Genomic DNA, 114,333 nt, shown 5'->3' with positions numbered 1-114,333 from the left:
GACCCCTGGGATTCCTATGTACCTCGGCATCATTGCCATAGATTCTGTTGCCTGCGCGGGTGATTTTAAATCCTTTGCACTCATCTCTTGCAATAGGAGGAATATTGATATTGAGAAACTTACGCTCAGGCAAAGGAAAGCGGTCTTCAAAAATACGTTTTACAAGCAAGGCAATGCTTTCTTGTGCCAATTCGTAACCAAAATCATCTATGTTTTGACATTGGTCATGACAAACTTGCGAGATAGCAATTGCGGGAATACCTTGCAGCACTGCTTCCATTGCAGCCGCAGCGGTACCGGAATAAGTGATATCCTCTCCCATATTGGCACCTTTGTTGATGCCGGAGATCACAAGATCAGGACGATGGGAATCGTTAAAAAGTTTATTGAGCGATAAAAAAACACAATCCGTAGGAGTGCCATCATCAAGTTTAAAAAAGTCATCGTCCAATTCAATGAAGCGAAGCGGACGAGTGAGGGTTAATGAATGCCCGCATGCCGATTTTTCTACAGTGGGAGCTACTACCGTGATATTTCCCAAAGGCTTAAGCGCCTCCAATAATGCAAGAAGCCCTTTGGATTCGAAGCCATCATCATTTGTTATTAGTATTTGTTTCATTTTATTACTTTAGTGTGGATTGTAGGGAGCCAAAAATTTGACATCTCTTTGCGACGTTATGCACGACTCTATAGATTTTTCATTGATTTTAATCGCTATTATAGCCTTTTTGGTATAATACTTAAAATAAACAATAAATTCAGTATTTTAAAGGACCTGACGTGCAAAAAGAGCCGATGCTTAAAGAAACTTATTTGAAACTTTCTAAAGAGTTGGAGCGTTTGAAAACAGTAGAAAGAGCTGTAATTGCAAAAATTATAGATGAGGCGCGTGCATTGGGAGATTTAAAAGAAAATGCAGAGTATCATGCTGCAAAAGAAAAGCAGGGATTAATGGAGGCGCGGATTACCGAATTGTCAGATTTGACAAGCAGGGCGCAGATAGTTGATCCGTCTACTTTAACCCATGTGCGTGTCTGTTTTGGTTCTACGGTAGTTTTAACGGATCAGGAAAGTCAAACAGAGATATGCTATACCATCGTAGGAGGACAGGAGTCGAGTCCCCAAAAAGGACTTATCTCTATCCAGTCGCCGATGGCAAGAGTGTTGATGGGAAAAGAAGAGGGCGATGAGGTTGAATTGAATTTGCCAAGCGGACAAAAAACGTATGAGATTGAAGAAGTGTTTTATAAAGAGATTATCATTAGCGAATAAATAGCAAGAAAAAAAAGGATAGGCAAGTGGTAAAAGTAGGTGTTGTAGGCGCAAGCGGATATACAGGGTTGGAGTTGATTAAGATGCTTATCGGTCACCCTGAATTTGAATTGTCTTATCTGGCAACCACAGCAGGTGACAGCGTGATAGAGCAATTGCACCCTTCTCTTGCAGGCGTGGTGAGGATGAGCGTTGAAAAAGCAGATGCTGATTCTGTGGTGAAGCATTGTGAATTGGTTTTTTTGGCATTGCCGCATCAGGCTTCTATGGGATTTGCCAAAGATATCATAGATAAAGGTGTAAAGGTAGTCGATCTTTCTGCTGATTATCGTTTGGAGCTTGATACATATGAAAAAACATATTGTAAGCATGAAGATAAAGCGCATTTGAATGATGCTGTTTATGCATTGATTGAATATTACAGAGAAGATCTAAAAAAAACAAAACTTGCAGCATGTCCGGGATGTTATCCTACGGCAACTTTGCTTGGAATATTGCCGTTTATTCCTTATATTGACGCCTCGGCTCCTTTGTTTGTGGATGCGAAGTCGGGTGTGAGCGGGGCAGGAAAGAAATTGTCTGAGACTGCTCATTTCGTAACAATCAATGATAATATTTTCGCCTATAATCCTCTAAAACACCGCCATGCGCCGGAGATTGCAGAAAAAATAGAAAAGATACATCAAGTAAAAATGAATGTCAGCTTTGTCCCCCATCTTATTCCTGCAACAAGAGGTGAATTGATTTCGGTATATGCTACGCTCAAAGAGGATATTGATCCTTTGGAAATACTCAAAAAGCATTACGTTCATGATAAATTTATACGTATACGCGAAAATCCGGTTGACGTTAAAAGCACAGCAGGCACACACTTTTGTGATATTTATGCGGCCAAAAACGGTAATGCGCTTTTTGTAAATTCGGCGATTGACAATCTGTTGAGAGGAGCAAGTTCACAAGCATTGGCTGCCGCCAATTTAATGTGCGGTTTTGATGAAGGGATGGGTATACCAACGATCGCGTATATGCCATAATGGACAAATTGAAGCATAAAGAACCGGGTTGCATTAAGGATGGAGCTGTTTTTGTAGCTGATTCGCACTATCCGCATCATGGAGACGCTTTTTTACTGTTGCTTCAAAAAATAGTCGACGGTGAGATTGTTTTGCCTCAGCTTTTTCTGATGGGCGATAATTTTGATCTGCTTTTTGGCTACAATAAATACATTCAAACATTCTCAAAAGAAGCTATCGGGCTTTTGCAAACTTTGTCGATGACTCTTGAAATTCACTATTTTGAAGGCAATCATGATTTTTGTCTCTCAACACTTTTTCCAAATATTGCCGTATACACCAGAGAACAGCAGCCTGTATTTTTTAATTTCGGAGAAAAAAAGATCGCGATTTCCCATGGAGATAAATATGCTACAGGTTTTATCTATGATCTCTATTGCAAGATTCTAAGAAATTCTGTCGTATTGACTCTTTTAAAACCTTTCGAAAAAAACATTATAAATCATAGGATGGCGATCCTCTCTAAAAAAAAGATATGTCACCGCTTTGACGGTTTTGAAAAGAGGGTAGACCAGATACTCTTGCATTATCGGGAGGCTGATTGTGTTATTGAGGGGCATTTTCATCAATCAAAAATCATAGGCAAATATATTTCATTGCCTTCTCTTGCCTGCCAAAAAAAAGTAGGCATATTTAAAAATGGAAAAATAGTATTTGAAGAAATCTTATAAGCCGCTGCACTCTTTATGAAAATATCATTTTTGATAGTATAGCTTCTCTCTTCTTGAAAATAAAATGCTTTTATCAGTGATGCCGGGTACGGGGAGCACAAGTTAATGTATTTTAATAATTGTCATATTTTCCCGTAAGGATATCGCCACGCATCATATCGAGTTTCTCTTGCATGATCTCCAACAGCAAGCCGGCGGCTTTTTTATTGTCTGCCTCCGCTACATCCCAATTGGTAATTTTCATATTAGCTTTAAAAAGTAATTCTACTTCCTTTTGGATTTCATCTTTTCGGCTATCTAACTCTTTTTCTATAATATCCATTTTAGTTTCTCCTTTTTTAAAAATTAAAAATTCAGCACAATGTTATAAAAATGCATGCCAAAGCATGTTTCATTTTTCTTTACATACAAATATATCATTTTCATGCAGAGGCAAGATGTTTTTAATGGCCATATCCAGGAGCGTCTCTTCGGTAGAAAGTATGACCAGTAAATCCGAAGCATATTGCTTTGACATCTCCATGATACCTTCATTTATACTTTGCGTGCCTAGTTTAAAGGTGCCTTCAAGCCCATGTGCTTTACAAAAATGATCAAAATGACTTCTTTGGGATGCGATAACTTCCTCTTCCTCTACCATTTCCTGAATGGTGTCGTAAGGAATCATGCCGGATGATAAAAAAGGATCAGTTAAAGGGTAAAAGAAATATTGTGCATCTTGCAGAAGATGAATCTTGCTCTCTTTGAAAAGGTTTTGAACCAGTGGCAGGCAATATTCTTCTACCCGTGTATTATCTAGTGCCACTAGAATATTTTCATACGCTGCTTTTGTTTTTTTGAGCACAAGAATAGGAGTGTTTAAAATCAAAACAAGCGCTTTGGTTATTTTTTCTTCATAAGGTGTAATAACAAGGCTGTTGTGTTCCCTCTCGAGTTCCAACATAACACGGCCTACCGTGTCATTTTCGTAAACAAAAATAACTGTATTTTCCAATCCTGTTTCTTTTGCTTGTGCTTCAAGTATATTTTTAATCGTTTTTGTGCTTGTCTCCTCTGTTTCATAAACCGGCAATTCAAACAGCGTCTTTTCTACCACAAAAAGAAAAGTAAGTGTTGTGTTTTGCTCTTTGGCAATTTGCGCCGCCTTGTCAAACAGCATCTGGGATTTATTTATATCGTTGCACACACAAAGAATTCTAGATAACATTTTCATCTCCCTCTCCCTTTTTTTAACTTATATCTTTTATTGTAGCACAATTTGTAAGAATATGTTATTTTTAAGATCGGGCAAAACGGTTTATTTGACTGCCAAGGGTTGCAGCTCTTTGCTTTTGCAGAGTTTTTCGGTGTAGAAGCTTCCAAAAGGGATAAGCGACAAAACAAAAAATAACACGGTTTCTTTTGCAGCCAACGGTACCTCTTGCTTGGCTTTTGCAAGCTGATAGACAAATAGCACAAAAAGCAATCCGTGGATCATCCCGGCAATTTTAGTAGCCATGGGGTATCCGAATATATATTTAAGCGGCATGGCGATGAAGACAAGGATGAGGAATGAGATTCCCTCGATCTTGTTGATAAGTTTGAATCTTATTAATTCAGACATAATTACTCCTAGATTTTTTAGGAGAAGTATAACGGGCAAAGGTTAACAGAGTTAGCCGATCAACTCCGAGCACAGATCAAACCGGTTATGTGTCATCAGATGCACTTTGCCATGCAGTTTCATCATCTCGTCAAAGATCTTTTTGGAAAGGGCAAAGCCTACCTCTTTTTCTTTTTCTGCCCCGTCCATGCTTGCAAGGTTCATCTCATCGATGATCACTTTTGGCACATGGATACCGGGCACTTTGTCGTTGATGAAGTTGGCTGTCTTGGCCGCCACGAGAGGAAACTGTCCCAAAATCAGCTGCGCCTCTTTGGCGGTGTCGCGGATACTAAGCGCTTTGGCCTCTTCAAAAATTTCTAACAATTCTTTGGCGTTTTCAAGATCATACACCGGCTGCGTGATGATGGCCCGTGCACCATAATCAAGTTTTTTAACAATTCGTTTTTGAAGTTTTTTCATATCTTTGGCATAGGCATTGCTTACTGCAAACGGATAGATCGGCTTAGGGGCGGGGTTGAGCGGTTTGTTGGAGTAGTCTACGCCACGGTTTAGATGGTAGATGATGCTCAAAAGCAGCGTCGAATCACGCTCCAAAACACCCTTAACCTCGGGCTGATCAGAGTATTTGGCCGGATCACCCGTGAGCGCCAGGATGCAGCGCACGTCAAAATCGTTGGCACCGAGCACCTCAGACTGCAAGGAGAGTTTGTTTTTGTCTCTCATGCTCATAGTCGCTATGACCGGTTTTCCGAAAGTCTGCTGGAGTCTAATGGCAGAAAGGACACCGGACATCTTGAGTTTTGCCAGCGGATTGTCTGTACAAGAAAAGCCCGATACTTTTGAAGCAAGATTGCTGGCTTTGATCATCTGGATAATCGGATCAAGCGATGCGCCGTGGGGCGGATTGACCTCTACGGTGATGAAAGGCTGGTCGTTGTGAAGGTTTTTACAGAAAGTTTCAAACATCTTGTGATGTGCCTTTTATAGGGATTTTTGGTTAGTTGGATATAATTTTATCCAAATTTTACATAAGACTTATTGGCTTGCGTCATTCCAGACCCGAATGGAAATCCAGAGTTTGGATCCCCGGGTCAAGCCCGAGGATGACGGGCAATATGCGAAAGAGGGTATAAGATGTCAAAACTGGCAGTATTTGATTTTGATTCGACGTTGATGGACGGGGAGACCATCGACTTTTTGGCAGCACCCCTGGGGCTTGAAGCGCAGGTAGCGGCGATCACAGAGCGTGCGATGGCGGGAGAATTGGACTTTTACAAATCCCTTAGGGCCAGAGTGGCGCTGCTCGAAGGGCTTGAAGCCTCAAAAGTCGATGAGATCTGTGCCGATCTGCCGATGATGCCGGGCGCTGCGGAAGTGGTAGCGGGACTCAAAGCAAAAGGCTACACGGTGGTGTGTTTCTCCGGCGGATTTAGAAACGCCACCAAACCTGTGTGCCGGAAGCTTGGCATCCATGCGGAATTTTCCAACTTTTTGCATACAGAAAACGGCGTCTTAACCGGACAGGTAGGCGGAGAGATGATGTACTCCAATGCCAAAGGCGATATGATCGTACGTCTTCAGGGATTGCTGGGCATAGGACGCGAAGATACGCTGGTAGTCGGTGACGGCGCGAACGATCTGAGTATGTTTGCCTATGCCGATACCCGTGTGGCATTCTGCGCCAAACCCATCCTCAAAGAAGCGGCGACGCACTGCGTAGATGTGAAAGATTTAAGAGAGATTTTGAAGATTGTTTGATGTTTAAACGTGATTTGCCCCAACAAATAGTCTCAAAACCAAAGTTAGACTTCAATTGTATATCGGGCAGTATTTGGTCTGTCTGAAACCTTTGATGGCGGTTGGTTATTCCCTCGTCCCCAAACTCCGGATTGGAGATGAGAGGATATTACAAATTGCCATATTTCTTATCTTCCCTTTTGTCTTGGCGTCTAAGCCATATATACGGCACACAAGAGCAGAAAGATAGAATGCCCGTTATGTTATAATATCCGCAGTAAATACGGGAGGGCAGGGTTTGGACCGTCAAAACAAATGCAGCATTGCAGGGATTGTCAAGCAGCTAACAGCCTATAAAGATGCATTGATATTAGGTAATATTATTGCGCTATTGGCAGCGTTTTTGGTTGTTATTATCCCGCTGTTTATCCCGATCCTTGTCGATGAACTGCTTTTGGGTAAACCGCATGGCTATATCGCCTGGATAGAGGCGAACTTATGGCAAAGCGATACTAAAGGGTATATATTTGCCATTTTAATTTTAATCCTAATGCTTCGCCTGCTAAGCACCGTACTCTCAATCATGCAAACAAAAATATTTATTTCTATATCAAAAAATATTACATACCAAATGAGAGTTTCTTTACTTAACCATCTTAAGAGAGTTTCGCTCAAGGCGTATGAGATGATGCGTGTAGGATCGGTAACATCCAAGCTGGTAACGGATGTAGAAACGATTGATAGCTTTGTAAGCTCAACGATCTCTAGGCTGATCATAGCATCTTTAACGCTCTTTTTTTCTGCAATTGTTTTACTGTGGATTCACTGGCAGTTGGCACTTTTTATTTTAATAACCAATCCTCTGGTTGTTTTTTTTACGGCCAGATTGTCTAGAAATATAGGAAGATTAAAAAAAGAGGAAAACAAAGCTGTTGAGGTGTTTCAATCCTCACTTACGGAGACACTTGAACTTTTTCATCAAATACGGGCTGCCAATAAGGAAAATTATTTTTTCGGTAAGAGCGAAGAGAAAGCTAAGATGCTTAAAGAGCATGCCATTGCATTTGGATATAAAAGTGATGCAGCGATACGCTATTCGTATCTTATCCTTTTGGGCGGATACGAGATATTTAGGGCAGCGAGTATTCTTGCGGTGGCTTACAGCGATCTAAGCGTGGGACTTATGCTGGCTATTTTCTCCTATCTTTGGGTCATGGTTACGCCTACGCAGGATATTATTAATTTTCAGTATTCGCTTTCTACGGCAAAAGCAGCGTGTGATCGTATCAACGAAATCTATGCATTAAAGCAGGAGACCCTAAGGAAGGAGAATATAAATCCGTTTAAGGAAAGAAGAGCTTTAGACGTTGAAGTGAAAAATCTCGCTTTTTCGTATATAGACGGGAAGAATATATTAGAAAATATCACTATGAGGATTAAAGAGGGCGAAAAGGTTGCCATTGTCGGTGCAAGCGGAAGCGGAAAAACCACTTTAGCCAATATTCTTGTGGGATTTTATCCGCCCAATGAGGGTGATATTTTATATGGAGGCGTATCGGGTAAAAACTTAAAACTCTCAACGATTAGAGAAAATATTCATTTGATTTTACAGCATCCTAAACTCTTTAATGATACAATGCGTTTCAATTTAACACTTGGTAAAGGCTATAGTGATGCATTGGTGCAAAAAGCACTTGAAATTGCGCAGCTTACAGAAGTGGTTAATGGGTTAAGCGAAGGGCTTGATACGCGTATTGGAAAAGACGGTATAAAACTGAGCGGCGGTCAGCGGCAGCGTGTTGCTATCGCAAGAATGGTATTGAGTAATCCCAAGATAGTAATTTTTGATGAGTCTACTTCAGCGTTAGATGTTCATACGGAAGCCAAACTTTTCAGGGCATTGCAGGAATTTTTAAAAGAAAAAACAGTCATTACTATCGCTCACAGATTGAGCACTATACAAAATGCAGCATTTATTTATGTGATTGAAGATGGACGAATGACCGACAGCGGTACGCCTGAAGCACTTTTAAAAAAGGACGAGAGTTACTTTAGTAAAATGATATAAAAAGGGGTATTGTATGCTCTTTTGTTTTAAGGGATATATATGGATATTTTTCAAGCAATTATAATCGGGATTATTGAAGGTTTTACCGAATTTTTACCTATTTCTTCGACAGGGCACATGATAGTGGCGAGTCATTTTTTGGGAATTTCACAAAATAATCTAACCAAAGCTTATGAAGTGATTATACAATTTGCTGCGATTTTGGCTGTGATGATTATCTATAGAGAAAAGTTCAGTTTTGAAAAAAATGAACTTTGGCAAAAGCTTCTCTTGGCTTTTTTCCCTTTGGCCATAGTGGGCTTTCTTTTTAAAGACGAGGTCAAAGCACTTTTTACTGTGCAAATTGTCGCATGGATGTTCATTGTAGGCGGGGTTGTGTTTTTGGCGGTAGAGTATTTTTATAAAAACAAACAAATCCATCTTGCAGATGTTGAGGAAGTAAGCTACAGACAGGCATTCTGGATAGGAATAGCCCAAATATTTTCTTTGATTCCGGGAACCAGCAGGGCCGGAGCTACGATCATTGGCGGTTTATTGGTTGGGCTAGACAGAAAAACATCTTCGGAGTTTTCTTTTTTGCTTGCCATTCCTGTTATGATGGCAGTAAGCGGATATGATCTGCTAAAACATTACCATGAGTTTGCCGATGCACACTGGATGGCGTTCATTGTAGGTTTTGTCGTTGCTTTTATAGTGGCATACGCTACGATTAAACTTTTTTTAACTTTTTTGCAACATTTTACATTTGTGGCATTTGGTGTATATCGTATTGTTTTTGGAGCGGTTTTGTTGGCGTTGTTTTAGTTTGCAAAACAAAAAGAGTTGAATTTATAAAAGTTCTTGCGAGGACTTTATTTAAGTTCAAAATCTATTTGAACATTGACATGAAGGTAAAATATGAAATTTAGTGATTTTGATTTTCATCCTGACCTCTTTAAAGGGATAAAAATAGCAGGATTTAAAGAACCAAGTCCCATTCAGAAGATGGCGATACCTATCGTTGCAAACGGGAGCGATATGGTAGGGCAGGCCCATACGGGCACAGGAAAAACAGCAGCATTTGGTCTGCCGATTATAGATAAAATTGCCAAAGGTGAAATAGAGCGCGCACTGGTAATTACCCCGACAAGAGAGTTGGCTACACAGGTAGCCGATGAACTTTACCATTTGGGGCGTTTTGCCGGCATAAGAACTTTGACTGTTTATGGCGGGGTAGGATACGGGAGACAGATAGCTCTGATTCATAAGGGGGTACAGATTGTTGTGGCTACACCCGGCAGACTTAAAGATCTTTATAAAAAAGGAAAAATAGAGACATTCAATCCAGAGATTGTCGTTTTGGATGAAGCTGACGAGATGCTCGATATGGGATTTTTGGATGAGATCAAAGAGATATTTGAATATATTCCTCAAAACAGACAAACGTTGCTTTTTTCTGCTACGATGCCCGAACCGATCAAGGCATTGGCAAATGATATTTTATATAAACCGGAATTTATTTCAGTGGTGGACCAAGAGGAGACAACAAACAATATAATCGACCAACGCTATTATGTGATTAACGAAGAACAAAGAGATGAAGCGTTGGTGAGATTGCTTGAAACAGAAGAGACGAACAAGTGTCTTGTGTTTTGTCGCATGAAACGTGAGGTTGAACGAGTGGCGGAGCATCTTGAAGCCATGGGATTCAATGCTAAAGGACTTCATGGAGATATGGAGCAAATAGAGAGAGACGAAGTCGTCAAGGCGTATAGAAAAGGACAAGTGAAGATCATGGTTGCAACAGACGTGGCAGCACGGGGACTTGATGTAAAAGATGTCACTCATGTATTTAACTACCACATCCCTTTTGATCCGCAAAGCTATGTTCACCGTATCGGTCGCACGGGACGTGCAGGCAAAAGCGGTCAAGCCATTACCCTTGTTACAACTGAAGAGTTTAGGGAACTTCAGCGTATTCAAAAAGAGGTAGGGGCGCATATGCGTTTGTCTACTATAGAAGGAGGTGAAGGCATCGATGAGTCCGGCCGTGAGTATTTGGCCGAACAGATCAGAGATATTCCTATTCATCCTGATGCTTCTGCAATGGTAGAATTTATGGGAGAGATGGACCAACAGATTTTGCTAGAAAAACTTATGTCTCGCATCATTGAACAAGAACATCACGCGATGACTTCCCGTATAGGGTTTGATCAGGGGATGGTAGACGATATGATGCAAAATTATGCAGATGAGCAGAAAGTTACGAGACAGAACAATCGAAGAAAAAAAAGAAGATAATTATTTTTTTTACCTTGAAACAAGCAAAAGTGTTTTAAAATTTCGTTACAAATTTGAAATAAGGTTGTCTTAGATGGATATAGTGGGCGAAAGCATTAAATTTATGGTGCTGGGAATGTTAGTGGTATTTACCTTTCTTTACGTTCTCGTTGTACTAATGGGTTTTCAGGCAAAAATTATTAAAAAATTTTTTCCTGAAAAAAAGCAGCCAATTGCTTCTTCTGCTTCGAGTACTGCCTCTGGCGGGACGGCAGAGGATGAATCGCGCCGTATCGCAGCAATCATCGCAGCAGTCTCAGAGTTTCGTAAAAATTAATCATACATAAGGTATCGTAAATGGCTAAAAAATATATTGATGTAATGGATACAACTTTCAGGGATGGTTTTCAATCTGTCTTTGGCGGTCGTGTGCTTATGAATGATTTCTTTCCTGCAGTAGAAGCAGCAAAGAAAGCAGGGATTACACATTTTGAGTTTGGTGGTGGCGCAAGATTTCAATCACTCTTTTTCTATCTGCAGGAGAATGCTTTTGAAATGATGGATGGTTTTAGGGAAATCGTGGGGCCTGATGTAAACCTGCAGGTGCTTTCTCGGGGCATTAATACCGTTATGCTTGATACCGGAAGCCGCGAAATGATTGAGCTATTTGCTAAAATGTTCAAAAAGCACGGCACAACAACTGTACGTAACTTTGACGCGCTCAATGATGTCAACAATCTTGCCTATAGTGCAGAGTGTATTAAAAAATATGATATGAATCATGAAGTAGTTGTAACAATGATGGACTTGCCTCCGGGATGCAAGGGCGCGCATGATGTAACTTTTTATGAGAATACATTGAGAAATATTTTGGATAGCGGCATTCCATTTGACAGCGTATGCTTTAAGGATGCATCAGGCACCGCAAATCCTCATAAGGTTTATGAAACCATCTATATGGCACGAAAATTGTTGGGTGAAAGTGTGCATTTGAGATTGCATACCCACGAGACGGCAGGAGTATCAGTGGCATCTTATCTTGCCGCACTTGAGGCCGGAGCCAATGGTATAGATATGGCAGCTTCGCCTGTAAGCGGAGGAACTTCGCAACCGGATATCCTTACCATGCTGCATGCTACAAAAGGAAGCAATTACAATCTTGGCGATTTGCAATTGGACAAAGTACTCAAATATGAAGAAACGCTTAAAGCGTGTTTGGCTGATTATATGATTCCTCCTGAAGCAACACAGGTATCGCCTTTGATTCCATTTTCTCCAATGCCCGGCGGTGCCCTTACTGCCAATACACAAATGATGAGAGATTCAGGAGAATTGGACAGATTTGATGAAGTGATTGCTGCGATGAAAGAGGTCGTAGAGCGTGGAGGATATGGGACATCTGTAACACCGGTGAGCCAGTTTTATTGGCAGCAAGCATATGCAAACGTAATGTTTGGTCCATGGAAGCAGATTGCTCCGGGATATGGACGGATGGTGCTTGGTTATTTTGGAAAGACTCCCGTAAAGGCAGATGATGAAATTATCAAACTTGCAAGTGAAAAACTTGGGTTGGAGCCTACCACAGAAAATCCTTTGGATATTGCAGACCGCGATGAAACAAAGTCGATTGCGTATTGGACTAAAGCACTTCAAAATGAGGGCTTAAAAACAAGTGAAGAGAATATTTTTATTGCAGGAGCATGTGATAAAAAAGGAATTGCGTTCTTGAAGGGGGAAAGTCCTCTCATGGTAAGAAAAGGTAAACATAAAAGTGGAGAAACTCAAATGGCAGGAAATTATAAAGTAGTAGTAGATGGAAAACAATACGATGTTCAGGTAATAGAGGGTGATGCAAACATCGAAATTAAGGAAGTTTCGGTTGTTACGGCCCCAGAAAAATTAACTGTTCCGGCAGGGAGTACAGAAAGCACTGTTACGGCCCCAGAAAAATTAACTGTTCCGGTGGGAGGCGCAGGAAGTATTGAGATACATTCTCAGACACCAGGAACCGTTTGGAAGATTTTAGCCAATCCAGGCGACAGCATCAAAGAGGGAGAAAAGATTATGATCCTTGAAGCAATGAAAATGGAAATAGATATCGTAGCGCCCATAGATGGTGTAATTGCTTCCATTAATGTCAAAGTGAATGATAGCGTGATAGACGGACAACTTTTGGCAACAATGGAGTAGCGATGAAGATAAAACATCTCTTTTTTTCGATACTGATTGCCTTTGTTGCATCGGTTTCTTCTTTGCAGGCGTCAGGCACAACCCAAACAGAACAATCCCAGACTGATGTATATGTTGAAAAATCAATTAGCCAATTAGCTTCTAGTTTTTATGATACTACAGGTCTCAAGGCAATGGTTTCCCCAAAAGAAGAAGTAACCAATGGCGAAGGTGAAAAGATGAGTCTTTTTGCCCAGAGTTGGGGTCGATTGATCATGTTTATAATTATTTTTCTTCTTTTTTATCTGGCCATCGCAAAAGGGTTTGAGCCATTATTGCTGTTGCCGATTGCTTTTGGTGGACTGCTCGCCAATATTCCTGTTGCCAATATGACAGGTGATCACGGAATGCTTGGTATTATCTACAACATGGGTATTGCCAATGAGTTTTTCCCTTTGCTCATCTTTATGGGAGTTGGAGCAATGACTGATTTTGGTCCATTGCTTGCCAATCCCAAAACAGCCCTTTTGGGAGGTGCAGCACAATTTGCTATTTTTGGATCGTTGGTTGGAGCTGCAGCGCTTTCTCAATATACAGGATTGGTTAATTTCTCATTACAGCAATGTTCGGCGATCAGCATTATTGGCGGAGCAGATGGCCCGACATCTATCTTTATTGCTTCAAAATTGGCGCCTGAACTTATGGGGGCTATCGCTGTAGCAGCTTATTCCTATATGGCACTTGTTCCGGTTATTCAGCCTCCGATTATGAAGGCGCTAACAACAAAAGAGGAACGTCGAATTGTGATGAAGCCAACACGGAAAGTGCATAAACTTGAAAAATTAATTTTTCCATTGCTTGTAATCACGATGACATTTCTCGTTTTACCCGATGCCGCACCGCTTATCGGAGCATTTGTGTTTGGAAATTTTGCCAAAGAATCCGGCGTAGTTGATAGGCTGAGCAATGAAATGCAAAACTCATTGATCAATATCGTAACCATCTTCTTGGGTCTTGGTGTCGGGTCCAAGCTTGCATCGGACAAATTCCTTGTGATGGAAACGTTGGGGATTATGATTATCGGCCTTTTTGCGTTTGCCGCAGGTACTGCCGCAGGCGTTTTGATGGCCAAGCTGATGAATAAGTTTTCAAAAGAACCGATCAATCCGCTCATTGGTGCAGCAGGAGTTTCAGCTGTGCCGATGGCAGCAAGAGTTGCAAGTAAAGTAGGTTCTGAAGCAAGACCTGGAAATATTCTACTCATGCATGCAATGGGGCCAAACGTTGCAGGCGTAATAGGATCAGCTGTTGCAGCAGGTGTATTGCTGTCGATATTTAAATAAAACAAAGAGGATATAATGAGTATTAAGACGCCCAGGGGGCTTGAAAAACTAGGATTAAAAAATATTAAAGAGATATATTATAATTTAAGTTTTGATGAACTTCAAGCGCATGAAGTTAATCGTGGAGAGTGTAAAATCTCTACATCAGGCACAGCTATTTGTGATACGGGTATCTTTACAGGAAGAAGTCCTAAAGATAAATATTTTGTTAACCAAGAACCATCCAATAAACACATTGCATGGGGAAATGTGAATAAGCCTATTGAAAAAAAGATATTTAGTGAACTTTTTGATCTTGCAAAAAAAGAACTTTCAGGAAAAAATATTTACATCAACGATGTATATGCCGGCGCAAGTAAAGAAAGTCGAAGATCTATTCGCTTTATTACTGAAGTGGCTTGGCAGGCACATTTTGTAACCAATATGTTTATTCGGCCGACTCAAGACGAACTGGAAAATTTTGAACCCGACTTTACAGTCTACAATGCATGTAAAACAGTAGATGAAAACTACAAAGCACATGGTTTAAATTCTGATGTATTTGTTGTTTTTGATATCGAAGATGCCATTTGTGTAATCGGCGGTACCTGGTATGGCGGAGAGATGAAAAAAGGTATCTTCTCGATGATGAATTATTGGTTGCCTCTTGAAAATAAACTTCCCATGCACTGTTCGGCCAATGTGGGCAAAAATGGTGATGTTTGTCTTTTCTTTGGTCTTTCGGGCACGGGAAAAACAACGCTTTCGACTGATCCAAACAGAGCGCTTATAGGCGACGATGAGCATGGTTGGGACAATAACGGCGTTTTCAATTTTGAAGGCGGCTGTTATGCGAAAGTAATCAATCTGGACCCCAAAAGCGAACCGGAGATTTATGGTGCTATCAGAAAAGATGCCCTTTTGGAAAATGTTGTTTATGATGATAATGGAACGGTTGATTATTCTGATGCTTCTAAAACGGAAAACACCAGAGTTTCATATCCTATTGAACATATTGAAAATTATCAAGTGGGACTTCAAGCGGGGCATCCAAGCAACATAATCTTTCTTACAGCAGATGCATTTGGTGTGCTTCCTCCGGTAAGCAAGCTTACCAAAGAGCAGGCAATGTACTATTTCCTTAGCGGATATACTGCTAAAGTGGCCGGTACCGAAAGAGGGATCACGGAGCCTGTGGCAACTTTTTCTGCCTGTTTTGGTGAAGCCTTTCTACCGTTGCATCCAACGGTATATGCTAAACTTTTGGGCGAAAAAATAGATAAACACGGTGTCAATGTTTATTTAGTGAATACCGGTTGGACAGGAGGCTCTTACGGAAAAGGAAAACGCATGAGCATCAAAGATACCAGAGCCTGCATAGAAGGAATTCTTAACGGCTCAATCAATGAGGCACAGTTCGATACTCTTCCTATTTTCAATCTTGCCATACCCAAGGCACTAGACGGTGTAAATGATAATGCCATACTTAATCCAAGAGAGACATGGAAAGATAAAACCAAATATGATGCAATGCTTACAAAATTGGCAAGCATGTTCCAAGAAAACTTCCGTCGTTACGACGATAGGGGCGGTGAATTTGACTATGCTTCCGCCGGCCCTCAACTTTAAATTCTCTTGTTTTACAAAGATTCTCTACAGGAGGGTCTTTGCACTTATGTGACTCTAAGAAATCTAGAGTATAGTTCCATATATCAAAGTCTAAAGGAAAAGCAAATGGATGTAAACAAAATTAGAAAAGTATGCAGACCAATTAGAATTGCAGTAGGGCTTGTATTGATCGGTGCAGGCGTTTATACCGGCATTAAATGGTTCTATCTTGGGATTATCCCATTGATTGCAGGGCTTTCAAACTTTTGTCCGCTTTGTATTATTACTAAAAAGTGTGACACTGAAATAAAATAAAAAACACGAACAAGTATCAACTTGTTCGTGTTGATCTTCTCCTTCTCTATTAATTATCACAAAGATATATCTTTAAATAAGTGTTAAAAGATAATTTTGTATTATTAAAGAGCTTTCAAAGACACTCAAAAATTTAGTGATATTAAGTGTATTTCAATACATTTCATAAGAATGTATCGATGTGTACTGTAGGTAAAAACAGGTTCAACGGGAACAATATAAAAGAATATTATAAATTTTAAAGATATCAACAGCTAGATTAATTTAACCTTGGGATAAAAACATGAATAAAGAAATTTTAGAAAATATAAAAGAGCTAGAAGATCACTTGGTAAGGCATACTGAAGGAATGGATCTTGGGGTGCATCCTTATGAAATTGCTGATCTGCTTGTGGAGGTTAAAGAAGAGAGTGAAGAAGCGTATAATGATTTTCTTCAAAAACTGCCAAAAGATCTTTTAGCAGAGGTATTGGTCGAGCTTCCAAAAACACTTCAAGAAGAAATCTATGAACATTATGGGGCCAAAGAGCTTGCTACTTTGGCAGAATTTTTGGATACCGATGAAGCGGCCGACCTGATCTTGCATATCGAAGAGCTGGATGAAGAAAAGGCTGACGAAGTTCTTTCGAATCTTTCAGACGAAGACAGAGGAACCATCGAAGAGCTTATTTCCTATGATGAGGATGAGGCGGGCGCCTATATGCAAACTGAGCTTTTTGATGCACATTTGGATGAAACGATCGGAGATTCGGTCAGACGCCTTAAACGCTTGAAAGAAAACAATGAGATTGATAATGTGCATCATGTATTTGTTGTGGATGAGAAGAAAAAATTTATCGGGATGATTCCTTTGGAAGATTTGATCCTTCATGGCCCCAAAGAGGTGTACAAAGATGTGATTGAAGAAGGGATGATTACGGTTTCTGTTGATTCGCATGAAGAGATTAAAAATGTAGTAGAAGTAGTAAGCAATTATGACTTGAGTGTTATCGCTGTTGTTAATGAAAAAGGTATGCTGCTTGGGCGTATTACATCGGATGATATTTATGATATTATAGAAGAAGGGGCAACTGAGCAGATTTATAATTTGGCAGGGGTCAATGATGAGGCTGAACAAGAAGAAAGTGTATGGAAAATAGGAAAATCCAGAGGAGTGTGGCTGGGGCTTAATCTTTTAACCGCAATTGCTGCATCTTCGGTAATAGGATTATTTGATGCTACCATACAGTCTATAGTGGCGCTTGCAGTATTGATGCCTATTGTTGCTTCTATGGGAGGCAATGCGGGAACGCAGACACTAACCGTAACCGTAAGGCAGATGGCATTGGGAGATATTGAAGCCGATGAAGCAAAAGAGACAATTGTCAAAGAGGTACTTGTTTCTTTGATGAATGGAGCGGTTTATTCTGTGGTGATGGGTATTATTGCTTATGCGTGGTTTCAGATGCCTATGTTGGGCGTAGTGATTGCTGCTGCGATGCTGATCAATCTTTTTTCTGCAGGATTTTTTGGGGCAGTTATCCCTCTTGCATTGAAAAAATTTGGCGTGGATCCCGCCATTGGATCGACAGTGCTTTTAACAACCGTGACAGATGTTGTAGGATTTTTCAGTTTCTTGGGATTGGCAACTTTGATTTTGCTATAAGGAAAATAAAGTATGGATGAAGAAAATCAGATAGAAAAAAGTAAACCTTATCTTTGGAAATATTATATTGAAGACTATTGGGATATCGTTCTAGGCGCAATAGCTATTAGTGTGGCTATTTTAATGCACAAAAATGGCAATATGGGGATGGCTGTTGCATTTGCAGCCGTTGGTATCGCCGCACTTTCATTGACTGTTGCCGAGGTAGCAGAGATCCTTTCTGAGAGACTTGTGGAACCTTACGCAAGTATGGTACTTACCTTCAGTGCGGTTATTGTAGAGATCGTTCTTTTGTATATTATTTTACTTGAGGCGGTGCATTCTCCTGAAGTTATAGAGACAGTTAAGGGGGGCATCATCTCTGCGGTCATTGTAGACATGAATGTACTTTTGGGGCTCGCCGTATTTATTGGCGGACTTAAATTTACCGAACAAGAACACAATAAGGAGACCTCCAGTACTTACACTACAATATTGTTTGTGACGGCATTAGCTCTTTTGGTTCCAAGTCTTTTAAGTCAAACAGAGCATGGCAGCGAGGCAACCAGAGAAGCGAGCAGTATTATCGCTGGAGTGTTGATGCTTTTTTATATCATCATGTTTATTTTTCAAACAAGAACCCATACGCATTTTTTTCAGGCAACAGCCAAGAGTAGATTTTTTAGACTTAAAAGAAAACTGAGAGACGAAGGGCAGGAGATTGACGAAAATGAACACAGCGGTTACGTTTTTGAAAAGTTTAACAATTTGGGTAATTTTGTTATGATTTTTATTTTGATTGGTGTAATTGCTTTGGGTGCAGAGGTGTTTGCAACCGATGGAGTCGCTCTTGCCAAAGAATATGGGGTGTCTGCAGGACTTTCGGGTTTAATGATCGCCATTGTCGCTGTTGCCCCAGAAATATTTACGGCAATTAAAGCAGCCAGAAATGATCAGATTCAAAGGGTTGTGAATATTGCCATGGGCGCCTCGACAGTATCTATTCTTTTGACGGTACCCGTGCTGCTGGCAATGGCATATATGAGCGGGATCGATCTTTTTTTGAATTTTAATCCCCTTCAGATAGGCGCGTTGATTATGACGATTATTTTAGCTTGGAAGAGCACCGAAGAAGGGCAGACAAACTATTTTGAGGGGATGTCGCATTTGATGTTCTTTGTGTGTTATGCCATTATTGCTGCTTATTATTGAAGACGGATGCCATATATCCGGCTATAATTACGATACTTAAATACGAAAAGAGTTATTATGTCATTTGCTACTTTAGGATTATCTGATGAAATCTTTCACGCCTTGCAAGACAAGGGTTACCAAGAGGCGACAGCCATACAAAAAGCACTTATTCCGGCCATTTTTACGCGCCGCGATATTTTGGCCGGAGCACAAACGGGCACAGGAAAAACAGCAGGTTTTGTCCTCCCTATTCTTCAATCACTCTTCTTAAATTTTGAAACAGGCAAACATTACCCCAAAGCACTCATCTTGGTGCCAACGCGTGAACTTGCAAAGCAGGTTCAAGAACAGGTAGCAACCTATGCAAAATATCTTCCTCTTAAAAGTGCCGTGCTTTTCGGAGGGGCCAATTTGCAAACCCAAGCCAATAGACTCAAGGCCGGCTGCGACATTGTTGTAGCTACAAGCGGGCGTTTGCTTGAACATCTGGGTCAAAAAAACATTTCGCTTGAGAGTATTGAATATTTGGTGCTGGACGAGGCTGATACAATTTTGGATATGGGGTTTTTGCATGAAATAACGCAGATACTCTCCCTGCTTCCGCAAAGACGTCAAAATATTCTTATCTCTGCAACACTCTCGGGATCGCTTAAAAGACTCTCCGATCAAATGCTCTATAGACCCAAACTAATAGAGGTTGACAGCATGGGAGCGGGTGCTGCACAAGTCAAACAAATTGTATATCCTGTAGAAAGTGAAAAAAAACTTGAGTTGCTTTCTTACCTTATCGGCTCGCGAAACTATAAGCAAGTGTTGGTTTTTGTGCGTAAAAAAGAGATAGCGGACACGGTAGAAAAAGAACTTAACGAAAGCGGTCTTTATGCCGTATGCATTCATGGAGACAAAACTTCTGGTGTAAGAAGCAGGGCATTGAGTGATTTCAAGGAGGGGAAAGCCAGGGTGCTTGTGGCAACCGATATCGCTGCTAGGGGACTGGATATTCCTGCTCTTGAAGTGGTTATCAACTATGACCTTCCTCATATTGTGCAGGACTACATTCATCGTATCGGCCGCACCGGAAGAGCAGGGAAAAGCGGTTTGGCTATTACTCTTGTTAATGAAAAGGAGATGGTTGCACTCAGGGATGTTGAGCGCATGATGGGAAAAGCTATTGCTCAAGAAAAACTTGAAGGATATGCACCGCATGTGCTTAAAGAACAAAAAGGAGCAAGAAACACAGAAGACAAAAAGAAAAAAGTAGATGGTGCTTTTGGGAAAAAGAAAAAACAAGACAACTCAACCAAGAAAAGAAAAACCACCAAGCGTGACGGATATGCTAAATTTGAAATTTCAAAATCAAAAGAAGAGAATAGAAAACAAGGAAAACCCAAACGCTCATAAGTGAAAGAAAAGTTCCTCTTTATTTTTCCTTTAAAGAAAATTTTCCTATTTCTTCTAAAAACGTAGTTGCATAAGATCCCTTGGGGAGATAAAAGTCTACAGTAAGTTTCTGAGCCTCTTTGTCATAGAGTGTTTTTACATCTTGCGGCCATATCCATGCATATCTTCTATCCCCTTTGAGGCTTCCCATCTCCGTATCGTCATAGGGTTCTTCTAGATGGCAGGCGTCGCTTTGCGCTCTTAAGGCATTGGCGCCGCAGAGCAGTCCGGTAGGAGAAAGTTTGCCTTCTTTGAAGGCTTGCGCACTTTGTATCATATCTTTTATAAAGTTCGGTTTTCCATAAGGATAGGCCATAATTACATCCCCTAAAAAAAGTTTAAAAAATTGCGGCTGTTTTTGAAGTTCTTTGACAAGCTCTAAAGGGTATCTCAATTTTTTTGCAGCAGATTGAGCATCTTCTTTGAAAAGAACAGAAGAGAGTTTGATGCGCGAATGCAGCCATTCGTTAAAAAGATGGCTTTGGTAGGCAGAGACGAGAAGTTTCTCTCTGGATCCTTTGAGTTTTTTCCCGCTATGGGCAATTTCTTTGCCTTGAAGATAGCTTTTGCTGTCCTCTCCGAAGCGTTGGTAGCCAAAGTAGTTGGGAATGCCGTCTGTTTGCATTTTTTGGGCTGTTTTGTTAAAAAGGGATGCATTTTTTTCATTGACGTGGTGCAGCACAATAGAAAAACGATTGCCTTTAAGGTGTCCTATTTTAAGCGGAGCTTTGTTGAAGGTTTTTTCTAAAATTTCTATTTTTTCAGTAGTAAGATTTTTTTTCAGTTCTCGTTCATACTGCTTTGGCAATGAGATATACTGGATGGTTGTTGCGCTTTTGTCTTTAAGTCCTGCATAACCTATATCTTGCTCTTTGAGTCCTGTTGCCTTGGCCAAAACAGTGATGAGCTTCCATGTGCTCATGTCGGTTTTTTTTATTTTTAGTACAAGATAGTTTCCTGAACCGGTAAAAGCATAAAGGGGTATTTCTTCAACAAAAAAACGTTCAATAGTCTGCTTGAAATCAAAAGATATCGGATCGTGGGGGTAGGCATATGTTTTCATAGACGAAGTATACCTAAAAACCTCTCATAAAACATGCAAAGAGAAAAGACTCTTGCGGTTTTTGTTTCATGGATGTTCAAGTATTTCTTTGATGCTATTTTGTTGCATCTTTTTTATTTTTTGTTGCATCTGTTCAGGGGAAGCTATGAATTTATACCCTTTGTAGATAGTAAAAAATCCATAGCCGACAACCAAGAGAGCTGCAAGCTTTATCATTGTTCCCCGCAAGGAACCTTTTTGTAAAAATTTGGTCATAGTACCCAGAAAAAAAAGAGCAGGTATGGTAGCCAAACCAAAAGTTGCCATAACAACAGCACCCCATAAAGGAGAGGCTGTGCTTGCTGCAAAGATGGCAAAAGAGTAGACTAGCCCACAAGGAATCATGCCATTTAATACTCCAAGCAAAAAGAAACTTGCATAGGTTTTGCTTGAGATGAGAGATCTAAATGCTTTTTGAAACCAACCGTTTTTTGAGATAGACCATTCCGCAGAGAGTAAAAACTTAAGATTGCCTACCAGAGAAAGTCCTGCAAGTATCATCAGTACTCCTGTAAGCAAAAAAAGTATCCCTTTGGTTGCGGGAGTAAAAGCAATTGCTTTTCCCAAGAGACCAAAAAAGGCTCCCAGCACAGTATAGGTTGCAACACGACCGAAGTTGTAAGAAAGATGAGAGGCGGTTTGCTGCATCCATGAAGTTTTGGGATCTATTTTACTTGAGCTGTAAGCAACAACTATGCCCCCGCACATGCCGATACAATGACCAACGCTTCCTAAAAAAGCTGTAGCTAGAATGATGAATAAATCAATATTTTCCATGAAAACTCTAATATAGTGAAGAATAGCAGAACTATAGTATTATTTTGTTAAAATAATATTAAGGTTCCATTCTTAAGTATTTTTTGTAGGAAATTTGGTGTTTAAAATCATAAAACGAAATATTTTGAAAATGTTTAGAGAGTTTCTGGTTTATCATCATAGTTCTATGGAGTATAGGGCTAAAATTCTTACATTGATGGTTTCTTCTGATGGCGCAATTGATGAATGCGAAAAACAAAAGCTCAAAGAGATCGCCTGCAGGATATATAACGAAGATACACAGAGGGCAGAATTGCTTGTTGATACGGTTATGGAATATCATAATAAGATAATAACAAGGAACGGATTGGATTTTGACCATCTTGTTTGGCAGGTGGCAAAAGAAACAAAAGAGGTAAGACGTTTCGTTCAAAAGATAGATTTGGAGCTCTTAAAAGAGCTGCACGAGTGCGCAGCGGATGATGAAGAAAATTATCTTTTTCAGGAACGCATTTTGGAGTTTTTGGAAGATTTAAAAGAAGAGTACGGAAAAAAAGATAATGCAAAGATATAAATTTCTTGTGGCCGGTGAAGTGCAAGGTGTATTTTACCGAAAATTTGTTTCTCAATCCATGATGAAAAAGCAGTTTCAAGGGTATATAAAGAATCTTGAAGACGGCACGGTTGAGGTTGTGGCTGTGGTTTTTGATGAGGATTTTGATACGGTGATGAAGATACTTAAAGAAGGCTCTCCTGCAAGCAAGGTAAAGAAAATTACCTATCAAGTCATTCAAGATGCCGATTTTACTACCGACGGTTTTGAGATAAGGTATTGATATGAGCAGCGGATGGGGATGTCAATATATGGGCAGGTATCAAGACCGGGATAACTGGTGCATGAAACTTTCTCATGAATGTGATCCGGGGTGCAAGGGGTGCGTTATCTACAATCAGGTAACTTCCACTCAGCCAAATATCTCCGAAGATCAGCAGAAAAAAGTGAAGAATCGGAGCGATCATCCTCTGAAGAACAGATGAATGTCATCAGGAAATATGTATTTGCTATCTTTGCTATAATACCTTTGAAACTTAACTCCATTTTTAAAAGGAAGAGATACAGATGAACGTAAATGTAGTATGTCCCCATTGTCTTAAAGTGAACCGCGTTCCCAAAAAACAGGGCTACACCAAAGCTAACTGCGGTCATTGTAAAAATTCTTTACTTAACAATAAGCCTGTTGAAGTAGATACGGCAAAGTTTGAGATGTTTTTAGTCAATTCCGATACCCCCCTGGTTGTAGACTTTTGGGCGCCGTGGTGCGGGCCGTGCCGTCAGATGGCTCCGGCATTTGAAGAAGCTGCGCTTAATATGCCATTGAAGGCACAGTTTCTAAAGGTTAATACCGAAGAGGAGGCGCAGCTGGGGGCACGTTTTGGTATCCGAAGTATTCCCACATTGATTCTATTTAAAGACGGCAAAGAAATCGAAAGACTTAGCGGAGCTTTGAGTGCAAGCAGATTGCAAAGCTGGGTGAAACAATATATAGCATAAATGTATCTTATAAAAATCTTGCAGAAATAAAATCAAAAGCTAAAATTGGACTTTGTTCAATTTTTGAGCATAAATTAGAAAGAAAATTAGATGGATAAAGCAAAAATATTAGTAGTGGAAGATGATGCCAATCTCAATGAGACTATCGCTGAGTTTCTTGAAGAGGAAGGCTATGAAGTAATTTCTGTGCATGACGGACATGAAGCTCAGGAAAAATTGTATGAGAGTCCTTATGATCTCTTGCTTTTGGATGTCAATATCCCAAAAATAAATGGCTTTGAGCTTTTGAGAGAAGCTCGAGAAAACGGAGTGACGGCACCAGCTATTTATATTACCTCTATGAACTCCGTAGATGATTTAGAAAAAGGATTTGGAAGCGGATGCGACGACTATATCCGAAAACCGTTTGCGCTTAAAGAGCTGAAAATACGAGTCGACACCCTCCTTAAAAGAAGTTTTTTTCACGCATCGAGTGAATTGATGCCTATTTCTAAAGAAATTGCCTATAATATTAAGAATAATGAGTTAATCATTGACGGTAAAGCAGTCGGATTGGGCAATAAAGAATCGAAACTTTTAAAACTTTTTATGAAGCATGAAAACGAGGTGATTGTACATGAGCGCATTTATGAGTATTTATGGAATTTTGATGAAGAGCCCAGTGATACGGCATTGCGTACGTATATCAAGAATTTACGAAAAATAATAGGCAAGGACAGAATTGTTAGTGTTAAAAAACAAGGGTACAAGTTCATTGCTGAAAAGTGAAAAAAAATCTTTATTTCGATTTTTAGTACTTTATATGGCAATGGTTATATTGATGATCACGCTTCTTTCTGTTTTTTACTATCAAAGCCAAGAAAAACTTATGCTTGCACAAGAAAGGGCAATACTTTCAAAATATGCTTACATCCAAACCAAAAGATTGAAAGTCCTGCATCATTTTTTTGACGAGAGGACAACCTATCCGCGCGACCCCCGTTTTAGATCTGCCATATATGATAATGAATTCGTAAAGATTTTTTCTTTGATTGAAGAAAAAAATATCAATTTTGATAGAGAAATCTATATTGCAGGCAATATGATTCATTTTATTGAAACATTAGACAATTATTATTTGGGTGCAAGATATTTGGTTATTGAAATTGATGATGATACGGGATGGAGAACGGAAATATGGAAACGTATTTTTGGGTATGGATCGGCTATATTTATCTTTTTTATGCTTTTTGGCTTTTATCTTGCTAAGTTGTTTTTGAAGCCTATGCGTGATTCGATTGTATTGCTTGATAGGTTTATTAAAGATACTACCCATGAGCTTAATGCTCCGCTTTCAGCCATTCTTGCAAATATTGAAATGATGGATATGGACGTGATGGCAGAAAAAAATAAAAAGAGACTGGCCCGTATTAATATCGCCGCAAAAACAGTTTCCACACTTTATCAGGATTTGACTTATTTAACGTTGGAGCATGAAAGACGCAATGAAGATGAGCTCGTAGAAATTAAGCCATTACTGGAAGACAGGGTGGAGTATTTTAATGTTTGGATCCAGTCTAAAAAATTAGAATGTCTTATGGATATGGAAGATGTAGCAATTGTGATTGATAAAAGAAAATTGACACGCGTGATTGATAATCTTATTTCCAATGCGATTAAATATAATCAAAGAGGGGGAACTATCGGTTTTGAGCTAAAAGAGGGAATGTTGATGGTTTGGGATACCGGCATTGGCATAGAAAAAGAAAAAATTCCTTTTATGTTTGATCGCTATATGCGCTTCAATGAAAGCGAGGGAGGATTTGGCATAGGACTAAGTATCGTGAAAAAAATCTTAGATGAATATCATATTTCCATTGAAGTCGAATCGGAAATAAAAAAAGGTACGAGGATAATCATAAAATGGTAAAAAAATTTTTACTTCCAATAATAGTGATAATGTCATGGGGGATTGCCGAAGATGCTTATGAGCGCCACTGTGTGTCATGCCATGCACCGCTTCCAACTTCATTGCAAAGAATGTTTATGAATTATTTGCTTGTATATGGAGGCGAACATAATTTTAAAGCAGCCCTTAAACATTATCTGCGTTATCCTTCCAGAGATATTTCTGTCATGCCTGATTTATTTATAGATAACTTTGGCATCAAGGAAAAAAGCGCTTTAAGTGATAAAGAGCTTGATGAAGCAATAGATATCTATTGGAATAAATTTAAGGTTTTTAATAAACTAAAGTAGGTATTATCAATTGGTTTGAAAAAAGAAATGGGAAAATCTTAAAAAAAAGAGAAGAGAATGAAAAAGTTAAACCTTTTTTTAGCATCAGGATTGCTTGTGGGAATGACCTCTTTTTCCAATGCTGAAGTTGGGTCAAAAATTGAACAAGGACAGAAACTTTTTAAGAAAAAATTACGTAAAGCGTGTAAATTTTCAGGCATTAAATTCGCCAGATATCATACGCAAGAAGAGTGGGAAGAGTTTTACGAGCAAGCGAAATTTCCAGAAGAAGCAAAAAGGATTTGCCCGAAATTAGATCTAAAAACGATTAAGCCTTCGTGGTGGGAGCCTATCTATGAATTCACTCGAGAATATGGAGAGGGAGGGGCCCATGTACCAAAATGCTAAACAGCATTTTATTGTAACTTCTTGAAGCAATTTTTATTGAATTGCTTCTTTTTTTTCTTTTATCTTCACAATATTTTCACAATTTCATGCTAAAATACCGAATCTTAAAAAATAAAGGATAAGAAATGACTAAAATGACTAAATTGGCACTTACTGCATTGCTTGGTTTTGCTGTACTTTCAACAACTGCATCAGCGGACTCAAAAAAAGGACAAAAGCTTTATATGAAAACACTTAAAGCACCGTGTGGTATGTCAGGAAGTAAATTTGCAGCAACTCACACTCAAGACGAGTGGGAAGAAATCAATACTGCCGGTAAATTTGAGGAAGAAGTAAAAAAAATCTGTCCTAAAGCAAGCATGAAGCCAGCCCATGCAAAAGATATTTATGATTTCGCATACGAATTTGCATCCGATTCAGGTAACGTACCAAGCTGCTAATATCAAATAACTTAAAGTTTCAGAAGTTATAATTTTAACTTTCAAAGCTAAGGTCTGGCGTTGCACAGATCTTAAGCAAGAAGGATGGGTGGCAAACCCCGAGAGGGGGATGCTTGGACAAGAGGCAGGGAAGAGGAATGTTACTCTTCTTCAAGATAAATTTTAACAAGTTAAAAAGGAACTTAGAATGAAAAAAATTGCAATCACAATGTTACTTGCAGGTAGTACACTTCTTATGGCAGATGCTGCGGCAGCGTATGCAAAATGCGCAGGATGCCATGGAACAAACGGTGAAAAAGTTGCACTTGGTAAATCTGCTGTTATTACCGGACAAGACGCTGCTAAAACAATCGAGCAACTTAATGGCTATAAAGCAGGTACACTTAACCAGCATGGCATGGGTGGACTAATGAAAGGTCAAGTTGCATCATTGGATGACGCAGCGATCAAAGAACTTGCTGATTATATTGCTGCAATGAAATAATCATTTTACCTTATTCCAAAAGCCATAAAATTTTAGGCTTTTGGAATCCTTCTTTTTCGTAGTTACTTTCTATTGATTAGCATAGTTAGTAAATAATACTTTATCTGCATATCCGTAGGTATCCATTTACTTGAGTTTTGGACAAACGATAACAATCAGCCTCCACACATGCATGATAATTACAACAATTAGATACAATTTAAAAATCTTATATATGTTTGAGAATACCAGGCGTAATTTTCAATAAACGTGTATATATGCAAGGCTTGAAGGTAAAAAATGAGAACTCAAGAATTTTTATATATTATTATACTGTTTTAGGCAGAGTGATGTTGTTTTTTCGTGCATTGGGTGCAGGTATTGTTTTTTTTGTTGTTTCTTCCGGGACTGTTAAGGCAGATAATGCTGCTGATGCCCTGATGTATCTTAATACTTTGCGTGAACATAGCGGCCTGGTTAGGTTAAAATCTAATGCATTGCTTCAGAAGGCTGCCGCAAATCATGCACGCTACCTGATAAGGCATCAAGACGGCGGACATTATGAGCGGCTGGGCATGACGGGGTTTACAGGCGTTACTCCTTCTGATAGGGTAGTGCACGTCGGCTATGCATCTAAAGCTGTGATGGAAAATGTGTCTGTCAATACAGATACGCCTCAAGAGTCTGTCGATACCCTTTTTGCGGCTATTTATCATCGATTTGTATTTTTAAATTTTGATAAAGACGAAGCAGGTGTAGGCTATGCATCTAAAAAGGAAAAAAAAGGATTTTTCTCTTCCTATGTTTATAATCTTGGATCAACTGCAGCAAATACACTTTGCAAAACAACCCATCCGATGCAAAACGGCGTATATTATATGCAAAACATATGTAAAAATATCTCTCTTGCGGTACCAAAATCTCTTTATGAGCAAAAAGAAAATGAGATACGCAAAAAAAACAATAACATAATAGTTTATCCTTATGCAAATCAACGCAATGTGCCCCCTGTTTTTTTTGACGAGTCGCCCGATCCTTTGCCCGAACATAAAGTCAGCGGCTTTCCTGTAAGTGTGCAATTCAATCCTGCTATATATCGCCAAGTAAAGCTTAAAAGATTTCAACTTTTTGATGCCAATGGCAAAGAAATCAGTAAGCGAAAAATTTTAACTTATCAAAATGATATACATCGTCGTTTTACTCCTTTGCAGTTTGCCTTGATGCCCTTGCAAAGATTGGAATATAGCAGGGTGTATCGTGTAGAATTTGAAGCTTTGTGTGATGGAAAAACTATTAAAAAATCATGGAAGTTTACCACGTTAAGGCCAAAAGGAAAGCTCTATAAAATTACAAAAAAGCAAACAACTCTGCAGGTAAAGAAGGGAGAGAAAGTCATTTTTTATTTTGAACCCAAGCACCCAAAAGATTTGCTTGAGTGTGTTTCTTATACTACGGGGATAAACATAGGCTGTATAGATCAAAATACGCTTTGGGTAAAAGTTCCCCCCAATTTTCCAGACAAAAGCTATACGCTCAATACAAAAAACAGAAGCGTAAAACTCCTGATAGATTAAAGCGAGGCCTTGAGCCCGTAAAAATAATTTTGTATCGCAAGAATGCTTTTATTTCCGAGTTGATCCATGAAAGCTTCAAACTTATCTTTTTCTTTCCAGACAGGATTTTTAACATTTGCCAAGAGAGCAAGTTGAGTTTTGGCGGCGCTCATTGTACCTATTTCATCTATCAGGCCCGCCGTCTTGGCTCGCATAGATGAGAAGATATGCGCGTCTGCATAGTCGGCAGAACTGTTGATATCCAAGCCTCGCGCCGCAGCAACATCCTGAACAAAAAGTGTATAGGTATCGTGCGTTAATGTTTCAAGTTCTGTGCGCTCCTGTTGAGTCCATTCTCTAGTGGGAGTGCCGGCTTCTTTGTAGGTACCTTGTTTAACAATTTGGGGCTTGATGCCAATTTTATCCATCAGCTCTTTGATGTTGGCACTCTCCATGATAACACCGATAGAGCCAACAATCGCCCCCGGGTTGGCAATAATTTTATTGGCATAAATAGAGCTGTAGTAGCTGCCGCTTGCCATAATCCCGCTGGCATAAGCAATGACCGGCTTATGCTGTTTGAGCTCTTTGATGGCATAAGCAATCTCCACCGAAGGAGGAACGGAGCCTCCGGGAGAGTTGACATTAAAAAGTACGCCTTTGATGGAGGGATCTTTTTGTGCTTTTTCAATTTGTTTGACAATATCATCCGCATCTAAAATAGGTCCAAAAAGGTCAATTTTTTGAAGATTTGCCGGATTCAGCGGCGCAGATTCTGGCATAAGAACAGCAAAAGCGATGAGTAAAAAAAGCATACCAAAAAAATGTTGGCCTATCCATTTGATAATGTTTCCCAATGTTTTAAACATATTGCTCTCCTTCTATGTGCACTTGTGAAGCCTCTTTGGTGTGCAGAATGGTCCAAAGCGGGATTTCCTCTATTCTTTTTGGGGAATCCGGAAGAGTAATAACGGTAAAGTCCGCCAATCTGCCCTGTTCTATCTTGCCGCAATTAAGATGCAATATTTGTGCGGCATTTGAAGTGATAGCTTCTATCAGTTTTGAAGCCAAGCTTTTGAGTTCGAGATGTTCGTGTATCATAAGTGCTGCTCTAAGTTCATCAAAGATTGAAAGAGTGTTGTTGGAGCTAAGTCCATCCGTGGCAAGGGAAAAAGGAAGATTTAGTTTTTCTAATGCAAGTCTTCCGCATCCTAGATAACGATTGGATCTCGGGCAATGCGCGATAGAGTGTCCTTGTTTGCTTAGATGATTTAACTCTTTTTCATCGGCTTGTGTGCAATGGGCAAAATGAGTAGGGTATTCATCAAATGTTTCTATAAATTCTTTAGCCGCAGTAAAAGGCCTGCTTTGATTGAAATAGGTTTCAAAAAAAGGTTTAAATTCTCCGTCTCCCTGATCCAGCCATGATCTTTCAGCAAAACTCTCAAGCAAGTGTGCGCTAAGGGGATAATGATTTTCTTTGGCAAGACTGACAATACGTCTAAGCGCAACCGGATGGACCGAATAGGGTGCGTGTATTGCTATCGCGGGAATAATTCGATCTTCTTTGTGGTTGCATGACGTTTTGAGCCGTTCCTGAAAATCGGCATAAAGTATATCAATATTTTGAGGATTGCTTCCTATAAATTCATTAAAAAAGACGACTCTTTGGGGGGCCTTGATGCAGACTTCCAGCTCCAATCCGAAGCTTGAAATTGCACCAAAAGAAGTGATACCTGAGCGAAGCATCTCTTCGCAGGCATGTTGCATGATGTGTGTATTGCAGCCCTTGGTTAATGCATCGCGATCATCTATGACTGAGTATAGCCATGGAATGAATGAACCGTACTCCAGTGTGGTTTTGTTGGAAGAAAATTCAAGATGTACATGGGTGTTGATGAAGCCCGGATAAAGTACGGAATGAGGTTCTGCGGTAATCAGTTTGGCATCGGGATATTTTTGTTGCAACACTTCCAGGGGAGCTATTTCGTTGATGGTTTTGGTAAATGCGATTGCATGATTGCTCAAAAAACCAGCAGGTGTGTAGATATAGTCAGCCGCGATTATTTTCATAAATGCTATCCTTTAATACTATGTTAGATAAAATAATACCCAAAATAAATAAATAAGGTAATCCAATGAAAATCGTCGTTATCCAAGGTCCAAATCTTAATATGCTAGGTGTGAGAGAGCAAAATGTCTATGGCTCAATGAAGCTAGAAGATATTCATGCGCAAATGAAAGCATATGCAGATCAAAATAAACTTGAAATCGAATTTTTTCAAAGCAACCTTGAAGGTGAAATTGTAGATCGCATTCAGGAGTGTTTGGGAGATGCGGACGGCATCATCATCAATCCTGCAGCCTATACCCATACTTCTATCGCAATTCGTGATGCAATATCAGCAGTACAAATCCCGACTATAGAAGTGCATCTTTCAAATATCCACCAAAGAGAAGAGTTCAGACATGTTTCTCTTACTGCTCCGGTATGTGCGGGCCAAATTGTAGGGATGGGACCGTTTGGCTATCATTTGGCAATGATAGGAATGAAGCAGATACTTAGTGAAGTGGCTGCAATGAGAGCGCGTGTTCAAAAAGCACAAGCTCAAGCAAAATAGTACTTTATTGAGAAGATAGCTTTTAAAATAATTAGCCCTAAAAGACCAGACTATGAATTATATGCTCAAAGATGAAAATGCTATCTATTATGAATGCGGTTATAGTTGCGATAATGCTCTGTACCTGCGACTGGGAAGCGAAGCTTTTTTAATTACCGACAGCCGCTATATGATTGAGGCGCAAGAGAGTGTGAGGGATGCACAGGTCGTTATCGATAGTGATCTGTATGGGGCGGCCGCAAAGCTTTTGGAAAAATCAAAAATAAAGAAGATCGTTTTTGATCCCAAAGAATGGACGGTAGCAGGATATGAGAAAATAAGTTCACATTGTAAGATCGCTTTTAAAGCGGTTGCAGATTATTCCCACAAAAAACGCATTATCAAAAGTGACGATGAGCTCAAAATTCTCGCTAAAGCTGCCAAGCTTGGAGCCAAAGCGTTTGATAAGTTGGCCAATGTTTTCAAGAAAGAAGGTGCAGGTAAAGATGAATTTCATCTCACCTATATGGCAAGATCTGCTTTGAGCGATTTTGGAAAGCGTGAGCTTAGTTTTAACCCTATTGTGGCAATCGGAGCCAATGCGGCCAAACCGCATGCTATGCCGACGCATCGAATTCTTCGCAAAGACGATCTTTTATTGGTAGATGCAGGTTTAAAATATAAACGATATTGTTCGGACAGAACGCGTACCGTGCGGTTTGATAAAAATTTTGCTTTCAATACCAAGCAAGCTTTTGAGAGCAAAAAAAGACAAAAAGCTTACGATGCAGTGCGTAAAGCGCATGACAGTGCGATTACGCAGGCACGTTCCGGGATGAAAGCCGCAGAAGTAGATGCTTTGGCGCGGGATATTATCACAAGAGCAGGATTTGGAGAATACTTTGTTCACTCTACGGGTCATGGCGTAGGACTTGATATCCATGAAATGCCTTATATTTCAAGCAAATCTGATGCAATCATTGAGGACGGGATGGTATACACTATCGAGCCGGGAATTTATATACCGGGTAAATTCGGTATTCGTATCGAAGATATGGTAGCAATGGTTGACGGAAAAGCCATTGTGTTGGAAGGGTAGCGTATGCTAAAAAAGCATCTCGATAGTTGCAATACATTAATCACGACACCCTGTTTTCCTTATGGGTCATCGCCAAAAGGCGGGCGCAAAGCATTGCTCGGTATTGGAGGCAATATGGGAGACACGGTGCGCCGTTTCAAACATTTGTTTTGGTATTTTAATCGTTCAGCTTTTATTCATATACTTCAGACGGCACCCATCTTAAAGAATCCGCCTTTTGGATATACACAGCAGGAAGATTTTTACAATACTTTAATGGCGGTAGAAACTTTTTTAACGCCTAAGGCATTGTTGCGGTATCTATTGAAAGTGGAGAAAGTTTTTGGTCGTAAACGGCTTTTTAAAGATGGGCCAAGAACGCTGGATATCGATATCATATTTTATGAAAATGTGAAAATGAAAACAAAAACCTTGACACTGCCTCATCCGGGATGGGTGCAAAGAGACTCAGTATTGATCCCTTTGGCGTATATGGGGCAAAAAAGAGATAAAAGAAAAACTTTCCCAAAGAGAGCATGTCCGTAAGAGAGAAGAGTATCAATGAGAGTCTCTATTTCTTGCTGAAAAGAATTTAATGATAAAGGTAGCGGTATGATAAATGAAACATTTGTAGCCTCTGATCCAATCAGCGCATACGAACAGGCCATTAAAAAATATGGAAACAATGTGACGTTGGTTTCTGCTAAACAGATACAACACGAAGATGGAAAGTTGCGTAGCGAAATTGTTATTGAAGTTGCAAAAAATCTTTTTATGGAAAAATCTTTTGGAAAGTTGCCAGCAAGCAGTGCTATCGAGGAAGTCAAAAAGTTGTTTTTAGACAAAGGAATCTCTTCTGTTTGGCTTGAGATGATACTTGAGTCTCTTGAAGAAAATTCTATTTTGGAGGATAAGCCGCTTCTTGTTTCCTATCTTGTCGGAGAGATCGATGAGGCTTTAAAAATAAAAGAAGAAGACCTCTCATCTCCCAAGGTGATGATGCTTGTAGGTCCTACGGGTGCCGGAAAAACTACAACAATTGCGAAATTGGCCGCACGTTATGCTTATTTGATGGACAGGCCCTATAAGGTTGCCCTGTTGAATCTTGACAATTACAAGGTGGGTGCGGTTGAACAATTGGAGCATTATGCGGATATTATGCAAATAGAGCATGTATCGATCAGCTCCACGGATGAATTCAAGAAAAATCTTGAACGTTTTGCCGCTTATGATGTGATTTTAATTGATACTGCAGGCATGTCTCCTTATGATACGCGTAAATTCATAAAGACGATAGGGTTTGTTTCCTGTGACGCTGCAAAAAAGATCGAAGTTGCTTTGGTGCTGGCGGCAACAGTCAAATATGAGGATATGGAAGATATTTATAAAAATTTTTCTTTTTTAAATCTTGACAGTGTGATTATAAGCAAGTTTGATGAAACAAAACACTTTGGAACACTTCTTAATTTTATGTTGCTGTACGGATTGCCTATGAGTTATTTTTCCGTAGGACAGGAGGTGCCGGACGACCTTATGGTTGCAGACAAAGAGTATCTTCTGGAGCAATTTATCGGAGATATTAATGAAAACTGAAACACAAGCGGTTCGTTTGGCAAACATGATGCAAAAACGATCGCTTTACCCCGAGTACGAACTTGCTCTGCCTTGGGTTCAGATAAAAAAAAGTGCACTCAAAAAACTAAGCGAAGGCGATGTGCTGCTTTTAGGGCTTGACAGTCTTAAGATGATACTTGTAGACGGCGAAAAGAGCATCGCCGGCGTTAGATTGGAAGCTATGCATCAAAATAGTGTAGAAATCATTTATTTAAATGAAGAGATACAGAAGTTGGCATGTGAAAAAAAGTATAAAATTCTTAAATGCTCTTTTGGTTTTGTTCAAAGCAGAAAACTCGAGATAGGACACAAAATGAGTATTTCGTCGTTAAATTTGAAAGAGGTGGCACTTTTTGTGGAACAAGCCTGCATAGCAAAAGGTTTTTTGGTTAATGCGGATGAAGAGATTGCTATAGAGATAGCAAAAGTGAATTAAAATGAAAAAAAAAGTATTGGTTGGAATGAGCGGAGGCGTTGATTCTACAGTCGCGGCTATTTTGCTTCAAAAAGAGGGATATGAGGTGGAGGGTGTCTATATGAAACTCCATCATAAAGAAGGGTATCATGAGCAAAATTTTGCCAAAGCCAAACGCGTTGGTGAATACCTCGGAATCAAAATTCATTTTAAAGATCTCTCTGAAGCGTTTCAAAAAGAGGTGTATGATTATTTTGTGGAAGGCTATAAGCAGGGATTAACGCCAAATCCTTGCGTGATGTGTAACAGAACTATAAAATTTGGAAAAATGCTTGGGTTTGCAGACAGCATCGGAGCGGATTTTGTGGCGACCGGACATTATATCAGGTGCGATGGAGAGTTCATTTATGAGGCCGATGATCTCAGTAAAGATCAGAGTTATTTTCTTTGCGAAGTTAAAAAAGAGGTTTTGCCTAGGTTGATTTTTCCATTGGGTTCATGGAAAAAAGAGGATGTCAAAGAGTATGCTGCGCGCATCAAGGTACTTCAAGATTTTGCCGTACAAAAAGAGAGTTCTGAAATCTGTTTCGTGGAGAATACGTATGATGAGGTGCTAGCAAAGCATATGAATATAGATATGCCGGGTGAAACTGTAGACGTTGAGGGCAATGTTGTGGGGACACATAAGGGATACATGCATTATACGATAGGCAAAAGAAGAGGATTTTTTGTCAATGGCGCCCATGATCCGCATTTTGTGTTAGATATCAAACCGGAAAAAAACCAAATCATCGTGGGAACAAAAGAAAAGCTTGAAGCGGATGCCTTTGAAGCAAAACAGATCAATCTTTTTTGGGAAAAAAAGGAGTTTGATTGTAAAGTTAAGGTGCGCTACAGAACGAAAGCAGTTTCGTGCCATGTCATTATAGAAAACGAAAGAGCCAAAGTGATTCTCAATGAACCGGTCTTTGGATTGGCCAAAGGTCAGATTGCGGCATTTTATGATGAAAATAAACTAATAGGGGGAGGAGTCATCTGCTAAGAAAGATCGCATTTGGCTACTCTCGCGAAAGATCTTCATCTTCGGGTTTTTTTCATTTCTTTCTAAAATTTTGGAATCCTTTTCTTTCCGGACCGAGGAGATCCAAAGCCAGTTGATTAAAAAATAGATCAAACTTGAAATCACAATAGAATAAAAAGCGGTTCCGACATAAAGGGGCACAAGTATGTCTGAAAAATGTGTGGTAAACCATTCCACGGTAAGCTCTATGTCCTGGATGCCTTCGCGCCCCAGGATGAAATTGCCTGTCAGATATTCTATAAAGTAAACTATAGGCATAGTAAAGGGATTGGTAAGCCAAACCATAGAGATGGCTATGGGCACATTGAAGCGCACAAAAGGAGTAGTGGCAACTACTGCAAGCATTTGCATCGGCATGGGAATAAAAGCCCAAAAAAGTCCTACAAATACACCTTTGGTTACCGTCTTTCGATTGATAGAAAGGTAGGTTTTCGGAAGATTATATTTGTCTAAAAAAGTATCTATTTTGCTTTTTTCGGATGACTTTTTTTTAAAGACTTTACGTATCATGCCGCTCCTGATAAAATAATTTGCATAAGTGTAGTGTCGCGGAGCTTTAAATCACCTTTTTATCAAGTTTGGTGTAAAATACATTCCAATAAATAGACATAAAGGTATACACCCATGAGTGGATATATGATTTTTTCGGGGACTTCTAACCCAGAGCTTTCTCAGCAGATTGCAAACTATCTTGAAATGCCTCTTTCAAAAGCAACAATCAATCGATTTTCTGATGGCGAGATTAATGTGCAGATCGCAGAAAGTGTGCGCGGTAAAGATGTGTTTATTGTGCAGCCTACTTGTGCGCCTGCAAACGATAACCTCATGGAACTTCTTATTATGACCGATGCGCTTAAGCGTTCTTCTGCCAAATCAATCACCGCAGTCGTTCCTTATTATGGGTATGCCAGACAAGACAGAAAGGCCGCGCCTAGAGTTCCGATCTCTGCAAAATTGGTAGCTAATCTTATGGAAACAGCCGGAATTACCCGTATGGTAACCGTCGATCTGCATGCTTCTCAAATCCAAGGATTTTTTGATATACCTGTAGACAATCTTTATGGAGCTATTTTATTTATAGATTATATCAAGGCAAAAAATCTTCCAAATCCCGTCATTGCATCTCCGGATATCGGAGGTGTAGCAAGAGCAAGATATTTTGCAAAAAAATTAGGTCTTGATATGGTTATTGTCGATAAGAGACGCGAAAAAGCCAATGTGGCAGAGGTGATGAATATTATCGGCGATGTAAAAGGCAGAGATGTCATTTTGATTGATGATATGGTTGATACGGCAGGAACCATGCTCAAAGGGGCGGCGGCACTAAAAAACCTTGGCGCAAATTCAGTCATGGCGTGCTGCACACACCCTGTACTTTCGGGTCAAGCTTACGAGCGTATCGAAGAGGGGGATTTGGATGAATTGGTTGTGGCAAATACGATTCCAATGCAAAAACAATCACCTAAGATTAAAATGCTTTCTACGGCCTCGATGCTGGGGGAAGTGATACGAAGAGTACATAACAACGAGAGTGTAAACTCGCTGTTTGAGACAAATTAATGACAAAAACAGTACCTCAGTCTCATATCCGCAATTTTTCGATCATTGCACATATTGACCACGGAAAATCAACTTTAGCTGATCGTATCATACAGGAGTGCGGAGCGGTATCGGAAAGACAGATGTCCTCACAGGTCATGGATACAATGGATATCGAAAAAGAACGCGGCATCACCATTAAGGCGCAAAGTGTTCGATTGGATTATAAGAAAGATGGGGAGGACTATATCCTCAATCTTATCGACACTCCGGGTCACGTTGATTTTTCATATGAGGTGAGCCGTTCTTTGGCTTCCAGTGACGGTGCATTGCTTATCGTGGATGCGGCACAGGGTGTAGAAGCTCAGACGATAGCCAATGTCTATATTGCCATGGAAAACAATCTGGAACTTTTGCCCGTCGTCAACAAAATAGACCTTCCTGCCGCTGATCCGGACAGGGTGCTGGCCGAACTTGAAGAAGCCATAGGAATCGATGCAACAGAACATAATCTTGTTTCAGCCAAAACAGGAGAGGGGGTCAAGGCCCTTATTGATTCTATCATTGAGCGTATACCTGCGCCCAAAGGAGACGAGCATGCGCCCACTAAAGCACTGATTTATGACAGTTGGTTTGACAACTATTTGGGGGCGCTTGCTTTAGTGCGCGTGTTTGACGGGAGTATTAAAAAAGGACAGATGGTTAAAGTTATGGGGACAAAAGACGAGCATCAGGTGCTTAATCTCATGTATCCCAATCCTATTGCGCCAGCCAAAACTAACGAGATCCGTACCGGAGAGATTGGTATTGTGGTGATGGGGTTAAAAACAGTAGATGCCCTTCAGGTGGGTGATACGGTCACTGATGCAAAAAACCCTACCGCAGAGATGATTGCAGGATTTGAGCCGGCAAAGCCTTTTGTGTTTGCAGGAATCTATCCCATAGAGACGGATAAATTTGAAGATCTGCGTGATGCGCTGAACAAACTTAAGCTGAACGATTCTTCTCTCAGCTTTGAACCGGAAAGTTCGATGGCGCTTGGCAGCGGATTTAGAACAGGTTTTTTGGGAATGCTGCATATGGAGGTGGTTAAAGAACGGCTCGAACGTGAATTTGACTTGGAGCTTATCGCTACTGCTCCTACGGTAGTGTATCGTGTGAAGCAAACCAACGGAACAGAGCTTGAGATACAAAATCCCAGCGAACTTCCTGAGCCCCAAAAGATAGATACGATTTATGAGCCCTATGTCAAAGCGACGATTCTGACACCTCAGGAGTATGTGGGAAATATCATTAAGCTGCTCAATGACCGTCGAGGAATACAGATAAAAATGGACTATTTGAGTGAAATACGCGTGCTCATGGAGTATGATATTCCGATGAATGAGATTGTAATGGATTTTTATGACAAGCTAAAATCCATAACAAAAGGTTATGCGAGTTTTGATTATGAGCCTATCGGGTTTAGACCGGGGAATCTTGTCAAGCTTGATATCCGAGTAGCGGGAGATATCGTAGATTCTCTTTCGATCATTGTACCAGAAGAGAAAGCGCGCACAAGAGGACTTGCTTTTGTGGCACAACTTAAAGAACTCATCCCCAGACAGCTTTTTGAGGTGGCGATTCAAGCAAGTATCGGCAATAATGTCATTGCACGAAGCAATGTCAAATCGATGGGAAAAAATGTTACGGCAAAATGTTACGGTGGAGATATTACTCGAAAAAGAAAGCTTTTGGAAAAACAAAAAGCAGGAAAAAAACGTATGAAATCCATCGGTAAGGTTGAAGTCCCGCAAGAAGCATTTATGGCCGTATTGAAGCTTGAGGGCTGATGATACCATGGGTTGGGCGCTGCATCTGCATCTTCTTGCTGCCATCTCTTGGATCGGCGGTTCTATTTTTATGTTTGTATTGGGTATTTCTTTAAGGGATAAGCAAAAACAAAAAGAGGTTTATCCTCATTTGGGGCCGATATTTGGGTATTTTGAGGTGGTTGCGTTAATTGTTTTGCTTGCAACGGGAAGCTATATGATAGTAGAGAACGGATTGATTTTTCAACTCTCGGGCGATAGCGATTCTGAAGTGCTTGATTCTTTGCGCAAGAAGCTCTGGCTGGTAGGTGTGCTTTTGATGCTGACCGTCATACATTTTGTGATTGCACTCAAAACAAATACCAAAGAACGCACACCCTTGCAAAATCTCTTTTCCAGAGGCTCTTCTTTGTTGATATTTTTATTGAATCTTTGGGTATTGCATTATGCAATGGTGATACGGGATATATTATAGTCTGCAACTGTTATTTGATGCTCATCAAATAAAGATCAAATCTCCTTTTAATCTCAACTCTGCTTCATTTAGCCACAACAAAAAAGAACCGTAAAGAGGCAATTTTTATGATACAATTATCCGATAGAGGGTTTAGCGCGATACAGAGTACACGGTACGTCGAAGGAAGGTTTTATGAAATGTTCAGTGTTGCACCTTGCTGATTGCTAAACCGGAAAGAGGAAAAATGTTCACAATAAATCAAATACCATGGAAAAAAGTTGCAACGGCATGCATGTTAGTATCGTTATTTGCTTTTGCCTGCAATGCTAGTGCGGATGATGTCACTGATACGATTGAAGAGGCAATGGAAGCCTATAAAAAAGGTGAATATAAAAAAGCAAGCGAAGATCTCTCTTATGCCCTTGAGGCGATCAATCAGAAAAAAGGCAACGATCTTAAAGCCTATCTTCCGGAGCCTCTTGAAGGCTGGACAGCAGAAGAAGCAGTTGCACAGACAGCAAATGTAACTATGTTGGGCGGAGGAACGATGTTAAGCCGAACGTATCATAGGTCCGAATCTCTCATTACAATAGAGATGGTCATGGATTCTCCGTTAATGCAGGGAGTAGCAATGATGATGTCCAATCCAATGTTTAGATCTTCTGAAATGGGAGAGCTTACTCGAATAAACAAAGAGAAAGCGATGGTTAAATATGACAACAAAGAGAAGTCAGGTAATATTACAATGGTTGTGGCCAATCGTATTATGATAACAATAAAAGGGGAAACTGTTTCCAAGGAAGAGCTTATTGCATATGCTCATGCGATAGATCTTAAAAAACTCAAAGAGATAGAATAGCGCAGCGGACGGAAAAACTGTGCTTATCTTTTTTTCCTTAAGGCTTAAATTTTTGGAAGAAAAAAGTTTTTTGATCATAAAAATTAAATCTATAGTCAGCAGTATGCGGTGTAATCTCTAATGCGTTGTTTTAGTTGTCATAAACTCAGTTTCAAGATTCTCTGTAAAAGCTGCCAAGAGAAGCTTTTTGTTCCTACGATTACCAAAAGGACAGTAGGCACACTGGAAGTTGTTAGTTTTTTTAAATATTCTGCCTTGGAGTCCTTGCTTCATACCAAGCATAAGCCCGAAGGGTATCGTATCTTTAAAGCTTTGGCCCAGATGACGATGCGTCCATTTATTGAAAAGTTTATGCAAGTCGATGATAAAAAAATATTTATCGTTGGAATTGATGAGCGGGTTAAAGACGGTTATGCGCATGTGGCTTTGTTGACACATGCGATGAAACACAAAAATGCTGTACCTTTGCATGGTGCGCTTATAGCAAAAAATAAAGTCAGCTATTCAGGTAAAACCTTGCAGTACCGCTTGGAGCATCCAAGGGATTTTGTTTACAGAGGAAAGCCAAATATTGATGTAGTGCTTGTTGATGATATTATTACGACGGGCATTACGCTTCAGGAGGCACAAAAGGTACTCTTGGCGCACGGGGTGAATGTTCTTTTTGCTTTAACCCTGGCAGATGCGCAGGAGTAGCCATTGTTTTAATTTAGATTTTAAGTAAAATATTTTTTATGAAATTTGCATTTCATCTGTTAGAAGTGCAGCAAAACTGCTCTGCGCAGCCGCCATTTGCGCTGTACTCTTCCCAATTTATTTTCCGAAAGGCTGCGACCCGTTTTTCATACTCTTTTTTGCTGATCTCCTCATAAGGCATCTGGATATAAGTTCCATTTTTGTTATACGGCATCATGGAGACCGATTTGATGATCGGTGCGAACTGTGCGAGCATATGTTCGATCTGGTCTCCCTCGCGTTCTGCATCAAAGGAGATCGTACAGCTGACCATGTTATCGCTCCATTCTCGCTGGAGCGTTGCCAGTAAAGCAAATTGTTCCCAAGCCGAGACCTCCGAGACCTTACGGGTCTTGCCCTGATCGATGGGGAATTCGAAAACGGTTGTATTGACACTGTAGTAGTCCGGTTCATTAGGGATACCGGCTGAGCTCAGCACTTTGCAGAGGAGAGTATGGTTTCCCACACGCATACGGCGGATAGCATACTGGAAATTTGGAAAGTGCATTCCGGAGCTGACTCCGACAAGCTGGCTGATTGTACCCGAAGGCTTTACTGTCGTCACCCGTACCGAAGCGGGGATTCCCGCTTCGCAGGCCAGTTGTCGGTTGAGCGAACAGACCAGCTTATAGCCTTTTCTCAATCGGCGGGTCAGTTCAGCAGTTCCCAACTCATCGAGCATATCCGCGATCCCCGAAAGGCTCACCCCGATGCGGCGGTTTCGCATAATGATGGTATTGGTTTCATTCCGATGTGTCGGAAGCAGTGCCGCAGTGGAGGCATAAAAGGTGGCAAACTCTACTGCTTTATAGAATGCTGCTTCATCTTCACAGCGAGCATGAAAGACTTCGGCAAGATTGCAAAGCTCGAAGCTTTCCAGCGCAATCTCAGAACAGGGATTTGCCAGCCATGCTTTATCTTCGGCTTTTTCGCCGTAGCGGCCGTACTTTTGAATATTAATGAGATTCATGATACCGGGTTCGCCGTTATCTTTTATATGTTTGGCGATCAGGGGCAGCTTTTGGAAGTCTTCGTCTTTTGCAAGCACGACGGTGTTGCTGGATACCCACCCTATGGCAGTTCGTTCGGGGTTTTTAGTATAGTCTTTGAGTTCCAGAAAAGTTTGATCATCTCCCGACCCAAGGGCGATCTGTGCACTTCGCCTGACATTGCCTGCCACGATGCATACACCGATAGCATTCATGATATCTGCGATGCAGCGTGTCGGATCTGAACCTCCCCGCACATAGGTATCGAGGTAGCTTTCGATGCGTTTATGAAGCTGCCTCAGCGGTTTTGGCCCTGAAGCCGTGCCGCCAAAGCCTTTGATGTGTGATCCTTCGGGGCGGATTGCAGAATAGTCAAAACTATGCCATGCCCCGTTTTTGGTATAGCTCTCTATCAGCAGCCTGACCGAAGCGACCCATCCCTCACGGCTATCGGGAATGATAAATACGGCAGGGTGGCTTTTGTCCGGCATAGAGACATTTTCACCTTTCCAGGCAGTATTGAACCCTACGCCTACGCCGCACATCAGCATGTCCATCGTCCAGTCTGCCGCTGTTGCCAGATCGATGGTGTCAACCGCGCCGCAGTTGTTCAGTGCCGCACTTCCGCGCTCGTAAATATACTCCGTTCCCATGATCCAAAGTCCCCGTCCGGGAGGCAGCCACATCATCTTAAACATGGCATCTGCAAGTTCATGCGCATACATCTGCCATTGCTGCTCATCCCATGATAGAGAGTTTATGAGGTAGTGGTTCTTACGTATAGAGATTACGCCGTTGATCACACGTATCACGGTATCGGCCCAGTGCTCTTGGGAACCGTCAGGTTTGATGCGGCTATAGGTGCGGTAGTAGACCGCTTCGCCAAACCCTCCGAAGCCAAAATGCGCCTGTTTTTTGCGAAGCTCCCGGCAATAGGTCTCATCCAGATAGAAGCGCTCTTTGACGATCATGTTTTTATCCTTATTTTCCTGCCGCACGAAACATTCATGCTTACCTTATTTCTATCTCTTGTCTCTGAAAAAACCGCGGGAACGAAAAAACGAGAAAAAAATTGACAGATTGCTTTTGTTTTTCATCCCCTCTTCAGAATTATTCATCTTTTATTGTAATCAATGCCAAATTGTGCAGTCCATTCTTTTGAAGCATATCCAGGACTAAAACGATCCTTTTATAGATCACCTCTTCATCAATTCTTACAATAATGGTTCTTGTTTTATCCGTTATTTTTTTGAGTGCATCTTCAAGCACTTCAAGTGTTACATCCTCGCCTCTGAATGCAATCTGTTCTTCTGAGAGTTCAATGGTAATCCGCTCTTCTTCGATATCCAGTTTCTGTGCGTTGGAAGCGGGAAGATTTAAGATAAGTGCCAGTTCTTCTTTTTTAAATATCGATGTGACGATAAAAAATATAATCAAGATAAACACTACATCAATAAGCGGTGTCATCTCCAACGTCAACGGTTCTCGCCGTTTCATAATTGCTCCAGCACTTCTTTTTCGAGATCGATTTCAATTTTATCCAGAAGACTCATGAAATAGTTATAACCGATATAGTGAGGGATAGCCACAATTAATCCGGCAACTGTCGTGATCAAGGCAACGGAAATACCTGAAGAGAATACTGCAGGATCTCCAAGCCCCTGTTGGCTGATAGCATCAAATGCGCTTAAGACACCGACCACCGTTCCAAGCAAGCCTAAAAGCGGTGCAATAGAGGCAATGGTCTTAACCGTATTCAGCCCAAATTCCATCGATTTGATCTGTGACTCAATTCCATTTTTCATGGATTCTTGCTTTGTGGGCAGATCATGTTCCTGCATAAAAGAGAGGATTTTTTTGATGATCTTCTCCTTTTGCCATCTTGCTATAGCCAGAACGATAAATTTCCACACCATGATAGTAAAACCGATAATATTCAATCCAATGAGAATATAAACGATAATGCCACCCCTATCTACATATTGCATTATATCTAACAATTTAAACTCCTAGTTCAAGATTTTATATCTTATTAATACCGATAAAGAAATGGATTGTTTTCCCACCTCTTCAGGGATGGGAGGAAATGATCCGATCTCTTTGAGTACTCTAGCTGCAGCACGATTTAAACGCTCATGAGAACATTTTTTTACCAGACGGACATCACTGATTGCACCATTTTTGCTTATCGTAAAGGTAACATGCACGATACCCTCCTGTCTTAATTTTTTTGCGATACTCGGATATCTTTTTTTCCGCTCTATCATGTTCCGTACTTTAGAATAATAATTTTCTTTAAGCGCTCCTCCCCCTCCGGATCCTGATATCTGTCCGCCGGACAGCCCTTCTGAAGCACTTTTCATATTTTTGGTTTTTATTTTTTGATTCTTTGATTGTTTCTTCTTGAGACTCTCTTTTTTTTTGATAGGCTTTGGAATTTCCGAGACCTTCTCTTCTGCCGTAAGTTTAGGTTCGGGGAGAGGAATTTCTTCAATGACAGGCTCGTCAATAGGGTCAGGAACAGTTTCTTCTATTACAGGTTCCTCAATAGGGTCAGGAACAATCTCTTCCATTGCAGGTTCATCAACAGATTCGGATGCTTTGGCGGAAACCTGTTGGAGATTTACAACAAAAGAAACTTTTCCACCAGACTGAGCTTCATATATTTGCTGATCGACCTTATATGAACTCAGCACATAAGTATGGAGCAGCACAACAATGACAAATGAAGAAAAGAAAACAGTTTTATTCTTCATGTATTCAGGCTTGCCTTCTGTGTTGATCTCATGCTTATTTACACACCTGGTGTGTAAAGAAAAGTAAGACTTATAAATGAATAAACATCTATTGAAGTCTCAACTTTCCTCACCTCTGCCTGTCCGGAGCAATACCGGTTTAAATCGCCAGTGCACTAATAGATATGACCGTTATTATTATAGCCTTTTGAAGTTTGAATTCAAAATCATTTCCTATAGTTTCAGCCAGCGGTATGCTTTTAATTTTTGCCGTATAAATATTATTATATCGTTTTATCAAACGAACATAGTTTTATTAAAATTTTCTTAAATATATTGTCTCCTTCCTTTGGTTTTCGCAGGAAGAAGAAAATTTTTTCGCCTATGCTATAATCTCTCTATGAGTATGACAAAAAACCTGTAGAAAGCCAAACAACTGCTACAAGAAGCCGACGCGATTTTCATCACAGCAGGGGCGGGGATGGGTGTGGATAGCGGGTTGCCTGACTTTAGAGGGACACAAGGGTTTTGGAAGGCCTATCCCAAAGCCCAAGTGCCGGGGCTGTGTTTTGAAGAGTTGGCAACCCCCGGATAGTTTGAAGATGACCCCCGGCTGGCATAGGAGTGAGATCAAAGTTCTCATCCGTGATAATGTGCACACTATCTGAGCAAATCTTTTTTTGCAGCCGGGCTCTATTGCTAACATTTCATGGTTTGTTTTGACACTTGCCGCGTCATCGCGAACGTGAAAAGCTAGATGTCCGCTCTCTTTTGTGGTAAAAGCGTGTGTTAGATTTGGAAAGAGTGAGAGTTTTTTACTATAATAGAACTTCATAGAAAAATATAGCCAAAAAGGAATGTTTTGAGTAAATTTAGTTTGTATCCGGTTACTTTGGATGGTGCAGATGTTGAAGCAAAAAGAGAAGAGATAAGGACATATTTTCACAATACTCAGGATATTTTTGAGAAAATTTTTGAACTCTTAAAGGAGGATGAAGTTTTTTATCAAAAATCAGAACCGACCCGCCATCCGATGATATTTTATTTCGGACATACCGCCACCTTTTTTATCAATAAACTGATCCTTATGAAGACAATAAAAGAGCGCATAAACCCTGAATTTGAGTCTATATTTGCCGTAGGTGTGGATGAGATGGAGTGGGATGACACAGAGAGTACGCACTATAGATGGCCAAAAGTGGATGAAGTCAGAGAGTACCGAAAAAAAGTAAGAGATTTGGTGGATGAGCTTATAACAACACTCCCGCTTACGCTTCCCATCACACAAGAGTCCGACATGTGGATAATTTTAATGGGTATAGAACATGAACGCATACATATAGAGACCTCGCTTGTTTTGCACCGTCAGATGTCCATAGAGCTTGTAAAAGAGGTAGAGGAGTTTACTATCTGTACTCACTCCTCAAAAGCCCCTAAAAATGAGATGATTGCCATACAAAGCGGTGAAGTAGCTTTGGGTAAAGAGAGGTCGCACAATCTTTATGGATGGGATAACGAGTATGGTACATACACTCACTATGTTGAGGACTTTAAGGCTTCAAGGTACCTTGTAAGCAACGGTGAATTTATGGAGTTTGTAAAAGAGGGCGGATATCAAGAGGAAGAGTTTTGGGATGAAGAGGGAAGAAAATTTTTAAAAATAAGCGGCGCAAAACATCCCATTTTTTGGGTAGAGGATGGGAGCGGTTTTAAGTATAGAGCACTTGCAAAGATTATCGATATGCCGCTTGATTGGCCAGTAGATGTAAACGCACTTGAAGCGGAGGCGTTTTGCCGCTTTAAGAGTAAAAAAGAGGGTGCTACCTACTCTTTACCAAGCGAAGCGGAGTATCGCCTAATATACGAGTATGCAAAGCTAGAGGATATTCCGGACTTTCACGAGAGCAGGGCAAACCTGAACTTCTACCACTACTTCAGCTCATGCCCCGTCAATGAGTTTGGTTTCAACGGCATCTATGATGTGGTCGGAAATGTATGGCAGTGGAGCAGGACACCGATTTTCGGTTTTGAGGGTTTTGAAGTCCATCCGGCGTATGACGACTTTTCAACCCCGACATTTGACAACAGACATGCACTCATTTTAGGCTCATCGTGGGCAAGCAGCGGAAATCTTATCATGAAGCACTCACGCTACGCATTTCGCAAACATTTTCCTCAAAACGCTGGCTTTAGATATGTTATATCAAGCGGTGATGACAAAATCCAAAAGGATATTTATGAGAGCGACGAGCTTGTGTCGCAGTATTGCGAGTTTCAGTACGGAGATGAGTATTTCGGCGTGAAAAACTTTGCAAAAGAGACGGCAAAGATAGCCTCTAAGTTTGCAAAAAACCACACAAAAGCGCTTGATTTGGGCTGTGCAACGGGAAGAGCTGCATTTGAACTTGCAAAGAGCTTTGATGAGGTGGAGGGGATTGACTTCTCTGTCAGATTTATAGGCGTGGGGGTAAGGCTCAAAAATGAGGGCTATATAGCTTACCTGTCAAAAACAGAGGGAGATTTGAGAGAGGAGAAAAAAGTAACCATAGAAGAGCTTGGTTATGCGAACATAAAAGAGAGAGTTGCTTTTTGGCAAGGAGATGCGTGCAATCTCAAGCCGAACTTCAACTCTTACGATTTGATAATGGCGACAAATCTTATCGACAGACTCTACAATCCAAAACTCTTTTTGGAGAGCGTCCATGAGAGACTAAACAGCGACGGAGTCTTAATGTTGACCTCCCCATACACATGGCAGGAGAGCTCAACCAAAAAAGAGTTTTGGCTAGGCGGTTATAAAGATAAGAACGGTAAAGACGTAAAGACGCTAGATACGCTAAAAGAGATTTTGGGCAAAGATTTTGAGTTCTTACATGGAGAAGATTTGGAGTTTGTCATAAGAGAAACGGCGAGAAAGTTTCAGCATAGTGTGGCAGAGGTGAGTGTTTGGAGAAAAAGATGAGTTACGATTTTTTAACCTCTGCGTCAAGAGAAGATACAAACGCAGAGAAGTATGCATTAAGAGAGAAGCTCTTTGGCACAAACAATGTGATACCTCTCTGGGTTGCGGATATGGATATAGACACCCCTGATTTTGTGCTTTGCGCAGTTAAAAAGAGGTTGGAACATCCGGTATTTGGCTATGAAGAAATACCGCAAAGTGCGTTTTTGGCTCAGATAGAGTGGATGAAAAAAGAGCACGGCGTGGAGTTTGCCTTAGAGGATATGCTCTATTCTCATTCGGTAGTTGCGAGTATGAATGTTGCCATAGAGGCATTTACGCAAAAGGGCGATAAGGTCATCGTCCAAACCCCTGTTTATCCGCCGTTTTTTCACAGCGTTATGGAACATGAGAGAGAACTTTTGAAAAATCCTCTAAAGCTAAAAGATGACGGAAGCTACACTTTTGATATCGAGGATTTAAAATCAAAGATAGATGAGAGGACAAAGCTTCTGCTTCTCTGCTCTCCCCACAATCCCGTGGGGCGTGTCTGGAAAAGAGATGAGCTTGAGCAGATTTTAGCGCTCTGCTTGGAGCATAGTATCGTTGTATTTAGTGACGAAATTCACTCCGATTTGGTCTATACGCCAAATGTACATATTCCTTTTGCCTCTTTGAGTGAAAAAGCAAGAGATATTACCGTAACGGCGATAGGAGTGGGAAAGACATTTAACATGGCGGGTTTTGCTATGAGCGGTGTTGCTATACCAAACAATGAGTTGCGAGAAAAATTTTTAAAAGTTTATAACCGTATCCATTTTGCCAACGGAAGCACTCTTTCCCATATAGCTTACGAAGCGGCATACAGAGGGGGCAAAATATGGCTTGAAGCGCTTAAAATCCATCTGTTTAAAAATTTTATTTTCTTGAAAGAGCTGTGCGATAAATATCCATACCTTATAAAACTAACTCCGATTGAGGGAACTTATCTTGCTTGGCTTGATTGCAGAGGACTTGGGCTTCGTGATAAAGAGCTGATAGATTTTTTCATTCATAAAGCTGGGCTTGGGCTTAGCGCAGGAATAAGTTTCGGTAAGGAAGGAAGCGGGTTTATGAGGTTGAATTTTGCGGTATCCTCTGCTAAAATGGCAGAAGTGGTAGAAAAACTACAAAAAGCATTGCAAGGGCATAGGAATTAAAAGTGAGCGAGATAAATTGGGGCGATTTTAAAATTTTTAAACCATACAGCGAGAAAAAAGTGATAATTTTGAAGTTTTGTTCGATTTTCTCAAGTGCCACCAAGATGACCTCCCCAAAAAGAGATGTATGAAACAATGGCAAACGACGATACCGCACAGCTAATGCTTGGCAAGAGAGATATCAACTGTTTGGAAGATTTAGAAAAATATCTCCATAAGAATTTCAATGTCAAATGATCTGAAAAAAATAGACGCTTTTTTGCAAAAACATCATGTGCTCACACTTGCCACAACAGACGGTAGCGAGCTTAGTGCATGCAGCCTCTTTTACGCTTATGACGCCCAGAAACTCTCTTTTGTCGTTGCAAGCAGCTATGAAACAACGCATATAAAAAATATAACAAACAATCCAAAGATAGCCGGAACGGTGGTTTTAGAGACAAAAATCGTGGGCAAAATAGAGGGAGTTCAGTTTAGGGGCAACTTTTTGCCCACAGAAGATGAGAGTTTAAAAAAACTCTACTTCAAGAGTTTTCCTTACGCTCTTGCTATGAATCCGAAACTTTGGCAGATAAAAATCAACTACTTCAAATTCACCGACAACACTCTTGGATTTGGCAAAAAGATTATTTGGCAGGATGCTTTTCTTTAAACATGGTGCAACTACTTCCGCTGCTTTGAAAAACAAGCAAAGAGGGTATCTTTTTGTTCCCACGGTCTCCGTGGAATGCATACCCAGATATTTGCACCTCGCAAATACCAAACCGCATAAGTATCCGAAGTATGCGCTCCCACGTATAGCACATGGGAGCGAGACTCGGAGAATGCTTGATTATCTCTTGGGTATAATAAAAAAGTGCAAATGATGTCTCTTTGCCTTTGTAAAGGATGTTCCTTATCTGTAGAGCGTAAGAACGAGGGTAAAAAAACTTTGAGAGACTTCAACTTCTTAGGCTTCGCTCAGCTGTTCCAAAAAACTTTGAATCGCAATGATAAATCCCTGAGGGTTATCTACCATGCTCATATGACCACAGAGATCCAGACATACAAATGTACTATTTTTTTATCTTATTTGCCATCTTTTTGTATCTGATCAGGCGAGATGATCTTGTCATCCTCCTCTGTAATCAACAAAACAGGAATTTTGTAGTTTTAAGGCTTTGGGTTGTATCTGTTCTGCCAAGCATAGCAAGAAATCCATCCTTGATTCCTACAGAATTGAAGTATAAAATCTTGGTTTTAAACTCTTCGATTCTTTGGATTTCTTTTCTCCTATAGGCATCAGTGAAGGCAGCGAAAAGAAGGTATTCAAAAAGGCTCTGTCCCATACTTATCGATATCAGAGATCGCCTCTGTACGTTTTAGTTTGGCCTCATCGTTATCACTGGCTGTTGTCGTGCTGACAAGGATGAGTGCTTTAAATTTAGTTTTGAATTTTTCATTTGCTTTGAACGCAAGACATCCCCCCTTTGAAAGCTACTCTACTAATACATTTGCCATCATCGCCTGATCTTCATGTTCAAGAATATGGCAGTGATAGATAAAGAGTCCGGGCATCGTGAAATGAATAATAATGCGAACCGTCTCAAGCGGCATCACAACTACAGTATCTTTCCATCCCTTATCTGTAAGGAACTCTATCTTTCCATCCCTGTCCAGGACCTGGAACCTTACCCCATGCATATGAAAGGGGTGCGCTATATGCACACCGTTTTTAATCTCCCAGATCTCCGTGGTACCCAGCTTTACCCTTTGATCTACACGATGCATATCATAAGGCTTCTGATCCAGTGTCCAGATATTTCCGGCAATCATCTCCATTGTGATCGTTCTGGTTTTGACTGCATCAGAGGCTTTCATTCGAGGGATCGGGATCAGTTCCTCAGGCAGTGCGTATGTATCCTGGATCTTTTCCTTGACATGAAACTGCATGATATCCATTGGTGCATTAAAAGCCGGATAATCCGGATGCAGCGTCAGGTTGCTTCCCTCTTTAAATCCAAGCGTTTTGAGCGTTACTTTATCACCGGCCTTTTGGTTTTTGAAATCTACGATGATATCAATACGTTCTGCGACACTCAGGATCACACTCTGCACCGTCACAGGCTTTTCAAGCAACCCTGCATCCGTTCCTATCAGTATAAACTCATCGATCGCATCAAATGCCAGTTTATAGGTCCTCACGCTTGATGCATTGAGAATTCTCAGTCTGTATTTTCCGCTTTTAACCTCATGGTAGGGAAGCGGTGTGTTATTGACGAGTATTATATCTCCAAGTAAACCATTGTTATCCTGGGGAACGTTAGGGTCTTTATAGCGCAGTTGGCGTTTCTCATCAAACCTTTTATCCTGGATCATCAATGGCAGTTCAAACTCCCCCTTTGGAAGATTCAGCTGCATTTCTTCTTCATCCTCGATGAGATAAAATCCTGCCAATCCTTGATAGATCTCTTTTCCCGTTCTGCCGTGGGGATGGGTGTGGTACCAGAAGGTACCTGCACTCTGTTCTACCGGGTAGTGATACTGTTTTGTTTGACCTGTAGCGATCGCATCTTTTGGATGTCCGTCCATCTCTTCCGGGACGATCAGCCCATGCCAGTGGATGATCGTCGTATCAGGAAGATTGTTCATGAAATCCAGTTCAAAAACCTCCCCTTTTTTGATACGTATCGTGGGGTTGGGCAGATCTCCCCGGAAGGTCAATACTTCTGTTTTGGCATCAGGAAAAATATTCACCTGACTCTTTTGTGCGGTAAACGCAGCCTTTTTGAGCTGAGTAAAGTTCACCTCGACAGGGATCTTCAGTTTTTGGGTGAAAGGCATGATTTGCTCAGGAATTTTCTCCTCTGTTTTTAGAGGTGTCACAGCTGCCGGAGTGGCAGAGGCAGACTGCGGGGCCTTGCCTTCATCTCTCTCACTGCGTTCTTCGCACCCCGTGAGGAGATAGGTAGCAGCAATTGCCGAATAATTCAAAAAATATCTTCTATCCATCTTTCACTCCTTTGTATCCTAATAAGAGATCGATATCTTTTAATGCTTCTTTGCAATAAAAAAATTAAACAATATTATATATAATAACACTTTTTTATAAGAAAAATCAAATTATAAAGTAATAATTTTATTATTATTGAGAAAATTATATTATACTAATTTTATATAGCGAATAAGGATTGGCAAAATGATGAAATGCTCTACACGCAGATAAAAAGAAAAAAAAGGATAAGATGATGGAACATAGATTAATGGAACTTCCCTTTGACAAACATGTGTTAGAGCTCATTATGTCAATAACCTCAATCTGCCCATCAAAGGAACAGCGTTTGAAGAGATGCATCTTGAAGGTATCATTTTTCTTGTCCCAGATCTCCTGGTCAGGAATGCATACCTAAATAAATAACTGCCCCTTGCAAATATCAAAAGCCGCATAAGTACCTGAAGTGCGCGCTCCCATGCACACAGCATGGGGTTGAGATTAAATATTCGTCAAAATCACTTCTTTTGATGTATCTTATATACGAATAAAGGAAAGATAGCCAACCCTTTTGATATGTTATAATCTCCCCATGAATATGACACAAAATCTACAAAAAGCAAAAAAAATACTCCAAGAAGCCGATGCGCTCTTCATTACTGCCGGGGCGGGGATGGGTGTGGATAGCGGGTTGCCTGACTTTAGAGGGACACAAGGGTTTTGGAAGGCCTATCCCAAAGCCCAAGTGCTGGGGCTGTGTTTTGAAGAGTTGGCAAACCCCAGGTGGTTTGAAGATGACCCCCGGCTGGCATGGGCTTTTTACGGCCAAAGGCTGCATCTGTATCGTGATACTGTACCGCATGAGGGCTTTAAAAAGCTTCTTAAGCTATCTAATACTAAAAAATATGGTTCTTTTGTTTTTACTTCAAATGTCGATGGACAATTTCAAAAAGCAGGGTTTGAGCAGAGCAGGGTGATGGAGTGTCACGGTTCAATCCATTATTTGCAATGTTGCAACGACTGCGAAGGAAAGATATGGAACGCAGAGAGGACAACGGTTGAGGTCAGCGAAGCGTTTCAGGCTAGAGAGCCGCTGCCAAGTTGTCCTTCGTGTGGCGGCATGGCACGCCCGAATATTCTGATGTTCGGGGATTTTGGATGGAATTATAGCCGTACAAATGCACAAAGAGAGCAGCTTAAGAGCTGGATGCAGAGGCTGGAGGACAAGAGAGCCAAGCTTGCTGTTGTCGAGATGGGAGCGGGGACAACCGTACCTGCAGTGCGCAATACTTCGAGTCAGATCGCCAAAAATTTTAGCGTGCCATTAATACGGATCAATCCCAAAGAGCACTTTGGCGCAGATATTCAGATCCCGCTCGGTGCGCTTGAAGCACTAAGTTATATTTTATAATATAACAGATATGCATTGTTTGGCCTATGCTTTAGCCGAAACACCGGAGACACAGATTAAATAGGAGGAATAAACTCTTATTTAAAAGCAGACATGCTATACTAAGAAAAAAGCAAAGAGATTATATGGTGTATGCTAAAATGGAATTGGATGCATTGTTGAAAGAATCAAAGGGCGCGAAGATACTTTTTTTAGGAAAAGAAGGGGTCTTTACTAAAGCGGAGACCGAGCGTTATCTAAAACGATTCCGTATTGCCCGAACCGAAAATCTTGAAACGGGGGTAGTCGGTGTGATAGAGCATCATATCCTTAGCCCTTTGGAGGAGGATATTTCTTCTTTGGCGTATGAGCAAAATATCCCGCTTTACAAACTTGCAGAGTTTGAAAAACTGATTTCTGAGACTATTGACGATGACGAATTGTTGATGGGCATAAAACTCAGCAATGATCAAGAACGTATTTTTCGGTTGATTAAGAATGGACATTTGAGCGACACGCTTTTTGTGAAATTGCTCGATATGTATTGTTGGCACCATGAGGATGAAGACAATAGGCAAGATCGCGAAGTGATTATGGCTACCTTGCGTCGATATATTAAGATAAAGCCCAACGAGGAGGATTTGCTCTATTCGCCTTTGACGCTAAATCGTTTATCCAGAGAGACTATAGATCCAAGATTGCTTTATGCTTTGATCGGTTTTCAAAATATCAGTTTTTTGCAAAAAGGCAAACAGAGAATTACCCTGCATGAAACCATAGCCGCAAACAGACACATAGATCAAACCGTTGTTTCTCGGTTGCTGAGTTTGCGCGATGAAGGCGTAGACATGTATCTAGCTTGCAATGAAAGCCTTGATTTGGCATTGTTGCAAACATTTGCCAAAAGAGACAGTCACACAATCAATGAAGCTTTAGCCTCCAATTCAAAGATCGATGATGCTATGTTTTTTTCTTTGCTTGACAAAACATCCGATACCGTGAAGTTGTTGCTTTGGTATCAGCCGATTACTATGCAGAGATATCTTTGGATTAAAGAAAAAGTCACAGATGAAATTTTGTTTGCTTCTTTGGGGGATAATAAACATATCGCACATGAGGTGCTTCAAAAACTGCAGGAGGATGAAAATTGTGCGCTTTTAGAGCGTTTGTGCAGAAACGATACGGTTTTGCCAATTGTTTTGAAGACTATATTTGAAAGAAAAATCCCCCAGGTTTATCCTTTTCTTGCAAAAAATATTTCAACACCGACATACATACTTGAAGAACTTTATGAAAAACAGGATGAAAATTTTGAAATTCTAAAAAGCTTAGCTTCAAATGCGTCTACACCCCAAAAGATACTATGCAGCCTGTATGAGAGAGATCAATTTGAGATCAATGAGGCACTGGCAAGCAATCCTTCGACGCCGCTTGAATTTCTTAATATTTTCAAGATAGACACGCGTTTGCGTAATGCGCTTACCGCCAATGAAACATTTGTGGCAAGCATCACGCAGTCTTTGGGATTGTGATGAGGAGAAAACAAGAAGAGAAATAAATGAAAAATCTGAGCCAAGGGCGAAGCTTTCTCAAAGAGAGTGCAAGCACAAGAGTGAGAGGAATTTAAAAGGGGCTTTGCTCCTTTTAAAGGAGATATAAAATATGAAAGCATCAGACATTACAAAGGTAGTCAGTCGTCTTATTGAAAAAAAATTGCCCGTATTTATTTGGGGGGCACCCGGGATAGGGAAATCTTCTGTTGTCAAACAAATTGCCAATGAAAAAGCTTTGGAATTTTTTGACCTGCGACTTTCTCTGCTTGATCCAACCGATCTTAAAGGTATCCCGTTTTTCAATGCAGATACAAAGGAAGGGGTATGGGCAAAACCAAGCTTTTTGCCGAGTCGGCCTGAAAGCAAGGGAATACTTTTCCTTGATGAGATCAACACCGCTCCTCCGGCCGTACAGGCTTCTGCCTATCAGCTTATACTTGATAGAAAAGTAGGAGAGTATGAACTGCCGGAGGGCTGGAGTGTTGTTGCAGCGGGTAATCGTGAGAATGACAGAGGGGTGGTTTACAAGATGCCTCCCCCGCTTGCAAATCGTTTTGTACACTTTGAAATGGAGGCGGACTTTAATGACTGGAAAACATGGGCATTCAAGGCAGGTATCGAAAGCTCTATTATTGCCTATTTGGCTTACGACAAATCTATGCTCTTTACTTTTGATCCGACCTCCAATGAAAAGAGTTTTGCAACACCAAGATCTTGGGAATATGTTGATACCATTATCAAGTCAGCCATAGAAGCAGACCTAATATTAGATAGTATTAGCGGGGCTGTGGGACGTGAAGCCACTGTGGGGTATTTGAGTTTCAAAAAAGTAATGAATCAATTGCCTGATTTATCTTCCATACTTGACGGATCGCTTGAAGCAGCAGAGGTGGAAGATGCCAAAATAGTGATGGCGCTTGCCATTGGCTTGGTTAATGCACTTTTGGAAAATCAGAGTGAAGCTGCTATAGATAATGTTCTAAAATTTTCTCTTACTCTTCCGGGTGAGTTTGCTATCATGCTGGTTAAAGATATGCAACAAAACAGAATAGATGTTGAGGGATCGGGTGTCTGGGGTGAATGGGTGAGGAAGTTTGCGTATCTTTTGAGCTAGGGGTTTTTGTGTTTTCTTATTTTTTTATTGCCTGACACCCTTCATGATCAATCTGTTTGAGATAGCAGTCGTTGAAAGTTTCACCCAAAAGTGAAACCGGCAACAGGGCAAGGGCGATAAACGGACGCATGAATCATTTAAATCTCATGTTTCCTTCAAAAAGTATTTATCAGCTAGACTGGATTATTTTTTTGATTTCATCGATGCTGAGCAGTTTACCGGTGCTTACTACCTTGCCGTCGATTACGAGTCCCGGTGTGCTCATGACACCGTATTCCATAATTTTTTGAATATCTTCGATTTTTTCGATTTGGACAAATTTCCCACTTTGGGCCGCTGCCTGTTTTGCCGCCTCTTCAAGGGCTTTGCATTTGGAGCAGCCTGTACCTAAAATTTCAATTTTCATTTGGAGCCTCCTGTAAGACATTCCTGTATCATCGGTGCTAATGTTTTGGCATCCACATCCCCGATAATTGTAATAGCAGAACCTTCTTCTGCAGCTAAAAGATCAATTGATTCTATCTTTTGCATGATTTCAGGATCGCAGGCACAAGTACATTCGCCGCTTTGACACGCTTCGATTTTAGTGCTAAGTTCTTCGACGCTAAGTCCTGTAATAAATGCTTTAACGCCATTGGTCTGATTTACTGTTTTTATTTTCATAATTACCCCTTACAAAATTGTATTAAATATGTATCCAACCCCGATAATCCCAAGCGTTACGGTACCGAAAAAGATTGTGATGAGCCTCATGCTCAAAACACGCTTAAGAATCATCGCTTCAGGCAAAGAGAGAGCCGTAATTGCCATCATGAATGACAGCGCCGTTCCCATAAGCATTCCCTTGGAGGTTAATACTTCAATGAGTGGCATAACTCCGGCTGCATTGGAATACATCGGTACACCCAGCAGCGTTGCAATAGGCACAGCAAAGGGATTGTCTGCTCCTGCAACAGAGGTGATGAGTTCCGTGGGGACATACCCATGGATAAGCGCACCGGCTCCAACACCAACGAGAACATAAAGCCAAATTTTGCGCAGGATATCGAGTGTGTAGCTGCTTGCATCTTTGAGCCTCTCTTTGAAGGCTATCTGTTGATTTTCGGCCCTAATTTCACCTTCGATGGGTTTGATATCAATAAGAATTTCTTTTTCAAGTCCCATGCTTCCGATAATAATACCGCCAAGGATAGCAATAAACAAACCAAACCCAATATACAAAGCTGTTATTTTCCAGCCAAACATTGTAAACAGCATCGCAATGGCGATCTCATTATTCAGCGGAGCCGAGATCAGGTAGCTAAAGGTTACTCCCAGCGGTATCCTTGCCTGCAGGAAACCCAAAAAAAGCGGTATCGCAGAGCATGTACAAAACGGCGTAATAATCCCAAAGAGGGCAGCAAGTATATTTCCCGTATATTTGTTTTTCTTGCTGAGATATTCTCTTACATTCTCGGTCGAAAAGTAAGAGCGAAGCAGTGTAACTGCAAAGATGATGACGATAAGCAAAAAGATTATTTTGATCGTATCGTAAATGAAAAAGTTAAGCGCCTCGGCCAATTTGTTCTCTTTGTCCATCCTCAGCCATTCGTAGACAAGGATATTGACAGATTCTTGCCACATCAGTTGCACAGCTCCGCTTTTACGACCGGCAGAAGATTTTCTTCAATAAGTGCGAGTGTTTTTGCATACTCTTCTGCTTCCTTGCCGCTTGGGTCTTCAAAAGCAACGTGGATTGTTTTGACTGCTTTGGGGAACATCGGGCATGTTTCATGTGCATGATCGCAGACTGTAACCACAAGATCAAACGGCGTATCGATCACGGTATCGATTACTTTGGAGTGATATTCATCTTTCCAATATCCTTTTTTTTCAAGAAGAGCCTGGGCATCGGGATTGATTTTTCCACTTGCCTTAACGCCAGAACTTTGAGCAAATACACAATCACCCATTTTTGCATTAATAAGCGCTTCAGCCATGATAGAGCGGCAGCTATTGCCGGTGCAGAGGATTAAAACATTTTTCACAGGGTTACAGCCTTTATTTTGAGATTATGTGATCAATAAAGGAGAATGAATCTCCAAACAGCGGATTTCAGCCAAGGCGTCACGCGGCTTCGCGTGCATCCAAAAACACAAGATATTGAAGTGCGGAGCTTCTTCCAAAAAAACTTCCGTTACTGCCTTTCTTGAAGTGCATTGTAGCAAAATGTGAATAATATATCAAGATATATTGATATATTATTCTGTAATTCTTTACATTGCATTTGGCTTGACTTCAATCAGCCATTAAAAATATGACAATGTTTAAACCAAACCGGCGGTTTTTATGTCTTACTTTTTAGAAAAAAGAAGTAAAAAAACCCCCAACAATACAGCAGAAACAAGAATAATGGATGCACCCGAAGTAAGGTTGTACGCATAGGAGAACCAAAGCCCCGCAAGCGTAAAAAAAGTAGCAATAAGCCCGGAGATAAACATCATAGAAAAAAGACTATGGGAGAGTTTTTCGGCGATATAAACAGGAATAGTAAGCATAGCTATAACAAGAATAAGTCCTACAACCTTGATGGCTATGACTACAGTCAAGGCTGAAAGTACCAAAATAAGCGTATAGAAAAAACGAACCGAAATGCCTCTGAGCGCAGCATACTCGCTGTCGTAGGAAACTGCTAAAATGTCTCGGTACCAGAAAATCATTACAAAAAGTATCACACCAAGCAAAACACCCATAAAGTAAAGATCTTCGGTGGTTACCGCCAGAATAGAACCAAAGAGATAGCTCATCAAATCGACATTATATCCGGGTGTCATATCTGTAAATATGATACCTATCGCCATGCCTACTGCCCAGATAAGTCCGATGAAAGTATCGATACGATGACGCCTATAGAGTGTCAAAGAGGCGATCAGCAGTGCGGCAGCTACTGCAAAAAGTGATGCTCCCAAAAAAACAGGTATTCCAAAAAAGATCGCCAAACCTATCCCGCCATAAGAAGCGTGGGCAATACCGCCCGCCAAAAAAACCATACGGTTCACAACAATAAGCGAGCCTATAATACCCGCAGCGAAACTGACCAATATACCGGCAATCAGCGCATGCTGAATAAATTCAAACTGGAGTGCTTCTATCATCTTTTTGTGCTCCATTTGATTTTATTTTCTTCTTTTGCGCGTCTATGGTCTTTTTGGGTGCCAAGCATTTGTAAAAGTTCCACTTCGCAAAAATGCTCCTCTTGGCTATGGGGATGGAACATCATTTTTTTATCACTGATATCGTGAAAAGAGAGCCGTTTGTTTATATGCGCGGCTTTATTGGCATATTCGAGTATCACAGAAATATCGTGGCTGACCACAATGATCGTCATGTTTTTGTTGAGCATTTTTAAAAGCTCATAAATCTCTCTTTGTCCTTGGATGTCTATGTTTGAGGTGGGTTCGTCCAGCATAAGAATTTGCGGATGGGCACAGAGCGCCCGTGCGATCATTACACGCTGTCTTTGTCCCCCTGAGAGCGAACCTATTTTGCTTTGTGCAAATGCTTGCATGCCAACCTGTTTAAGAGCGCCCATGGCGCATGCGACCTCTTCTTTGCCGTATCCAAAGAGAGGCTTTTTGCTTCCGACGTGTCCCATAAGTACCACCTCTATGACTTTGATGGGAAAATCGGTATTGATATTTGTATTTTGTGGAACATACCCAATCAAAGAGACACTCTGCGAAGGGGATTTGTCCATTATTTTAATGGAGCCTTGTTTACCCTTAAGGATATCAAGAAGCAGTTTAAGCAGAGTCGATTTGCCTCCTCCGTTGGGACCGATGATGGCAAGGAAATCTTTCTCTTCTACCGTGAGAGAGATATTGTCAAGTATGGTCTGCTTATCATAAGCAAAGGTAAGGTTTTTGACTTCTATGACGGGTACTGTTTTTTTCATGGGCGTATTATAGCAAAAGAGTCATCATCTTCAATGAGGATGATGTTAAATAAGCATGCCGCGACAGACAACATCACTCTTTTTTATTGGCCAGATAGATAAATACAGACAAGGAGAGCACAACAAAAGAAATACCGCTCATCAGATAAAGCGCGTTGATCATATCCGGATTTTCTTTCATGGCTATCTTGAAGACTACCATGAGAGTTTCGATTGCCAGTGCAATGAGAATTGTAAAAAGAAATTTTGTGAGTACTTTAACTTCGCCTTTTTCGTCCTTAATGTAGCTTTTGTAAAATACCTCCTGCTCCAAAACCGTTTTGGCCAAATCAAAAATTGCCAGACCCAGTGTGGCTGCAATAATTGGCTTAAATATCGTTTGTATGGAAAGATCGAGAGAGAAGATGCTTTGAAAAAAATTGATCCCTGCATAAAGTATAGCAACAAAAGCGATCGTCATCATAAAAAAGCCTACAAACAAATAAAATATTTCTTGAAAACGGCTGAACATCGCATGTTTTTCTATAAAGCCAAGCCTTTCGATAAGCCTGCTGAGGTTAAAATCCATAAAAATAATTTTATTTCCTTCTTTTTTGCTGACGGTAATGCAGAGATTTTGCGTAGGGGTACTTTTATAGGGTGTAGTAAACGCAAAATCGTTCTCTTTGATATTTAAACGATTGATCAGGTAATGTCTGTCTGCACCCTTGGCTTCTTCGTCTATTTTACCGGGAAAGATGTTAGGGGAAATTTGTAGTTTTGTTTGGCTGTCGACGACATATACCAGCTCAAGTGATCGAAAAGTTTTAAAAAGTTTTTTATAATGATCGGCCTCCAGATCAGAAACGTATCCTATATTGTTGTGAAACGTATCTTCTATGAAGGCTTCAACTTTTTCTTTATGTTCATGATAAATGTCAATATATTCTTTCATTTTGACTCCTTAATATTTGCATTAGTATGGCATAAGGCAGGCAGAAACCGGAGGGATCAGTTGTATAATTTTTCATCAAACTCTGCTATAATCATTGCATGACACATCTAGAGAAAATCGCCAAAGCCAAAGCCAAACTGATGCTGGACCATCCTTATTTTGGAACGATAGCCTCTGCATTGAAACTTGAACAAAGCGACAATATCGAGTCATTTCTTTCTGACGGTATCCGCTTGCAGTACAATGATGCATATTTTGACAGCGCGGAAGTGAAAGAGATAGAGTTTGCGCTTACAAACGGGGCAATGCATGCAGTACTGGAACATACAAAACGCACCAATAGCCGCTATGATTGGCTGTGGCAGTTGGCAACGGACTATACGGTCAATGCTATGCTGGTCAGCAACGGCCTGCAGCTTCCGCCAAGAGCGAATTACCAAGAGCGGTTTAAGGGAATGTATGCCGAAGAGGTTTATGAGATGCTGCGTTTGGAGATCATGAATGAAGAGCTTAGCGGTGAGGAAAGTCTCAAAGAGCACGCACAAAAAGGGCAGGACAAAAGCGGCAATGACGGGGCGCTCCGAGAAGGCGGAGAGGCTTCCGGGGATCAAAATAAAAATAACAACAAAACTGCCGCTTCGAAAAGTACCGCTAAGCAAAATACTTCTCAAAACAAAAAAAAGTCTCAAGACACACCCCCCGATGGATCAAAAGTAGAAAATCCGCAGGAGGGTATGGGATCTTTGCAGCAAGAGTTTCAAGAGCAGTTTGAGCAGATATTTCAAAAACTCAATCGGCAAGGCAGTTTGCCAAAAGATTTGGAGTTTGTCGTTCCTGAGTATTTTTCTCACAAAATTCATTGGCGCGAGGTGTTGTATCGATATATCGCTTCTTATGCTAAAAGTACTTATGCCTTTATGCCTCCCAACATGAAATATCTTTATAGGAACATCTGCCTGCCGAGTCTAAGCTCAGATCTATTGCGCATTGTTGTCGCAGTGGATACTTCGGGTTCTGTGGATGAGTCTCTTTTGGGCATATTTTTGTCAGAAGTCAATGCAATCATGGAAAGTTATCCCAACTATGAGATAGATTTGATTACCGCGGATACGCAGGTGCAGTCTCATAGGGTTTTTTTGCCGGGCGAACTTCTTGAGTACAAACTAAGCGGCAGGGGAGGGACTGATTTTCGTGCCGTGTTTGACTATGTTGAAGCGCACATTGATTATCCGACATTATTGCTTTATTTTACTGATGGCTATGGTGTATTTCCGCAGTGTGAAGCTCCTTTTGATGTGTTTTGGGTTATGCCAAAAGCCCTGGATGTCCCCTTTGGGGAAGTAATAGTGTTGGATTAAGGTTCTCATCAGCCTTTTATATACTCATTTTGAGTATAATTTTTAAAATTGTACCCTTAGGATTTTTTATGTTAGAATTTGATAAAAATCAAGAAGCTTCATGTGTTTCTCGCTCTTTTGCTTTGCTGTTCATCCCTTTTGTTTTTTTGCTGGGGCTTGTGTTGGGATATTTGGATATCATACCTTTAAAGGTGGAGCTCCACACCCTCGTGATCGTAGCTTTTATCTTTATTGTTTTCGCTCTTTTTGCGCAGCATAATGCCAATTATGCTGCTTGTTACATGAGAGGATCATTTGTAAAGATGGAAGGGACGCTCCAAAATGCGCTTCGCGCCAATGCGCTGACCATTATGGAAAAAACCAAGTCAACCCTCAATGTGCGTGAGTTTATCGCCGAGTACTACAAAGATATCCGTAATGATAATTTTGCCAGAGTGGCGCCCTCTGTTTTCCCTATGCTGGGAATTTTGGGAACGTTTATCGCTATTGCACTTTCTATGCCGGATTTTACCGTCAAAGATCTTGAAGCGCTTGACCGTGAGATATCTATACTTCTTTCGGGGATAGGGACAGCGTTTTATGCATCTATTTATGGGATTATGCTTTCTCTTATATGGACCTATTTTGAAAAAAGGGGCAATGCCAAAATTGATAAAAATATCCTTAGCCTTGAAAAAATTTACAACTCCAGAGTATGGACAAAAAGCGAACTCATCAAACATGAACATACGCAAAGCGAACTCAAGGATCAACAGATTGTCCAAACACTCAAAGAGACTTTTAATCTTGACTTTATCAAAGAGCTCAACGAGCAATATTTAAAAAACTTTACAGCTATTATCAATGAGACAACACACAGTTTCGGCGAATTGACTAAAAATCTTCAATATGTCACGACCGATTTGCGTATGACGCTCGAGAAAGTACAAGACCGTCAAGAGAGTATTAACGCCGTTTCTGCCATCAAGCAGAACATTGAAGGGTTTAACTCCAATGCCAAAAATCTTCAAAAAGCGATGGAGCGTTTTGATGGAAGCGTGGATCACACTTTTGATAAGATCGATCAAGAGGTAGGGGAGATTGTAAAAAAACTCACTGCTTTTGCACAGATTATTTCAGAGCAGAATCAAATGATACTAAAAAATACAGCCGCCAGTAAAGAGGATATAAAATAGTGTTTAGTAGAAAGAGTACAAGCGAAGAAAGCAATTTCTGGATATCTTATGCTGATTTGATGGCAGGATTACTTTTTGTATTTATCCTCCTTATCGGAGCGATTGTCTCCAAGTCCATTATCCTAAAAACAGACCTTCATGAAAAAGAAGATGCCCTTGCGCTTATTTCTAAGACGCTTCAAAACAAAGAACGCACTCTTGATGAGTTGAGCGCTTCGCTTTCCAAAAATAAAGCACTTTTGGGTAAAAAAACCGATGCACTTTCTCAGAATGAACAAATTTTGAAACTTAAAGAAGATGAGATAAAAAAGCTTAATGCCATGCTGCTTGAAGCCAACACCCAAAAAGATTTGTTGAGCAATAAGGTAGTTATCGTGCAAAATCTTCTCAAAGAGAGCAACACCACCATCACTACGCAGAATAAAAAGATCGAAGAGTATGAAGGTAAGGTTCTTGTGCTCTCCAGTGAGCTGAATGAAGCAAACAAAACCGCCAAACTCAATGATGAAAAACTATTGGCACTGCTTAATGCGCTCGATGAAAAAGAAACCAGATATGATGAACTGGTAGCTAGCTTGCAAGCACAAAAAGCAAAGATAAAAGCACTTACGGGTATCAAGCTCAAAGTCATCGCCGCACTCAAAGAAGAGCTGGGTGACAAAATAGCCATAGACAGACAAAGCGGTTCGCTTAGGCTCGCATCAAATATCTTATTTGACAAAGGAAGCGCAGAGCTAAAAGAAGAGTCTAAAGCCAGTCTTAAAAAAGCATTTGAAGAGTATGTGGGCGCATTGGTGACCAATCCAAAGATCAAGCCGCATCTGGACAGAATCATTATTGAAGGGCATACTGACAGTGACGGCGGATACCTTTACAACCTTGATCTTTCACAAAAGCGCGCTTTGGCAGTCATGAATTTTTTACTATCGCTTGATTTTGCCAAAGAACAAAACATCAAACCTCTTCTGATTGCGTCCGGACGTGCTTTTTTGGATGCGATCAAAGTAAACGGGGTTGAAAATCAAGAAGCTTCAAGACGGATTGAGATCAAATTTGGATTGAAAAATGAAGATGCAATGCATGAGATAGAAAAGGTTCTAGATGCGCAATGACTTTGAACCCAAACATCTTCAGCGCGCCAAAGACAATCTTTCTAAATCCCTTGAAGTCTATGAGTCTGCTGCGCAGCAAAACAAACTGACGCAAAAAGAACAGAGAAAAAAACGTACTTTTTGGGAACGCGTGAAGGGGCTATTTATCCGTTAGGTTTTGTTCGTTTTGCAAAGCAGAGAAGGTGGAGTTTTCCTCTTGGGCTTTTTTCTCTTTGAGATAGTCTCTAAAGAGCTTAATATTTTTTCTGTGCTCTTCATAATTGTGTGTAAAGTTGTGCTTTCCTTCTTTGTTGAGCATAAAAAAAAGATAATCACTTTTGTGCGGGTAGGTTGCGGCCCTAAGCGCTTCAAGACTCATGGTGCCTAAAGCATGCGGCGGAAGACCTTTGTATTTATAGGTATTGAAGGGGCTTTCATCTGTTCTGATGCGTTCGGCAGTAACGATGGTGTGCGAGTAAGGGCCGTAGTTGAGGGTGCTGTCCATCTGAAGTCTCATATTTTTTTTCAGTCTGTTGTGAATTACCGAAGAGATAGCGGGCATTTCATCTGCAAGATTACTCTCTTTTTGGATAATCGAAGCTATGATATGCGTCTGTTTAAATTTTGATGCATCGGCTTCTTGCAAATGCTCTTTCATGAAAGTTTCAAGCATCTGTCCAGAGCGTCTAAAAAGATACTCCATCGTTGTTTTTTCACTGGCGCTTCTGGCTACAGTATATCGATTGGCGAGGATATCTCCCTCTTCAAATAGGGCATATTTTTTATAATAGCGCATCAGTTTCTTTTCATCCAATTTCATATCATTTGCCAATCGCCTAACAAGTTCTTCTTTGGTTTCGCCCGCATAGATCACGACCTGCATGGTTTTGGCTCTTTGGCGATGCATATAGGCATAAAAAAGGAACCGGCCGTGTGCTTTGGGGTCCACTTCGTACCAGCCTTTCATGGGAACACGGATAAGTTTCAGCATAAACGCATCGACCCATGTGATATCAAATCCGTTTTTTTTGAGTGTGTGCTCAACGGTTTCAAAATCGGAAGCAGGAAGGTAAAAAGTGGTCGCAGTGTAAGTGACAGGGATAAGATTATAAGCCAAAGGCAAAAGCATAAAAACCGTAAAAATTTTGAAGTAGATCACAAAACGGCTATATTTTTGAGAAATAATCTTTTTCATTGCCAATATTTTTACTATTCTTCCAATTCCATTTTTAACGTGATGAATGCAAGCAGGTCTTTAAGGGTGACGATTCCTACTGCTTTGTTGTTTTCGGTTACCAGCAGCCGGCTTGCCCCCGTGGTGTTCATCTTGACAAGGGCGTCATTGACGGCGGTGTCGATGCTGACGGAATTGTTTGTGTTTTTCGGGTGCATGACGCGACCGGCGGTATATTGTGTGCGCTCTTCTTGCGGAACAGCTTTAATATCTGCAATTGTGATCATTCCTACAATGCTATCCTCTTTGGTTACGGGGTACATTTTGTGCGGGTAGTGAGAGAGGTAGGTATCGACAAGCTCTTTTAAGGTAATGCCATAAGGAACCGTAACGGGAACGGGATTCATAAAGTGGCGCACTGATTTTCCGCTGAAGGACTGTTTTATCAGCAAAGAATGATAAGAAGCATTGGCGGCACTAAAAAGAAAAGATCCGATCAGTATCCACCATAATCCTCCGATGACATTGCTTGCGATCATATTGACAAAGCCGATAAAAATAATACTCACAGCAAAAAACAGGCTGATGCGTGAAGCCATTTGGGTTGCCCACCGGATATCTTTCTTTTTCCACCATAAAAAAGAGCGAAGTATCCTTCCTCCGTCTGTCGGAAACGCAGGAAGCATATTGAAAATGGCCAGCAGCATATTGATCGTGCCAAGATATCCTAAAACCCCGATTACGGGTATGGGCAGCCCTGTAACGCCTCCGACCGTATGAAGTATGCTAAATAAAACTGAAAGTAAAAGACTGGCTATCGGTCCGGCGATCGCCATTAAAAATTCGACTTTGGGGCTTTGCGGTTCGTCTTTCATTTCAGCCACGCCGCCAAAAATAAAAAGCGTTATATTTTCTATCTTGAGGCCATATTTTCTGGCAATGAACGCATGAGAAAATTCATGAATAATGATAGATGCAAAAAGGCCTATAGCTCCCGCTATGGCCATCATCCAATAAGTTTGCCCCTCAAGTTCTGTAAAACGGGCAGGAAAAAAACCCTCCGCAAGCGACCAGGTAACCAAAAAAAGGATAATAATCCAACTGCTGTCTATCCTTACGTTAAATCCGAACAGCTTAAAAAGTGTAATGTTGTTTTTTAGCATTTTGTATCCCATTTTCTTTGATTTTATTATAGCGGTTTTTTTATGGCGGCGCTATGGTGCAAGCCGTTGCAGCCATTTTGCCATAAAAATTTTATCAGCTTGCAAAGACTATAATGTTTTATTTGCAAGGAGTGCACATGATTATCTGTCATTGCCATATTCATATGGAGCTGCCCTATGTTTCTTCCCTGAAAGGACGCAGAAGTGTTTTAAGCAGCCTCAAAGAGAAGCTGAAAGCTTTCAATGTCTCTGTGCTGGACCTAAGCGGGGAATATGCCAAAGAGGCGGATGTGGCGTTTGTTTTTCTTTCTCACGACTCCAAGCGTACAGCACAATATAAATAGAAGATAGAGCAGATGCTGGAGCGTAATTTTAGTGAGTATATGTATGAGCTTGAGTGCGAGGAGATATAAACCCGACTCTTAACTCATCTAATCGCGGTCATTCTTCGGGAAGTATCTGATCGGGAAGATGCGGAAAACGTTTTTTGAGTTCTATAAAATAGTTGGGACTGTCAATGCATTCGGGATTTTCTGGTTCAGTGCAAGGCAGTTCCGCTATTTTCCACTTTCCATGCTGAAAATGCAGCAAAGCCGAGATATCCTCGTAGTGATTTATGCCGTCGGGTGATTGAGGGAGGGCATGTATCCAGGCCCAATTTTCTGCAACCTTAAGGTGTTTTACGACAAACACTACCTTGATTCCTTGTGTGCGAATAATCTCACTTCTGAGCGTATCAAGAATATTTTTACGTACCAAGCTCCCTTTTTGGGGCGCAAGGGTACTGTTTTGGTTGGCGGATATTGTCTTTTTGAGCGTTTTGCTGTCTTCTGGAGCACTAGAGCCTGCCGTTATGGCCAGGACAAATATGATCAAGGCTGTGCCATATTTTTTTTTCATGATTTTTGTTTTTCGCCTTTTTGGATTTTTACTGTATTTTTTTATTTTACCATCATTTGATTTTCACAATGTTTTGTCAAAAATCGGTGCAAGGTATTGGCAAAGGCATGTGCATCTTTTTGGCTGAAAGATTTAGGGCCTCCCGTCATCTCCCCGCTGTTTCGTATCTCTTCGGTGAGGTTGCGCATAGCTAAATACTGCTTGATGTTATCGATAGTGTAAAGTTCGCCTCTATGGTCTATGGCGTGGGCATTTTTTGAGATAATGCGGTCAGCCAGGGGGATATCGGCCGTTATGACAAGATCGCCTTCTTTTATCCTCTCTGCAATCCGATGATCTGCTTCGTCGGACCCTTGTTCTACAATGATGTATCGGATATGTTTTGAGTTGCCTATCGTGATACGTTTATTTGATACAACAAAGGTATTCAAGGAAAGCCGTTCGATACTGCGCAGCACGATGGGCTTGAGAAGATTGGGAAAAGCATCTCCGTCTATATAGAGTGTCACAGTATCTCTTGCACTCTTCCTACTTCTCCGGTATTTAAGCGCACTTTGATGCCGTGAGGATGAGCGGAAGAATTGGTGAGAATTTTTTGGACTTTACCGTAGGTCAGCCGACCCGTAGCCTGATCTTCTTTTAAAACGACAGCCACTTCTTGTCCGTATTTGATATTGGCCCGCACTTTTCCGTCTGAAAGGAGCATTTTAAGCCTTTGGCTCATAGTTGAGTACTTTTCTGACCGTATCGACCGAACAGAAAAAAAGAGCATCAAACACAGGATTGAGTCTCGTGGTATGCTCGTCTATCACTTCAAAAGGCTGAAAGAAAAAACCGCTTCCGTCTTCTTTGCGTTCAGGTTTAACGATAAAAACGACGGGCTTGAGGGTGCGTACAAGATTGAGCACTTTTTTATAGCTTTTGTCTGTTTCTTCGGGAAGGAGATTGCCGCGTTTACTTTCTCCCAAGCGTGCTTTGAGAAGAAGTTGGAGCTTATCATTGAAGATGACCTTGTTCCACTTGACGCTGCCAAGAGAGAAGGAAAACTCACTATTTTTTGCTACAAGAGGATGCGGCTTTGTTTCACGGATGGCTTCAAGAAGCTGCAAGAAAAAATTTTTGCCTCCAAATGCATTGGCACAATGTAAAAGTTTTTCGTGATAAATTTGTTTTTGTGCCTCATCTAGGCTGTTAAAGTCGCACATAATGACTTTCCCTTCTTTTTTTATTTGCATTATTATAGCGGAATAATCCTCGCCATACGGGCTGTCTAGTGCATTTGAAAATTTTCTATCGACAGATTTTGCCCATGGAGTATTGCAAAAATGATTTTACGGAAAATATGTTACACTGTGAAAGTACTGTATAGATCCGCTATAGAAAGAAAAATGATGAGTATTCCCAGATATCCCCATTGTGAAACAATTGAGGCATTAACAGAAAAGCTAGAGACTTCCAAAGAAGGGCTGAGTGACACTGCCGCACAAAAAAACTTTATTTTATACGGACCAAACGAGATTGAGGAAAAAAAAGAGAGCCTTGTTTCTCTTTTTCTTGCTCAGTTTAAAAGTCCTTTGGTTTATGTGTTGATTCTTGCGGCGATCTTGTCTCTCTTTTTAAAAAATATCCATGAAGGCATCGTCATTATTCTCATTATTTTAGTCAATACGCTGATCGGATTTTGGCAAGAGGTCAAGGCTTTGACGTCTATCGAGGCACTCAGAAAACTTACCCAAAACAAAATTCATGTAAAAAGAGAAGGGCATATAAGATATATCGCTTCTTGCGAACTTGTGCCGGGTGATTTGGTGGTATTGGAAGAGGGCGATATCGTACCGGCGGATCTGCGCCTCTTTAAAGCGAACGGATTGGTAGTGGACGAATCCATCCTCACGGGAGAATCCGTACCGGTAAACAAAGATGCAGATCTTCTTCTTCCTGAAAAAACACTGCCCTATGAACTTGAAAATATGGCGCTATCGGGTACGACCGTAACCAGGGGAAGCGCAGAGGGGTTTGCGGTGTTTACCGGCCCAAAAAGCTATCTTGCTTCCATAGCAAACCAAGCCAAAGAAGCTTCTCCTGATTCGCCTCTGACCAAAGCGCTTGCCGCTTTCAATAAAAAACATATGCTTGTTGTTTCATTACTGATCGTGCTTTCTGCTGCAGGTGCGCTTTGGCAGGGCAGAGGGACTCTTGAGGTGATCTATCTGGTGATTGCAGAGTTGGTCTCAGCTGTTCCTGAGGGACTGCCTATCGTAGTTACGCTGGTGCTGACCATGGGGGCGGTAAGTTTGAGTTTCAAAAAAGTCTATATCCGGCACTTGCCTTCGGTGCAGACTCTGGGGAGTGCCACCGTGATCGCTTCAGATAAAACCGGAACCATCACCGAAGGAAAGCTCAAAGTCGAAAAAGTTTTTTCGCTTGACGATGCCTTTGTGCAAACCGTCTCAGCCCTTGCGAACGAATCTGTCCGGGGAAAAGGGGATCCTTTGGACGTGGCGCTTGCGCACTGGCTTGGCAAAACGTATGACCACATCCAGGACTTGTATCCGCGTGTCAACCTCTATCCTTTTGATACCAAATACCGTCTCATGGCAAGTTCGCATATCGTCGAGTCTGAACATAAGATTTTCGTAAAGGGCGCCTTCGAGTCACTTAGGCAGTTTGCACTCAATAAAGAAGATTTTCAAAGGCTTCAGCATGAGCACGACATGATGGCATCCGAAGGGCTGAGGGTTATCGCCTTGGGTATGGGAGAATACACCACACAAGAGGTGGAAGAGTGGCAAATTAGGATCGTAGGGCTGGTAGGTTTTTTGGACCCTCCGAAAAAGGGAGTATTGCAAGCGGTTCAGACGGCAAGAAAAGCCGGGCTTAAAGTAATGATGATTACCGGAGATAATCCGCTTACTGCCACAGCCGTAGCAAAATCCGTCGATATTTGTCAGGAAGGGGATCTGACGGTCACGGGCAAAGAGCTTGATGAGATGGACGATGAAAAATTGCTTGCCGTTTTGTCCAAAGTGGCAGTGTGGTCAAGGGTGCTTCCCGAACACAAGTACCGCATTGTCAAAATGCTTCAGCAGCAAGATGAAATCGTTGCTGTGACGGGAGACGGCGCCAATGACGTGCCGGCCTTAAAAGCTGCTGATCTTGGGATTGCGATGGGAAGCGGCACGGATGCGGCAAAATCTATGGCAAAAATGGTGCTTGCGGACAACAATCTTTCCATCATCGTTGATGCGATCAAACAGGGACGGACGATCGCAGCCAATATCAGAAAATCAATCTATTTTCTTGTGTCGACAAGCCTTGATGAGGTGATGGTCATCACGGGCGCTATTTTGATGGGACTTCCGCTGCCGCTTTATCCGGTGCAGATTTTGTGGATCAATCTTGTTTCAGACAGTGCGCTGGATAAGACCTTTCCTTTTTTGCGGGAGGAAGAAGATGTCATGCGCAGGCCCCCTACAAAGCTGCAAGAACAGTTTTTGGACAAGGTTCAAATCTTTCGCATACTCTATGCAGCGCTGGTTATTAGTGCGGGTACGCTTTTTTTGTATGTGTGGATGCTTGAACATACGAGTACGGAGCGTGCGATCTCTACACTTTTTACCGGATTTGTTATCGTGACATGGATGAACGGGCTGCAATCGGTCAAGGAGAATGAACCTTTTTTGAAAAACATCAAAAAATCCCTGCAGATCAACCCTTACATGTTTTACGGTATAGGTGCGGGATTGGCGCTTCAGCTTTCAGCGATTTATCTATTTTCGGATGTTTTTCATACCGTACCGCTTGATGCGCAATCCTTGAGTATGATCGGGCTTTTGGCGTTGTGGGTGTTTGGCATGATCGAGATACGGCAGTGGATCGAGTATCTTGCAAGAAACCGCTAAGATACTCTGTTTTGAAATTTTATTGAGGGGTGTTATAGGCTCTGTCTCCGGCATCTCCCAGCCCGGGGATGATAAACATTTGGTCGTTCAGTTTCTCGTCTATCTGCGCGATATAGAGTGCGATGTCGGGATGCTTTTGCTCTACCACGGCCAAACCTTCGGGTGAGCCGATGAGGTTGAGAGAGATAATATTCTTGGGCATTTTAGTCTTGATAAGCGCAACAGCATCGCTGAGCGATCCGCCTGTGGCAACCATCGGATCGACGATGATCACCGTTTTGCCTTCGCACGGAGGGATACGGTCATAGTAGAGTACGCTTTGATGGGTTTTTTCGTCGCGTTTCATCGCCAAAAATCCTGCCTGCGCTTGCGGAAACAGCGCCGTGAGTGCTTCGATCATCGGCAAACCCGCGCGCAAAATAGCTACAAAGACCAACTCTTCTTCTTTGAGAAAGTCAAAAGAAAAATCCCCCTGCCAGGTTTTTATGGGACAAGATTGCGGTTTTTGTGCGCTGAGCGCCTCATAGGCCAAAAATCGTGCCAACTCCTGAACGATATGGCGAAAGCAAAGCGCATCTGTTTTGGTTTCACGTAAGTGGTTAAGCAGATTTTTTGCAACAATATTAGTAAGTTCATGGATCATGCTGTCCCTTTTTTTGTTAACTTTATTTTTTAATTATATCCAAACATGGTTTGATTCAGCCAAAAACAAAAAAACAAGGACATATCGGTCTTTATGCTCTTTTGAAGAAAATGATATAATCAAAGCATAGAATCGCAAAAGGTAAAACCATGGCAACGAAAAAAGAAAAAGAAACTCCCAAACTTCACAAATCCAAGATAGGATTTGATGATGTCGTGGGACACAAGCAGATCAAAAAACGCCTCAAGGCAATTATCCGAATAGTAAAAAATCCTCAAACATTAGAACGTTTTGACACGCCGCCTCCCAAAGGGCTGCTGCTGTACGGTCCTGCAAGCGTAGGGAAAAGCATGCTGGCAAAAGCATTTGCAAAAGAGGCCGGCATGTCTTATTATGAGATATCCGGATCACGGCTGTTTGACCTTGTTTATATCAAAGAAGTCTATGAAAATGCCAAAAAGCATGCACCTTGTATCGTGATCCTTGAGGATATCGATATCAAAGGGGTGATGCAGGGAGCCATCACCAATGTCGCGTTTCCCGATATCGCCAAAGTGCTTGAAGGGATTGATGCGATGGTGTTTACCATCGCTACGGCAGAGACGCTTGAAGGGGTCGATCCGGTTCTTACGGCTCCCCAAAAGCTTGATTTTTTGCTTGAGGTGTCCAACCTTGATAAGGATGCAAGAAGGTATTTCATCGAACGGATCATGCAAAAACCCCATGACCCCGCCATCAACACCGAACGTATTGTGCGCTATATCGCGGGTATGAGCGCCATGGAGCTTGAGAGGCTGGGGCGCATGGCGGCGCTCAATGCCATCGAAGAAGAAAAAGAACTCATCACCGAAGAGATACTTATAGAGCAGATCAATATCATCAAGTACGGACACAAAGTCGAAAAGGCAATGGTAAAAAACTTCGAAGAAGAGCTCAGGATGACCGCCTACCATGAGGCGGCCCATGCCGTGCTTTCTTCGATACTGCTGCCGCACATCAAGATCGAACAGGTGACTATCTCGCCTCGAAGCAAAATGCTCGGCTTTGTCTCCTATAATGCCGAAGACCAGCTCTCAAACGTCACCAAAGAAGAGCTGTTTCACGATGTGTGCGTGTTGCTCGCAGGGCGCGTAGCCAAGATCAAAAAAGCCGGCAACGAACACATGGACAGCGGCGCGATCAATGATCTTTCCCAGGCATCCCTGCAGGTGTATGCGGCCATTTCCAGTTTGGGGATGGACAAAGAACTCGGGTTTATCAACATCGAATCCATCGCCGGCCTAGACAGCTACTTTTTAAGCCAGCAGATCGAAAAAAGATTTTTGTACTGGATAGATATGGCCAAAACCCATACGGAAAAACTGGTCGAGACGTATTGGGACAAGATCGAAACACTGGCATTGAAGCTGGTCGAACAGGAGATCGTAGAAGGCGATGAACTCTCAAAAATCATCGGCAAAAAAAAGGCCGTCCACAAGATACCCGAAGGATTGTAGGCAGATTCCATAAAAAGCAAAAAGTTTGAGAGCGGACACATTGTGTCCGCTTTTTGTCCTATACTGCCGACAAATAGATCACATCCGCACACTTTGAGTCGGTTTGCTTGACCGGGGTCAATGTTGTAGCTTTTAAAACAGTTTATACTTCAAAATAACTCAAGCAAACCGTAAGATTTGTGCAATTTTATAGAAGGTGAAAAGTGAATTATACGAAAGTTGCCATTTTAGAAAATTATCGTGATTTACTTTGTGTTCCGGGCTTCACAAAAAGACTTCATTTAGCACCTTGATTACAAAATTTCATTGAGTGTCTATATAAAGAAAATGGATCACGCTGCATAAATGATAGGCGGAATAAGAAGTTCTCTTCTGTTTGCAGCTATGAGCAATCGCCTGTTCTTTTAAATGGTGAGGTACGTATATTGCGAGGCAGCGGGCACTACTATCTTGTCTTTGTGTTTAGGCGCGAAAGTGTTTTCAAGAGCCGATCGCAAAAAATATCAAAATCCGGCAGCTGAAGATCGGCTTCTCTTTGTTTTGCACCCCACATCGGTTCGGGGAAATAACTGTCCCGGGTAAAGCGCGCCATGATATGCCAATGCACATGAGGAACATAGTTGCCAAAACTGGCAATATTGATTTTGTCGGGTTTATAATAGGCGATCATCTCTTTTTCGATAAGATCAAGCAGTTCATAGATCTCAGCTTTGATAGGCGAGGGGACTTCACTCATCTCTCTGTAAGGATACTGCGTAAAGATCTTGAGCCATGGGATTTCGCTAGGATGAATCTCGATTTTGATTGTGGTGTTTTCATATATAGTTAGCATTATCGTATCCTTTTAAGCGTGTGGCAATTGAGCTTATAGATGCTTGACGCTTTTGCGTTTTTATTGAGAGGAGTGATGACGACATCGGCAGCTTCTTTGGCAAAATGTTCATCATAAGGGTGATTTGAAAGATTGGCTGACGTGGTATAGGCCCAGCCAAGCCTTTCAAGCAGCAAGAGATGATGCTTGTCCCTGACGACGCGGTAGGAGTGTCCGTCGGGCAGAACAAAAGTGGTTTTTTTGGCGCGTCTTACGAGATTTTTGTATTTTTTGGGTATGCGCGCAAAGGTATTGAGTACCGCAAGGGAGGGCACGGCTTTGATATAATGCTTGTGCGGAGGCCGTTGTTTTATTTTGTCGAGTTTTGCCGCATTTTGTGAGACAAAACCGATAGTCGTATCGGTTTGTGTGAGAAAGACAAGCTTTGAAAACTGTTCATTGTCCACTTGCTCAGTGCCTGCCTAACTGAGATAGTCTTGCAGTGCTTTAGGTTCAAGCTCTCCGCCGTGTTCTTTAAGTTCTTTGATAGCTTCAGCGGTTGCACGCGCTGCAGCGATAGTGGTGAAATAAGCCACTTGATTCGAAAGAACTGACTGGCGGATGGTTTTTGCATCCGTTTTGCTTGCTTTGTTGTCGCTGGTATTGATGGCCAGCGCGATCTCTTGGTTGCGGATCATGTCATCGATATTGGGGCGGCCTTCTGAAATTTTAAAGACTTTGCTTGAAGCAATGCCTGCTTCTTGAAGTGCGGTATGGGTTCCGGACGTTGCAACGATTTCAAACCCTAAATCCACAAACATTTTGCCGATCTCACCCGCATAAGGTTTATCGTTCTCTGTCAAAGAGATAAAAAGTTTGCCGCTAAGGGGGATATTGTTTTTGCTTGCAAACTGACTTTTGGCAAAACTCATGCCAAAGTTATCCGAAATCCCCATGACTTCCCCTGTGGATTTCATTTCAGGCCCCAAGATAAGATCTGAACCCGGAAGCTTGTTAAACGGGAAAACAGCCTCTTTGACGGCTACATGGTTTTTAAGATTGGGCTCCATGATCTTTTTGTCAAAGTTTACCACCTTGAAAGTATCATAGTATTTGAGCGCCTCTTTAAGATCGCCTTGCACCATGACTCTGGTAGCTACTTTTGCCAGAGGAACACCTGTTGCTTTTGAGACAAAGGGAACGGTTCTTGAGGCTCTTGGATTAACCTCGATAAGATAGATCTCTCCTTTGTGAATAGCATATTGGATATTGAGAAGTCCTATGACTCCAAGTCCAAGTGCGATCTGGGCGGTCTGATCTTTTACTTCGTCAAGCAATTCAGCAGAGATGGAGATTGGAGGAAGTGAACATGCACTGTCTCCCGAATGAATCCCCGCTTCTTCGATGTGCTGCATCACCGAACCGATATAGACATCGGCTCCATCACAAATTGCATCCACATCAAGTTCGATCGCATTATCGAGGAATTTGTCAATGAGTACAGGAGCATCATTGGAAACGCTTACCGCTTCATCCATATATTCTCTCAATTCTGCATCATTATATACCGTACGCATACCGCGTCCGCCAAGCACAAAACTCGGGCGCACAAGCACAGGATATCCGATACGGTTGGCGATCGCCATCGCTTCATCTTTGGCAAATGCCGTACCGTTATCAGGCTGCTTGAGTCCCAACTCTCTTATAAAGGTAGAAAATTGCTCTCTGTCTTCCGCAAGATCGATTACTTTGGCTGAAGTACCGGAAATTTTTGCGCCGATAGCGGTAAGATTTTTTGCCAACTTAAGAGGTGTCTGTCCGCCAAAGTGCACGATCACGCCATCTGGCTTTTCGACTTCAATCACATTTCTGACATGTTCAAAGTCGATAGGTTCAAAATAGAGGACATCTGAAGTGTCGTAATCGGTAGAAACAGTCTCGGGGTTGCAGTTGTACATGATAGACTTGATACCCATATCTTCCAAAGCAAAAGCGGCATGCACACAGCAGTAGTCAAACTCTATCCCTTGTCCGATACGGTTAGGTCCGCCGCCTATTACCAATACTTTTTTGTCTTTGGACGCGGTCACAGGCTGCTGGGGCAGTTTAGTGATGTTTGTTGTAGAGTAAAGATAGGGTGTCAATGCTTTAAACTCGGCAGCACAGGTGTCTACTTCATTGTACTCAAGACGTACACCGAGTTTTTCTCTTGCATTGTAGATATCGTTTTCACTAAGAGTAAGCCCTTCGTTTTTATTGATGATCAGCGCTATCATGGCATCCGAAAAACCTTCGGATTTGACTTCTCTTAGTCTTGTTTCGTCTGAAAGCAGAGCGATATCCATCGTTTTCTCTCTTTGAGAAAGCTCTTCAAATTGGTAAAGAAACCATTTGTCTATTTTGCATAAATCATAGATAGCTTCTACGGACATGCCCCGTCTAAATCCTTCATAAGCATAAAGCATTCGGCTTTGGTTTGGACGTCTGATCTCTTTAACAAGTTCTTCCTGATCGCACTTAACGCTATTAAATCCGACCAGTCCTGTTTCAAGCGAGCAGAGTGCTTTTTGAAATGATTCTTTAAAGGTGCGGCCTATGCTCATGACTTCTCCGACAGATTTCATTGCTGTGGTAAGCGTAGAGTCAGCCAGCGGGAATTTTTCAAAGGTAAATCTCGGAAGCTTGGTGACAATATAGTCAATCACCGGCTCAAAGCTCGCAGGTGTTCCGGTAATGTCATTGGTGATTTCGTCAAGCGTAAAGCCTACTGCCAGCAATGTAGCAACCTTGGCGATAGGATATCCCGTTGCTTTAGAGGCAAGTGCCGAAGAGCGGCTGACTCTGGGATTCATCTCAATAACGATCATGCGGCCTGTTTCAGGATTGATGGAGAATTGAACGTTTGATCCGCCCGTATCTACGCCGACTTCACGTAAAATTTTAAACGAGGCATCTCTCATGTGCTGATATTCTTTGTCGGTCAGAGTAAGTGCCGGAGCGATAGTGATACTGTCTCCGGTATGTACACCCATGGGGTCAAAGTTTTCAATAGAACAGACGATAATACAGTTATCTTCTTTGTCCCGAATGACTTCCATTTCATATTCTTTCCATCCCAAAAGAGACTCTTCGATAAGGATTTCAGAGATAGGGCTGGCCTCAAGACCGCCTTTAACAATCTGTTTAAATTCGTCCATGTTATAAGCTACCCCTGATCCGCCGCCGGCAAGTGTATAAGAGGCGCGAATAATAAGAGGGAATCCGATATTCTTGGCTGCATCTAAAGCTTCATCCATCGAATAAGCATATTGTGACACAGGGAGATCCATACCAATCTTGATCATCGCCTCTTTAAATGCTTGTCTGTCTTCGCCTTTTTTGATGGCTGCAGGATTTGCTCCAAGAAATTCAATGCCTTCGAGCATTTTTTTGTCATGCATGCTCATCGCAACATTGAGCGCTGTTTGTCCGCCCATAGTAGGCAAGATGGCATCAACATTTTCTTTTTTGATAATTTTGGCAATCACTTCTTCGGTAATAGGTTCGATATAAGTGCGATGCGCAAATTCAGGATCAGTCATGATGGTTGCCGGATTGGAATTGATAAGTACAACCCGATAGCCCAACTCTTTGAGTGTTTTTGCTGCTTGAGTTCCTGAGTAGTCAAATTCACAAGCTTGTCCGATGACGATAGGTCCTGATCCGATAAGTAAAATAGTTTTGATGTCTTCGCGTTTTGGCATGGAGAAATACCCTTGATTTTTAGTTAAAAATTATACACTTAAGAGATATAAAAAGCCCTTAAAAAGGGTTTTTATAAAGAAAATAGATATTAAAAAAGGTCCAAACTGTTGCTGTTTTGCAGATTTTTATTTTTAGGTTTTTCTTTGACGGTGGTTTGTGGGGTTTTTGGTTTAACCGCTTCGATTTTTTCTAAAGGAATTTCCGGTTCAATTACATTCTCCTGTGTTTGGTCAATGCGGCTTGGTATGCTCGAAACAGTAGGCATTGTTTGGTTATTGTCTTGCATTATTGCTGTTTGATTCTGTTCCTTTTTTAAATCCATAGACGTAGAGTATTGTACGGCTAAACGGGTAGTATTGGCATCAAATCCTTGCGCAAGTGTTGTTTTTGCATCATTGATTAAAAAAAATGTTTTGGGATGAAAAATATCACTATAGGTTTTGATGCGAGCCACCTTGTAAGAGCTTTGAACCTCGATTTCGGTCACGATGCCTACCGGAATATCGCTGAAAAATATATCATCCAGCCCGTTGGTGACCACAAAGTCCCCCTTTTTTATCTTATGCCATTTGGGGATAAATTTGACTAGCATTTCATTTTCTTTGAACCCTATAGCAATACCCGGAGCCTTGTCTTTGCCTATAAAAACAGCAAAGCGGCACATTTCATCAGAAGTTAAGTAGCCATAAAGTTGATGGTTATGCACTTGCGCAGTACCCGCAACGACATTATTTTGTATCAGACCATAGAGTTTGCCTTCTTTTAAGCCTCTGGGTTTGGTGAGAATAATTTGTGAAAAACTGTTAAGTTTTACATAAGAGATGGTATCGGTGATAGAGATGTTGCGAGCAGGTATCTTACTAAGCTGGGGCAATATGTTATAGATATCTTTGACTTGCTTGATATAGTGGGTTTGTTCCAAAAGACGTTGGCGCAGAATAAGATTTTCTTTATTGAGTTTCTCAATGGACTCTTTTTGAAAGAGATAGCTTTGGCTTTTATCTTCTAAATTTTGTGTGAAATGTTGATAGTTTTGCTTAATGGGGTTGATGACACCCAAAAGCGTATTGGTAATACGCTCATCATTTCTTGTCAAAAGTATGGTTAAAACCAAAAGCAGGATGACAATGATAACGATTCTAGTCTTCATATGCCGTTTGTTGTAGCAGATCTATTTCATCCAGTGCCTTACCTGTACCTTTGGCTACGGCAAGAAGGGGTTCTTCTGCAACATACACAGGAAGCTTGATAATATCTGAAAGGTATTTGTCTAAACCTCTGATGAGTGCGCCGCCTCCTGAAAGTACAATACCGTTTTCTACGATATCTCCGGCTAGTTCGGGCGGCATTTCTTCAAGAACAGCCACCAGCGCATCGGCAATTTCCTCCAGTGAATCTTTCATGGCTGAACGGATATGTTCGCTGGTAATCTCAATAGAGGTTAGGCTGCCTTCTATTTGATCTCTTCCTCTTACAACAGTGGTTAACTCTTCTTCGAGGGGGATAGCGGTACCGATTTTGATTTTGAGTTCTTCTGCAACTCTGTCACCAATAAGAAGGTTGAAATTTCTTCTGCAGTAATCTACGATAGCCTGATCAATTTTGTCTCCGGCGACACGGATGGATTTGCTAAGTACAAGTCCGCCCAAGGAAGTTACACCAATCTCAGTTGTCCCGCCGCCGATGTCAACAATGAGATTGCCGTTGGGGTCTTTAACGGGAAGTCCTGCTCCTATAGCGGCTGCCATAGGTTCTTCAATAAGATAGACATAACGAGCCCCGGCATGTTCCGCGGAATCTTTAACAGCACGTCTTTCTACTTGCGTTAATCCGTAAGGCACACTGATGATGATGCGCGGGCTGAAAAAGCTTTTTCTTTTGTGTGCCTTTTCTATAAAATAACGAATCATCATTTCTGTTACTTCAAAATCTGCAATGACACCGTCTTTCATAGGGCGGACAGCTCTGATATTGCCGGGGGTTTTCCCTACCATTTCTTTAGCTTCTTGCCCTACTGCAAGAATGCGTTGATGCCCCTGTTTGTCAAATTGGATGGCAACAACAGAAGGTTCATTGATTACAATCCCTTCACCTTTTACCAATACAAGGGTGTTTGCTGTTCCTAGATCGATGGCTAAGTCATTAGAGAACATGCCCAATAATTTTTTAAACATTTATTTATCCTTTATGAGAGACGGTCAACATTTTATTATGCCGTCTTTTTCTTTTTAATATACAAAGGTTTTGCCCCTGTTTTGACTACATCTTCTGTAATCACAACTTCGTATCCTGAGAGTTCGGGCAATTCATACATAATATCAAGTAAAATTTCTTCCAAGATAGACCGCAAGCCTCTTGCGCCGGTTTTTCTGTCTATGGCTTTTTGTGCAATGAGCGATAGCGACTCTGTTTCAAAATTGAGCTCTACACCGTCAATTTCAAAAAGTTTTTGGTATTGCCTGATGAGTGAATTTTTTGGTTCAACCAAAATGCGCACCATCTCCTCTTTTGTGATGGCTCCAAGTGTAGCAAACACATGAAGACGGCCGATAAGTTCAGGGATAAGCCCAAAAGAAACAAGGTCGTCAGACTCAACCAGATGAAGAAGGTTTTCTTCTTCTTTCTTGCTGCGTTTTTCTTGTCCAAAACCAAGCGTATTGCTTCCAAGTCTTCTTTTGATGATATCGTTTAATCCGTCAAATGCACCGCCGCAAATAAAAAGAATATTGGAGGTATCTATCTGAATAAAATCTTGGTTGGGGTGTTTTCTGCCGCCTTTTGGAGGAATGTTGACTACAGAACCCTCGATCAGCTTAAGAAGTGCCTGCTGTACGCCTTCGCCGGAAACATCGCGTGTAATTGATCTATTTTCGCCCATTCTGGCGATTTTATCGATTTCATCTATAAAAACAATGCCTCTCTCTGCACGTTCCACATCGCCATCTGCTGCCATGAAGAGTTTGGTAAGAATGTTCTCGACATCTTCGCCGACATATCCTGCTTCAGTAAGGTTGGTTGCATCTGCAATAGCGATAGGTACATTAAGAAATTTTGCAATCGTTTGAGCCAATAGCGTTTTTCCGGAGCCTGTAGGACCGATGAGCAGTACGTTTGATTTGGAAATCTGCGTATCATCAGTAAGTATATCTTTAAAAATACGTTTATAGTGATTGTAGACAGCTACGGCAAGTGTCTTTTTTGCATTTTCCTGACCTATTACATAGTCATTGAGCAGAGCATTGATCTCTTTTGGCGTATAAAGTATTTGATTTTCAAAATCGATTTGATGCTCTTCTTGCTCTTCTTCGCCGAAGAGAATCTTGTAGGCAGATATTACACAGTTGGAACAAATATAGGCGCTTTCGCCGGCAATAAGGGGATTTTCTTCGCTCTCGGTGCTATGGCAAAAGCTACATTTTTTCATCGACATTTTCTTTCCTTTTTTCTTTACGTGTAAAAGGAATGCCCCGCTTGGAGGCAATAATAAATTTACACATTTTCTTTACTTGCTCAGACTCATTCTCTTCAAGCAGCTTTTGTGCGACTTCTTGCAGCGGATTTCCCTGTTCAAACAGTTCGCGATAGGCAATTTTCAGCGCATCTATATCTTCTCTTTGAAGTTTTCTTCTTAATCCCGTAAGGTTTAAACCGCGTAATCCCGCACGATTTCCTTCGGCTAAACAAAAAGGAGGAATATCTTGCGCCAAAGCACTCGCGCCGCCTATCATGGCATAATCCCCTATATGGACAAACTGATGAACAGGAGTAAGTCCTCCGATTACAACATGATCGCCCAGCTCAACATGGCCGGCAAGAGTGGCACCGTTGGCAAGGATGCAGTGGTTTCCCATGATTACATCATGACCCAAATGGACATATCCCATCAGAAGATTATTATTTCCTATTTTTGTCACTGAGCCCCCGCCTTTGGTTCCGGGATTAATGAGGGTAAATTCTCTTATGATGTTGTTGTCACCGATCACAAGCTGTACTTTTTCTCCGGCATATTTTAGGTCTTGGGGAATAGTTCCTATGGCAGCATGAGAAAAAATACGGTTATTTTTGCCAATGCTTGTATCCCCCTCAATCACAGTATGGGACCCTACGGAAGTACCATCGCCTATAGATACTCCGGCCCCAATGTAGGCAAACGGACCGACTGTAACCTCTTTTCCTATTTTGGCACCGGCTTGGATAATGGCACTTGGATGAATAGACATGGCTAACCTCAATTTATATGATTATTTGTCAACAATCATGGCTTTAAGTTCTGCTTGTGCGACGATCTTATCGTCCACATAAGCCAACGCATCAAGTTGCCAAACTGCACCTTTGTGTTTAATCACTTTGATTTTATAAACAAGCTGATCTCCGGGTGTCACAGGCGAACGAAATTTTGCTTTATCAATACTCATAAAATAAACAACTTTATTTTCAATCTCTTCTTGACTGTTTGTATCCATGCTTTTAAATGCCAATACACCGCCTGTCTGCGCCATGCCTTCTATAATCATTACACCGGGGTAGATAGGGTGGTCGGGAAAATGTCCCTGAAATACGGGTTCAGAAATGGAAATATTTTTATATCCTTCGATATATTCCCCTTCTTTCAACGAAATAATTCTATCAACCAGCAAAAACGGATATCTATGAGGCAAGATCTTTTGAATATCAATTACATTATAAAGCAAGTGAAACCTTTGTGGAAAATTTACAATAATTTTATCTAATCTTTGCTAAAAATCTTATAAGAGTACCAACAGGCAGATACTCTATGTTATGAGATTTTCTTTCACATCGCTATATGTTTTGCTCTCGCATAAAATTTCAATTTTGCTGCTTGGTATTTTATCTACAACAAGGATGAGTCCCAGATCAAAAGGAGTATGTGTAATGCGGCTTCTGAGGATTACCTCCTCTTCAAAAGACGGTGGATTGAAAATAAGCTCTTTGACAGTGGAATAGTGTGCGGATGCCAGATCATTATAAGTTTGAAGCGTAATAAAACGCACTTCATCGCGACTCATATGATGCACGTTATCAATAGCGTATTCTATTTTTCCTCGAGTAAATTGGCTTTTGAGCGTAGAATAGGGTAAAAAATGTGCAGGAAGAATTTCTTTGCGTACACGCAATAGGCCGCTGAGCAGCCTCCAATTTAAAAAACGCTCTTTTATAATCTTGTGGGGAATTTTATTTTTTTCAAGATCCCATCGTTTTTCATAAAGAGCAATACGGGCTTCTATGGATTCTGGCTGTATTTGATTTGAAATCGGCGAAAAAAGTTCATCTGCAAGTTTATTTTGTTGATCCCTTTGCATGGTGAGTCCATAGATGCATCCGCAATAATCTTGACGATAAAGGGCGTCTTCTTTTGCCATGATATTTTGTTCTTGTGTCCCCGAAGCTTTACGGTAATCGGGTGCCGCAAAAGTGATACCTTCGCGCTGAGCCAAAGCATCTCCGGCTTGCTTGAGCTGTTTTAGCGATTTTTTTGGGCTGGTAAGCAAGGTGGAGGTAAAGGTTTTTTCTCCAAGTTCTTTGGCCTTTTGTGCAGAAACATCAAAGCGTTTGTCAAAACAGACAGAGCAGCGTGCTCCTTTTTCAGGTTCATGCTCTAGTCCTCTGACTGTCTCGAGCCAATCCTCGATATCATAAGGCCCCTCTATCAGTTCAATACCCAGCATTTTGCAACTGCGCGTTACATCCAAAAGTCTTAGACGGTACTCGCTGTAAGGATGAATGTTTGGATCATAAAAAAAACCTATAAGTTTTTCTTGCGGATATTCTGCTTGAAGCTTTTGTAAAAAAAAATGGCTGTCTACCGCGCAGCAGATATGTACTAACATCGTCGTCCTTTGCAGGGACGCGATGAAGAGTGAAGAGTGAAGAGTGAAAGGCTCATTGGTTTACTCCATAATGATTTTTGCCACATTTTGGCTGCTGCCGTGCGAGAGATATGCTCTAAGTTCTTGTGCTTTCTTTGCGAATATGTTTCGGTCGGTATTGTAATACTCTTTGAGCAGATTGTCAACGGTTACATTCTCTTGGAGCAACTCGTTGTGTAAGGCGGTATTGTTATGGTGCGTCAGAATGATATTGGCAAGTCCTACCTGTTTGATGCCCAATAGTTTTGTGCCTATGAAAAAATCTATTTTTTTAGCAATGTATGCCAGAGTGAAAGGAGTGCCAATGAGAGCGGCTTCGAGTGTTGCGGTGCCCGAACAGATAAAGGCAAACTCTGAACGCTTAAGCGCTTCATGCGTATCGCGTATGATTTCAAACTCTTGGCTGCCTGCGTAAAGTTTGGCTATTTTTTGTTCGCTGAAGTGTGGAGGAATGACCAGCAGGGGATGGATAGCATTGCCCAATTTGCGTCTAAGTTCCAAAAAAATAGGCATCAGACGGCTTATCTCGCTTCTGCGGCTTCCCGGAAGGAAAGCGATGTGGCCTTTAGCCTCATTAGGATTTCTTTCTGTTTTGATCTCATCAAGCAAAGGATGTCCTACGTAATGCGCTTTGCCTTTGGTGTAGCAGCTGATTTCGAAAGGCAGGATACCAAGCAATCGATCACAATAGGTTTCAAGTTTTTTAACCCGTTTTCGACGGCTGGCCCATACTTGAGGCAGAATGTAGTAGATGATCTCTTTTTGAGGATAGGCTTCTTTTAATTTTTTGGCCAAAGGGAGGTTGAAGCCTGAGGAGTCCATCAAAAGGACTTTGTCCGCTTCTGAAGCGAGCTCTACCATCTCATCGGCAACTTTAAAAAACCAGCGCAGTTTTTTTAAAGCATCAACTACCCCCATGACCGCCATTTCGCTGATGTCATAAAGCGGAGTTCCTTGCTTGATGCTCTTATCAAAAATTCCGATCAGTTCTACATCCTGCATGTGTTTAAGTACTTCTTTAAGATGAAGATTTGATGAAGGCTCAAGGGCTGAGACTAAAAGTTTCATTTGACAAATTCCTTTTTGGCTAGGCATAAAAAAATCCACCCGGCAGAGTATTGGGGCAACCTATTGTTTTTGAAAAAATAATTTTGCTTCATGCTGTCAGCCACCCGGCTATCAAAAATGCCGCACCGGCCAGTGTTCCCGCGATCAGAGCATAAGGCAATTGTGTACGCACATGGGAGATGTGGTCGCATTCTGCTGCCATAGAGGAGATGATCGTTGTGTCAGAGATGGGTGAAGCATGGTCCCCAAAGATGCCGCCCGAGATAACCGCTGCGATAACAACGGGAATATCAAGATGCAGTGTTGCACCTAAGGCAAGCGCAATGGGCATCATGATCGAAAAGGTTCCCCAGCTTGTTCCTGTAGAAAATGAGATGATACCGGCTACAAGAAAGATAAGCATTGGCACAATCATGGGAGAAATATTGCCCTGGAGTATATGTGCCAGATATTGTGCCGTACCTAAATCCCCGATGACCTTGCCGATTAAAAGCGCAAAAAGCAGTATAATCGTTACAGGCAACATCTCACCCATTCCTTGATAAAATCCTGCAAAATAACTTTTATGAGTGAGTACTTTGGCAGGGATGAAGTAAAGATAGATAAAGAGTAAAGTAAAGATAACAGCATAATATACAGAGGTGGAACCGCTGCCCTTAAGAATGTTGCCTTTACCTGTAAAATACAGTGCCAAGGGCACCATCAAAACCATGAAGAAAATCGGCAAAAGCATTTTGTAGGGGGAGGCTTTAACTTGATCTTTTGGGGTATAGGGGATATAGGGCCTGGGAACGGACCGCTTCATGGGTCCGATATTAATATTGAAAAATATTACAGCCAAGACAATCAGCAGTGTAAAAATGGAATAAAAGTTGTAAGGAATAGAAGCGATGAGCAAAGATATCCCGTCTCCGGAAATTACATGCGAATCTATCGCTGTGATGATAAGCCCTAAAAGAAGTGCACCCCATGCATTGAGCGGAATAAGCGAACATACAGGGGCAGAGGTTGAATCGCAAATGTAAGCGAGTTTTTCTCTGCTGACGCCGTTTTTGTCACATAGCGGTTTGGCAACCGTGCCGGCAACAAGAGCGGTGATAGAAGATTCTATGAAGATTACGATGCCGATAACATAGGCCAGAAGCATCGCGCCTTTGGGGGAATCTACGGTTTTTGCTTTTTGACCGAGGTATGCTACGAAACTGTCGATAGCGCCACTCTGTGCAAGCAGCCTGATAATAGAGCCTACCAAAAGCATAAAAACAAGCGTCTTTGTAATCCAGTCTTCAGCAAAAAGCGTAATGATTCCTTCAAGCAATGCAATGCATGCATCCAGAGGATTATAGTTGTGCAGCACCAACATCCCTGCAAAAATACCGCTTACGAGTGAAACCACAACATCTTTGGTTATAATTGCTAAAAAGATCGTCAAGAGCGGGATGATAATTGATAAAATTCCGTATTCCATAGGAGGATTATAGCACAATGAAGATTTTAGTCGCACTCTGTTTCCCTCTTTTGCTTTTTTGTGCGCAAAAGGCAGAGCATAAACAGCTTTTGGTGGTCACGTCCCAAACATGGGAGTCGCCTGCCGCTGTATTGCAACGTTATGAGTTTCGTCATAATCAGTGGGAAAAAGTAGGCGATGCCATTGATGTTAAGATAGGCAGAAACGGCATGGGATGGGGACTTGGATTGCATAAGATACCCAAAGATGCGGCTACTATAAAAAAAGAAGGTGACGGAAGATCTCCTGCGGGTATCTTCAGGCTGGAGCAGGGGTTTGGATATGCCCCGCTAAAGACAGCTTATCCGTACAAGGTTTACAAAGAAACGGACCATTGTGTAGATGATGTGAATTCAAAGTTTTATAATCAGATTGTAGATAGCAGTGAAATTAAAAAAGAATATCAAAGTTATGAAACGATGAAGTTTCCTAAAAATTACTACGAATACGGTATTGTGGTGGCGCACAATGCTCAGAAAAAAAAAGGTGCCGGTTCGTGCATTTTTATCCATATCAAAGATATTCCTACGGCCGGATGTACTGTTATGGGTGAAACGCAGATCAAAGAGATTCTCTTGTGGCTGGATCCTGCAGCAAATCCGCTATTGGTCCAGGCTCCAAAAAAAGAGATGCAAAATATACTAAAGATGATCCCACACTTTTAAGATCCAAATCTTTTGAGGGGGGGGCGATCTTGGTTCTAGGTGTGTTAACCCAAAATCAATTTAGTCGATTTGCAGTACAGAATAAACTTGCGTGTCGAATCCTTCGCGCCCATTTAGAAATCCAAGTTCCATAATAAAGCAGGCTTCTACGCATTTTGCGCCCACTTTGTTGATGAGATTAACCGCAGCTTTGGCAGTTCCTCCTGTGGCGATGAGGTCGTCCACAAGAAGAACTTTGGCTTCCTTTTCCCCTCTAAACGCATCAATGTGTATCTCTACCTCATCAAAACCGTATTCAAGAGAGTATTTCTCTGCTACGGTTGTGTAGGGAAGCTTACCTTTTTTACGTACGGGTACAAAACCGATACCCAGTCTGTCTGCCAATATGGAACCAAAGATGAATCCCCGTGCATCAATGCCTGCAATAAAATCCAGATCATAGTCCAAATAACGCTCAGTAAGATGATCCATGAGTGTGTTCAGCGCTTCGGGATCCCCCAATAATGTAGTAATGTCCTTAAAGATGATTCCAGGTTTTGGAAAATCCGGAATATCTCGAATACTGTTTAAGAGAATATCTTTCTCTTTATCGCTTAAGGTATTCATATGTTTCCTTCATATTTTATAGTATAATATTTGCTTTTGATGAATCCTCGGTTGCCGAATGGAACCGAGTCTATCCCAGGTTCGCCCCAAAAGAACAGCTTCCTTCTATTTTCCCGACACGTCCGGTATGTCTGCCGCCTTCAAACTCCGTTTGGCAAAACGCATCGATCATACTTTCTATAACCCCTTTGCCTACCACTCTTTCGCCAAAGCAAAGGATATTTGCATCATTGTGTGCTCTTGTCATTTGTGCTGTGTAGGCATCATGGCAAAGAGCAGCGCGGATACCCGGTACTTTATTGGCAGCAATAGAAATGCCTATGCCTGTGCCGCAAATAAGAATTCCAAAACTGCCGGAGTCTTCCAGAACCGCATAAGCGCATTTTTTTGCATAATCGGGATAATCGACTCTTTGGGAAGAATCCGGCCCCAAATCTATGATCTCATGCCCCAGTGAACGCACGTACTCTTTTACAAACTCTTTTATTTCAAAGCCTGCATGGTCGGTTGCAATGTAAAATTTTTTCATGATCTTCCTTCTTATTCTATGGGTTGTTCCCGCTCCAGGGATTCTATGCGTCTTCCTACCCGCCCCCAGCGCACCGTATAGCGCTGATTATTCCAAAGCGCTTCACATTCTTTTGAGGCAATATCAATATGTTTACAGACACGTTCAAGTCCGGCATGGTCTCTGCCTCCGCCATATTCATCACCTTTGAGCACCTGTTCATAGGTGCGGTGTTCTAAGCTCATATAGATCATCCATGGTTTTCCTACGATCAGCTTGTAGGGTACCGAACCCCAAAAACGGCTATCGTTGGAGTTTTCGCGATTGTCGCCTATCATATAGTAGTGGTCGTCTTCAACTTTCTTGTAAAATGCATTGATTGTTTTGAATCCCACATCATACGCAGGGGCTTCAAGTTCGGGCACATAGACGGGCGACATATCTATCTCTTTATTGTTTGCATAATAGTGCAACAGCATTTCAAAGATACTCAATCCTTCAGGGATATATTGGATGCCCGGAAATTTATCCATATAGGGGTTCACCACCCATAGTTTGTCGTTGATGGAGATAATTTTTTCCTCAGAATAGTTTGCTCTTATATATGCATCGCCTTCATGAAAATGGATCATCAGCTTTTTGTCGGTATATAAAAGTTCATCTCCTCCTACGGCTACACAACGCTTTACGTAATGTATCTTTGGATTTATGGGATAACGAAAGATAACAATATCTTCTCTTTGCGGCCTTGGGCCTTCAAGAAGGTGTCCATTATTATTGAAATCGGGTAAAAGAGGAATCTCTAGCCATGGCAAATGAGGAATAGGGATACCGTAACTAAATTTTTTAGCGAAGAGAAAATCGCCTATTAGCTGTGTTCGTTTCATCGAACCGCTGGGAATGACAAACGATTGTGCTACAAAAAAGATAAGCATGAGAACGATGATGACCGTTCCTGTCCACGATGTTGAAAATCTATAAAAAGCTGAAAAAGTTTTTTTCACTTAAGACCTTTGTTTGGCTGATTTGAGAGTATTGGAAAGAAGCATAGCGATTGTCATTGGCCCCACGCCGCCCGGCACAGGAGTAATAAATGAGCATTTGGGCGCAACATGTTTGAAGTCGACATCTCCAACAAGCGAACCGTCTGCTATACGGTTAATGCCGATATCTATCACAACGGCACCTTCTTTAACCATATCTTCCTTGATAAGCCCGGGTACTCCCACGCCAACCACGATTATATCCGCTTTGGAAGTGTGTGCTTTGAGGTCTTTGGTGTAGATATGGGTGATGGTTACGGTGGCATTGGCGTTGAGCAGCAGGCTTGCCATGGGCTTGCCTACGATATTGCTTGCACCTACAACACAAACATCTTTTCCCTGAAGATCAATTTGGTACTCTTCAAACATTTTCATGACTCCCAGCGGTGTACAGGCAACAAAACTGTCCAATCCGGTCATCAGTCGGCCCACATTGTAGGCATGAAAGCCATCGACATCTTTTTTTGGATCGATCACTTCTAGAATTTTGGTTGTATCTATATGCTTAGGAAGGGGGAGCTGAACCAAAATACCGTCAATCCGCGGATTGGTATTCATCATCTCTATGGTAGCAATAATCTCATCTTGGCTGATTGTTTCAGGCATACTGTGTGTGATAGAGTAGAATCCTACTTTTTCACAAGCCTTTGCTTTCATTTTGACATACGCATGACTCGCAGGATCATCACCCACAAGAATAACCGCAAGTCCGGGAACGATATTCTTTTCTTTTTTGAGTTTTTCTACCTCTGTCTCCACATAATTTTCCACTTTTTGGGCCAAAGCTTTACCGTCAATCAGTTGCATTGTACTCTCTTTACATTTTTAGGGTATTATATCAAAAATAGTTTAGGGCAATAAAATTTAGAGGATGCAATGAAGAAAGTATGGTTTGTCTTGCCGTTTGTTATGCTTCATGCCGGTGAGGATTTTATCTCACATTATGAATACGGGGAAATGCTTTACAATAATCCGCGGGGAATAAGCTGTGCCCAATGCCATGGCGAAGATGGGTCGGGCACCATTATATTTGAACTGAAAGAGAAGCATATAACAAACACAATCTCCGGATCGGATATACGAAAAAAAAGTCTTGACAGGATGATAGAGAGTGTCAACGGCTATCATGAGATCATGCCTCGTTATTATCTCACCGATGAAGAGGTTAAAGCGATCTATGATTTTATTCAGAAAAAAAACAAGCTTTATCTAATTGCTCAGGAAAAAAGTGACAGTCTGCAATAATTAGTTATAATAATCCATCTTGCTTTGAAGGAATGTTTTTATGCGTCTCTCTTTAAAAAAAATGGGAGCGGGATTTTTATGCGCTTCAGCTCTTGGCCATGCTTCTGCTTTAAATGTTTATCAAGATACTGCGGTTTATACGTTTACTCCTCAAAATGGTTATTTGGGGTTTGCCGAGGGTGTCAAGGCAAGCTGCAAAGGCGATGAGCTCTTATTTAAAAAACAGCAGATATGTCCGGATGCAGAGAGGCTCTGCCAAGAATTTCTTGCTCATCAAAAGACAAAGCAGGCACTTGTGTTGACAAGCGAAAAACTGAAAATGCTTGATAAACTTATCTCGTTTCCGAAATCCGGAGTTTTCGATCCCCAGTCATGGATTGAGGGAGCCAAAATGATAGGTGAGGAAAGTGCCGGCTTGTTACTGGAGCAAGAGAAGCTCAAAACCGCATTTGCTATGGAAGAAGAAGCATTTTCCGGCCAGACGCAATCAGCCAATCCGCTTTATTTGGCAAAAGAGTGTGAAGAAGAGATAAAACTCACCTTTCCTCACGGGCAAATAAATTTTTCAAATTTTTATGAAGCTGAGTTTTTGGATGAAAATCATATAGAAGTGACACAGTATCTCTCAATACTCAATCGCAGCGGGATAGACATAAAAGCCGACAGAGCCATGTTTTATTATCGAACTGCCCACAGGTATATTAATCCTATTCATTTTGCACCATGGATAGTGAGTAAATATGCTCCTCAAGTCCCCAAAGAGCATAGAGCGGTAATGACAAAAATGGCACCCATGGCAAAAAATGATGCTATGGTATCTGAAGCGATGATGGCTGATGAATCCGCATCCATAGAAGCTTCTTATGAGGATGCCAGAACATACAAAGTCGAAAATCTCTCCCTGCCTTCTTTGGGAGCAGCCGTTGATGTGCCCGTGGTATCATGGACTGCATCTGTAGAGTGTAAAATACACGTTTATCCTTATGCCGGCACAATGCCTTATACGCTTTGTACTTTTGAGCCCGCATATCAAATAGATTCCAATCAATGGAAAATAAAATCCAAAGAAGAAATCATCAATGATAATGCCGCGGGTGAATACTATGAGGGGGCATATCGGCTCTATGCAAAAGCAGAAGAAGATATTCAGGTTTTACGCAAGCCTATAGTGCAAAATGAAAAAAATACGGGTTTTTTTGGGAATATTGCGCGCAAAAAAGACGGCTTTATCCTAGAGGTAACCAATAAATCAGATAAGCCTAAAACACTTATAGTCACTGAACGCATTCCTGTGTCTTCTGCGGAGGAGATCAAAGTAAAACTATTAAGTGTCTCTTCTTCAGAAAAAATTGAATATAAAGAACTTAAAGAGGGGCGTATAGAGATAAAGCTTGATTTAAAAGCTAATGAGAGTAAAATGATAGAAGTATTGTTTGAGATTTCGTATGATAAAGAGCTGAAAATAGATTATTAAAAAAAGAATGAATAAAGAAGATGCAGGCCATGAAGCCTGCATCCAAAATACGATTAGAGCGGTGTTACGTTCTCAGCTTGAGGTCCTTTTTGACCTTGACCGATTTCGAATGTTACCGCTTGACCTTCAGCAAGTGATACACGTCCTCCGCCTACATTGTTGATCTGACGAAAGTGTACAAACACATCGCTTCCACCATTTTCTTGTTGGATGAATCCGTAACCTTTTTCATCGTTAAACCATTTTACTGTTCCCTTGACTAATTCTGCCATTGTTATACCTTTGATCGGGGTTGAACCCTTTAATTTACACTTAATACTAAGTGGAATCTAAAATCGGAGAGAGTCTTTCGGGGTCTAGCAATATACTTTACACACGACAGATGAACTCGAACCTCATCTTTCTTCAAGTTATATTGTAGCTGTTTTTTTGATTTTTTTTCCTTATGTATAAATAATTTATCTTAATAATGTTATTTTTGATATCTTTTGTGTATATTCGTAAAGTTTTTTCGTTTAATTTTTATACGAGCGTTTGGTTTATTTCTTTAACCAATCACTCAATACCACAAATTCGCTTGGATCTTTTGGCGGTATTCTAAGTATTTCCGCAAAACTTTTGACGCCCATAGAAAGCAAGTACTGTAAATTGTCATCAAATGTTGCATTTTGTATAACAAAGATATTGTCTTTGTGTACTTCGAACATATATCCGCCGTTTGGGATGGGGGACATTGACAAGGAGACGGTATAGTGGTCTTTGATGATGCTTTCTTTTTGTGAATACATTAGTCCTATGTTGTACCCTTCATTGGCAAATCCCCGTATCGCTACTACCAAAACTTTATTTTCTCCCTGTTTGGAAGAGTTAAAGATGCCTATAATGTCTTTGATGGTTGAGTAACCCGGTATTTTTCCAAGCAGTGACTCAAAAAAGCCGGCCAGTCTTGTCTTCATAAAATGACCGATGAAATAGAGCAGAAGCAAAAAAACCACAATAGCCAATAAAAACCATAAAAATTGATGGTTCTCCGGAGTAAATCCAACCGTTTTAAATATCAAGCCCACAAGAAGGTCTATCTTCCCGTAAAGCCAAAGTATCACCACCATAACGATAACAATAGGCAATAGTCCAAACAGTCCCTGAAGAACGGTTTCTATAAAATGTTTAAGGGGGTTGAAATTATTCATGAATGCAGCTCCTCCAGCCAGGCTTCCTCATCCGCATCACTGGGCATTCTCCAGTCAGCTCTGGGGCTGAGGCAGATGGTCCCCACTTTGGGACCGTCAGGCATACAGCTTCTCTTGAACTGCTGAGTAAAGAAGCGTTTGATGAAGAGGGCAAGCCATTTTTTAATTGTTTCTTTGTCATAAGCGCTATCAAATGCTTTTTGGGCAAGAAAAAGCACCTTGCTCGGTTTTGCTCCATATTTAATAATATGATACAAGAAAAAATCATGGAGTTCATAGGGGCCGACGATTGCTTCGGTTTCTTGTGAAATGGTATCTTCATCGTGCGGGAGCAACTCCGGAGAGATGGGGGTATCGAGGATATCTTTGAGGATAGAAGAGATATTTTCTTCGGCCATAAAGAATTCAATCACATATTTGATAAGCGTTTTAGGGATGCCGCAATTAAGGGCATACATACTCATGTGATCTCCGTTGTACGTGCTCCACCCCAGAGCAATCTCGCTAAGATCCCCCGCGCCTATGACCAAGCCTCCTTCTTTGTTTGCCAGATTCATAAGCATGGAAGTTCTTGCACGGGCCTGTACGTTTTCATAAGTGACGCTATATATATTTTTATCATGCTCGATAGCTTCAAACTCTTTAAGGGAGATGTCGGTGATATCTATCTCTTTAAGCGTAACCCCCAGTGCTTTACACAGTTTGATGGCATTTGATTTGGTGCGGCTGGTCGTGCCAAAACCCGGCATGGTCACAGCGATAATATTTTTGTGTTCCCATCCCATGATCTCAAAAGCTTTATGTGTGGAAAGCAGGGCAAGGGTAGAATCCAGTCCTCCCGATACCCCAATCACTGCTTTTTTGATATGCGCATGACTCATACGCTTTATTAGTCCATGGGCTTGAATATGAACAATTTCTTCACAACGGCGTTTTTTTTCTGCATAGCGCGAAGGAACGAAAGGGGTGGGGTTGATATCGCGTTGAAGTTTGCTGATCTTGGGCATTGGCGCCACTTTGATGATTCTTGTTTTTTTGTGTCTTCCGTCACAAAAGCTTGATTCGTTTAGCCTTAGCCATCTTAATCGCTCAAGATCAACATCGGCTGTGATAAGTGTATTTTGCAAACTAAAACGTTCATTTTGAACTAAAGTTGTACCGTATTCGCTGATAATGCTATGCCCTCCAAAAACAGTATCAGTGGTGGATTCACCCACTCCTGCTGAACTATACACATATGCGGCCATACAGCGTGCGCTTTGTGTGCGCACCAGCTCTTCGCGGTATTCTGATTTGCCTACAAGCTCATTGCTTGCTGAGAGATTAAAGAGTAGATTTGCGCCGTTGCTTGCCATGTGGTTGCTTGGAGGTGTTACTGCCCAAAGATCTTCGCACAATTCTACTCCAAATGTCATATCTTTACTATCGCTAAAGAGCAAGTCTACACCAAAAGGCACCTCTTTACCTAGAAGCCCGATTGTGCTTTGCACGATATCCCTGCCGCTTGTAAATTGGCGTTTTTCATAAAATTCTTTTTTATTGGGCAGATAGCTTTTGGGCACAATTCCGAGTATGCTGCCCGCCTGTACGACCAGTGCGCAGTTGTAGAGTCTGTCGGCATAAATGAGGGCTATCCCGAAAATAGCAATCGTATTTATTTTTTCAGTAGTTTTCAAGATATTTTCAAGTGACTCTTGTTGCTTGGCAATGAGAGTTTGATTGAGCAAAAGATCACCGGCAGTGTATCCTGTAAGTGTAAGCTCCGGAAATACAATGACACTGACCTCTTTGGCATGGGCTTCATGGATAAGTGTTAAAATTTCTTTGGCATTTTTCGCAGGATTGCCCACAACCGTTTTGTTTACTCCGGCTCCAACTCTGTAATATCCAAACATCTAATGCTCCCACTGATTAATAATAAATAGTGCCGCGGCTCTCGAATCGCTTCATTTTCAATGGCGTTCACCACGACGACTTTTGCCTGCTTTTCTCAAAAAGCAAAAAAGAAACCCCCGACTCCGATACAAGTGCATACGTGCAGTATGTATTCCCTGTCAGAGGATATGGAATAAAGGAAAAATATTTTTAAAATACCATTATGCTTTTGAGGCAACGATCTCAATAGACACGATATCATCATTTTGCTTGATAGTGTCAAGCACCATAAAGCTTTCGGTATCCCCCTCTTCAATCCCGCCAAATACGGTATGAACACCGTCAAGATGAGGAGTCGGCACAAAGGTAATGAAAAACTGGCTTCCTCCTGTATTTGGACCTGCATGCGCCATGGAAAGTGCGCCGCGTCTATGGCGGTGCGTGCTGGTATCCGTTTCGCAATCTATGCACCAATCCGGCCCTCCGGTTCCTGGCATTCCTGTGCCTGAAAGACCTGAATGTGGGCAGCCGCCTTGTGCCATAAACCCCGGAATAACCCTATGGAATTTCAAGTTATTGTAAAATCCTTCATTTGCCAAATATGCAAAGTTTGCCACTGTATTGGGAGCATCATCATGATAGAGTTTTACCCAGATAACACCTTTATTTGTAGTGATTTTTGCATAGTTGTATGTATCCATCACTTCTTGAGAGATATCGTATCTTTTTGACTGTCTTCTTCCAAACATGTTGTTTAGTCCTTCTGTAGTTAAATTAGGTTATTATTATACCAATATTTATTTAGGGGACACTATGGAACTTTGTGTAGCACTTGATTTGCCTTCAGCTCAAGAAAATTTGGCACTCGCAGAGTCGCTCAGAGAGTATAACATCTGGATGAAAGTGGGATTTCGTGCTTATATTCGTGACGGAAAAGCGTTTATAGAAGCACTCAAAGCAATCAACCCAAAGTTTAAGATATTTTTGGACCTCAAGCTTTATGACATCCCAAACACAATGGCAGACGCCGCAGAAGAGATCGCACGGCTAGGTGTAGATATGTTCAATATCCATGCGAGCGCGGGGCCTGTGGCAATGCAGGCTGTGATGCAGAGACTCGCAAAATATCCTAACCGTCCGCTGGTGCTTGCGGTGACGGCTTTGACTTCTTTTGATGAAGCAAACTTTCAAATGATCTATGAAAAAAGCATTCAAAACAAGGCAGAGCAGTTTGCCAAAATGAGTTATGAAAACGGGTTGGATGGCGTGGTGTGTTCGACCTTTGAGAGCAGGGCGGTCAAAACTGCCACAAGTGAACATTTTTTGACACTTTGCCCGGGCATACGTCCTTTTGGCGAAGAAGCAGGGGATCAACAGCGTGTAGCGACTTTGGAGTTGGCCGAACAGGAAAATGTAGACTATCCTGTGGTGGGAAGACCCATCTATAAAGACCCAAATCCTTCGCAAAAAGTAGGTGAAATTCTCAAGGTGATCGCGACGTTATAAGACAGGCTTATCCGCTCAGGCATTTTGGGTTATTTTTGTTTTTCGACTTTTTTGTGATCGGTCATCTCTACTGCATTTTGCATGCCCTGAATCATAAAATAAGCCCCAAGGGCAAATAATCCCAATACGATCAGCGGCGTTAATTTTTGAAGCATAATCCATCCTCTTTCTTTGATTTTTAAATCATACTATAAAATAATTCATAAAACAAAGTAAAAGTCACAGATCAAAAATGATTTTTATAAATAATAGACCAAAAAAAGAAAAAATCTATTTCTTTAAGCTTTTGTTTAAGAGTATTGCATTATAATTCTCTCCACAAAAACATGGACAGTTGGGTGAGTTGGCTGAAACCACATCCCTGCTAAGGATGCGTACGGGTAACTGTACCGAGGGTTCGAATCCCTCACTGTCCGCCAGCTATCTAATTTAAACTAACTTAAACAAGCTAAAATCACACGACTACAACGGCATTTGATATACTTCTATCTATTTAAACCAATTTAAACTAATTTAATCAAATTAAAAAATAAAAGTGGCTAAAATTTGAACTAACAGTTTTTACAAAGAATATTTGACCACTTGGATAGCCACTATGAAAAAACAACTCACTGACACTGCGATCAAACGCGCCAAACAAAAAGAAAAAGAGTATAAGCTTGCAGATGGTGACGGCCTGTATCTGCACATTACCCCTATCGGTACTAAATGGTTCAAGTATCGCTATACCATAAACGGAAAAACTTCTACAAAATCTATTGGCAAATATCCTTTTATGAGTTTGACTGCGGCCAGGCAGAAGAGAGATGAGCTTAAGATCATGGTGCTGGACGGCATAAGGCCGCTAGAAAAAAAAGCAAATATGGTTTTTACAGAGCTAATGAATGAATACTTTGAAAATAGAAGCGATCTTAGTGAGAAATACATCAACAACAATAGATCGTCTATAGAGAAATATTTTAGTGATCTGCTTACTATTGAGCTTGATAAGATCACTCCTACAGTGCTTATAGATGATTTTAAGCGCATGAACAAAAAGGGTGTAGTAGTCTATGCCAAAAAAAGCGGCGGGATGATCGATAGGATATTTCGCTATGGAGTAACCCTGCAATACTGCAAATATAATCCTATGAGAGATATAGATCTATCTATCCTGCTACAAAAAAAAGAGGTCAAGAACTATGCTCACATCACAGACCAGGCGCTTTTTAGAGAGCTGCTTATAGCGATAGAGAATTCTATATGCGACGGCTCTACAAAAAGAGCTTTGCGGCTTATGCCTTATGTGTTTTTACGGCCGTCAAATATCAGAGATGCCGAGTGGTCGGAATTTGACTACAAAAATAGACTTTGGACGATACCTGCTGCAAAAATGAAGATGAGCCGTGACCATATAGTGCCGCTCACGGACACTATGATAGATATACTAGGGGATAAAAAAGATGGGCTTGTCTTTCCAAGTCCGTACAATAGGTCAAAGAAACTTAGCGAAAATACGCTAAATATCATGCTCAAACGCCTAGGCTTCGACGGCGTAATGACCACTCATGGGTTTAGACATACCGCCAGTACAGTTCTGCATGAGAATATACATATACACGGTGTATCAAGTGATGTGATAGAAATGCAGCTTGCGCATGTAGAAAAAAATAGCGTGAAAGGGGTCTACAACAAAGCCTTGTATATGTCTGAGAGGCAAAGGCTTATGCAGTGGTGGAGTGATTACATAGATAATCTAAGGGCTTAAACCCATCTATGATTCGTACAACATCGCTTCTTTTGTAGATCTTAACTTTAGAGAACGGGTTTTCGTATTTAGGCAACTTCTTTTTAAACTCGTTCGCTTTAGGATTTGATGTGTCTATCCCTAGGATTTCGCACGCCTCTTTGAAATTAATCATTATCGATGCCATAGTTTTTCCTTTTTGTCATTTTCTCATCTCCACACCACCACTTCCACGCGATCCAGATACACCACCTCGCGCACTGTGCCCTCGGGTCTCCCGTAGCATTTTTTTGCACTCATAACCCGCACCGTTGTTTTTGCAGGACGATAAGCCAAAGAATGATCACCCCAAAAACTCTTCTTCATGTCGTTTATCGATGGCTTCATAAACTTTCCCCTAATATCGCACAAGCATTTGAATTGGCGGAGATGTTCCCGCGCACCAGCCATTTTGGGTCTATTTTCTTTTTGCTTTTCTTTTTGTCTTTGCACCATGCACATTTTCTGTCCGTATTGGAATGTATAACGCATCCGCAGTCTATGCATTTTTCGTAGTATCTTGACTTTTTCAAAACTATCCTCCAAAAAACCATTCGGCAGCATTTGCCAGGACATAGAAAAAAGCAAAGAACAAAATCACGACCAAAAACCCGCCCGTGTATTTTTCAAATTCGTTGTTCGATGTTTTCATTTCTGCTTCCTTTTAGGATTTGAATGATTTTTTTATCTTTTTTGATGATCACTTTGTCTTTGTTGGTGTCGATGTGTGTTTTGCTGCTGTCTGTATGCAGCAAGCACACTTTGCCGCTTTTTTCGTCGAAGTCAACTGCAAGCACCGGCACAGTGATGACGATCTTGCCGCCGCCTCTTTTTTCCCACTCCATAGCTCGTAAAAACTTTTTCATCTTTCCCCCTTCAAGTATCTTGCTAGATCTCCGGCTGTTTTGCAGCCGTTCGCCATGGCCCTGTATATCAAAGTAGTGTTTTTCATTTTCTCTTCCTTTTGTGTGATAGGCATAATTACCCATGTGCGAGCCTTTGTGTTATAATTGAGGTGCAAAAACAAATCTAACAAAAGGCTCACAGATGGGTAATCCATTTAAAAATTTAGACTTTACAAGGTGGTACAATGTGATGCTGGTATTTGGTTTTCTTCTTCTTATGGCTTTTGGAACCGAAACGTTTACGGTTATCGATCACCAAGCAGGAGCGGCTTTTTCATTTGCTATGGTGCTTGTCGGCATAGGCGAGGGCGCAAACCGTCACAAAGTAGACGATTATGAATACGGATACACTGCTAATTTTGACAAGTTCACTGGAAAATTCATCAGCCGGATTCCGATCATAGAACGAAGGCTGAAAGGCAAAAAAGAAGTAAGGATATGGACGACCGCCGGGAAAGTGTTTTACCTCCTCGGATCACTCATGGCCGTCCTTGGGTTTATCCTGTTGGTATGATTTATATCATAAAGCTTTCGACGCCTTCGCATCCATTTTTCACATTAGCAGTAAACTCTTTTACCGTTTCTTCGATGGTCTGCTCAAGCCTGTAACATGAAAGTTTCACCTCAAATCCTCCGTCCATCGCATCTAGGAAAAGCTCTGTCTCGAACTTCGCTTCAAGTTTTAGATCATTCTTGAATACCGGCAGCTTAAAGGCGATGTATCTTGGTATCACATAGCTTGAGTGGCCAGTCCTGATCTCTGCATCGACGATAAATGCCTGCTGTGTATTGCGCTGTATGCTATTGATATTTTTTGTAGCGTGCAGATGCTCTGCTACTTCGATGATGTCCATATCTTCAGTTGCCTTGCGGTCAAACTCTACAATGTACGGTTCCATGCGTTTCAGAAGATGGATAAACTGCTTTTGCGTGATGGAAGTATTGATATGTTGCATAAACTCTTTGAAATCTTTTGTCCGTTCAAGTGCCATCTTGCAATACGAGTCTCCGTGATCTGCTTCTTGGGCTGTTGAGTAGTTGAACACTGCCGTGATCACCTGCTCATCGAAGAATATCTTTGTTGCTTTTGTCTTATATTCATTGATGAATTTGATAAAATCATGCTTGTCTACAATGTTCTGCTGTATGACGTTCCGTGCGATAGGGTATGCAAAAAACTTTTGACGATGCTCTTTCGGTTTTTCTACATTGTAGCTTATATGCTGCAGGATATTCCCGTTTGCGTCAGTCTCTGTTGGCTTTTGGAAAAAAGAAAAGATCTTATCTATCATTTTGTACTCCCGGTAGTATTTGCTGGTTGGGTCTATTGCGACCGATCTGGAAGTTTTTCATAGGATCAACAAAGAATGATCCGCTTGGTTTTGGTTTTGGTATCTTTGCTTCTGAGTATCCTGTAAGCGTGATCATTTCGTCTGATTGTTTTGCTACAGTAAGCTTAAGCGTGACAGACGAACTTTTGCCTTCTATCATTGTGGCTTTTACAGCTTCTTGGAGATGCGTTGCCATCTGGTCGGCAAGCGACCCTTTACCAATGCTTTGGAGCGCGGCTATCATAGCCTCAACGTGGCCAGCGAGAATTATATTTTCTTCCATGGGAATTCCTTTTTATTTATAGGAGTTACCCCCCCCGCCAAAAAACGGGGAGGCTAAGCTCTCAACCGAGCCTGCAGAGTTCGCTGTCATCAAGCAGCTTTTTGTCGTTTTTCATGTTTTAAAGGATTGAGGAGTAGCGAGATTCGTTGGTGTGCGTTCTTCATGCAGGTTGCAACATAGATAAAACTGCAGGCTCGGTTGAGAGCTTTTTGTGTTTCCATTCTCAGTGTCCTTGATGTATAATCAAGCGTCAACAAAACCAACATAAAGGACACAGTAAAATGGAAATAGCAGTTTATGCAGCAAGAAACTTTGCAAATGAAGAAACAGCACTATGCAAAGTAGATAGTATATATCATAAAACAAGTCCAAATGACCGCAACAATGAGGTAATACTTAATGAAAATAATCATGCTACACTAAAAGAACTGTATGCAGATGGATGGACCATAAAAACGGTTACCTATCCATTTAGCAATACTGCAATGTTTTTTCTTGAGAGGGGTTAAACAATCCCTCTGTCACTTTCATATTTTTTAAGCTCTCTTATCTTTACAAGCTCTTCATGAATAAGCTTTAAATACTTGACTATCTCTTTCATGTTTCCCCTTTTTCTTTAGATACTTTCATATGTAGTTTTTTAATATCATTTAGCATATTTATATAGTTTGGTGGCCTACCCATGCATCGATGTCTATTTTTACGTAATAGATTCTTTTGCCTATTTTTTTGAATGGCATCGGATCGCATTCTCTCTCGCGAAGTATTTTTTGTGTTTGTTTGTCCAGCTTGTATCTGGATAAAAGATCATCCGTAGTAAGAAGCACCTCTTCATCCTCTTTGATGGGGTATGTATAGTTCATGTTCACCTCTAAAACTTTCTGCAAGCATACCATGGTATGCTTGGTGAAAAGCTCTCAGGCTATCTGGTGGCCACCCCTTAGTTTTGCACCTTCGCACGGCTGGTTCCGTACGGGTCATTTGCGTCTACGCGACGCGCGATCTCCCGCTTGAAGTTACCTGTTTATGGAGGTAACCTTTTCCGATTTAAAGCTAATTGGATATAATTAGTAATAATTAGCTATAAATGGATAATGGTATTATAGACAATATGTCAAGTCTTTGTCAAGACTTTTTATGAAAAAAGGTATTTTTATGGAGAATTGGGGAAGTAGGCTTAAAGAGATCAGGGAAAAATATGAGTATTCACAGAAAAAAATAGGTGATGCCATAGGTAAGGACATCACTCAAGTAAGCAGGTATGAAAGGGGAGCGGGGGCAAAGAAGATGCCAAGGCACTTTAGACTTGATTTGCGCAGCGTGTTCCAGGAAGAAGATATCGCATATGTTGAGTTTGGTTCCACCAAAGAATACCAGGAAAGCCATGTCGCTAAGCCATCCCCACACTATCAGGCGAGTGACACGATCAGTGTGCCATACTACCCGGAGGTTTATGCGAGTGCAGGCGGCGGTGCGATGGTGTATGACTCACTGACGGGGACTGAACCTATGCGTCTTTCCCGTGCTTTTGTGGAGGACTTCCTGTGTGTTCCGTTCAACAAGCACATCCATGTCATCAACGTCAAAGGGGACAGCATGGCACCGACGATCATCGACGGAGAGCTGATCTTCATCTCTCCGCTCAACGGAGGCGGCATTATAGACGGACACATCTATGTGATCATGTATGAAGATGAGATCTATGTGAAGAGAATCAGGAAAGTGCCTTTTTCAAAAAGGTTCAACCTGAGCAGCGACAACCCAGATGTAGGCGACATAGAGCTCACAGAAGAGCAGACGGCTGCATGTATGGTGATCGGGGAAGTGGTCGGGCAGATGAGACGCAATAGGTAGGGTATGAAGATGGATTGCAATACAATAATAAATGATAATGATATAGGGCAAATATATATAATTAATGGGATAAACAGGAAAGATTTATTTTCAGAATGCGAATCTGATAATATAAAAAAGACAACAATAAATATTTATGATAATTCATCAAACAAAATGAACTTGGCTCCAATAGAAAGAAAATATCATAAAGTTTTAGGGTTGAGAAGTTTTACTGGTGATGGGAAGGTTGCCGAACATAAACTTTTTGTTCTATATGATAATTTTAGAGGTCATGGGATCGCTAAAAAACTTCATAGAAATGAAATGCATATATATGCCAATAATGATTTTGTAGAAATTCAACTTGATGCAGCATGGGATGGTGTATTGGTATGGAAGAAATTGGGCTTTGAATATTATAAAAAACAAGATGAAAATGCTCTTTATGCAGTATGGACCAACTATTTTTTAAATGATTACACTGGTCTAAGTTTCAATGATAAATTGAGTATAATTAGTAAATATATGACAATGTCATCAGTTCCAAAAAAATATACAAATGATTTTGGAAGATGGTTGCATAACAACAATCATAATTTCGTAGTTCCGATGTATAAAAGGCTTGGTTAATGAACGCATCAAAACCTATGTATGATTTCAAAATGTTTTTAAATGCAGGTGGAAACGATATTTTAATGTTCAGAGCATGGGTAGTTGATGAAGATACATATTATTTACAAGAAGTACCTAATTTTAAGATACATGAAAGCTATAAAAACATATTTCTTTCCGCACTCAATGGAGAGTTATCTATCCAAGAATTTGAAATAGAAAACGAGCAAGTTAATATCCATGAAAGATCTCAAGTTCATCATGAAAACATAGAGGGTATATTTAATGCGGCATCTTCTTTTATAGCACAATATTATGGGCTTAGAACAACATTTGAACAAATAACTCTCAAGAATATGGTTCGCTTTAGATATGATGGGCCTGAGCTTAATATTGGATATGGACTTGACCCAAATATTGCTGGTAAGATATATCATACGTCAGACGAACTTATAAAATCTATAGCCGTAAATAACACTAATTTTCAAGGTATTCACCAAGTAAGCGCTCAAGCTGGCAGCACAGTAATACCATACATAAGTGAGACCATAGATACTGAAGCCATTGAGATTTTAAAAAAAGCAATGAACGATATAAAACTAAGTATGGTAGATAGGGATTTTTCAAATAGCGATCATAGGCTTTCTGGACTTTATAAAAACTTCATAAAAAAATTAGTAAAGGTTAAATCTATCCCAGGGATAAAAGTGTTTGAGCTTATAGTTGGGGATGATGATACCGGCATAAAACTGAGTGATCTTAGTCTTATATCCGATGCAAACAGCAGACTATATAATAGGCAAATTTCAAGAGTAGGAAAAGTTCATAGACCTGCATTTAGCTTGATAGGAAATCCGAGCATTTATAGTGCATCGGTCATTATTGATGGTAAAGAGTTCTCTGTGCATATTAAGACTGATAATGTGAATTTTGATCATATGATTAGGATACTTAATGAAAACGTAGAGCAGTTAGTAGAAGTTGAAGGATATACTAAGTCAGAGGCAACTATCGAAGCTGTAAATATAAGACGGCACTACATTGTAGAAAACAATGAATAATACAGAGCAGTCCACCTATGAACAGCAGGTGGATAGGAATATAAAAGATTGGTTATAGAGCGCGATTAAGAGTTCAATCTTTGAACTGTAGATATAATTTGCTGTTTAAATTTATAGATATCCTCAACACTTTCTAAGTCAAATCTTTCTTCTTCTTTGTCTGAGGTATGAATACCTATATATTTGTTACTTTTTGCATTGAAGCGAAGTCTGCATATCCACTTCCTATTGTTGTCATCAAGCAAAACGCCAAAATAACTTTTTGTATCTCTTGCTACGACCCTATGCAATGGAATTATTTCAGCAAGGATGGACTTTACTATAAAGAATCCTTCAAGCTCCTGTTCTGTAGTTATAACGTCTTCTATTGATGGTTCTGTATTTACCTGTGAACTTTCTTCTTGATTTATATGTTGATTTTCATACATTATCTTTGATTTGAATGAGTTTATCTTGTCGTTAACCATATCACTTACCACTTCAGAGAATGCCTGTTTTATATAACCTTTAAATTCATCGATAACGTTTTGCCTCATTGCCTTATCGGTAAGCTTTGAAGCAAAGAACCTTGCCATTTCATCACTTGGCTCATATACCTCATTCTTAAATATGTCTTTGATCCCGTTTACGTATTTTTTCACACCGGCCATACTGAGTATGTTGTCTATATCAAGTGTTTTATTTGAAAACTTTTCAAGCTGCTTTATGTCCCTGTCTTTTATGTTAAGTAGATCGATTACAAGGAATGGTGAAGCATCCATAACATTCGGCTTTTCTATGTCAGAGTAAAATCTATACTCTATACCGTTCGTAAGTATGGCAAACTTGCTGTCAGTCACTGTAAAATACCTTTCAAGTTGGGTTTTATGGCGGTCAAGTTTTTCTGTATGCGGCTTTGCCTCAATAAGTATAATAGGGTGTTCTCCGCTCATAATGGCGTAATCTACCTTCTCCCCCTTTTTTATACCAATGTCAGCCGTGAACTCCGGGATAACAACAGTAGGGTCAAATATATCATATCCCCAAGCACTCAGCATAGGAAGGATAAAAGATGTTTTAGTGGCTTCTTCCGTAACCACCTTATCTTTTAGATCTTCAACTCTTTTTGCCAAATTTTTTATTGTGATTTCAAAACTCATGACACTTCCCCAAAGAATTAAATTAAAATAAATACTTGACAATGATTAGACAAATTGTCTATAATATTAATCAAGCACGCTAAAAACAACACATTACAAAACAATTATAGCGAATTAAAATTAAAGAGGATTATGGTGGGTTCATCTGAATATATTATCGGATATGTTGAGGATGAGATGGAAACAGTAAGCATCGTACCATATCAAGAAAATGCCATTGTATTGGACAAAGATAAACTCGGAAGGTTTATAGATACCTTGATGAACCTTTATCAAAAGATGTCTTGATGGTAAAAGTCTTATTTTTGTCTTTTGCGGTGAACTTATGGCTTTTGTAGAACATCATGGCAACATTCGCAGCCTGGTCATCTGACAGGTTTGTATAAGAAACGACTTTGAAGAACATGCCACTGATATTGAATATCTTTGGATGGGTTATCTCTTTACTCATTTTATAGAGTTCCTTTCGGGGGATTCTTAGAGTGGGCGCCTTGAGAAAGTTTGACGACAGATCAAGGCACTTTTTCGCACGCTGTGCATAAGCATCGTACCATACGATACTTATGTTTATCTTTAAGTCCGCTTTGGTAGGCGGTGTACGGGTTTTGGACTTGATCCTCCTTTACCGTACACCTCCTTCCAAAGCGGACGCGAAGGGAGGATCACATGAAATCTAAATCTTTCTACACGGCCATGACCAAAGCCGTGGACGACTACAACAACCGCCATAACCTGAACAGAGGGTATTTTGCCGATGTTTTGGGGTATAAAGGCGACAATGCATCAAGGCAGCTATCTGCTGCACTCAATCCTCACTCTGACGATAAAACACTAAATGACGAACGAAAAGAAGCGCTCATCGAAGAGATGGACATGGATGCACGCATGGTGTTTTTTACTGCGTACATGAAGCAGTGGGGGCTAAAGCCTGAGATGATCGATGTACCTGCTGTATCTATAGAAGACATCAATATCCATATCGCACTTGACAATGCACTCATAGAGAGTGACGATGCATTTAAAACAGGAAAGTTTGCGCTAAGAGATAAAACACTTGACGAAGCAGAACTGAGAGCGATCATCAAAGAGAGCGAAGAGGCGGCAAGAAAGCACGATGAAACGGCCATGCTGGCAAAAGCAAGACTCAAAACGCTAAGGAGTGAATGAGATGGAAAGAGCAAAGAGAGAACTCCCTCCGATGGGATCGCAGGGAAGGACAGTATACGAACATCTGAAAAAAGGAAACCGGCTTACAAGCCTGGAAGCGATTCATGAGTTCGGCATACTACGTCTCCCAAACCGCATAAGCGAACTTCGGCACAAGTATGGAGTAGAAATATTTCAGCGCACCGTGCACAAAAAAGAAAACAAAAAGGTAAAGTGGGAAGAGTACAGTCTCTCACCGATAGAGGAAGCATAATGGAAACACTTTACAACATTGACATGGAGAGAGCGCTCTTGTCTTCTGTGTTTTTCGAACCTTTCGTACTTGATGACGTATCTGCGCGTATAGGAGCGGAGGCTTTCTACATTCCCTTTCACCGAAACCTTTTTTCTGCCATGCTTGAGCTTTTACGCGAAGAGAGGCCTATAGATGAAGAGTTTGTAAAGTCTAAGATGATCAAAAGAAAAGAGTGGGATGAAGCGGCAATGCTTGACATACTGTCTGCCAACCCTATATCTGTGCTTGATCCGTACATCGACATGATAGCAGAAATGGCGAGAAAAAGAGGGTTTGTGAACCTTGGGCTTTCGATAAAAAAGATGATAGAGTCTGATGATAAAAGCAGCGTTGATGTAGCAAGCGGGATCGATAAGAGCATCGACAAGATCATGGACATAGGATCAAAGCATTCGGTTAAAACTTCTGCTGACTTCATAGAAGAAATGCGTTCGGATATGAATGCAGCGGCAGAGGCAGGCGACATCATAGGCTACAAGACAGGTATCAATTCACTGGATGCAAAGGTAGGCGCATTCCAGCCGGGTGACCTGGTGGTCATAGCCGCACGTCCGTCGATGGGAAAAACTTCACTGATGACAACCATAACGGACTACGCGCTTGGCAAAGGCCACGGTGTCTATATGAATTCGCTTGAGATGAGCGGTAAAAAGATCATGGCAAGACTTGTTGCAACCAGATCAGGCATATCTTTGTCCGATATCAAAAGAGGGCACGTAACAGAAAAAGACCGGTTTGAGAGCGCGGTGAAATTCTACACAAAAACCAACCTGCTGCACATCGTTGACGAAAGCTACCTTAGCATAGCCGAGATCAAAGCCAAAGCCGCGCAGCATTTTAGAAAACACCCTGAGGTGAAATACTGGTTCATAGACCATATTCGCTACATCAAAAAGCCAGGAGTCAATATACCAAATGAAATAAACGAGATCACTAAAGAGCTTAAAAGGACAGCAAAGCAGTATGGTTTGGTCGTCGTTCTTCTTTCTCAGCTTAACAGGGCAAATGAGCAGCGTACAAACAAGCGTCCCCTACTGTCTGATCTTAGAGAATCAGGTGCCATAGAAGAGGATGCGGATGTCATCATATTCCCGCATCGTGAGAGCTACTACCAAAGAAACGTAAATGATAGAGAGCCGGCGGTCGCAGAAGCTGAATTGATTGTAGGCAAGAACAGGGACGGAGAGGCCGGGATATGCAAGTGCTACTTTAAGGGGTCCACTGCCTCTTTTGAGAACTATGGAGGCATTGAGTATACATACGACAGCACGGGGCACGTTGGGATGAGAACAAATAACTATTCGATGCCGATAATCTAAAGGTAAAACATGAGACTTAATTACAGGATATACCCTATAGACTATGTTAACGAGCTTATTAGGGACGGGAAAAGGAAGCGTGCTATGGCGTTTATGTCGTACTGGCACGATATGGAAATGGGAGATCACCACTCCGTAGGTTTCTATGCTTCCGCATGGAGTGTGAGCAAAAGCACTGCATGGGATTGGATACGTGAATTTAAGCATGAGTGTGATCTTTTTGACGACGGAAGGACACTCAGGAACAACGCTCACTATAGTTATGCCAAAAATTCAACCGAACGGAACGAACGTTCACAACCGAACGGAACGAACGACAGCAAACACCCTAATACAAGGGTTTATGAGGATAGCACCGAACGAAACGAACGACAGCAGCCGAACGAAGAATTTAATATAGATAATAATAATACGCGCGTTAGATTTGAAAACATTTTCTTTATCTACAAGATGAATGGAGTATCTACAGGTAAAAAAGATGAAGCATTAAAAGAATACATAAATCATATGCAAGTACCTGATAAAGAAATGATCAGAGCTATTTATCTTTATACGCATGATCGATCAAACAATTTCAAATACAACTTAAAAAACTTTCTTACAAATCAGGAGTACTTAAAATATATCAGCACACATATCCGTGTTCTTGTGAATGGATCATGGATTTCCGGTAATTTTGACGATGATCGTGAAGTGTTTAGGTCCTCTGACGGTGTAGAGTATGAGCTCACAGTCAAACGTCTTGCCGAGAAGATGTCATTGGGTGAATTGACGTTTGAGATAGGAGAAGTTGCGTGATAGATATACGTGTCGGAGGAGACTTTAAAAGTATAACCGAAGCAGCTGTAGAGCTCGGCAAGATAAGAGATAGAGATATCCCTTATGTCTCGGTACTGTCTCTCAATAATCTTGCGTTTGATGCAAAGGAATCGATAGACAAAGAGATCGCTGCAAAGCTGAACATAAAGAAAAGGCCACTCATATCATCTGTTCGCATCAACAAAGCATCAAAATCAAAGCCGTATGCAAAGATATTCGTAGATGAGTGGTCTTGGCACCACAAAGTTCTTTTGCCTCACTACTTCGGCGGAGATCGCGAAAGGAAAGGACTTGAAAAGTCGATGATATACTTTGGATACATGAGCCGCAACGAGATACTTACACCTCCCCCAGGCGTGACGATCAAGCCATTAACATATGTAAAGATGATATCTCAACTCAAATTAGTATATAAGTCAGGGTACTCAGCAAACGAGACAAAGAAGTCAAAGTTCAGGAATATGAGTAAAAAAGGAGAGAGGTATTTTGTTATACCTTCGTATAAAAAATCACATCTCCATCCAGGGATATATGCAAGGATGTCAGACAGCAATTACCCGGTATGTATGCTACGGATATCAAAAACACCGAACTATAAAAAAATCCTTACAAGTTTCGAGGATACTGCTCAAAAGGTACACGACAGAAGAAAAAATATACATCTTAGCGAAGCAATCGAAAAAGTATTCAATAGCAATACGTTGAAAGGATGGATCAAATGAAAATAAATAGGTTCTTTCGGCAAGACAGAACGCACACGGGTAGTGTGAACCCCGAGAATCGCGTGGTTTTGGGAAAATTAACTTGCTTAACTTTTATGAGTGATAAAACTTTAGTAAAGGTTGTGTAATAATGGAACTTATGACTGCGTCACAGTGCCTAAAGTGTTTGAATGATGACGGTATCGTGGATTGGTCTGAAGGATATTTCTCACAGAGAGTAAAAGCAGGAATTTTCACAATACACCATAAGCCAGGCAGTCCGAAGAAGTTTTTCAAGTATGAAGAGGTGAAGCAGGCCGTCCTTGACAATATAGATCCGCGGCGTGAAGCACAGCGTGAAGCAAATACGCTAAAAAGAAAGCCTGACAACGGACTGATCGATATGATAGAGTCTGCTCCTCCACTGACACCGGAGCAGGAAGAGGCTGAGCGAAAGAGGCTGAAGGAGATATTTGATAAGAACAAAGAGCAGGAAGAGATAGCCGGTTTGTTAGATATCGACGAGCTTACTGGGGATGAAAAAAAGAAGACCGAAGACATGACCATCAAAGATTTAAACATGGCCATCATGAGGCAAGACCTTCGCATCAAGCGCGCCACGGCAGATGAGAAAGAGTCAAATAGCATACTAAAAGACAAGGTGTACCAAAGCCACTTCAGAGCTTTTAGGGTGGTGCGGGACAGGATAATGGTCATCACAAACCGTGTGATGCCTTACTACGGTTCTTTGCCTGAACATGACTTTAGAAACCTTCTAAACGAAGAGATCACTATGGCGCTCAATGAATCTGCGGAGGCCGTGCGTGAGCTCTAACCCTGTTTTCATCGGCATCTACGAAGCGCTTCTTCCTGATCCGTACATCACAATAGACAAATACGCTGACGAATACCGCATGCTTCCAAAGGAGTCAAGTGCAGAGCCTGGCAAATATAGAAGCGACAGGATGCCATATCTTAAAGAAGTGATGCAGTGGCTAAGCCCACAGGACAGCACCCAGCAGGTAAAGATCATCAAGGGGACACAGATCGGTGCTACAGAGGTAGGCAATAACGTGTCGCTGTACTACATGGATATCGTGCCTGCTCCTCAAACGATGATACTTCCCTCAGAAACACTGGCAAAAAAACACTCAAACAAAAAACTGACACCATCGCTTCGTGTGATGCCGCACATCGCCAAAAAAATAACAGGCGGGAAAACCAAGGACGACATCGGAGGCACTTTCGAGAAGATATATCCCGGAGGCTCTCTCAACATAGGGTGGGCCGGGTCGGCGATCAGTTTTAGGTCAGATTCTTCGCGTATCGTAATACTAGATGACGTGGATGGGTTCCCTCTTGACGTGGAAGGAGAAGGTGATCCGCTTGATCTAGGCAAAAAAAGGGCAGACGCTTTCGGATCGCTCAAGAAAGTGTATATCAATTCTACACCGACCGTAAAAGGGAGGTCAAACATCGAGATAGAATATGAAGACTCAGACCAGCGCCGATACTACATGCCATGTCCACATTGCACGCCAAAAGACCATGAAAAACAAAATAAAGATAACATGGTAGTGTTTGAAGATGAACACTTCCGTTTTGAATACGATAAATATAAATACACACTCACTTCCGATGTGAAGTTCTGCTGCTACCATTGCGGAACACTAATAGAAGAGAAGCATAAAACATGGATGATGGACCAAAGAAACGGGGCCAGAACTATCGCGGATAATGCAGGCCACCCCCATAAAGGCCTTAGAATACCATCATACTACTCACCTATAGGGTTTTTGGGCTGGAACGAGATATTTCAAGAGAAATTGACTGCAAAAAAAGCAATGAAACGAGGCGATACAAGAAAGATGAAAACATGGGTAAATACCCGTGATGCTCGGCCATGGCAGGAAGATGAGCTTAAAGATATACAGATGACAGAAGATGCGCTGTATGCAAGAAGAGAGACGTATAAGGCAGAAGTGCCTGCGGATGTGTATATTTTGCATGCAGGTGTCGATACGCAGGATGACCGTTTTGAGTATGAGGTGGTAGGATACGGAAAAAACGGAAAAACGTGGGGAATAGAACGCGGTGTTATCGTAGGCGATCCGTCGCTGCCTGACACAAAAATCGCCCTTGATGCGGTGCTGCTTGAAAAAACATACAAACACGAGTCCGGATCGATCATGAAGATACACACTAAAACTGTGGACTACGGAGGACACAGGGGCAAGGCAGTCAGCGATTACACATCCAAAAGATACCACAGACGCGTATTTGCCATAAAAGGGGCAAAACAGGTAGACGCTCCTGTCGTAAACAAGGTACCGACCAAGACAAAATATAAGACAAAACTATTTATGGTCGGAGTCAATGCAGCAAAAGACGACTTCTTTTCCCGTTTAATATTGGCAGACGGGGGTGACAACTACTGCCACTTCCCAGTGACCTATGATAAAACATACTTTGACCAGATCGTTGTGGAAAAGCAGGACGATGCAGGCAGATGGATAAACCCGCCAGGCAAACGAAACGAGTCTACAGACTGCCGCATCTATGCAGACTGCGCAAAAGAGCTTTCAGGCATCGATGTTGAGAAGATGCCAAAGCCTATGTTCCATATAGAAAATGCGTCACCAAAAAAACGAAGAAGAATTTTAAGCAGGAGATAAATACATGTGCGGAAGAATGAATTTTTGGAATATTAGGACAAAGTTTAGAAAACAGCTTACATTGAAGAACCGATACATTCTTCTTCTTGAACATATTGCACAAAAGCACGATGTTTCGATAAGCGATGCGGTAAATATGACGTTTGATGAACCTGGCATCATAGAGGATGCAAAAGAGGAGCTTGCACTTGTATATAGAGACTTTGCAGATGGTCTATAGGTTTACCGAAGTAAAGTTTTTTACAAAAACCTTTAGTATATCATAAAACTTAACTTTTTCGCAAGACAGAAAAACATGTCTGTTTTAAAAAAATCAAAACCGACATAATGCTTTAAAATAAACATTATGGAGCGAAAATGGCTATCGATCTTGACACAGCAGAAACCATGTTAAATCTATATATTGAAGCCGAAAAGACCGTTCTAAAAAACCAGTCGTATACCATTGGTGATAAAACATTCAACAAAGCAAATATTAAAGAAATTCGCGATGGACGAGACTACTGGAATAGACAAGTTATGTCTTTAACTCCAACTACTGAGGGCGGCCGAAAAAGTGTGCGCATGAGAAAGGCAGTATTTAGAGGATGAAAAAACCATTCGTGCACATGAATCTCATAGACCGTGCTGTAAACGTGTTCAACCCGGCAGCGGCTCTTGACCGCGTACGGTCACGTATGCATATGCAGGTATTGGCAGACAGCGGGTACATTGCCACAAAGTCCGGAAAGCGTTCAATGCGCTCAGCAAACTTCAAGGCTCAGGACTCTGATGCGGACGACTTAAAAGACCTTACGAAGATGCACGGAGTGTCAAGAGACCTTTTTAGAAACCATCCGATCGTACATGGCGCCATGGGTACGATGAAATATAACATCATCGGAGCAGGGCTTACAGTTCAGGCGCAGTTGGATAACGACTTTTTGGGCCTTAGCGAAGAAGAAGCCCGCGCATGGGAAGTAAAGGCTGAGCGCTACTTCAACTTCTGGGCGCAAAGCCAGAATGCCGATGCAGAACACACATCCGACTTCTATGAGCTTCAGGCTATCGCGCTTACCGGCACATTTATTTCAGGAGACGTATTCGCCGCGCTTCCGTATATCGCGCGCAAAGACTCTCCTTTCTCTTTAGCGGTGCGCCTCATAGAAGCGGATATGTGCTCCAACCCCAACGGGGATAAAGACAGCAAGAAGATCGCAGGAGGAGTTGAGAATGACGACAACGGCGCGCCGCTTCGCTATCACTTTTCCTCCAGCCACCCGTCCATGCGCGCAGGCGTGAAGTGGGTAGGCGTGGATGTCTTCGCAGAAAACGGCAGACGGAATATCCTCCATGTATTTGAAAAGGTACGGCCGTACCAAAGACGCGGCATCACCATGCTGGCTCCGGTCATAGAACCGCTCAAGCAGCTAGGAGACTATACGCAGGCCGAACTCACAGCGGCCGTGGTGAGCGGGCTGTTTACTGTTTTTATCAAAACAGAGTCCGGCGAACTTCCGAATGGGTATGACGGAGATACAACTGATGCAGACGATACCTCTGAGATAAACCTTGAGGCTGGTTCTGTTATAGGGCTTGCGCATGGGGAGAGTATA

The 114,333-nt window shown here is 41.3% G+C and carries 124 protein-coding genes, 1 tRNA gene and 3 pseudogenes (2 of these 128 cut by a window edge); 72 read left to right on the top strand and 56 right to left on the bottom strand.

Annotated features, from left to right (window positions below; all coding sequences use genetic code 11):
* Window positions 1-619, bottom strand: the 5' portion of a protein-coding gene (locus CFH81_02840) for a 5'/3'-nucleotidase SurE (protein ID DAB41247.1). 161 nt of this gene lie to the left of the window's left edge; only the first 619 of its 780 coding nucleotides appear in the window; the start codon lies at window positions 617-619; its stop codon lies beyond the left edge, outside the window.
* 176 nt (window positions 620-795) lie between these two features.
* On the opposite strand from CFH81_02840, the gene CFH81_02835 reads away from it, so the two are divergent.
* Genes CFH81_02835 through CFH81_02825 form a run of 3 tightly spaced genes read left to right on the top strand, consistent with a single transcriptional unit; the run spans window position 796 to window position 3,016 of the window.
* Window positions 796-1,272, top strand: coding sequence for a transcription elongation factor GreA (locus CFH81_02835; GenBank protein ID DAB41426.1), 477 nt, complete (start codon window positions 796-798; stop codon window positions 1,270-1,272).
* Between the two features lie 26 nt (window positions 1,273-1,298).
* Window positions 1,299-2,306 (top strand): N-acetyl-gamma-glutamyl-phosphate reductase, encoded by a 1,008-nt coding sequence (locus tag CFH81_02830; GenBank protein DAB41246.1) that lies wholly within the window; start codon window positions 1,299-1,301, stop codon window positions 2,304-2,306.
* Window positions 2,306-3,016: a UDP-2,3-diacylglucosamine hydrolase gene (locus tag CFH81_02825; protein ID DAB41245.1), complete on the top strand. Its 711-nt coding sequence runs from the start codon at window positions 2,306-2,308 to the stop codon at window positions 3,014-3,016. Before CFH81_02830 ends, CFH81_02825 begins: the two co-directional genes overlap by 1 nt.
* Window positions 3,017-3,128: 112 nt before the next feature.
* Here the strand turns inward: CFH81_02825 and CFH81_02820 are convergent, their stop codons facing one another.
* From CFH81_02820 to CFH81_02805, 4 genes are all read right to left on the bottom strand, one after another.
* Window positions 3,129-3,338 carry a hypothetical protein gene (locus CFH81_02820; protein ID DAB41244.1) on the bottom strand — a complete coding sequence of 70 codons (210 nt, stop codon included), beginning with the start codon at window positions 3,336-3,338 and terminating at the stop codon, window positions 3,129-3,131.
* 69 nt (window positions 3,339-3,407) lie between these two features.
* Window positions 3,408-4,229, bottom strand: a complete 822-nt coding sequence (locus CFH81_02815; protein ID DAB41243.1) for a hypothetical protein — start codon at window positions 4,227-4,229, stop codon at window positions 3,408-3,410.
* An 84-nt stretch (window positions 4,230-4,313) separates the two neighbouring features.
* On the bottom strand, window positions 4,314-4,619 hold the full coding sequence (locus CFH81_02810; GenBank protein DAB41242.1) for a hypothetical protein: 306 nt from the start codon (window positions 4,617-4,619) through the stop codon (window positions 4,314-4,316).
* A 51-nt stretch (window positions 4,620-4,670) separates the two neighbouring features.
* On the bottom strand, window positions 4,671-5,588 hold the full coding sequence (locus CFH81_02805; protein ID DAB41241.1) for a 5,10-methylenetetrahydrofolate reductase: 918 nt from the start codon (window positions 5,586-5,588) through the stop codon (window positions 4,671-4,673).
* A gap of 168 nt (window positions 5,589-5,756) precedes the next feature.
* On the opposite strand from CFH81_02805, the gene serB reads away from it, so the two are divergent.
* The 12 genes from serB (at window position 5,757) to CFH81_02745 (ending at window position 20,319) form a co-directional block, all read left to right on the top strand.
* Complete coding sequence (gene serB / locus CFH81_02800; GenBank protein DAB41240.1) at window positions 5,757-6,380, top strand: phosphoserine phosphatase SerB; 624 nt, start codon at window positions 5,757-5,759, stop codon at window positions 6,378-6,380.
* Between the two features lie 277 nt (window positions 6,381-6,657).
* Window positions 6,658-8,427: an ABC transporter ATP-binding protein gene (locus CFH81_02795; protein ID DAB41239.1), complete on the top strand. Its 1,770-nt coding sequence runs from the start codon at window positions 6,658-6,660 to the stop codon at window positions 8,425-8,427.
* A gap of 39 nt (window positions 8,428-8,466) precedes the next feature.
* Window positions 8,467-9,231 (top strand): undecaprenyl-diphosphatase, encoded by a 765-nt coding sequence (locus CFH81_02790; protein DAB41238.1) that lies wholly within the window; start codon window positions 8,467-8,469, stop codon window positions 9,229-9,231.
* A 93-nt stretch (window positions 9,232-9,324) separates the two neighbouring features.
* Window positions 9,325-10,707: a DEAD/DEAH box helicase gene (locus tag CFH81_02785; GenBank protein DAB41237.1), complete on the top strand. Its 1,383-nt coding sequence runs from the start codon at window positions 9,325-9,327 to the stop codon at window positions 10,705-10,707.
* Between the two features lie 73 nt (window positions 10,708-10,780).
* Window positions 10,781-11,023: a Na+-transporting oxaloacetate decarboxylase subunit gamma gene (locus CFH81_02780; GenBank protein ID DAB41236.1), complete on the top strand. Its 243-nt coding sequence runs from the start codon at window positions 10,781-10,783 to the stop codon at window positions 11,021-11,023.
* A 20-nt stretch (window positions 11,024-11,043) separates the two neighbouring features.
* Window positions 11,044-12,876 (top strand): biotin attachment protein, encoded by a 1,833-nt coding sequence (locus CFH81_02775; GenBank protein DAB41235.1) that lies wholly within the window; start codon window positions 11,044-11,046, stop codon window positions 12,874-12,876.
* 2 nt (window positions 12,877-12,878) lie between these two features.
* Window positions 12,879-14,198 carry a glutaconyl-CoA decarboxylase subunit beta gene (locus CFH81_02770; GenBank protein ID DAB41234.1) on the top strand — a complete coding sequence of 440 codons (1,320 nt, stop codon included), beginning with the start codon at window positions 12,879-12,881 and terminating at the stop codon, window positions 14,196-14,198.
* Between the two features lie 15 nt (window positions 14,199-14,213).
* Window positions 14,214-15,806 carry a phosphoenolpyruvate carboxykinase (ATP) gene (gene pckA, locus CFH81_02765; protein ID DAB41233.1) on the top strand — a complete coding sequence of 531 codons (1,593 nt, stop codon included), beginning with the start codon at window positions 14,214-14,216 and terminating at the stop codon, window positions 15,804-15,806.
* A gap of 105 nt (window positions 15,807-15,911) precedes the next feature.
* Window positions 15,912-16,100 carry a hypothetical protein gene (locus CFH81_02760; protein DAB41232.1) on the top strand — a complete coding sequence of 63 codons (189 nt, stop codon included), beginning with the start codon at window positions 15,912-15,914 and terminating at the stop codon, window positions 16,098-16,100.
* 283 nt (window positions 16,101-16,383) lie between these two features.
* Entirely contained in the window at window positions 16,384-17,745 is a 1,362-nt protein-coding gene (gene mgtE / locus CFH81_02755) for a magnesium transporter (protein DAB41231.1), read from the top strand.
* A gap of 12 nt (window positions 17,746-17,757) precedes the next feature.
* Window positions 17,758-18,936 carry a sodium:proton exchanger gene (locus CFH81_02750; GenBank protein DAB41230.1) on the top strand — a complete coding sequence of 393 codons (1,179 nt, stop codon included), beginning with the start codon at window positions 17,758-17,760 and terminating at the stop codon, window positions 18,934-18,936.
* Window positions 18,937-18,993: 57 nt separating this feature from the next.
* Window positions 18,994-20,319 (top strand): RNA helicase, encoded by a 1,326-nt coding sequence (locus tag CFH81_02745; protein ID DAB41229.1) that lies wholly within the window; start codon window positions 18,994-18,996, stop codon window positions 20,317-20,319.
* Window positions 20,320-20,338: 19 nt separating this feature from the next.
* Here CFH81_02745 and CFH81_02740 read toward each other — a convergent pair whose 3' ends face one another.
* Both CFH81_02740 and CFH81_02735 read right to left on the bottom strand, forming a co-directional pair.
* Window positions 20,339-21,421 carry a pseudouridine synthase gene (locus tag CFH81_02740; GenBank protein ID DAB41228.1) on the bottom strand — a complete coding sequence of 361 codons (1,083 nt, stop codon included), beginning with the start codon at window positions 21,419-21,421 and terminating at the stop codon, window positions 20,339-20,341.
* 66 nt (window positions 21,422-21,487) lie between these two features.
* Window positions 21,488-22,237 carry a beta-carotene 15,15'-monooxygenase gene (locus tag CFH81_02735; protein ID DAB41227.1) on the bottom strand — a complete coding sequence of 250 codons (750 nt, stop codon included), beginning with the start codon at window positions 22,235-22,237 and terminating at the stop codon, window positions 21,488-21,490.
* A 97-nt stretch (window positions 22,238-22,334) separates the two neighbouring features.
* Between CFH81_02735 and CFH81_02730 the strand changes: the two genes are divergently transcribed.
* The 11 genes from CFH81_02730 to CFH81_02680 all read left to right on the top strand — a co-directional run bounded on the left by CFH81_02730 (window position 22,335) and on the right by CFH81_02680 (window position 28,870).
* On the top strand, window positions 22,335-22,790 hold the full coding sequence (locus CFH81_02730; protein ID DAB41226.1) for a hypothetical protein: 456 nt from the start codon (window positions 22,335-22,337) through the stop codon (window positions 22,788-22,790).
* On the top strand, window positions 22,777-23,052 hold the full coding sequence (locus tag CFH81_02725) for an acylphosphatase (protein DAB41225.1): 276 nt from the start codon (window positions 22,777-22,779) through the stop codon (window positions 23,050-23,052). The genes CFH81_02730 and CFH81_02725 overlap by 14 nt, the downstream gene beginning before the upstream one ends.
* Window position 23,053: 1 nt before the next feature.
* Window positions 23,054-23,254, top strand: coding sequence for a hypothetical protein (locus CFH81_02720; GenBank protein ID DAB41224.1), 201 nt, complete (start codon window positions 23,054-23,056; stop codon window positions 23,252-23,254).
* Window positions 23,255-23,336: 82 nt separating this feature from the next.
* Window positions 23,337-23,768 (top strand): thioredoxin TrxC, encoded by a 432-nt coding sequence (locus CFH81_02715; GenBank protein ID DAB41223.1) that lies wholly within the window; start codon window positions 23,337-23,339, stop codon window positions 23,766-23,768.
* A 90-nt stretch (window positions 23,769-23,858) separates the two neighbouring features.
* A complete protein-coding gene (locus CFH81_02710) occupies window positions 23,859-24,536 on the top strand; it encodes a two-component system response regulator (protein ID DAB41222.1) in 678 nt (225 codons plus the stop codon).
* Window positions 24,490-25,677, top strand: coding sequence for a two-component sensor histidine kinase (locus tag CFH81_02705; GenBank protein ID DAB41221.1), 1,188 nt, complete (start codon window positions 24,490-24,492; stop codon window positions 25,675-25,677). The genes CFH81_02710 and CFH81_02705 overlap by 47 nt, the downstream gene beginning before the upstream one ends.
* The gene (locus CFH81_02700) at window positions 25,671-26,006 is read left to right on the top strand and encodes a hypothetical protein (protein DAB41220.1); all 336 of its coding nucleotides are present in this window, start codon (window positions 25,671-25,673) and stop codon (window positions 26,004-26,006) included. Before CFH81_02705 ends, CFH81_02700 begins: the two co-directional genes overlap by 7 nt.
* A 57-nt stretch (window positions 26,007-26,063) precedes the next feature.
* Window positions 26,064-26,393: a hypothetical protein gene (locus CFH81_02695; protein ID DAB41219.1), complete on the top strand. Its 330-nt coding sequence runs from the start codon at window positions 26,064-26,066 to the stop codon at window positions 26,391-26,393.
* Window positions 26,394-26,518: 125 nt separating this feature from the next.
* Window positions 26,519-26,833: a cytochrome C gene (locus CFH81_02690; GenBank protein DAB41218.1), complete on the top strand. Its 315-nt coding sequence runs from the start codon at window positions 26,519-26,521 to the stop codon at window positions 26,831-26,833.
* Between the two features lie 187 nt (window positions 26,834-27,020).
* Window positions 27,021-27,317: a cytochrome C gene (locus CFH81_02685; protein DAB41217.1), complete on the top strand. Its 297-nt coding sequence runs from the start codon at window positions 27,021-27,023 to the stop codon at window positions 27,315-27,317.
* A 257-nt stretch (window positions 27,318-27,574) separates the two neighbouring features.
* The gene (locus CFH81_02680; GenBank protein DAB41216.1) at window positions 27,575-28,870 is read left to right on the top strand and encodes a hypothetical protein; all 1,296 of its coding nucleotides are present in this window, start codon (window positions 27,575-27,577) and stop codon (window positions 28,868-28,870) included.
* Here CFH81_02680 and sppA read toward each other — a convergent pair.
* A complete protein-coding gene (gene sppA / locus CFH81_02675; protein DAB41215.1) occupies window positions 28,867-29,718 on the bottom strand; it encodes a signal peptide peptidase SppA in 852 nt (283 codons plus the stop codon). The two genes, CFH81_02680 and sppA, sit on opposite strands and share 4 nt — an antisense overlap.
* Window positions 29,711-30,922 (bottom strand): chlorohydrolase, encoded by a 1,212-nt coding sequence (locus CFH81_02670; protein DAB41214.1) that lies wholly within the window; start codon window positions 30,920-30,922, stop codon window positions 29,711-29,713. The genes sppA and CFH81_02670 overlap by 8 nt, the downstream gene beginning before the upstream one ends.
* Before the next feature lie 65 nt (window positions 30,923-30,987).
* Here CFH81_02670 and aroQ point away from each other — a divergent pair, with 65 nt between their 5' ends.
* The 6 genes from aroQ to CFH81_02640 all read left to right on the top strand — a co-directional run bounded on the left by aroQ (window position 30,988) and on the right by CFH81_02640 (window position 35,598).
* Window positions 30,988-31,470 carry a type II 3-dehydroquinate dehydratase gene (gene aroQ / locus CFH81_02665; protein ID DAB41213.1) on the top strand — a complete coding sequence of 161 codons (483 nt, stop codon included), beginning with the start codon at window positions 30,988-30,990 and terminating at the stop codon, window positions 31,468-31,470.
* Between the two features lie 52 nt (window positions 31,471-31,522).
* Window positions 31,523-32,548 carry an X-Pro aminopeptidase gene (locus CFH81_02660; GenBank protein DAB41212.1) on the top strand — a complete coding sequence of 342 codons (1,026 nt, stop codon included), beginning with the start codon at window positions 31,523-31,525 and terminating at the stop codon, window positions 32,546-32,548.
* Between the two features lie 3 nt (window positions 32,549-32,551).
* The gene (folK, locus tag CFH81_02655; protein ID DAB41211.1) at window positions 32,552-33,073 is read left to right on the top strand and encodes a 2-amino-4-hydroxy-6-hydroxymethyldihydropteridine diphosphokinase; all 522 of its coding nucleotides are present in this window, start codon (window positions 32,552-32,554) and stop codon (window positions 33,071-33,073) included.
* Window positions 33,074-33,139: 66 nt separating this feature from the next.
* Window positions 33,140-34,120, top strand: a complete 981-nt coding sequence (locus tag CFH81_02650; GenBank protein ID DAB41210.1) for a flagellar biosynthesis protein FlhF — start codon at window positions 33,140-33,142, stop codon at window positions 34,118-34,120.
* A complete protein-coding gene (locus tag CFH81_02645; GenBank protein DAB41209.1) occupies window positions 34,110-34,577 on the top strand; it encodes a hypothetical protein in 468 nt (155 codons plus the stop codon). The genes CFH81_02650 and CFH81_02645 overlap by 11 nt, the downstream gene beginning before the upstream one ends.
* Before the next feature lies 1 nt (window position 34,578).
* Window positions 34,579-35,598: a tRNA 2-thiouridine(34) synthase MnmA gene (locus CFH81_02640; GenBank protein DAB41208.1), complete on the top strand. Its 1,020-nt coding sequence runs from the start codon at window positions 34,579-34,581 to the stop codon at window positions 35,596-35,598.
* On the opposite strand, the gene CFH81_02635 is transcribed toward CFH81_02640, so the two are convergent.
* On the bottom strand, window positions 35,572-36,147 hold the full coding sequence (locus CFH81_02635; protein DAB41207.1) for a flagellar biosynthesis protein FlhF: 576 nt from the start codon (window positions 36,145-36,147) through the stop codon (window positions 35,572-35,574). The two genes, CFH81_02640 and CFH81_02635, sit on opposite strands and share 27 nt — an antisense overlap.
* A gap of 114 nt (window positions 36,148-36,261) precedes the next feature.
* Between CFH81_02635 and CFH81_02630 the strand changes: the two genes are divergently transcribed.
* The 5 genes from CFH81_02630 (at window position 36,262) to CFH81_02610 (ending at window position 40,999) form a co-directional block, all read left to right on the top strand.
* Complete coding sequence (locus CFH81_02630; protein DAB41206.1) at window positions 36,262-37,197, top strand: ribose-phosphate pyrophosphokinase; 936 nt, start codon at window positions 36,262-36,264, stop codon at window positions 37,195-37,197.
* Window positions 37,197-39,008, top strand: a complete 1,812-nt coding sequence (locus tag CFH81_02625; protein DAB41205.1) for an elongation factor 4 — start codon at window positions 37,197-37,199, stop codon at window positions 39,006-39,008. Before CFH81_02630 ends, CFH81_02625 begins: the two co-directional genes overlap by 1 nt.
* A gap of 7 nt (window positions 39,009-39,015) precedes the next feature.
* Complete coding sequence (locus CFH81_02620) at window positions 39,016-39,462, top strand: hypothetical protein (protein DAB41204.1); 447 nt, start codon at window positions 39,016-39,018, stop codon at window positions 39,460-39,462.
* Between the two features lie 226 nt (window positions 39,463-39,688).
* Window positions 39,689-40,303, top strand: coding sequence for a hypothetical protein (locus CFH81_02615; protein DAB41203.1), 615 nt, complete (start codon window positions 39,689-39,691; stop codon window positions 40,301-40,303).
* A 120-nt stretch (window positions 40,304-40,423) separates the two neighbouring features.
* A complete protein-coding gene (locus CFH81_02610; GenBank protein DAB41202.1) occupies window positions 40,424-40,999 on the top strand; it encodes a phosphoribosyltransferase in 576 nt (191 codons plus the stop codon).
* Between the two features lie 136 nt (window positions 41,000-41,135).
* On the opposite strand, the pseudogene CFH81_02605 reads toward CFH81_02610, so the two are convergent.
* The 4 genes and pseudogenes from CFH81_02605 to CFH81_02590 form a co-directional block, all read right to left on the bottom strand.
* Window positions 41,136-42,995, bottom strand: a pseudogene (locus CFH81_02605) (fused protease/ribonucleoside-triphosphate reductase).
* Window positions 42,996-43,137: 142 nt separating this feature from the next.
* Window positions 43,138-43,524, bottom strand: a complete 387-nt coding sequence (locus CFH81_02600) for a biopolymer transporter ExbD (GenBank protein DAB41201.1) — start codon at window positions 43,522-43,524, stop codon at window positions 43,138-43,140.
* Window positions 43,521-44,015 carry a biopolymer transporter ExbB gene (locus CFH81_02595; GenBank protein DAB41425.1) on the bottom strand — a complete coding sequence of 165 codons (495 nt, stop codon included), beginning with the start codon at window positions 44,013-44,015 and terminating at the stop codon, window positions 43,521-43,523. Before CFH81_02595 ends, CFH81_02600 begins: the two co-directional genes overlap by 4 nt.
* 21 nt (window positions 44,016-44,036) lie before the next feature.
* Window positions 44,037-44,783 (bottom strand): hypothetical protein, encoded by a 747-nt coding sequence (locus CFH81_02590; GenBank protein ID DAB41200.1) that lies wholly within the window; start codon window positions 44,781-44,783, stop codon window positions 44,037-44,039.
* A 415-nt stretch (window positions 44,784-45,198) separates the two neighbouring features.
* Here CFH81_02590 and CFH81_02585 point away from each other — a divergent pair.
* The 5 genes and pseudogenes from CFH81_02585 (at window position 45,199) to CFH81_02565 (ending at window position 49,768) form a co-directional block, all read left to right on the top strand.
* Window positions 45,199-45,354: pseudogene (locus tag CFH81_02585) on the top strand (NAD-dependent deacetylase).
* Window positions 45,355-45,624: 270 nt separating this feature from the next.
* A complete protein-coding gene (locus CFH81_02580) occupies window positions 45,625-47,724 on the top strand; it encodes an SAM-dependent methyltransferase (GenBank protein ID DAB41199.1) in 2,100 nt (699 codons plus the stop codon).
* Window positions 47,721-48,902 (top strand): aminotransferase class I/II, encoded by a 1,182-nt coding sequence (locus CFH81_02575; GenBank protein ID DAB41424.1) that lies wholly within the window; start codon window positions 47,721-47,723, stop codon window positions 48,900-48,902. The genes CFH81_02580 and CFH81_02575 overlap by 4 nt, the downstream gene beginning before the upstream one ends.
* 226 nt (window positions 48,903-49,128) lie before the next feature.
* Window positions 49,129-49,554 (top strand): hypothetical protein, encoded by a 426-nt coding sequence (locus tag CFH81_02570; GenBank protein DAB41198.1) that lies wholly within the window; start codon window positions 49,129-49,131, stop codon window positions 49,552-49,554.
* Entirely contained in the window at window positions 49,541-49,768 is a 228-nt protein-coding gene (locus CFH81_02565; GenBank protein DAB41197.1) for a hypothetical protein, read from the top strand. Before CFH81_02570 ends, CFH81_02565 begins: the two co-directional genes overlap by 14 nt.
* A 261-nt stretch (window positions 49,769-50,029) precedes the next feature.
* On the opposite strand, the gene CFH81_02560 is transcribed toward CFH81_02565, so the two are convergent.
* Together CFH81_02560 and CFH81_02555 are read right to left on the bottom strand one after the other, a co-directional pair.
* Window positions 50,030-50,230 carry a hypothetical protein gene (locus CFH81_02560; protein DAB41196.1) on the bottom strand — a complete coding sequence of 67 codons (201 nt, stop codon included), beginning with the start codon at window positions 50,228-50,230 and terminating at the stop codon, window positions 50,030-50,032.
* Window positions 50,231-50,378: 148 nt separating this feature from the next.
* Entirely contained in the window at window positions 50,379-51,893 is a 1,515-nt protein-coding gene (locus CFH81_02555; protein DAB41195.1) for a copper oxidase, read from the bottom strand.
* 572 nt (window positions 51,894-52,465) lie between these two features.
* Between CFH81_02555 and CFH81_02550 the strand changes: the two genes are divergently transcribed.
* The 3 genes from CFH81_02550 to CFH81_02540 all read left to right on the top strand — a co-directional run bounded on the left by CFH81_02550 (window position 52,466) and on the right by CFH81_02540 (window position 55,930).
* Window positions 52,466-53,284 carry an NAD-dependent deacetylase gene (locus tag CFH81_02550; GenBank protein ID DAB41194.1) on the top strand — a complete coding sequence of 273 codons (819 nt, stop codon included), beginning with the start codon at window positions 52,466-52,468 and terminating at the stop codon, window positions 53,282-53,284.
* Between the two features lie 125 nt (window positions 53,285-53,409).
* On the top strand, window positions 53,410-54,795 hold the full coding sequence (locus tag CFH81_02545) for a hypothetical protein (GenBank protein DAB41193.1): 1,386 nt from the start codon (window positions 53,410-53,412) through the stop codon (window positions 54,793-54,795).
* A 130-nt stretch (window positions 54,796-54,925) separates the two neighbouring features.
* A complete protein-coding gene (locus CFH81_02540; protein DAB41192.1) occupies window positions 54,926-55,930 on the top strand; it encodes an ATPase in 1,005 nt (334 codons plus the stop codon).
* Window positions 55,931-56,099: 169 nt separating this feature from the next.
* Here CFH81_02540 and CFH81_02535 read toward each other — a convergent pair whose 3' ends face one another.
* The 7 genes from CFH81_02535 to CFH81_02505 all read right to left on the bottom strand — a co-directional run bounded on the left by CFH81_02535 (window position 56,100) and on the right by CFH81_02505 (window position 60,798).
* Window positions 56,100-56,336 carry a thioredoxin family protein gene (locus tag CFH81_02535; GenBank protein DAB41191.1) on the bottom strand — a complete coding sequence of 79 codons (237 nt, stop codon included), beginning with the start codon at window positions 56,334-56,336 and terminating at the stop codon, window positions 56,100-56,102.
* Window positions 56,333-56,593 carry a hypothetical protein gene (locus CFH81_02530; protein ID DAB41190.1) on the bottom strand — a complete coding sequence of 87 codons (261 nt, stop codon included), beginning with the start codon at window positions 56,591-56,593 and terminating at the stop codon, window positions 56,333-56,335. Before CFH81_02530 ends, CFH81_02535 begins: the two co-directional genes overlap by 4 nt.
* A gap of 9 nt (window positions 56,594-56,602) precedes the next feature.
* Complete coding sequence (locus CFH81_02525; protein ID DAB41189.1) at window positions 56,603-57,553, bottom strand: hypothetical protein; 951 nt, start codon at window positions 57,551-57,553, stop codon at window positions 56,603-56,605.
* Window positions 57,553-57,957 (bottom strand): low molecular weight phosphatase family protein, encoded by a 405-nt coding sequence (locus CFH81_02520; protein DAB41188.1) that lies wholly within the window; start codon window positions 57,955-57,957, stop codon window positions 57,553-57,555. The genes CFH81_02525 and CFH81_02520 overlap by 1 nt, the downstream gene beginning before the upstream one ends.
* A gap of 306 nt (window positions 57,958-58,263) precedes the next feature.
* On the bottom strand, window positions 58,264-59,064 hold the full coding sequence (locus CFH81_02515; GenBank protein ID DAB41423.1) for a hypothetical protein: 801 nt from the start codon (window positions 59,062-59,064) through the stop codon (window positions 58,264-58,266).
* Entirely contained in the window at window positions 59,061-59,864 is an 804-nt protein-coding gene (locus CFH81_02510; GenBank protein ID DAB41187.1) for an ABC transporter, read from the bottom strand. Before CFH81_02510 ends, CFH81_02515 begins: the two co-directional genes overlap by 4 nt.
* A 73-nt stretch (window positions 59,865-59,937) precedes the next feature.
* Window positions 59,938-60,798: a hypothetical protein gene (locus CFH81_02505; GenBank protein ID DAB41186.1), complete on the bottom strand. Its 861-nt coding sequence runs from the start codon at window positions 60,796-60,798 to the stop codon at window positions 59,938-59,940.
* Between the two features lie 98 nt (window positions 60,799-60,896).
* Between CFH81_02505 and CFH81_02500 the strand changes: the two genes are divergently transcribed.
* The 3 genes from CFH81_02500 (at window position 60,897) to CFH81_02490 (ending at window position 64,443) form a co-directional block, all read left to right on the top strand.
* Window positions 60,897-62,156, top strand: coding sequence for a hypothetical protein (locus CFH81_02500; protein DAB41185.1), 1,260 nt, complete (start codon window positions 60,897-60,899; stop codon window positions 62,154-62,156).
* 68 nt (window positions 62,157-62,224) lie between these two features.
* Window positions 62,225-63,331: a hypothetical protein gene (locus CFH81_02495; protein DAB41184.1), complete on the top strand. Its 1,107-nt coding sequence runs from the start codon at window positions 62,225-62,227 to the stop codon at window positions 63,329-63,331.
* Between the two features lie 59 nt (window positions 63,332-63,390).
* Complete coding sequence (locus CFH81_02490) at window positions 63,391-64,443, top strand: hypothetical protein (GenBank protein ID DAB41422.1); 1,053 nt, start codon at window positions 63,391-63,393, stop codon at window positions 64,441-64,443.
* 139 nt (window positions 64,444-64,582) lie between these two features.
* On the opposite strand, the gene CFH81_02485 is transcribed toward CFH81_02490, so the two are convergent.
* Window positions 64,583-65,617 carry a hypothetical protein gene (locus tag CFH81_02485; GenBank protein ID DAB41183.1) on the bottom strand — a complete coding sequence of 345 codons (1,035 nt, stop codon included), beginning with the start codon at window positions 65,615-65,617 and terminating at the stop codon, window positions 64,583-64,585.
* A 14-nt stretch (window positions 65,618-65,631) separates the two neighbouring features.
* A complete protein-coding gene (locus CFH81_02480; protein DAB41182.1) occupies window positions 65,632-66,771 on the bottom strand; it encodes a site-2 protease family protein in 1,140 nt (379 codons plus the stop codon).
* Window positions 66,772-66,872: 101 nt separating this feature from the next.
* Between CFH81_02480 and CFH81_02475 the strand changes: the two are divergent.
* Window positions 66,873-67,172, top strand: a pseudogene (locus CFH81_02475) (hypothetical protein).
* Window positions 67,173-67,200: 28 nt separating this feature from the next.
* On the opposite strand, the gene CFH81_02470 reads toward CFH81_02475, so the two are convergent.
* The 4 genes from CFH81_02470 to CFH81_02455 form a co-directional block, all read right to left on the bottom strand.
* Window positions 67,201-67,563 carry a hypothetical protein gene (locus CFH81_02470; protein DAB41421.1) on the bottom strand — a complete coding sequence of 121 codons (363 nt, stop codon included), beginning with the start codon at window positions 67,561-67,563 and terminating at the stop codon, window positions 67,201-67,203.
* A 137-nt stretch (window positions 67,564-67,700) separates the two neighbouring features.
* Window positions 67,701-68,168, bottom strand: coding sequence for a DUF188 domain-containing protein (locus tag CFH81_02465; GenBank protein ID DAB41181.1), 468 nt, complete (start codon window positions 68,166-68,168; stop codon window positions 67,701-67,703).
* The gene (locus CFH81_02460; GenBank protein DAB41180.1) at window positions 68,165-68,365 is read right to left on the bottom strand and encodes a hypothetical protein; all 201 of its coding nucleotides are present in this window, start codon (window positions 68,363-68,365) and stop codon (window positions 68,165-68,167) included. Before CFH81_02460 ends, CFH81_02465 begins: the two co-directional genes overlap by 4 nt.
* Before the next feature lies 1 nt (window position 68,366).
* On the bottom strand, window positions 68,367-68,864 hold the full coding sequence (locus CFH81_02455; protein DAB41420.1) for a hypothetical protein: 498 nt from the start codon (window positions 68,862-68,864) through the stop codon (window positions 68,367-68,369).
* A 186-nt stretch (window positions 68,865-69,050) separates the two neighbouring features.
* Between CFH81_02455 and CFH81_02450 the strand changes: the two genes are divergently transcribed.
* Window positions 69,051-71,561, top strand: a complete 2,511-nt coding sequence (locus CFH81_02450) for a cation transporter (GenBank protein ID DAB41179.1) — start codon at window positions 69,051-69,053, stop codon at window positions 71,559-71,561.
* 19 nt (window positions 71,562-71,580) lie between these two features.
* Here CFH81_02450 and upp read toward each other — a convergent pair whose 3' ends face one another.
* Window positions 71,581-72,204: a uracil phosphoribosyltransferase gene (gene upp / locus CFH81_02445; GenBank protein ID DAB41178.1), complete on the bottom strand. Its 624-nt coding sequence runs from the start codon at window positions 72,202-72,204 to the stop codon at window positions 71,581-71,583.
* A gap of 149 nt (window positions 72,205-72,353) precedes the next feature.
* Here upp and CFH81_02440 point away from each other — a divergent pair, with 149 nt between their 5' ends.
* Entirely contained in the window at window positions 72,354-73,700 is a 1,347-nt protein-coding gene (locus CFH81_02440; protein ID DAB41177.1) for a peptidase M41, read from the top strand.
* A 445-nt stretch (window positions 73,701-74,145) separates the two neighbouring features.
* Here the strand turns inward: CFH81_02440 and CFH81_02435 are convergent, their stop codons facing one another.
* The 11 genes from CFH81_02435 to CFH81_02385 form a co-directional block, all read right to left on the bottom strand.
* Complete coding sequence (locus tag CFH81_02435) at window positions 74,146-74,532, bottom strand: HIT family protein (protein DAB41176.1); 387 nt, start codon at window positions 74,530-74,532, stop codon at window positions 74,146-74,148.
* Window positions 74,532-74,978 carry a Sua5 YciO YrdC YwlC family protein gene (locus tag CFH81_02430; protein DAB41175.1) on the bottom strand — a complete coding sequence of 149 codons (447 nt, stop codon included), beginning with the start codon at window positions 74,976-74,978 and terminating at the stop codon, window positions 74,532-74,534. The genes CFH81_02435 and CFH81_02430 overlap by 1 nt, the downstream gene beginning before the upstream one ends.
* 15 nt (window positions 74,979-74,993) lie before the next feature.
* Window positions 74,994-78,254, bottom strand: a complete 3,261-nt coding sequence (gene carB / locus CFH81_02425) for a carbamoyl phosphate synthase large subunit (protein ID DAB41174.1) — start codon at window positions 78,252-78,254, stop codon at window positions 74,994-74,996.
* Between the two features lie 89 nt (window positions 78,255-78,343).
* Window positions 78,344-79,405 (bottom strand): rod shape-determining protein MreC, encoded by a 1,062-nt coding sequence (locus tag CFH81_02420; GenBank protein DAB41173.1) that lies wholly within the window; start codon window positions 79,403-79,405, stop codon window positions 78,344-78,346.
* On the bottom strand, window positions 79,395-80,429 hold the full coding sequence (locus CFH81_02415; GenBank protein ID DAB41172.1) for a rod shape-determining protein: 1,035 nt from the start codon (window positions 80,427-80,429) through the stop codon (window positions 79,395-79,397). Before CFH81_02415 ends, CFH81_02420 begins: the two co-directional genes overlap by 11 nt.
* A gap of 35 nt (window positions 80,430-80,464) precedes the next feature.
* A complete protein-coding gene (locus CFH81_02410; GenBank protein ID DAB41171.1) occupies window positions 80,465-81,685 on the bottom strand; it encodes an ATP-dependent Clp protease ATP-binding subunit ClpX in 1,221 nt (406 codons plus the stop codon).
* On the bottom strand, window positions 81,666-82,475 hold the full coding sequence (locus CFH81_02405) for an acyl-[acyl-carrier-protein]--UDP-N-acetylglucosamine O-acyltransferase (protein DAB41170.1): 810 nt from the start codon (window positions 82,473-82,475) through the stop codon (window positions 81,666-81,668). The genes CFH81_02410 and CFH81_02405 overlap by 20 nt, the downstream gene beginning before the upstream one ends.
* A gap of 21 nt (window positions 82,476-82,496) precedes the next feature.
* Window positions 82,497-82,946 (bottom strand): 3-hydroxyacyl-[acyl-carrier-protein] dehydratase FabZ, encoded by a 450-nt coding sequence (fabZ, locus tag CFH81_02400; protein DAB41169.1) that lies wholly within the window; start codon window positions 82,944-82,946, stop codon window positions 82,497-82,499.
* A gap of 81 nt (window positions 82,947-83,027) precedes the next feature.
* The gene (locus tag CFH81_02395; GenBank protein DAB41168.1) at window positions 83,028-84,104 is read right to left on the bottom strand and encodes a diacylglucosamine hydrolase like protein; all 1,077 of its coding nucleotides are present in this window, start codon (window positions 84,102-84,104) and stop codon (window positions 83,028-83,030) included.
* A 60-nt stretch (window positions 84,105-84,164) separates the two neighbouring features.
* Entirely contained in the window at window positions 84,165-85,211 is a 1,047-nt protein-coding gene (locus CFH81_02390) for a lipid-A-disaccharide synthase (protein ID DAB41167.1), read from the bottom strand.
* An 88-nt stretch (window positions 85,212-85,299) separates the two neighbouring features.
* A complete protein-coding gene (locus CFH81_02385) occupies window positions 85,300-86,679 on the bottom strand; it encodes a sodium:proton antiporter (protein DAB41419.1) in 1,380 nt (459 codons plus the stop codon).
* A gap of 17 nt (window positions 86,680-86,696) precedes the next feature.
* Between CFH81_02385 and CFH81_02380 the strand changes: the two genes are divergently transcribed.
* A complete protein-coding gene (locus CFH81_02380; protein DAB41166.1) occupies window positions 86,697-87,383 on the top strand; it encodes a hypothetical protein in 687 nt (228 codons plus the stop codon).
* Between the two features lie 60 nt (window positions 87,384-87,443).
* On the opposite strand, the gene CFH81_02375 is transcribed toward CFH81_02380, so the two are convergent.
* The 4 genes from CFH81_02375 to CFH81_02360 all read right to left on the bottom strand — a co-directional run bounded on the left by CFH81_02375 (window position 87,444) and on the right by CFH81_02360 (window position 90,347).
* A complete protein-coding gene (locus CFH81_02375; GenBank protein ID DAB41165.1) occupies window positions 87,444-87,989 on the bottom strand; it encodes an adenine phosphoribosyltransferase in 546 nt (181 codons plus the stop codon).
* A gap of 70 nt (window positions 87,990-88,059) precedes the next feature.
* Window positions 88,060-88,518, bottom strand: a complete 459-nt coding sequence (gene rpiB / locus CFH81_02370) for a ribose 5-phosphate isomerase B (protein DAB41164.1) — start codon at window positions 88,516-88,518, stop codon at window positions 88,060-88,062.
* Between the two features lie 11 nt (window positions 88,519-88,529).
* Window positions 88,530-89,501, bottom strand: coding sequence for a signal peptidase I (lepB, locus tag CFH81_02365; GenBank protein ID DAB41163.1), 972 nt, complete (start codon window positions 89,499-89,501; stop codon window positions 88,530-88,532).
* Complete coding sequence (locus CFH81_02360; GenBank protein DAB41162.1) at window positions 89,502-90,347, bottom strand: bifunctional methylenetetrahydrofolate dehydrogenase/methenyltetrahydrofolate cyclohydrolase FolD; 846 nt, start codon at window positions 90,345-90,347, stop codon at window positions 89,502-89,504.
* A 102-nt stretch (window positions 90,348-90,449) separates the two neighbouring features.
* On the opposite strand from CFH81_02360, the gene CFH81_02355 reads away from it, so the two are divergent.
* Window positions 90,450-90,785, top strand: a complete 336-nt coding sequence (locus tag CFH81_02355) for a cytochrome C oxidase subunit III (protein ID DAB41418.1) — start codon at window positions 90,450-90,452, stop codon at window positions 90,783-90,785.
* Window positions 90,786-90,825: 40 nt separating this feature from the next.
* Complete coding sequence (locus tag CFH81_02350; protein DAB41161.1) at window positions 90,826-92,259, top strand: hypothetical protein; 1,434 nt, start codon at window positions 90,826-90,828, stop codon at window positions 92,257-92,259.
* Between the two features lie 53 nt (window positions 92,260-92,312).
* Here CFH81_02350 and CFH81_02345 read toward each other — a convergent pair whose 3' ends face one another.
* From CFH81_02345 to CFH81_02330, 4 genes are all read right to left on the bottom strand, one after another.
* Entirely contained in the window at window positions 92,313-92,531 is a 219-nt protein-coding gene (locus CFH81_02345; GenBank protein DAB41160.1) for a cold-shock protein, read from the bottom strand.
* A 267-nt stretch (window positions 92,532-92,798) separates the two neighbouring features.
* Window positions 92,799-93,449: a hypothetical protein gene (locus CFH81_02340; protein ID DAB41159.1), complete on the bottom strand. Its 651-nt coding sequence runs from the start codon at window positions 93,447-93,449 to the stop codon at window positions 92,799-92,801.
* A complete protein-coding gene (locus tag CFH81_02335) occupies window positions 93,446-95,344 on the bottom strand; it encodes an NAD(+) synthase (protein ID DAB41158.1) in 1,899 nt (632 codons plus the stop codon). The genes CFH81_02340 and CFH81_02335 overlap by 4 nt, the downstream gene beginning before the upstream one ends.
* A gap of 201 nt (window positions 95,345-95,545) precedes the next feature.
* Window positions 95,546-96,073, bottom strand: a complete 528-nt coding sequence (locus CFH81_02330; protein ID DAB41157.1) for a peptidylprolyl isomerase — start codon at window positions 96,071-96,073, stop codon at window positions 95,546-95,548.
* Window positions 96,074-96,137: 64 nt separating this feature from the next.
* Here CFH81_02330 and CFH81_02325 point away from each other — a divergent pair, with 64 nt between their 5' ends.
* The 3 genes from CFH81_02325 (at window position 96,138) to CFH81_02315 (ending at window position 98,577) form a co-directional block, all read left to right on the top strand.
* Complete coding sequence (locus tag CFH81_02325; protein DAB41156.1) at window positions 96,138-96,830, top strand: orotidine-5'-phosphate decarboxylase; 693 nt, start codon at window positions 96,138-96,140, stop codon at window positions 96,828-96,830.
* A gap of 328 nt (window positions 96,831-97,158) precedes the next feature.
* Window positions 97,159-97,249: transfer RNA gene (locus CFH81_02320), tRNA-Ser, on the top strand.
* A gap of 176 nt (window positions 97,250-97,425) precedes the next feature.
* On the top strand, window positions 97,426-98,577 hold the full coding sequence (locus CFH81_02315) for a hypothetical protein (GenBank protein ID DAB41155.1): 1,152 nt from the start codon (window positions 97,426-97,428) through the stop codon (window positions 98,575-98,577).
* Here CFH81_02315 and CFH81_02310 read toward each other — a convergent pair.
* The 3 genes from CFH81_02310 to CFH81_02300 form a co-directional block, all read right to left on the bottom strand.
* Entirely contained in the window at window positions 98,534-98,743 is a 210-nt protein-coding gene (locus CFH81_02310) for a hypothetical protein (protein DAB41154.1), read from the bottom strand. The two genes, CFH81_02315 and CFH81_02310, sit on opposite strands and share 44 nt — an antisense overlap.
* A 196-nt stretch (window positions 98,744-98,939) precedes the next feature.
* Window positions 98,940-99,128, bottom strand: coding sequence for a hypothetical protein (locus CFH81_02305; GenBank protein DAB41153.1), 189 nt, complete (start codon window positions 99,126-99,128; stop codon window positions 98,940-98,942).
* Window positions 99,129-99,221: 93 nt separating this feature from the next.
* Entirely contained in the window at window positions 99,222-99,584 is a 363-nt protein-coding gene (locus CFH81_02300; GenBank protein ID DAB41152.1) for a hypothetical protein, read from the bottom strand.
* Window positions 99,585-99,642: 58 nt separating this feature from the next.
* On the opposite strand from CFH81_02300, the gene CFH81_02295 reads away from it, so the two are divergent.
* A complete protein-coding gene (locus CFH81_02295; protein ID DAB41151.1) occupies window positions 99,643-100,014 on the top strand; it encodes a hypothetical protein in 372 nt (123 codons plus the stop codon).
* A 1-nt stretch (window position 100,015) separates the two neighbouring features.
* Here the strand turns inward: CFH81_02295 and CFH81_02290 are convergent, their stop codons facing one another.
* Together CFH81_02290 and CFH81_02285 are read right to left on the bottom strand one after the other, a co-directional pair.
* Window positions 100,016-100,792, bottom strand: coding sequence for a hypothetical protein (locus CFH81_02290; GenBank protein DAB41150.1), 777 nt, complete (start codon window positions 100,790-100,792; stop codon window positions 100,016-100,018).
* Window positions 100,782-101,114: a hypothetical protein gene (locus CFH81_02285; GenBank protein ID DAB41149.1), complete on the bottom strand. Its 333-nt coding sequence runs from the start codon at window positions 101,112-101,114 to the stop codon at window positions 100,782-100,784. Before CFH81_02285 ends, CFH81_02290 begins: the two co-directional genes overlap by 11 nt.
* Window positions 101,115-101,395: 281 nt before the next feature.
* On the opposite strand from CFH81_02285, the gene CFH81_02280 reads away from it, so the two are divergent.
* Complete coding sequence (locus CFH81_02280) at window positions 101,396-101,623, top strand: hypothetical protein (protein DAB41148.1); 228 nt, start codon at window positions 101,396-101,398, stop codon at window positions 101,621-101,623.
* 150 nt (window positions 101,624-101,773) lie between these two features.
* Here CFH81_02280 and CFH81_02275 read toward each other — a convergent pair whose 3' ends face one another.
* Window positions 101,774-101,977, bottom strand: a complete 204-nt coding sequence (locus tag CFH81_02275) for a hypothetical protein (GenBank protein DAB41147.1) — start codon at window positions 101,975-101,977, stop codon at window positions 101,774-101,776.
* A gap of 274 nt (window positions 101,978-102,251) precedes the next feature.
* Here CFH81_02275 and CFH81_02270 point away from each other — a divergent pair, with 274 nt between their 5' ends.
* The 3 genes from CFH81_02270 to CFH81_02260 are packed head-to-tail and all read left to right on the top strand — an operon-like array spanning window position 102,252 to window position 104,623.
* Window positions 102,252-102,968 carry a hypothetical protein gene (locus CFH81_02270; protein ID DAB41146.1) on the top strand — a complete coding sequence of 239 codons (717 nt, stop codon included), beginning with the start codon at window positions 102,252-102,254 and terminating at the stop codon, window positions 102,966-102,968.
* A 3-nt stretch (window positions 102,969-102,971) separates the two neighbouring features.
* Window positions 102,972-103,580, top strand: coding sequence for a hypothetical protein (locus CFH81_02265; protein ID DAB41145.1), 609 nt, complete (start codon window positions 102,972-102,974; stop codon window positions 103,578-103,580).
* Window positions 103,580-104,623: a hypothetical protein gene (locus tag CFH81_02260; GenBank protein DAB41144.1), complete on the top strand. Its 1,044-nt coding sequence runs from the start codon at window positions 103,580-103,582 to the stop codon at window positions 104,621-104,623. The genes CFH81_02265 and CFH81_02260 overlap by 1 nt, the downstream gene beginning before the upstream one ends.
* 65 nt (window positions 104,624-104,688) lie before the next feature.
* Here CFH81_02260 and CFH81_02255 read toward each other — a convergent pair whose 3' ends face one another.
* Window positions 104,689-105,762 (bottom strand): hypothetical protein, encoded by a 1,074-nt coding sequence (locus tag CFH81_02255; GenBank protein ID DAB41143.1) that lies wholly within the window; start codon window positions 105,760-105,762, stop codon window positions 104,689-104,691.
* Between the two features lie 666 nt (window positions 105,763-106,428).
* On the opposite strand from CFH81_02255, the gene CFH81_02250 reads away from it, so the two are divergent.
* From CFH81_02250 to CFH81_02205, 10 genes are all read left to right on the top strand, one after another.
* Window positions 106,429-106,929 carry a hypothetical protein gene (locus CFH81_02250; GenBank protein ID DAB41142.1) on the top strand — a complete coding sequence of 167 codons (501 nt, stop codon included), beginning with the start codon at window positions 106,429-106,431 and terminating at the stop codon, window positions 106,927-106,929.
* A gap of 1 nt (window position 106,930) precedes the next feature.
* Window positions 106,931-107,182, top strand: a complete 252-nt coding sequence (locus CFH81_02245; GenBank protein DAB41141.1) for a hypothetical protein — start codon at window positions 106,931-106,933, stop codon at window positions 107,180-107,182.
* Entirely contained in the window at window positions 107,182-108,543 is a 1,362-nt protein-coding gene (locus CFH81_02240; protein DAB41140.1) for a hypothetical protein, read from the top strand. Before CFH81_02245 ends, CFH81_02240 begins: the two co-directional genes overlap by 1 nt.
* A 9-nt stretch (window positions 108,544-108,552) precedes the next feature.
* A complete protein-coding gene (locus CFH81_02235; GenBank protein DAB41139.1) occupies window positions 108,553-109,341 on the top strand; it encodes a hypothetical protein in 789 nt (262 codons plus the stop codon).
* On the top strand, window positions 109,338-110,084 hold the full coding sequence (locus tag CFH81_02230) for a hypothetical protein (protein ID DAB41138.1): 747 nt from the start codon (window positions 109,338-109,340) through the stop codon (window positions 110,082-110,084). Before CFH81_02235 ends, CFH81_02230 begins: the two co-directional genes overlap by 4 nt.
* Window positions 110,085-110,214: 130 nt before the next feature.
* On the top strand, window positions 110,215-110,898 hold the full coding sequence (locus CFH81_02225) for a hypothetical protein (GenBank protein ID DAB41137.1): 684 nt from the start codon (window positions 110,215-110,217) through the stop codon (window positions 110,896-110,898).
* The gene (locus CFH81_02220; GenBank protein ID DAB41136.1) at window positions 110,867-112,738 is read left to right on the top strand and encodes a hypothetical protein; all 1,872 of its coding nucleotides are present in this window, start codon (window positions 110,867-110,869) and stop codon (window positions 112,736-112,738) included. Before CFH81_02225 ends, CFH81_02220 begins: the two co-directional genes overlap by 32 nt.
* Before the next feature lie 4 nt (window positions 112,739-112,742).
* Window positions 112,743-112,958 carry a hypothetical protein gene (locus CFH81_02215; GenBank protein ID DAB41135.1) on the top strand — a complete coding sequence of 72 codons (216 nt, stop codon included), beginning with the start codon at window positions 112,743-112,745 and terminating at the stop codon, window positions 112,956-112,958.
* Between the two features lie 137 nt (window positions 112,959-113,095).
* Complete coding sequence (locus tag CFH81_02210) at window positions 113,096-113,329, top strand: hypothetical protein (protein DAB41134.1); 234 nt, start codon at window positions 113,096-113,098, stop codon at window positions 113,327-113,329.
* Window positions 113,326-114,333, top strand: the 5' portion of a protein-coding gene (locus CFH81_02205) for a phage portal protein (protein DAB41133.1). It continues 549 nt past the right edge of the window; 1,008 of the gene's 1,557 nt are visible here — the first part of the coding sequence; its start codon is at window positions 113,326-113,328; the stop codon falls past the right edge of the window. The genes CFH81_02210 and CFH81_02205 overlap by 4 nt, the downstream gene beginning before the upstream one ends.

This window comes from Sulfurovum sp. UBA12169 (assembly GCA_002742845.1).
Lineage (GTDB): Bacteria > Campylobacterota > Campylobacteria > Campylobacterales > Sulfurovaceae > Sulfurovum.
Note: the sequence above shows the minus strand (reverse complement) of the source record. Positions and strands in the feature narration are given on the sequence as shown.

Bases quoted from the DNA above. Each gene is read 5' to 3' on its own strand.
- CFH81_02490 (DAB41422.1), top strand. From the start codon at position 63,391: ATGGCAGGATTACTTTTTGTATTTATCCTCCTTATCGGAGCGATTGTC.
- CFH81_02280 (DAB41148.1), top strand. From the start codon at position 101,396: ATGGAAATAGCAGTTTATGCAGCAAGAAACTTTGCAAATGAAGAAACA.
- CFH81_02270 (DAB41146.1), top strand. From the start codon at position 102,252: ATGAAAAAAGGTATTTTTATGGAGAATTGGGGAAGTAGGCTTAAAGAG.
- CFH81_02805 (DAB41241.1), bottom strand. From the start codon at position 5,588: ATGTTTGAAACTTTCTGTAAAAACCTTCACAACGACCAGCCTTTCATC.
- CFH81_02295 (DAB41151.1), top strand. From the start codon at position 99,643: ATGGGTAATCCATTTAAAAATTTAGACTTTACAAGGTGGTACAATGTG.
- CFH81_02335 (DAB41158.1), bottom strand. From the start codon at position 95,344: ATGTTTGGATATTACAGAGTTGGAGCCGGAGTAAACAAAACGGTTGTG.
- CFH81_02785 (DAB41237.1), top strand. From the start codon at position 9,325: ATGAAATTTAGTGATTTTGATTTTCATCCTGACCTCTTTAAAGGGATA.
- CFH81_02215 (DAB41135.1), top strand. From the start codon at position 112,743: ATGTGCGGAAGAATGAATTTTTGGAATATTAGGACAAAGTTTAGAAAA.
- CFH81_02630 (DAB41206.1), top strand. From the start codon at position 36,262: ATGAGTGGATATATGATTTTTTCGGGGACTTCTAACCCAGAGCTTTCT.
- CFH81_02575 (DAB41424.1), top strand. From the start codon at position 47,721: ATGAGTTACGATTTTTTAACCTCTGCGTCAAGAGAAGATACAAACGCA.
- CFH81_02810 (DAB41242.1), bottom strand. From the start codon at position 4,619: ATGTCTGAATTAATAAGATTCAAACTTATCAACAAGATCGAGGGAATC.
- CFH81_02375 (DAB41165.1), bottom strand. From the start codon at position 87,989: ATGAATACCTTAAGCGATAAAGAGAAAGATATTCTCTTAAACAGTATT.
- CFH81_02720 (DAB41224.1), top strand. From the start codon at position 23,054: ATGAGCAGCGGATGGGGATGTCAATATATGGGCAGGTATCAAGACCGG.
- rpiB (DAB41164.1), bottom strand. From the start codon at position 88,518: ATGAAAAAATTTTACATTGCAACCGACCATGCAGGCTTTGAAATAAAA.
- CFH81_02220 (DAB41136.1), top strand. From the start codon at position 110,867: ATGAATCTGCGGAGGCCGTGCGTGAGCTCTAACCCTGTTTTCATCGGC.
- CFH81_02695 (DAB41219.1), top strand. From the start codon at position 26,064: ATGAAAAAGTTAAACCTTTTTTTAGCATCAGGATTGCTTGTGGGAATG.
- CFH81_02500 (DAB41185.1), top strand. From the start codon at position 60,897: ATGACACATCTAGAGAAAATCGCCAAAGCCAAAGCCAAACTGATGCTG.
- CFH81_02275 (DAB41147.1), bottom strand. From the start codon at position 101,977: ATGAACTATACATACCCCATCAAAGAGGATGAAGAGGTGCTTCTTACT.
- CFH81_02640 (DAB41208.1), top strand. From the start codon at position 34,579: ATGAAAAAAAAAGTATTGGTTGGAATGAGCGGAGGCGTTGATTCTACA.
- CFH81_02495 (DAB41184.1), top strand. From the start codon at position 62,225: ATGTTAGAATTTGATAAAAATCAAGAAGCTTCATGTGTTTCTCGCTCT.
- CFH81_02815 (DAB41243.1), bottom strand. From the start codon at position 4,229: ATGAAAATGTTATCTAGAATTCTTTGTGTGTGCAACGATATAAATAAA.
- CFH81_02650 (DAB41210.1), top strand. From the start codon at position 33,140: ATGATAAATGAAACATTTGTAGCCTCTGATCCAATCAGCGCATACGAA.
- CFH81_02245 (DAB41141.1), top strand. From the start codon at position 106,931: ATGGAAAGAGCAAAGAGAGAACTCCCTCCGATGGGATCGCAGGGAAGG.
- pckA (DAB41233.1), top strand. From the start codon at position 14,214: ATGAGTATTAAGACGCCCAGGGGGCTTGAAAAACTAGGATTAAAAAAT.
- CFH81_02570 (DAB41198.1), top strand. From the start codon at position 49,129: ATGTCAAATGATCTGAAAAAAATAGACGCTTTTTTGCAAAAACATCAT.
- CFH81_02285 (DAB41149.1), bottom strand. From the start codon at position 101,114: ATGGAAGAAAATATAATTCTCGCTGGCCACGTTGAGGCTATGATAGCC.
- CFH81_02595 (DAB41425.1), bottom strand. From the start codon at position 44,015: ATGCAATATGTAGATAGGGGTGGCATTATCGTTTATATTCTCATTGGA.
- CFH81_02660 (DAB41212.1), top strand. From the start codon at position 31,523: ATGAATTATATGCTCAAAGATGAAAATGCTATCTATTATGAATGCGGT.
- CFH81_02265 (DAB41145.1), top strand. From the start codon at position 102,972: ATGAAGATGGATTGCAATACAATAATAAATGATAATGATATAGGGCAA.
- CFH81_02590 (DAB41200.1), bottom strand. From the start codon at position 44,783: ATGAAGAATAAAACTGTTTTCTTTTCTTCATTTGTCATTGTTGTGCTG.
- CFH81_02460 (DAB41180.1), bottom strand. From the start codon at position 68,365: ATGCTCCTTTCAGACGGAAAAGTGCGGGCCAATATCAAATACGGACAA.
- CFH81_02780 (DAB41236.1), top strand. From the start codon at position 10,781: ATGGATATAGTGGGCGAAAGCATTAAATTTATGGTGCTGGGAATGTTA.
- CFH81_02560 (DAB41196.1), bottom strand. From the start codon at position 50,230: ATGGGACAGAGCCTTTTTGAATACCTTCTTTTCGCTGCCTTCACTGAT.
- CFH81_02420 (DAB41173.1), bottom strand. From the start codon at position 79,405: ATGAAGACTAGAATCGTTATCATTGTCATCCTGCTTTTGGTTTTAACC.
- CFH81_02310 (DAB41154.1), bottom strand. From the start codon at position 98,743: ATGGCATCGATAATGATTAATTTCAAAGAGGCGTGCGAAATCCTAGGG.
- CFH81_02540 (DAB41192.1), top strand. From the start codon at position 54,926: ATGAAAGCATCAGACATTACAAAGGTAGTCAGTCGTCTTATTGAAAAA.
- CFH81_02225 (DAB41137.1), top strand. From the start codon at position 110,215: ATGGAACTTATGACTGCGTCACAGTGCCTAAAGTGTTTGAATGATGAC.
- CFH81_02770 (DAB41234.1), top strand. From the start codon at position 12,879: ATGAAGATAAAACATCTCTTTTTTTCGATACTGATTGCCTTTGTTGCA.
- CFH81_02820 (DAB41244.1), bottom strand. From the start codon at position 3,338: ATGGATATTATAGAAAAAGAGTTAGATAGCCGAAAAGATGAAATCCAA.
- sppA (DAB41215.1), bottom strand. From the start codon at position 29,718: ATGTTTAAAACATTGGGAAACATTATCAAATGGATAGGCCAACATTTT.
- mgtE (DAB41231.1), top strand. From the start codon at position 16,384: ATGAATAAAGAAATTTTAGAAAATATAAAAGAGCTAGAAGATCACTTG.
- CFH81_02435 (DAB41176.1), bottom strand. From the start codon at position 74,532: ATGCTAACTATATATGAAAACACCACAATCAAAATCGAGATTCATCCT.
- CFH81_02610 (DAB41202.1), top strand. From the start codon at position 40,424: ATGCGTTGTTTTAGTTGTCATAAACTCAGTTTCAAGATTCTCTGTAAA.
- CFH81_02455 (DAB41420.1), bottom strand. From the start codon at position 68,864: ATGTGCGACTTTAACAGCCTAGATGAGGCACAAAAACAAATTTATCAC.
- CFH81_02510 (DAB41187.1), bottom strand. From the start codon at position 59,864: ATGAAAAAAACAGTACCCGTCATAGAAGTCAAAAACCTTACCTTTGCT.
- CFH81_02525 (DAB41189.1), bottom strand. From the start codon at position 57,553: ATGTGGCAAGAATCTGTCAATATCCTTGTCTACGAATGGCTGAGGATG.
- CFH81_02315 (DAB41155.1), top strand. From the start codon at position 97,426: ATGAAAAAACAACTCACTGACACTGCGATCAAACGCGCCAAACAAAAA.
- CFH81_02535 (DAB41191.1), bottom strand. From the start codon at position 56,336: ATGAAAATTGAAATTTTAGGTACAGGCTGCTCCAAATGCAAAGCCCTT.
- upp (DAB41178.1), bottom strand. From the start codon at position 72,204: ATGATCCATGAACTTACTAATATTGTTGCAAAAAATCTGCTTAACCAC.
- CFH81_02725 (DAB41225.1), top strand. From the start codon at position 22,777: ATGCAAAGATATAAATTTCTTGTGGCCGGTGAAGTGCAAGGTGTATTT.
- CFH81_02600 (DAB41201.1), bottom strand. From the start codon at position 43,524: ATGAAACGGCGAGAACCGTTGACGTTGGAGATGACACCGCTTATTGAT.
- CFH81_02710 (DAB41222.1), top strand. From the start codon at position 23,859: ATGGATAAAGCAAAAATATTAGTAGTGGAAGATGATGCCAATCTCAAT.
- CFH81_02260 (DAB41144.1), top strand. From the start codon at position 103,580: ATGAACGCATCAAAACCTATGTATGATTTCAAAATGTTTTTAAATGCA.
- CFH81_02690 (DAB41218.1), top strand. From the start codon at position 26,519: ATGACTAAAATGACTAAATTGGCACTTACTGCATTGCTTGGTTTTGCT.
- CFH81_02505 (DAB41186.1), bottom strand. From the start codon at position 60,798: ATGAAAGAATATATTGACATTTATCATGAACATAAAGAAAAAGTTGAA.
- CFH81_02450 (DAB41179.1), top strand. From the start codon at position 69,051: ATGAGTATTCCCAGATATCCCCATTGTGAAACAATTGAGGCATTAACA.
- CFH81_02790 (DAB41238.1), top strand. From the start codon at position 8,467: ATGGATATTTTTCAAGCAATTATAATCGGGATTATTGAAGGTTTTACC.
- CFH81_02750 (DAB41230.1), top strand. From the start codon at position 17,758: ATGGATGAAGAAAATCAGATAGAAAAAAGTAAACCTTATCTTTGGAAA.
- CFH81_02825 (DAB41245.1), top strand. From the start codon at position 2,306: ATGGACAAATTGAAGCATAAAGAACCGGGTTGCATTAAGGATGGAGCT.
- CFH81_02485 (DAB41183.1), bottom strand. From the start codon at position 65,617: ATGAAAAAGATTATTTCTCAAAAATATAGCCGTTTTGTGATCTACTTC.
- CFH81_02625 (DAB41205.1), top strand. From the start codon at position 37,197: ATGACAAAAACAGTACCTCAGTCTCATATCCGCAATTTTTCGATCATT.
- CFH81_02615 (DAB41203.1), top strand. From the start codon at position 39,689: ATGTTCACAATAAATCAAATACCATGGAAAAAAGTTGCAACGGCATGC.
- folK (DAB41211.1), top strand. From the start codon at position 32,552: ATGCTAAAAAAGCATCTCGATAGTTGCAATACATTAATCACGACACCC.
- CFH81_02530 (DAB41190.1), bottom strand. From the start codon at position 56,593: ATGAAAATAAAAACAGTAAATCAGACCAATGGCGTTAAAGCATTTATT.
- CFH81_02555 (DAB41195.1), bottom strand. From the start codon at position 51,893: ATGGATAGAAGATATTTTTTGAATTATTCGGCAATTGCTGCTACCTAT.
- CFH81_02550 (DAB41194.1), top strand. From the start codon at position 52,466: ATGAATATGACACAAAATCTACAAAAAGCAAAAAAAATACTCCAAGAA.
- CFH81_02620 (DAB41204.1), top strand. From the start codon at position 39,016: ATGGGTTGGGCGCTGCATCTGCATCTTCTTGCTGCCATCTCTTGGATC.
- CFH81_02760 (DAB41232.1), top strand. From the start codon at position 15,912: ATGGATGTAAACAAAATTAGAAAAGTATGCAGACCAATTAGAATTGCA.
- CFH81_02645 (DAB41209.1), top strand. From the start codon at position 34,110: ATGAAAACTGAAACACAAGCGGTTCGTTTGGCAAACATGATGCAAAAA.
- CFH81_02775 (DAB41235.1), top strand. From the start codon at position 11,044: ATGGCTAAAAAATATATTGATGTAATGGATACAACTTTCAGGGATGGT.
- CFH81_02545 (DAB41193.1), top strand. From the start codon at position 53,410: ATGGTGTATGCTAAAATGGAATTGGATGCATTGTTGAAAGAATCAAAG.
- CFH81_02345 (DAB41160.1), bottom strand. From the start codon at position 92,531: ATGGCAGAATTAGTCAAGGGAACAGTAAAATGGTTTAACGATGAAAAA.
- carB (DAB41174.1), bottom strand. From the start codon at position 78,254: ATGCCAAAACGCGAAGACATCAAAACTATTTTACTTATCGGATCAGGA.
- CFH81_02735 (DAB41227.1), bottom strand. From the start codon at position 22,237: ATGGAAAATATTGATTTATTCATCATTCTAGCTACAGCTTTTTTAGGA.
- CFH81_02240 (DAB41140.1), top strand. From the start codon at position 107,182: ATGGAAACACTTTACAACATTGACATGGAGAGAGCGCTCTTGTCTTCT.
- CFH81_02350 (DAB41161.1), top strand. From the start codon at position 90,826: ATGCGTCTCTCTTTAAAAAAAATGGGAGCGGGATTTTTATGCGCTTCA.
- CFH81_02745 (DAB41229.1), top strand. From the start codon at position 18,994: ATGTCATTTGCTACTTTAGGATTATCTGATGAAATCTTTCACGCCTTG.
- CFH81_02300 (DAB41152.1), bottom strand. From the start codon at position 99,584: ATGGGTAATTATGCCTATCACACAAAAGGAAGAGAAAATGAAAAACAC.
- CFH81_02395 (DAB41168.1), bottom strand. From the start codon at position 84,104: ATGTTAGTACATATCTGCTGCGCGGTAGACAGCCATTTTTTTTTACAA.
- CFH81_02210 (DAB41134.1), top strand. From the start codon at position 113,096: ATGGCTATCGATCTTGACACAGCAGAAACCATGTTAAATCTATATATT.
- CFH81_02635 (DAB41207.1), bottom strand. From the start codon at position 36,147: ATGATACGTAAAGTCTTTAAAAAAAAGTCATCCGAAAAAAGCAAAATA.
- CFH81_02360 (DAB41162.1), bottom strand. From the start codon at position 90,347: ATGCAACTGATTGACGGTAAAGCTTTGGCCCAAAAAGTGGAAAATTAT.
- CFH81_02440 (DAB41177.1), top strand. From the start codon at position 72,354: ATGGCAACGAAAAAAGAAAAAGAAACTCCCAAACTTCACAAATCCAAG.
- CFH81_02290 (DAB41150.1), bottom strand. From the start codon at position 100,792: ATGATAGATAAGATCTTTTCTTTTTTCCAAAAGCCAACAGAGACTGAC.
- CFH81_02380 (DAB41166.1), top strand. From the start codon at position 86,697: ATGAAGATTTTAGTCGCACTCTGTTTCCCTCTTTTGCTTTTTTGTGCG.
- CFH81_02835 (DAB41426.1), top strand. From the start codon at position 796: ATGCTTAAAGAAACTTATTTGAAACTTTCTAAAGAGTTGGAGCGTTTG.
- CFH81_02255 (DAB41143.1), bottom strand. From the start codon at position 105,762: ATGAGTTTTGAAATCACAATAAAAAATTTGGCAAAAAGAGTTGAAGAT.
- CFH81_02340 (DAB41159.1), bottom strand. From the start codon at position 93,449: ATGAATAATTTCAACCCCCTTAAACATTTTATAGAAACCGTTCTTCAG.
- CFH81_02385 (DAB41419.1), bottom strand. From the start codon at position 86,679: ATGGAATACGGAATTTTATCAATTATCATCCCGCTCTTGACGATCTTT.
- CFH81_02740 (DAB41228.1), bottom strand. From the start codon at position 21,421: ATGAAAACATATGCCTACCCCCACGATCCGATATCTTTTGATTTCAAG.
- CFH81_02355 (DAB41418.1), top strand. From the start codon at position 90,450: ATGCTTCATGCCGGTGAGGATTTTATCTCACATTATGAATACGGGGAA.
- CFH81_02415 (DAB41172.1), bottom strand. From the start codon at position 80,429: ATGTTTAAAAAATTATTGGGCATGTTCTCTAATGACTTAGCCATCGAT.
- CFH81_02715 (DAB41223.1), top strand. From the start codon at position 23,337: ATGAACGTAAATGTAGTATGTCCCCATTGTCTTAAAGTGAACCGCGTT.
- CFH81_02235 (DAB41139.1), top strand. From the start codon at position 108,553: ATGAGACTTAATTACAGGATATACCCTATAGACTATGTTAACGAGCTT.
- CFH81_02330 (DAB41157.1), bottom strand. From the start codon at position 96,073: ATGTTTGGAAGAAGACAGTCAAAAAGATACGATATCTCTCAAGAAGTG.
- CFH81_02515 (DAB41423.1), bottom strand. From the start codon at position 59,064: ATGATAGAAGCACTCCAGTTTGAATTTATTCAGCATGCGCTGATTGCC.
- CFH81_02685 (DAB41217.1), top strand. From the start codon at position 27,021: ATGAAAAAAATTGCAATCACAATGTTACTTGCAGGTAGTACACTTCTT.
- CFH81_02480 (DAB41182.1), bottom strand. From the start codon at position 66,771: ATGGGATACAAAATGCTAAAAAACAACATTACACTTTTTAAGCTGTTC.
- CFH81_02680 (DAB41216.1), top strand. From the start codon at position 27,575: ATGCAAGGCTTGAAGGTAAAAAATGAGAACTCAAGAATTTTTATATAT.
- CFH81_02325 (DAB41156.1), top strand. From the start codon at position 96,138: ATGGAACTTTGTGTAGCACTTGATTTGCCTTCAGCTCAAGAAAATTTG.
- CFH81_02390 (DAB41167.1), bottom strand. From the start codon at position 85,211: ATGAAACTTTTAGTCTCAGCCCTTGAGCCTTCATCAAATCTTCATCTT.
- aroQ (DAB41213.1), top strand. From the start codon at position 30,988: ATGAAAATCGTCGTTATCCAAGGTCCAAATCTTAATATGCTAGGTGTG.
- CFH81_02565 (DAB41197.1), top strand. From the start codon at position 49,541: ATGCTTTTCTTTAAACATGGTGCAACTACTTCCGCTGCTTTGAAAAAC.
- CFH81_02670 (DAB41214.1), bottom strand. From the start codon at position 30,922: ATGAAAATAATCGCGGCTGACTATATCTACACACCTGCTGGTTTTTTG.
- serB (DAB41240.1), top strand. From the start codon at position 5,757: ATGTCAAAACTGGCAGTATTTGATTTTGATTCGACGTTGATGGACGGG.
- CFH81_02700 (DAB41220.1), top strand. From the start codon at position 25,671: ATGGTAAAAAAATTTTTACTTCCAATAATAGTGATAATGTCATGGGGG.
- CFH81_02250 (DAB41142.1), top strand. From the start codon at position 106,429: ATGAAATCTAAATCTTTCTACACGGCCATGACCAAAGCCGTGGACGAC.
- CFH81_02405 (DAB41170.1), bottom strand. From the start codon at position 82,475: ATGTCTATTCATCCAAGTGCCATTATCCAAGCCGGTGCCAAAATAGGA.
- CFH81_02410 (DAB41171.1), bottom strand. From the start codon at position 81,685: ATGTCGATGAAAAAATGTAGCTTTTGCCATAGCACCGAGAGCGAAGAA.